Source organism: Klebsiella sp. G-Nf4 (genome assembly GCF_002810615.1).
Lineage (GTDB): Bacteria > Pseudomonadota > Gammaproteobacteria > Enterobacterales > Enterobacteriaceae > Klebsiella > Klebsiella variicola.
Genome location: NZ_PION01000015.1, coordinates 1 through 102,172, shown reverse-complemented (window position 1 = coordinate 102,172; position 102,172 = coordinate 1). Strand labels below are relative to the sequence as shown.

At 56.3% G+C, this 102,172-nt stretch carries 96 protein-coding genes and 1 riboswitch; of the genes, 45 read left to right on the top strand and 51 right to left on the bottom strand.

Features of this window, described 5'->3' with window-relative positions:
- Positions 1-194: 194 nt before the first annotated feature.
- Together murI and btuB are read right to left on the bottom strand one after the other, a co-directional pair.
- The gene (gene murI, locus CWM57_RS24550) at positions 195-1,046 is read right to left on the bottom strand and encodes a glutamate racemase (RefSeq protein WP_023291541.1); all 852 of its coding nucleotides are present in this window, start codon (positions 1,044-1,046) and stop codon (positions 195-197) included.
- Positions 991-2,829 carry a TonB-dependent vitamin B12 receptor BtuB gene (btuB, locus tag CWM57_RS24545; RefSeq protein ID WP_012969208.1) on the bottom strand — a complete coding sequence of 613 codons (1,839 nt, stop codon included), beginning with the start codon at positions 2,827-2,829 and terminating at the stop codon, positions 991-993. Before btuB ends, murI begins: the two co-directional genes overlap by 56 nt.
- Before the next feature lie 64 nt (positions 2,830-2,893).
- Positions 2,894-3,081: riboswitch (cobalamin riboswitch) on the bottom strand.
- A gap of 114 nt (positions 3,082-3,195) precedes the next feature.
- On the opposite strand from btuB, the gene trmA reads away from it, so the two are divergent.
- Positions 3,196-4,296 (top strand): tRNA (uridine(54)-C5)-methyltransferase TrmA, encoded by a 1,101-nt coding sequence (trmA, locus tag CWM57_RS24540; RefSeq protein ID WP_016162059.1) that lies wholly within the window; start codon positions 3,196-3,198, stop codon positions 4,294-4,296.
- A 50-nt stretch (positions 4,297-4,346) separates the two neighbouring features.
- Here trmA and CWM57_RS24535 read toward each other — a convergent pair whose 3' ends face one another.
- Positions 4,347-4,706, bottom strand: a complete 360-nt coding sequence (locus CWM57_RS24535) for a YijD family membrane protein (protein WP_002883021.1) — start codon at positions 4,704-4,706, stop codon at positions 4,347-4,349.
- A 15-nt stretch (positions 4,707-4,721) separates the two neighbouring features.
- Positions 4,722-5,357 carry an HTH-type transcriptional repressor FabR gene (fabR, locus tag CWM57_RS24530; protein ID WP_100676510.1) on the bottom strand — a complete coding sequence of 212 codons (636 nt, stop codon included), beginning with the start codon at positions 5,355-5,357 and terminating at the stop codon, positions 4,722-4,724.
- 196 nt (positions 5,358-5,553) lie between these two features.
- Here fabR and sthA point away from each other — a divergent pair, with 196 nt between their 5' ends.
- Positions 5,554-6,954 carry a Si-specific NAD(P)(+) transhydrogenase gene (gene sthA / locus CWM57_RS24525; protein WP_032731557.1) on the top strand — a complete coding sequence of 467 codons (1,401 nt, stop codon included), beginning with the start codon at positions 5,554-5,556 and terminating at the stop codon, positions 6,952-6,954.
- On the opposite strand, the gene oxyR is transcribed toward sthA, so the two are convergent.
- From oxyR to argC, 4 genes are all read right to left on the bottom strand, one after another.
- On the bottom strand, positions 6,937-7,854 hold the full coding sequence (gene oxyR / locus CWM57_RS24520; RefSeq protein WP_008807853.1) for a DNA-binding transcriptional regulator OxyR: 918 nt from the start codon (positions 7,852-7,854) through the stop codon (positions 6,937-6,939). The genes sthA and oxyR overlap by 18 nt on opposite strands.
- A 259-nt stretch (positions 7,855-8,113) precedes the next feature.
- Positions 8,114-9,487, bottom strand: coding sequence for an argininosuccinate lyase (gene argH / locus CWM57_RS24510; protein ID WP_023340882.1), 1,374 nt, complete (start codon positions 9,485-9,487; stop codon positions 8,114-8,116).
- 98 nt (positions 9,488-9,585) lie between these two features.
- A complete protein-coding gene (argB, locus tag CWM57_RS24500) occupies positions 9,586-10,362 on the bottom strand; it encodes an acetylglutamate kinase (RefSeq protein ID WP_087805116.1) in 777 nt (258 codons plus the stop codon).
- 6 nt (positions 10,363-10,368) lie between these two features.
- Positions 10,369-11,373, bottom strand: coding sequence for an N-acetyl-gamma-glutamyl-phosphate reductase (gene argC / locus CWM57_RS24495; RefSeq protein ID WP_022064625.1), 1,005 nt, complete (start codon positions 11,371-11,373; stop codon positions 10,369-10,371).
- 113 nt (positions 11,374-11,486) lie between these two features.
- Here argC and argE point away from each other — a divergent pair, with 113 nt between their 5' ends.
- Together argE and ppc are read left to right on the top strand one after the other, a co-directional pair.
- On the top strand, positions 11,487-12,638 hold the full coding sequence (gene argE / locus CWM57_RS24490; protein WP_012543260.1) for an acetylornithine deacetylase: 1,152 nt from the start codon (positions 11,487-11,489) through the stop codon (positions 12,636-12,638).
- Between the two features lie 258 nt (positions 12,639-12,896).
- The gene (gene ppc, locus CWM57_RS24485) at positions 12,897-15,548 is read left to right on the top strand and encodes a phosphoenolpyruvate carboxylase (protein WP_074387440.1); all 2,652 of its coding nucleotides are present in this window, start codon (positions 12,897-12,899) and stop codon (positions 15,546-15,548) included.
- 48 nt (positions 15,549-15,596) lie between these two features.
- On the opposite strand, the gene zinT is transcribed toward ppc, so the two are convergent.
- A complete protein-coding gene (gene zinT / locus CWM57_RS24480; RefSeq protein ID WP_100676509.1) occupies positions 15,597-16,247 on the bottom strand; it encodes a metal-binding protein ZinT in 651 nt (216 codons plus the stop codon).
- Positions 16,248-16,271: 24 nt separating this feature from the next.
- On the opposite strand from zinT, the gene CWM57_RS24475 reads away from it, so the two are divergent.
- The 3 genes from CWM57_RS24475 to gldA all read left to right on the top strand — a co-directional run bounded on the left by CWM57_RS24475 (position 16,272) and on the right by gldA (position 19,283).
- Positions 16,272-17,258, top strand: coding sequence for an AraC family transcriptional regulator (locus tag CWM57_RS24475; RefSeq protein WP_165784256.1), 987 nt, complete (start codon positions 16,272-16,274; stop codon positions 17,256-17,258).
- 204 nt (positions 17,259-17,462) lie between these two features.
- The gene (fsa, locus tag CWM57_RS24470) at positions 17,463-18,125 is read left to right on the top strand and encodes a fructose-6-phosphate aldolase (RefSeq protein ID WP_100676507.1); all 663 of its coding nucleotides are present in this window, start codon (positions 17,463-17,465) and stop codon (positions 18,123-18,125) included.
- A gap of 54 nt (positions 18,126-18,179) precedes the next feature.
- Positions 18,180-19,283, top strand: a complete 1,104-nt coding sequence (gldA, locus tag CWM57_RS24465; protein WP_016162055.1) for a bifunctional L-1,2-propanediol dehydrogenase/glycerol dehydrogenase — start codon at positions 18,180-18,182, stop codon at positions 19,281-19,283.
- 90 nt (positions 19,284-19,373) lie between these two features.
- Here the strand turns inward: gldA and metF are convergent, their stop codons facing one another.
- Positions 19,374-20,261 (bottom strand): methylenetetrahydrofolate reductase, encoded by an 888-nt coding sequence (gene metF / locus CWM57_RS24460; RefSeq protein ID WP_002882952.1) that lies wholly within the window; start codon positions 20,259-20,261, stop codon positions 19,374-19,376.
- A gap of 356 nt (positions 20,262-20,617) precedes the next feature.
- Here metF and CWM57_RS24455 point away from each other — a divergent pair, with 356 nt between their 5' ends.
- On the top strand, positions 20,618-22,117 hold the full coding sequence (locus CWM57_RS24455; RefSeq protein ID WP_032736927.1) for a PTS transporter subunit EIIC: 1,500 nt from the start codon (positions 20,618-20,620) through the stop codon (positions 22,115-22,117).
- A gap of 91 nt (positions 22,118-22,208) precedes the next feature.
- Entirely contained in the window at positions 22,209-23,225 is a 1,017-nt protein-coding gene (locus CWM57_RS24450) for a substrate-binding domain-containing protein (protein WP_100676506.1), read from the top strand.
- 2 nt (positions 23,226-23,227) lie between these two features.
- Here the strand turns inward: CWM57_RS24450 and CWM57_RS24445 are convergent, their stop codons facing one another.
- A complete protein-coding gene (locus tag CWM57_RS24445; RefSeq protein WP_074387443.1) occupies positions 23,228-24,136 on the bottom strand; it encodes a LysR family transcriptional regulator in 909 nt (302 codons plus the stop codon).
- Positions 24,137-24,227: 91 nt separating this feature from the next.
- Here CWM57_RS24445 and CWM57_RS24440 point away from each other — a divergent pair, with 91 nt between their 5' ends.
- The gene (locus tag CWM57_RS24440; RefSeq protein ID WP_016162053.1) at positions 24,228-24,599 is read left to right on the top strand and encodes a carboxymuconolactone decarboxylase family protein; all 372 of its coding nucleotides are present in this window, start codon (positions 24,228-24,230) and stop codon (positions 24,597-24,599) included.
- A gap of 38 nt (positions 24,600-24,637) precedes the next feature.
- On the opposite strand, the gene CWM57_RS24435 is transcribed toward CWM57_RS24440, so the two are convergent.
- Positions 24,638-27,070, bottom strand: a complete 2,433-nt coding sequence (locus CWM57_RS24435) for a bifunctional aspartate kinase/homoserine dehydrogenase II (protein WP_049008645.1) — start codon at positions 27,068-27,070, stop codon at positions 24,638-24,640.
- A gap of 2 nt (positions 27,071-27,072) precedes the next feature.
- The gene (gene metB, locus CWM57_RS24430; protein WP_061156231.1) at positions 27,073-28,233 is read right to left on the bottom strand and encodes a cystathionine gamma-synthase; all 1,161 of its coding nucleotides are present in this window, start codon (positions 28,231-28,233) and stop codon (positions 27,073-27,075) included.
- Positions 28,234-28,500: 267 nt separating this feature from the next.
- Here metB and metJ point away from each other — a divergent pair, with 267 nt between their 5' ends.
- Positions 28,501-28,818, top strand: a complete 318-nt coding sequence (metJ, locus tag CWM57_RS24425) for a met regulon transcriptional regulator MetJ (RefSeq protein ID WP_004107547.1) — start codon at positions 28,501-28,503, stop codon at positions 28,816-28,818.
- A gap of 102 nt (positions 28,819-28,920) precedes the next feature.
- Here the strand turns inward: metJ and rpmE are convergent, their stop codons facing one another.
- On the bottom strand, positions 28,921-29,133 hold the full coding sequence (gene rpmE, locus CWM57_RS24420) for a 50S ribosomal protein L31 (protein WP_008807868.1): 213 nt from the start codon (positions 29,131-29,133) through the stop codon (positions 28,921-28,923).
- Between the two features lie 252 nt (positions 29,134-29,385).
- Here rpmE and priA point away from each other — a divergent pair, with 252 nt between their 5' ends.
- From priA to rraA, 7 genes are all read left to right on the top strand, one after another.
- Positions 29,386-31,581 (top strand): primosomal protein N', encoded by a 2,196-nt coding sequence (priA, locus tag CWM57_RS24415; protein ID WP_061156232.1) that lies wholly within the window; start codon positions 29,386-29,388, stop codon positions 31,579-31,581.
- A gap of 150 nt (positions 31,582-31,731) precedes the next feature.
- Complete coding sequence (gene cytR / locus CWM57_RS24410; protein ID WP_061156233.1) at positions 31,732-32,760, top strand: DNA-binding transcriptional regulator CytR; 1,029 nt, start codon at positions 31,732-31,734, stop codon at positions 32,758-32,760.
- Positions 32,761-32,853: 93 nt separating this feature from the next.
- Entirely contained in the window at positions 32,854-33,822 is a 969-nt protein-coding gene (gene ftsN, locus CWM57_RS24405) for a cell division protein FtsN (RefSeq protein WP_071839142.1), read from the top strand.
- 91 nt (positions 33,823-33,913) lie between these two features.
- Entirely contained in the window at positions 33,914-34,444 is a 531-nt protein-coding gene (gene hslV / locus CWM57_RS24400; protein WP_002882918.1) for an ATP-dependent protease subunit HslV, read from the top strand.
- A gap of 9 nt (positions 34,445-34,453) precedes the next feature.
- Positions 34,454-35,788, top strand: a complete 1,335-nt coding sequence (hslU, locus tag CWM57_RS24395) for an HslU--HslV peptidase ATPase subunit (RefSeq protein ID WP_061156235.1) — start codon at positions 34,454-34,456, stop codon at positions 35,786-35,788.
- 69 nt (positions 35,789-35,857) lie between these two features.
- The gene (gene menA, locus CWM57_RS24390) at positions 35,858-36,778 is read left to right on the top strand and encodes a 1,4-dihydroxy-2-naphthoate polyprenyltransferase (RefSeq protein WP_061156236.1); all 921 of its coding nucleotides are present in this window, start codon (positions 35,858-35,860) and stop codon (positions 36,776-36,778) included.
- Between the two features lie 92 nt (positions 36,779-36,870).
- A complete protein-coding gene (rraA, locus tag CWM57_RS24385; protein WP_002882913.1) occupies positions 36,871-37,356 on the top strand; it encodes a ribonuclease E activity regulator RraA in 486 nt (161 codons plus the stop codon).
- A gap of 61 nt (positions 37,357-37,417) precedes the next feature.
- On the opposite strand, the gene pfkA is transcribed toward rraA, so the two are convergent.
- The 3 genes from pfkA to cpxP all read right to left on the bottom strand — a co-directional run bounded on the left by pfkA (position 37,418) and on the right by cpxP (position 40,141).
- Entirely contained in the window at positions 37,418-38,380 is a 963-nt protein-coding gene (pfkA, locus tag CWM57_RS24380) for a 6-phosphofructokinase (RefSeq protein ID WP_061156237.1), read from the bottom strand.
- A gap of 196 nt (positions 38,381-38,576) precedes the next feature.
- A complete protein-coding gene (fieF, locus tag CWM57_RS24375; protein ID WP_008807873.1) occupies positions 38,577-39,479 on the bottom strand; it encodes a CDF family cation-efflux transporter FieF in 903 nt (300 codons plus the stop codon).
- A gap of 158 nt (positions 39,480-39,637) precedes the next feature.
- On the bottom strand, positions 39,638-40,141 hold the full coding sequence (cpxP, locus tag CWM57_RS24370) for a cell-envelope stress modulator CpxP (RefSeq protein WP_004178004.1): 504 nt from the start codon (positions 40,139-40,141) through the stop codon (positions 39,638-39,640).
- 149 nt (positions 40,142-40,290) lie between these two features.
- On the opposite strand from cpxP, the gene cpxR reads away from it, so the two are divergent.
- Together cpxR and cpxA are read left to right on the top strand one after the other, a co-directional pair.
- Positions 40,291-40,989: an envelope stress response regulator transcription factor CpxR gene (cpxR, locus tag CWM57_RS24365; RefSeq protein WP_002882901.1), complete on the top strand. Its 699-nt coding sequence runs from the start codon at positions 40,291-40,293 to the stop codon at positions 40,987-40,989.
- Positions 40,986-42,359 (top strand): envelope stress sensor histidine kinase CpxA, encoded by a 1,374-nt coding sequence (gene cpxA, locus CWM57_RS24360; protein WP_061156238.1) that lies wholly within the window; start codon positions 40,986-40,988, stop codon positions 42,357-42,359. Before cpxR ends, cpxA begins: the two co-directional genes overlap by 4 nt.
- 61 nt (positions 42,360-42,420) lie before the next feature.
- On the opposite strand, the gene yiiM is transcribed toward cpxA, so the two are convergent.
- Entirely contained in the window at positions 42,421-43,095 is a 675-nt protein-coding gene (gene yiiM, locus CWM57_RS24355; RefSeq protein WP_074387444.1) for a 6-hydroxyaminopurine reductase, read from the bottom strand.
- Positions 43,096-43,167: 72 nt separating this feature from the next.
- Positions 43,168-43,788, bottom strand: a complete 621-nt coding sequence (gene sodA / locus CWM57_RS24350; RefSeq protein ID WP_004203668.1) for a superoxide dismutase [Mn] — start codon at positions 43,786-43,788, stop codon at positions 43,168-43,170.
- 288 nt (positions 43,789-44,076) lie between these two features.
- Between sodA and rhaT the strand changes: the two genes are divergently transcribed.
- Positions 44,077-45,111 (top strand): L-rhamnose/proton symporter RhaT, encoded by a 1,035-nt coding sequence (gene rhaT / locus CWM57_RS24345; RefSeq protein WP_061156240.1) that lies wholly within the window; start codon positions 44,077-44,079, stop codon positions 45,109-45,111.
- A 32-nt stretch (positions 45,112-45,143) separates the two neighbouring features.
- Here the strand turns inward: rhaT and rhaR are convergent, their stop codons facing one another.
- Both rhaR and rhaS (CWM57_RS24335) read right to left on the bottom strand, forming a co-directional pair.
- Positions 45,144-45,989, bottom strand: coding sequence for an HTH-type transcriptional activator RhaR (gene rhaR / locus CWM57_RS24340; RefSeq protein WP_002882891.1), 846 nt, complete (start codon positions 45,987-45,989; stop codon positions 45,144-45,146).
- A gap of 73 nt (positions 45,990-46,062) precedes the next feature.
- A complete protein-coding gene (gene rhaS, locus CWM57_RS24335; RefSeq protein WP_074387445.1) occupies positions 46,063-46,899 on the bottom strand; it encodes an HTH-type transcriptional activator RhaS in 837 nt (278 codons plus the stop codon).
- 310 nt (positions 46,900-47,209) lie between these two features.
- Between rhaS (CWM57_RS24335) and rhaB the strand changes: the two genes are divergently transcribed.
- From rhaB to rhaM, 9 genes are all read left to right on the top strand, one after another.
- Positions 47,210-48,676 carry a rhamnulokinase gene (rhaB, locus tag CWM57_RS24325; protein WP_100676504.1) on the top strand — a complete coding sequence of 489 codons (1,467 nt, stop codon included), beginning with the start codon at positions 47,210-47,212 and terminating at the stop codon, positions 48,674-48,676.
- On the top strand, positions 48,673-49,932 hold the full coding sequence (gene rhaA / locus CWM57_RS24320) for an L-rhamnose isomerase (protein ID WP_032741520.1): 1,260 nt from the start codon (positions 48,673-48,675) through the stop codon (positions 49,930-49,932). Before rhaB ends, rhaA begins: the two co-directional genes overlap by 4 nt.
- 149 nt (positions 49,933-50,081) lie before the next feature.
- Complete coding sequence (gene rhaD / locus CWM57_RS24315; RefSeq protein ID WP_100676503.1) at positions 50,082-50,912, top strand: rhamnulose-1-phosphate aldolase; 831 nt, start codon at positions 50,082-50,084, stop codon at positions 50,910-50,912.
- 81 nt (positions 50,913-50,993) lie between these two features.
- A complete protein-coding gene (gene rhaS, locus CWM57_RS24310; protein WP_008807884.1) occupies positions 50,994-51,980 on the top strand; it encodes a rhamnose ABC transporter substrate-binding protein in 987 nt (328 codons plus the stop codon).
- A gap of 144 nt (positions 51,981-52,124) precedes the next feature.
- Complete coding sequence (locus CWM57_RS24305) at positions 52,125-53,636, top strand: sugar ABC transporter ATP-binding protein (protein WP_100676502.1); 1,512 nt, start codon at positions 52,125-52,127, stop codon at positions 53,634-53,636.
- Complete coding sequence (locus CWM57_RS24300) at positions 53,633-54,640, top strand: ABC transporter permease (RefSeq protein WP_165784255.1); 1,008 nt, start codon at positions 53,633-53,635, stop codon at positions 54,638-54,640. Before CWM57_RS24305 ends, CWM57_RS24300 begins: the two co-directional genes overlap by 4 nt.
- Positions 54,637-55,641, top strand: coding sequence for an ABC transporter permease (locus tag CWM57_RS24295; RefSeq protein ID WP_074387448.1), 1,005 nt, complete (start codon positions 54,637-54,639; stop codon positions 55,639-55,641). Before CWM57_RS24300 ends, CWM57_RS24295 begins: the two co-directional genes overlap by 4 nt.
- A gap of 89 nt (positions 55,642-55,730) precedes the next feature.
- Positions 55,731-56,879, top strand: coding sequence for a lactaldehyde reductase (fucO, locus tag CWM57_RS24290; RefSeq protein WP_100676501.1), 1,149 nt, complete (start codon positions 55,731-55,733; stop codon positions 56,877-56,879).
- Entirely contained in the window at positions 56,876-57,190 is a 315-nt protein-coding gene (gene rhaM, locus CWM57_RS24285) for an L-rhamnose mutarotase (RefSeq protein WP_002882870.1), read from the top strand. Before fucO ends, rhaM begins: the two co-directional genes overlap by 4 nt.
- 123 nt (positions 57,191-57,313) lie before the next feature.
- On the opposite strand, the gene CWM57_RS24280 is transcribed toward rhaM, so the two are convergent.
- From CWM57_RS24280 to CWM57_RS24260, 5 genes are all read right to left on the bottom strand, one after another.
- Positions 57,314-57,907 (bottom strand): maltose acetyltransferase domain-containing protein, encoded by a 594-nt coding sequence (locus tag CWM57_RS24280; RefSeq protein ID WP_023296853.1) that lies wholly within the window; start codon positions 57,905-57,907, stop codon positions 57,314-57,316.
- Positions 57,908-57,958: 51 nt separating this feature from the next.
- Positions 57,959-59,224 (bottom strand): MFS transporter, encoded by a 1,266-nt coding sequence (locus tag CWM57_RS24275; RefSeq protein ID WP_074387451.1) that lies wholly within the window; start codon positions 59,222-59,224, stop codon positions 57,959-57,961.
- Positions 59,225-59,265: 41 nt separating this feature from the next.
- Positions 59,266-61,389 carry an alpha-galactosidase gene (locus CWM57_RS24270; protein WP_100676500.1) on the bottom strand — a complete coding sequence of 708 codons (2,124 nt, stop codon included), beginning with the start codon at positions 61,387-61,389 and terminating at the stop codon, positions 59,266-59,268.
- A gap of 114 nt (positions 61,390-61,503) precedes the next feature.
- Entirely contained in the window at positions 61,504-62,499 is a 996-nt protein-coding gene (locus tag CWM57_RS24265) for a substrate-binding domain-containing protein (protein ID WP_100676499.1), read from the bottom strand.
- A 91-nt stretch (positions 62,500-62,590) separates the two neighbouring features.
- Positions 62,591-63,139, bottom strand: a complete 549-nt coding sequence (locus CWM57_RS24260; protein WP_002882865.1) for a helix-turn-helix domain-containing protein — start codon at positions 63,137-63,139, stop codon at positions 62,591-62,593.
- A gap of 100 nt (positions 63,140-63,239) precedes the next feature.
- On the opposite strand from CWM57_RS24260, the gene CWM57_RS24255 reads away from it, so the two are divergent.
- On the top strand, positions 63,240-63,899 hold the full coding sequence (locus CWM57_RS24255; RefSeq protein WP_074387454.1) for an AzlC family ABC transporter permease: 660 nt from the start codon (positions 63,240-63,242) through the stop codon (positions 63,897-63,899).
- Positions 63,899-64,222: an AzlD domain-containing protein gene (locus CWM57_RS24250; RefSeq protein ID WP_061156253.1), complete on the top strand. Its 324-nt coding sequence runs from the start codon at positions 63,899-63,901 to the stop codon at positions 64,220-64,222. Before CWM57_RS24255 ends, CWM57_RS24250 begins: the two co-directional genes overlap by 1 nt.
- Here the strand turns inward: CWM57_RS24250 and CWM57_RS24245 are convergent.
- The 9 genes from CWM57_RS24245 to fdhD all read right to left on the bottom strand — a co-directional run bounded on the left by CWM57_RS24245 (position 64,219) and on the right by fdhD (position 70,647).
- The gene (locus CWM57_RS24245) at positions 64,219-64,812 is read right to left on the bottom strand and encodes an AAA family ATPase (RefSeq protein WP_074387455.1); all 594 of its coding nucleotides are present in this window, start codon (positions 64,810-64,812) and stop codon (positions 64,219-64,221) included. The genes CWM57_RS24250 and CWM57_RS24245 overlap by 4 nt on opposite strands.
- Positions 64,809-65,246, bottom strand: a complete 438-nt coding sequence (locus CWM57_RS24240) for a PTS sugar transporter subunit IIA (RefSeq protein ID WP_100676498.1) — start codon at positions 65,244-65,246, stop codon at positions 64,809-64,811. Before CWM57_RS24240 ends, CWM57_RS24245 begins: the two co-directional genes overlap by 4 nt.
- Before the next feature lie 9 nt (positions 65,247-65,255).
- Positions 65,256-65,525, bottom strand: a complete 270-nt coding sequence (locus CWM57_RS24235; RefSeq protein WP_002882858.1) for a hypothetical protein — start codon at positions 65,523-65,525, stop codon at positions 65,256-65,258.
- A gap of 58 nt (positions 65,526-65,583) precedes the next feature.
- Complete coding sequence (locus CWM57_RS24230; protein ID WP_100632117.1) at positions 65,584-66,426, bottom strand: class II fructose-bisphosphate aldolase; 843 nt, start codon at positions 66,424-66,426, stop codon at positions 65,584-65,586.
- Positions 66,413-67,780: a PTS sugar transporter subunit IIC gene (locus tag CWM57_RS24225; RefSeq protein WP_004203642.1), complete on the bottom strand. Its 1,368-nt coding sequence runs from the start codon at positions 67,778-67,780 to the stop codon at positions 66,413-66,415. Before CWM57_RS24225 ends, CWM57_RS24230 begins: the two co-directional genes overlap by 14 nt.
- A complete protein-coding gene (locus CWM57_RS24220) occupies positions 67,773-68,087 on the bottom strand; it encodes a PTS sugar transporter subunit IIB (RefSeq protein WP_061156257.1) in 315 nt (104 codons plus the stop codon). Before CWM57_RS24220 ends, CWM57_RS24225 begins: the two co-directional genes overlap by 8 nt.
- 11 nt (positions 68,088-68,098) lie before the next feature.
- Complete coding sequence (locus tag CWM57_RS24215; protein WP_061156258.1) at positions 68,099-69,079, bottom strand: 6-phosphofructokinase; 981 nt, start codon at positions 69,077-69,079, stop codon at positions 68,099-68,101.
- Between the two features lie 390 nt (positions 69,080-69,469).
- Entirely contained in the window at positions 69,470-69,682 is a 213-nt protein-coding gene (locus CWM57_RS24210) for a YdgH/BhsA/McbA-like domain containing protein (RefSeq protein WP_009653655.1), read from the bottom strand.
- A gap of 128 nt (positions 69,683-69,810) precedes the next feature.
- On the bottom strand, positions 69,811-70,647 hold the full coding sequence (gene fdhD, locus CWM57_RS24205; RefSeq protein ID WP_008807900.1) for a formate dehydrogenase accessory sulfurtransferase FdhD: 837 nt from the start codon (positions 70,645-70,647) through the stop codon (positions 69,811-69,813).
- 156 nt (positions 70,648-70,803) lie between these two features.
- On the opposite strand from fdhD, the gene fdnG reads away from it, so the two are divergent.
- From fdnG to fdhE, 4 genes are read left to right on the top strand one after another with little or no spacing between them, the layout of a single operon-like run.
- Entirely contained in the window at positions 70,804-73,854 is a 3,051-nt protein-coding gene (gene fdnG / locus CWM57_RS24195; protein ID WP_100632115.1) for a formate dehydrogenase-N subunit alpha, read from the top strand.
- Between the two features lie 12 nt (positions 73,855-73,866).
- Positions 73,867-74,769 carry a formate dehydrogenase subunit beta gene (gene fdxH, locus CWM57_RS24190; protein WP_002882822.1) on the top strand — a complete coding sequence of 301 codons (903 nt, stop codon included), beginning with the start codon at positions 73,867-73,869 and terminating at the stop codon, positions 74,767-74,769.
- The gene (gene fdoI / locus CWM57_RS24185) at positions 74,766-75,401 is read left to right on the top strand and encodes a formate dehydrogenase cytochrome b556 subunit (protein ID WP_061156261.1); all 636 of its coding nucleotides are present in this window, start codon (positions 74,766-74,768) and stop codon (positions 75,399-75,401) included. Before fdxH ends, fdoI begins: the two co-directional genes overlap by 4 nt.
- A complete protein-coding gene (fdhE, locus tag CWM57_RS24180; protein ID WP_004150358.1) occupies positions 75,398-76,327 on the top strand; it encodes a formate dehydrogenase accessory protein FdhE in 930 nt (309 codons plus the stop codon). Before fdoI ends, fdhE begins: the two co-directional genes overlap by 4 nt.
- Before the next feature lie 173 nt (positions 76,328-76,500).
- Here fdhE and CWM57_RS24175 read toward each other — a convergent pair whose 3' ends face one another.
- Positions 76,501-76,884: a type II toxin-antitoxin system VapC family toxin gene (locus tag CWM57_RS24175; protein WP_002882817.1), complete on the bottom strand. Its 384-nt coding sequence runs from the start codon at positions 76,882-76,884 to the stop codon at positions 76,501-76,503.
- Positions 76,884-77,126: a CopG family transcriptional regulator gene (locus CWM57_RS24170; protein WP_004150355.1), complete on the bottom strand. Its 243-nt coding sequence runs from the start codon at positions 77,124-77,126 to the stop codon at positions 76,884-76,886. Before CWM57_RS24170 ends, CWM57_RS24175 begins: the two co-directional genes overlap by 1 nt.
- A 204-nt stretch (positions 77,127-77,330) precedes the next feature.
- Here CWM57_RS24170 and CWM57_RS24165 point away from each other — a divergent pair, with 204 nt between their 5' ends.
- On the top strand, positions 77,331-78,248 hold the full coding sequence (locus CWM57_RS24165) for an alpha/beta hydrolase (protein WP_074387461.1): 918 nt from the start codon (positions 77,331-77,333) through the stop codon (positions 78,246-78,248).
- Positions 78,249-78,262: 14 nt separating this feature from the next.
- Here the strand turns inward: CWM57_RS24165 and fabY are convergent, their stop codons facing one another.
- From fabY to typA, 8 genes are all read right to left on the bottom strand, one after another.
- Positions 78,263-79,204 carry a fatty acid biosynthesis protein FabY gene (gene fabY, locus CWM57_RS24160; protein WP_165784254.1) on the bottom strand — a complete coding sequence of 314 codons (942 nt, stop codon included), beginning with the start codon at positions 79,202-79,204 and terminating at the stop codon, positions 78,263-78,265.
- A 44-nt stretch (positions 79,205-79,248) separates the two neighbouring features.
- Complete coding sequence (dtd, locus tag CWM57_RS24155; protein ID WP_012543288.1) at positions 79,249-79,686, bottom strand: D-aminoacyl-tRNA deacylase; 438 nt, start codon at positions 79,684-79,686, stop codon at positions 79,249-79,251.
- Positions 79,683-80,543 carry a virulence factor BrkB family protein gene (locus tag CWM57_RS24150; protein ID WP_074387464.1) on the bottom strand — a complete coding sequence of 287 codons (861 nt, stop codon included), beginning with the start codon at positions 80,541-80,543 and terminating at the stop codon, positions 79,683-79,685. The genes dtd and CWM57_RS24150 overlap by 4 nt, the downstream gene beginning before the upstream one ends.
- Positions 80,537-81,136 (bottom strand): glucose-1-phosphatase, encoded by a 600-nt coding sequence (yihX, locus tag CWM57_RS24145; protein ID WP_100632113.1) that lies wholly within the window; start codon positions 81,134-81,136, stop codon positions 80,537-80,539. The genes CWM57_RS24150 and yihX overlap by 7 nt, the downstream gene beginning before the upstream one ends.
- Before the next feature lie 150 nt (positions 81,137-81,286).
- A complete protein-coding gene (locus CWM57_RS24140) occupies positions 81,287-82,549 on the bottom strand; it encodes an MFS transporter (RefSeq protein ID WP_061156266.1) in 1,263 nt (420 codons plus the stop codon).
- A 100-nt stretch (positions 82,550-82,649) separates the two neighbouring features.
- Positions 82,650-83,630, bottom strand: a complete 981-nt coding sequence (locus CWM57_RS24135) for a sugar phosphate isomerase/epimerase family protein (RefSeq protein WP_100676497.1) — start codon at positions 83,628-83,630, stop codon at positions 82,650-82,652.
- 7 nt (positions 83,631-83,637) lie between these two features.
- Entirely contained in the window at positions 83,638-84,348 is a 711-nt protein-coding gene (locus CWM57_RS24130; RefSeq protein ID WP_100632111.1) for a GntR family transcriptional regulator, read from the bottom strand.
- Between the two features lie 198 nt (positions 84,349-84,546).
- Positions 84,547-86,370, bottom strand: coding sequence for a ribosome-dependent GTPase TypA (typA, locus tag CWM57_RS24125; RefSeq protein WP_061156269.1), 1,824 nt, complete (start codon positions 86,368-86,370; stop codon positions 84,547-84,549).
- Between the two features lie 378 nt (positions 86,371-86,748).
- On the opposite strand from typA, the gene glnA reads away from it, so the two are divergent.
- From glnA to CWM57_RS27940, 4 genes are all read left to right on the top strand, one after another.
- Entirely contained in the window at positions 86,749-88,158 is a 1,410-nt protein-coding gene (glnA, locus tag CWM57_RS24115; RefSeq protein ID WP_061156270.1) for a glutamate--ammonia ligase, read from the top strand.
- 188 nt (positions 88,159-88,346) lie between these two features.
- Positions 88,347-89,396: a nitrogen regulation protein NR(II) gene (glnL, locus tag CWM57_RS24105; protein ID WP_008807910.1), complete on the top strand. Its 1,050-nt coding sequence runs from the start codon at positions 88,347-88,349 to the stop codon at positions 89,394-89,396.
- Positions 89,397-89,404: 8 nt separating this feature from the next.
- Entirely contained in the window at positions 89,405-90,814 is a 1,410-nt protein-coding gene (glnG, locus tag CWM57_RS24100) for a nitrogen regulation protein NR(I) (RefSeq protein ID WP_008807911.1), read from the top strand.
- Positions 90,815-90,924: 110 nt separating this feature from the next.
- Positions 90,925-91,035: a YshB family small membrane protein gene (locus CWM57_RS27940; RefSeq protein WP_004152951.1), complete on the top strand. Its 111-nt coding sequence runs from the start codon at positions 90,925-90,927 to the stop codon at positions 91,033-91,035.
- 35 nt (positions 91,036-91,070) lie between these two features.
- Here the strand turns inward: CWM57_RS27940 and hemN are convergent, their stop codons facing one another.
- Together hemN and yihI are read right to left on the bottom strand one after the other, a co-directional pair.
- The gene (gene hemN, locus CWM57_RS24095) at positions 91,071-92,444 is read right to left on the bottom strand and encodes an oxygen-independent coproporphyrinogen III oxidase (protein WP_100676496.1); all 1,374 of its coding nucleotides are present in this window, start codon (positions 92,442-92,444) and stop codon (positions 91,071-91,073) included.
- Between the two features lie 188 nt (positions 92,445-92,632).
- Positions 92,633-93,139 (bottom strand): Der GTPase-activating protein YihI, encoded by a 507-nt coding sequence (gene yihI / locus CWM57_RS24085; RefSeq protein ID WP_061156272.1) that lies wholly within the window; start codon positions 93,137-93,139, stop codon positions 92,633-92,635.
- 584 nt (positions 93,140-93,723) lie between these two features.
- On the opposite strand from yihI, the gene yihA reads away from it, so the two are divergent.
- On the top strand, positions 93,724-94,356 hold the full coding sequence (gene yihA, locus CWM57_RS24080; RefSeq protein WP_074387468.1) for a ribosome biogenesis GTP-binding protein YihA/YsxC: 633 nt from the start codon (positions 93,724-93,726) through the stop codon (positions 94,354-94,356).
- A gap of 347 nt (positions 94,357-94,703) precedes the next feature.
- On the opposite strand, the gene polA is transcribed toward yihA, so the two are convergent.
- Positions 94,704-97,496 carry a DNA polymerase I gene (polA, locus tag CWM57_RS24075; protein ID WP_100632110.1) on the bottom strand — a complete coding sequence of 931 codons (2,793 nt, stop codon included), beginning with the start codon at positions 97,494-97,496 and terminating at the stop codon, positions 94,704-94,706.
- Positions 97,497-97,892: 396 nt separating this feature from the next.
- Between polA and CWM57_RS24070 the strand changes: the two genes are divergently transcribed.
- Positions 97,893-98,792: an acyltransferase gene (locus CWM57_RS24070; RefSeq protein ID WP_100632109.1), complete on the top strand. Its 900-nt coding sequence runs from the start codon at positions 97,893-97,895 to the stop codon at positions 98,790-98,792.
- A gap of 49 nt (positions 98,793-98,841) precedes the next feature.
- On the opposite strand, the gene dsbA is transcribed toward CWM57_RS24070, so the two are convergent.
- The 3 genes from dsbA to CWM57_RS24055 form a co-directional block, all read right to left on the bottom strand.
- Positions 98,842-99,465 (bottom strand): thiol:disulfide interchange protein DsbA, encoded by a 624-nt coding sequence (gene dsbA, locus CWM57_RS24065; protein ID WP_008807917.1) that lies wholly within the window; start codon positions 99,463-99,465, stop codon positions 98,842-98,844.
- A 27-nt stretch (positions 99,466-99,492) separates the two neighbouring features.
- Positions 99,493-100,479 (bottom strand): serine/threonine protein kinase, encoded by a 987-nt coding sequence (locus CWM57_RS24060; protein ID WP_074387471.1) that lies wholly within the window; start codon positions 100,477-100,479, stop codon positions 99,493-99,495.
- Positions 100,480-100,554: 75 nt separating this feature from the next.
- Positions 100,555-100,824, bottom strand: a complete 270-nt coding sequence (locus CWM57_RS24055) for a YihD family protein (RefSeq protein ID WP_061156277.1) — start codon at positions 100,822-100,824, stop codon at positions 100,555-100,557.
- Between the two features lie 71 nt (positions 100,825-100,895).
- Here CWM57_RS24055 and mobA point away from each other — a divergent pair, with 71 nt between their 5' ends.
- Together mobA and mobB are read left to right on the top strand one after the other, a co-directional pair.
- Positions 100,896-101,477: a molybdenum cofactor guanylyltransferase MobA gene (gene mobA / locus CWM57_RS24050; protein ID WP_074387472.1), complete on the top strand. Its 582-nt coding sequence runs from the start codon at positions 100,896-100,898 to the stop codon at positions 101,475-101,477.
- Positions 101,474-101,980, top strand: a complete 507-nt coding sequence (gene mobB / locus CWM57_RS24045) for a molybdopterin-guanine dinucleotide biosynthesis protein MobB (RefSeq protein ID WP_074387473.1) — start codon at positions 101,474-101,476, stop codon at positions 101,978-101,980. Before mobA ends, mobB begins: the two co-directional genes overlap by 4 nt.
- Positions 101,981-102,172: the final 192 nt, after the last annotated feature.

Sequence of the window (102,172 nt, the reverse complement as noted above, 5' to 3'; positions counted from 1 at the left end):
GCAGAGTCAAGCGCTTATTTTGCTTTTCTCTGTCGGTTTTCAGCATTGAACTTCATCGCCGAAACCCTGCTGACCCGGCGGCTTGCTTGCCGTTGTTCCGTGTCAGTGGAGGCGCATTATAGGGAGTTCTGAGACGTTGACAAGCCCTGTTTTCAAAAAATTATTCAACCGTCTCTTTTTTGTGCAAAACGCCCTTAAAGCGGTAATTTTTCCAGCGTCGAGAAGCCATAGCGATGCAGAACGGGTAAAAGTTGTTCTGTTTCTGCCGTCAGCGCCATGCAGAATGCCTTATTCTCGTCACTGGACTTCGCATCCGGTGCTTCATGCTCCAACAGCCAGGCGGTGCGGCGGGCAATCGCCGCGCCAGAATCGATCAGTCGCGTGCCCTCCGGCAGAACGCGCTGCAGCTCCTCCTGTAAAAGAGGAAAGTGGGTACAGCCCAGCACCACCGTATCCGGCGGCTCCTGCATCCGCAGCCACGGGCGCAGGATACGGCGCAGCTCTTCTAACGGCACAGGCTCGCCGTGCAGTTTCGCTTCCGCCAGTTCCACCAGCTCCGCCGACCCCAGCATTTCAATCCGACATTCATTGGCAAAGCGGTCGATCAGCTCACGGGTGTAAGGACGCTTAACGGTACCGCGGGTCGCCAGCAGGCCAACAATGCCGTTCGCCGTTAAGCGGGCGGCGGGCTTAATCGCCGGCACCACGCCAACGACGGGGAAGGCGAACTTTTCACGCAGGGCGGGTAGCGAGACGGTACTGGCGGTGTTGCAGGCGATCACCGCCAGCGCCAGTGGATAGCGTTGCTGAACGGCAGTCACGATTTCCACAACGCGCTCAACGATAAACTCCTCGCTCTTCTCACCGTACGGGAAAGCGACGTTATCAAAAGCATAGATGTAATGCAGATTCGGCAGCAGCTGCCGAATCTCATTATAAACCGACAACCCACCGACGCCGGAATCAAACACCAGCACGGTGGGACGTGGATCAGAAGGTGTAGCTGCCAGACAAGGTGTATTCCCGTCCTGCAGATTGGTAGCCATAAACTGTCTCGTAATCTTTATCGAACAGGTTGGCTATTTTACCACGAACTGTCAGGTGTGAGGTGACGGGATACGATAAACCGACATCCCAGAGACTCAACCCACCCATATTGACGGTACGCGAGTTGTCGTAGTCATAATCGTAACGCTTGCCGATGTAGTGATACGTCACATCCCACCCCAGATCGTAGACCTGACCGTTCAGCTCGTATTTCACCTGCTGCTTCGCCCGGCGATAGAGGATCTTGTTGGTTTCGTCATCGCGAGGGTCAACATACTGCAGCGTCAGATGATGCTCCACCGGCCCGGTGGTGACATTCCCCGTCCACTCCAGCCCCTTGATCGTCGCAGACTTGACGTTGTAATAGGCGTTGTTGTCGTAATCGATGAGGTTCTGAATCTCATAGCGATACGCGGAGAGGCGCCAGTCGAGCGGCCCCGTTAACCCTTCGAGGCCCGCTTCCCATTGCTTCGACTCCTCGGGTTTCAGGTTCGGGTTAGAGGCGATGCCAAAGCGTTCTGCACCGTACTGCTGCCCGAGGGAGGGGGCGAGGAATCCTGTGCCGTACGAAAGCGTTGTCCGATAACCGTCGATAAACTCCCAGCCTGCCGCCGTCTGCCAGGTTCCGTGCCAGCCAAACTGCTCGTCATGATCCTCACGGCCGGAAGCTTCCAGCGTCACGCTATCAATCTGCTGCTGGCCCGTCAGATAGAGACCGGTGGTATCACGCTTATATACGTCGGTACTGGTCGTTCCGCTGGATTTCAGCTTCTCTTGTTTCCAGTCAACGCCGCCGCTCACCGCACCATGACCCACCACAACATTATTTCCCCACTGGATATAGCGCTGTTCCATATCATCCAGGGTAGTGCCCGCGGCATAGCGGCCAGCGTCGCTGCTGTAGTTGTAATCTTTGATACGCTGATAGTTAGCAATCAGCTGAGAGGAGTAAATCCCGGAGTGGTAGTGCAGACCGGTATCCCAGGACTGGGTATAAGACTGGTCTTCATCGTTTCCGCCTGCATAGCCCCAGTTGCCCTGGTCATAATCAGCGTTGGCGGAATAACCATAGCCGCGGAAAAAACCTGAGAAGTTGTCATCGAACTGATGTTGTACCCCGCCCCACAGCATTTTATTGCGGTAGCCGTCGCGATCGCTGTCGCCACTATAAGAGGAGTTTGGCTGAACGTTAAACCCTTTGGTGGTCTGATAGGCGCCGGCAGCGGTAACCAGCGTATCGCCAAACCGCTTGTTAAAGGCGCCATCGTAGGACTGATAGCCGTTCGTCCCTGCGCCGGCGTTAATTTGCGAACGCTCAGCGTCGGTCATGGTGATAATGTTCACCACCCCACCGATCGCTCCGGAGCCGTAGACTGCGGAGCGCGGCCCACGGATGTATTCCACCCGCTGGACCAGTGAGATAGGGATCTGACTGATATCCACGCCATTGGAGATCCCCGGACGCGCCATCGGCACACCGTCGATCAGCACCAGCACGTGGCGAGCCTCCGTCCCCCGAACATACAGCGAAGCGCTCTGCCCCATGCCGCCGTTGCGGGCAATATCGACCCCGGGAAGACGACGCATGACATCGTTTAAATCTTTGGATTGCCAGCGGTCGATGTCATCGCGCGTCACTATATCAGTCGGCGCCAGCACGGTATTGACCGGCTGTTGAAAACGGTTTGCTGTCACCACCAACGTATCTGAATTGCTATCCTGCGCCCAGCCGGAAAATGCCGTGACGGATAAGGCCGTCATCAGCGAAGCTTTTTTAATCATTGTAAAAGCATCCGAAACAGAAAAAGGATGCCGCAGGTTTTATCAGTTGCTCGCGACGATAAAACCCAGTGCGACGTATTCCGGCAGGTCTTCGGGCTTGGAGGCTGTTTCAAGAAATAATGACTTCCCACGGCTAACCGCAGTGTCTGCACCGAGTGCGCTCATTTCTCACCTTCCTTACCGCTGCGCGTCAGCCCCAGATTTCCACTGGGTTCCCTTTTAACTCACAGGACCGGTAGGCGAATGCTACAATTAGAATCATATAGATGTCCAGACTGCTAATTATATTTCCCGCCACATTCGAGGCTGGACATCCCCGGCGCTTTCCCTACAATCCCCGCGTACTTATTTTATTCAGGATACATCATGACCCCCGAACACCTTCCTACCGAACAATACGAAGCGCAGCTGGCAGAAAAAGTCGTCCGTTTGCAAACCATGATGGCGCCTTTTGCCGCGCCGGTTCCGGAAGTGTTTCGTTCGCCGGTCAGCCACTACCGGATGCGTGCCGAGTTCCGTCTGTGGCACGATGGCGACGATCTGTACCATATTATTTTCGATCAGCAGACCCGGTCGCGGATTCGCGTTGACAGCTTTCCGGCAGCCAGCGCGCTTATCAATCAGCTGATGACCGCCATGCTGGAGGGCGTACGCAACAATCCCGTGCTGCGCCATAAATTGTTCCAGATTGACTATCTGACCACCCTCAGCAACCAGGCGGTCGTCTCGCTGCTGTATCATAAAAAGCTGGATGATGCCTGGCGTGAGCAAGCGGAGGCGCTGCGTGACGCCCTGCGAGCCCAGGGACTCAATGTGCATCTAATTGGACGGGCGACCAAAACCAAAATCGAGCTCGATCAGGACTATATAGATGAACGCCTGCCGGTTGGCGGTCGAGAAATGATCTACCGTCAGGTGGAAAACAGTTTTACCCAGCCGAACGCGGCCATGAACATTCAGATGCTGGAGTGGGCGCTGGATGTCACCAAAGAGGCGACCGGTGACCTGCTGGAATTGTACTGCGGCAACGGTAACTTCTCGCTGGCGCTGGCACGTAATTTTGATCGCGTGCTGGCCACCGAAATCGCCAAACCGTCGGTGGCTGCGGCGCAGTACAACATCGCCGCTAACCATATCGACAACGTGCAGATTATCCGCATGGCGGCGGAAGAGTTTACTCAGGCGATGAATGGCGTGCGGGAGTTCAACCGTCTGCAGGGTATCGATCTGCAGAGCTATCAGTGCGAGACCATTTTCGTCGATCCGCCGCGCAGTGGACTGGACAGCGAAACGGAAAAAATGGTGCAGGCCTATCCGCGCATTCTGTACATTTCGTGCAACCCGGAAACGCTGTGCCGCAATCTGGAGACGTTAAGCCAGACGCACAACGTCACCCGACTGGCGCTGTTCGATCAGTTCCCGTACACCCATCATATGGAATGCGGCGTTCTGCTGACCCGGAAATAGGCCCAAAAAAACCGGCAACGTCATATTGCCGGTTTTTTACCGTTGGCGGCTTACTCGGCTGCCGTATCTTTGCGGTTACGCATCTTGTAACCGATCCAGAAGACCATCGCGACGGACAGAACGGCCGGGAAGAAGTTAGAGCCGATATCCGGGTACTCCGCACGCACGACGGTGCTGTACAACAGCACCCCGAGAATAAAAAAGGCGGCGGCCAGGCCCGGAAGCCCAACGGGCATACTGCGATTCTGATAGCGCTGATGCAGACAGTAGACCGTCAGCAGCAGAGATAAAATCGGGAAGACGGAAAACGGAACTATCGAACTGAACAGCGCCGCAAAGGCGCCATTAATGGATAACCCGGCAATCAGCGCCAGCAGCAGCGTACCTTTATCTTGAACTGAGTGTTTCATTGCTCGTCCTTCACGTTATTCGGAATGATGTGACATTTTTTCTTGTTCACGGCGATACCAGTAATACGCGCCTTTCGAGATCATTCTGAGCTGCAGCACCAACCGTTCTTCCAGCTGCCGGCGCTGTTCAGGGCCGACATCCAGCGCTTCCGCGCCAGCACTAAAGACGATGGTGACCATAGCTTCAGCCTGCGCTTCGGTGAAGGCGCGCGGCATATGGTTTTCGAGTTCTAAATAGTCGGCGAGTTCCGCGATAAAGTGCTGGATCTCGCGCGCGACGGCGGCGCGAAACGCCGAAGAGGTTCCCGAGCGCTCTCGCAACAGCAAGCGGAAGGCGTTCGGATTGTTACCGATAAACTCCATAAAGGTGGAGACCGAGGTACGGATCACGCTGCCGCCTTTAGCAATTCTCTGGCGCGCCTGGCGCATCAGCTGGCGCAGCATTAGTCCGCTCTCATCGACCATCGTCAGGCCTAACTCATCGACATCGCGAAAATGACGATAAAAGGACGTCGGCGCGATCCCAGCTTCCCGCGCCACTTCGCGCAAGCTCAGGCTGGCGAAACTCCGCTCCGCGCTAAGTTGGCTGAATGCTGCTTCCACCAGCGAACGGCGGGTTTTTTCTTTTTGTTGTGCTCTTACGCCCATCACGATGTATGAATCCTTCCAATAGCCCTGCTGGCACTATACCAGAGATTAAAACTAATCGGTTTGCACTGGATTGTGAATGATTGTTTACGAGCCGTTTCTGCTTTTATGCCGCAAAAAAGCACAACGATAATTGGGTTAAAGCGCAGCGAATGTTATCATCGTGTTTATTTTATGTATAAAACAGGTGAGTAATGCCATGTCACACTCTTGGGATTATGATGCAATAGTGATTGGTTCCGGTCCTGGCGGCGAAGGCGCCGCCATGGGGCTGGTGAAACAGGGAGTACGCGTTGCCGTCATTGAGCGCTACCATAATGTCGGCGGCGGTTGCACCCACTGGGGCACCATCCCGTCGAAAGCCCTCCGCCATGCCGTCAGCCGTATTATCGAGTTTAACCAAAACCCCCTCTACAGCGACCACTCCCGCCTTCTTCGCTCTTCTTTCGCCGACATCCTCAACCATGCCGACAGCGTCATCAACCAGCAGACTCATATGCGCCAGGGATTCTATGAGCGCAACCACTGTGAAATTCTGCAGGGCAACGCGCACTTCGTTGATGAACATACTCTGGCGCTGGAATGCCATGACGGCACGGTCGAGACGGTGACCGCGGAGAAATTCGTTATCGCCTGCGGGTCACGTCCCTATCATCCGGCCGATGTCGATTTCCACCACCCGCGCATCTATGACAGCGATTCGATTCTCAGCCTGCAGCATGAGCCGCGCCACGTGATCATTTACGGCGCCGGGGTGATCGGTTGCGAATATGCCTCGATCTTCCGCGGCATGGAGGTGAAGGTCGATCTGATCAACACCCGCGATCGTCTGCTGGCCTTCCTCGATCAGGAGATGTCAGACTCGCTCTCTTATCACTTCTGGAACAGCGGCGTGGTCATTCGCCACAACGAGGAGTATGAGAAAATTGAGGGGGTGGATGACGGTGTGATCATGCACCTGAAGTCCGGCAAAAAGCTGAAGGCCGATTGCCTGCTGTACGCCAACGGGCGCACCGGCAATACCGACACCCTGGCGCTGGAAAACATCGGTCTGCAGACTGACAGCCGCGGCCAGCTGAAGGTCAACAGCATGTACCAGACCGCCCTCCCGCACGTCTATGCGGTTGGCGATGTCATCGGCTATCCAAGCCTGGCTTCTGCCGCCTACGATCAAGGGCGCATTGCCGCCCAGGCGCTGGTGAAAGGCGAAGCCTCAGCGCATCTGATTGAAGATATCCCAACCGGGATCTACACCATTCCGGAAATCAGCTCCGTCGGGAAAACCGAGCAGCAGCTGACGGCAATGAAAGTGCCGTATGAGGTGGGTCGCGCCCAGTTTAAACACCTGGCGCGGGCGCAAATCGTTGGCATGAGCGTGGGAACCCTGAAGATCCTGTTCCATCGAGAGACCAAGGAGATCCTCGGCATTCACTGCTTTGGCGAACGCGCAGCCGAAATCATTCATATCGGCCAGGCGATCATGGAGCAGAAAGGTGGTGGTAACACCATTGAGTACTTCGTCAACACCACCTTTAACTACCCGACCATGGCGGAAGCGTATCGGGTCGCCGCGCTGAACGGCTTAAACCGCCTGTTTTAACGCCTTGTCGAAATGGCCATCCATCGTACCGCGGATGGCCTCCGCCAGATGTTCATAGCGGCTGCGCAGCGGGGAGCCGGGACGGTAAACCAGGCCGATGGTTCGTCTTGGCTCTGGCTTAATGCACGGCAGATAGACCACGCCATCGCGTTTTCTTTCCTGCGGTACCGCCAGCGCAGGCAGCAAGGTAATGCCGCTGCCTGCCGCCACCATATTGCGTAGCGTTTCCAGACTGGTCGCCCGGAAGTGGGTATCTTCATCCGCTCCCGCTTCAAAGCAAAAGCCCATCGCCTGATCGCGCAAGCAGTGGCCATCCTCCAGCATCAGCAGCTTTTCACCAGCCAGATCCGACATCGGCACGCGGTCGCGGTTCGCCCACGGGTGATCCTCATAGATAGCCAGCATCATCGGCTCATCAAACAGCGGCACCTCGATAAAGGCCTCGCTCTCTTTGACCAGCGCCAGAATGGCGCAGTCGAGCTTACCGCTGTCGAGCTGAGCCAGTAGCTGATGGGTCTGCGCTTCGTGCAGGTACATTTCCAGTTTCGGAAAGGTTTGGTGCAGCATCGGAATGATTTGCGGCAGCAGGTACGGGCCAATTGTCGGGATCAAGCCGATGTGCAACGGCCCGGACATGGTTTCCCCTTGTTGGCTTGCCATCTCCTTGAGCACTTTTACTTCGCGTAACACGGTACGCGCCTGATCCACCAGCAACAGCCCCGCCTGGGTAAACAGAACCTTACGGCTGGTGCGCTCCAGCAGCATGACGCCAAGTTCATCCTCGAGCTTGCGGATCTGTCCGCTGAGCGTCGGTTGGCTCACGTGGCATGAGTCAGCCGCCCGCCGGAAGTGGCGGTGTTCGGCGAGCGCTACCAGGTATTCAAGATCGCGAATATTCATTATTCATCCTCCATCGCCACGATAGTCCATGGCGATAGATAGCATAGCAACGAACGATTATCCCTATCAAGCTTTCTGTTCAATAATACGCCCATAGAGACGGTAAACCTGTGAAAATCATTGGCCCGTCACACTGTTTCTCTACCCGAACAACTAAAGCCAACGTGAACTTTTGCGGACCTTGTGTCCGCTTTTTTTTTGCATAAAAAACCCGGCGTCGTCAGGCTCGGCCGGGTTCAGAAAGGCGGATGCCAGAGAATTAGCTCAGGCGCGCTTTCGCGTCGCTGATAGCCTGCGCCACCTGCTGCGGCGAGACGCCGCCTTTCGCTGCGCGTTTATCGAGGCAGGACTGCAGAGACAGAATCGGATAAACATCGTCTGCGATGACCGGACTGAATTTCTGCAGATCGGCCAGGGGCAGCGCTTCCAGCGGTTTCCCTTGCGCAATGGCTTCGACTACCGCCTCACCAACAATATGGTGCGCTTCACGGAACGGAACGCCTTTCGCCACCAGATAATCTGCCAGCTCTGTCGCGTTGGCATAGCCCTGCTGCGCCGCTTCCGCACAGCGCGGACGTTTCACCTGGATGCCATCCAGCACCAGGGTCGCCATATGCAGGCAGTCGAGCCAGGTATCCAGGGCATCGAAAAGCCCCTCTTTATCTTCCTGCATGTCTTTGTTGTAGGCCAGTGGCAGCCCTTTCAGCGTCATCATCATGCCGGTCAACGCACCCTGCACGCGGCCGCATTTACCACGAATCAATTCCAGCGCGTCCGGGTTTTTCTTCTGCGGCATCAGGGAGGAGCCGGAGGTCACGCGATCAGAAAGCTCGACGAAGTTCGCCTCGCCGGAGTTAAAGAAAATCAGATCTTCAGCAAAGCGCGACAGATGCACCATGCCAATAGATGCATCAGAAAGCAGCTCCAGAACATGGTCGCGATCGGAAACGCTGTCGAGGCTGTTGCGGGTGGCAGAGGCAAAGCCCAGCCAGCCGGCCAGCTGCTCGCGGTCGATTTCATACGCCGTCCCCGCCAGCGCACCGCAGCCCAACGGGCTGACGTCAAGGCGCTTCAGCGCGTCCTGCAGGCGGCTTTCGTCACGCGCCAGCATTTCAACGTAGGCCAGACACCAGTGTGCGAACGTCACTGGCTGCGCGCGCTGCAGGTGAGTGTACCCCGGCATCACCGCGTCCTGGTTATGCTGGGCGGTCTCCACCAGCGCGCTCTGCAGCTGGCGATTCGCCGACAGCAGTTCGACAACGGTATCTTTGCACCACAGTTTAAGATCGGTGGCGACCTGGTCGTTACGGCTGCGCCCGGTGTGCAGTTTCTTGCCCAGCTGGCCCACTTTATCGATCAGCTTGCCTTCCACCCAGCTGTGAATATCTTCGGCATCGCTGGCGAGGATTTGCTGCGGATTGGCGCGCACCTCTTCCAGTAGCACGTTCAGCGCTTCTTCCAGCTGCTGCTGTTCCGCGGCACTCAGAACGCCGACCGTTACCAGCGCTTTCGACCAGGCGACAGAGCCAACGATATCCTGCTCCGCCAGACGATAGTCGAAGCGCAACGAGTCGTTGAACTGTTTGAACCGTTGATCTGCTGCCTGTGTAAAACGCCCGCCCCAAAGTGCCATAACATGCTTCCTTTATTCGTTAGTTCTGCCGGCGGCATTGTGCCGCCCGGCCTACAGTCTGTAAGCCCGGCAGACGACGCGCCGCCGGGCATGAAATCTTAAGCCAGAATACGTGTGCCGATCGGCGTGCCGTTAAATAACGCTGGCAGCTGCTCGGCGTGACGCCAGGAGGCGATATCCACCGGACGGCCCAGGGCACGTGCGGCGTCAAGGGCCGCATTCACTTTAACAATCATGCCGTCAGTGATAATGCCCTGCTCGATCAGTTGCTCCGCTTTCTCGGCGGTCATCTCGGCAATGCGCTGTCCTTTACCGTCGAGGATACCGCTGACATCAGACAGCAGGATCAGATCCGCCCCCAGGGTGGCCGCCAGCGCTGTCGCCGCCTGGTCAGCATTGACGTTCATCAGCTGGCCTTCATCGGTCACCCCGATAGAGCTCACCACCGGCAGGTAACCGCCCGCCAACAGGGTGTTGATCAGCGCCGGGGAGCCCGGCTGCGCCAGCCCGACATGGCCCAGCTCGGCATCCAGCTGCGTGACCTTCACGCTATCGCCATCGCCGAGGAACAGGCCGACAGAGGCCAGACCGTGCTTTTTCGCCCATGCCAGCAGCGTCTTGTTGGCCGTTCCCGCCAGCGCGCCGGTAATAATGTCAATCTGATCGGCTGGCGTAACCCGCAGGCCATTTTTCTTCTGCACCGGCAGATTGAGCTGTTTCATCAGCTCATCCACCACGCAGCCGCCGCCGTGGACAATAATCAGCGGACGCTGGTGCGCTTCACGGTAATTAACCAGCGCGGTAAACAGGCGCTCCAGCGCTTCTTCGCTATCGAGTAATACGCCGCCGAGTTTGATAATTAATGGGTTCATCATCACACCTTAAATAAGAGACTGCGTCTCAGCGAAGCCGAAACGAATATTCGCGCACTGCACTGCCTGCGCTGCGGCGCCTTTCAGCAGGTTATCTTCTGCTGCGACGACGATGAGATGGTCGTCCTGCACGGCAAAACCGATATCACAGAATGGCAGACCCTCGACGCTTTTCAATGCGGGTACGCCTTTATCATATAAACGTACCAGCGGTTTATCGGCGTAAGCCTGCTGGTAAACCGCTGCGATCTGCGCGTGGCCGACGCCCGGCTTCAGGCGGCAGGTAATGGTTTCAAGGATGCCGCGCTTAAAATTACCCAGGTGCGGGGTAAAAATCACCTTTGCCCCGAGGTGGCTGGCAATCTCCGGCTGATGGCGATGGTTAAAGATGCCGTATGGCTGCAGGCTCACTTCACAGAAGCTATTGCCGATCGCGGCTTTACGACCCGCGCCGCTCACCCCGCTGGTGGCGTTGATCACCGGCCACTGGTTCAGATCCAGCAGATTGGCCTCAATCAGCGGCTTCAGCGACAGCTGCGCCGCCGTCGGATAGCAGCCAGGCACCGCGATTAACTGCGCTTCTTTAAGCGCATCCGCGCTCCACTCCGCCAGACCATACACCGCCTGTTTGAGCAGGTCGGGATGTTGATGAGTGAAACCGTAATATTTTTCGTAGAACGCCCCATCGTTAACGCGGAAGGCACCGGAAAGATCGAACACCACGCAGCCAGCGGCAAGGAACTGCGGCGCCAGGTCGTGACTCACTTCGTGCGCGGTGGCGAGAAACACCACGTCCACGCCAGCGCTGAATTCGCTGATATCGGACATCGGCTGCAGCGGCATATCGACAATGCCTTTGAGCTGCGGATGCAGGTCGGAAATTAATTTTCCCGCATCATTGCTTTGCGCGGAGACCGTCAAAGCGGTTATGTTCATATGCGGATGACGATTGATATAGGTCACCAGCTCTGCGCCGGCATAACCACTGGCACCCACAATCAGCGTATTTAACATTGGAAGCGCATCTCCTTACATTCGATGGGTTTTCTTACGCTCAACGATATTGTATTTTTATTCACAATAAATGCATGAATATTGATACTATCACGACCCAAGGTGTGTCAACAATGAAAAACAATTTACCGCCCTTTATCGAGATTTACCGCGCGTTGATCGCCACACCGTCCATCAGCGCGACCGAAGAGGCTCTCGATCAAAGCAATGAGTCTTTAATCAATTTGCTGGCAGGCTGGTTCCGCGATCTCGGCTTCAATGTTGAGGTACAGCCGGTGCCGGATACGCGCCATAAATTCAACCTGCTGGCCAGCACCGGACACGGCGCCGGCGGCCTGCTGCTCGCCGGGCATACCGATACCGTGCCATTCGATGATGGCCGCTGGACGCGGGATCCGTTCACCCTCACCGAACACGATAACAAGCTCTACGGCCTCGGCACAGCTGACATGAAAGGCTTCTTCGCCTTTATTCTCGACGCACTGCGCGATGTCGACGTCACCACGCTGAAAAAACCGCTGTATATTCTGGCCACCGCCGACGAAGAGACCAGCATGGCCGGCGCGCGCTATTTTGCCGAAACCACCCAGCTGCGCCCGGACTGCGCCATTATCGGCGAGCCCACCTCCCTGCAGCCGATCCGCGCCCACAAAGGACATATGTCCAACGCGATCCGAATTCAGGGCCAGTCCGGCCACTCCAGCGATCCGGCGCGCGGAGTCAACGCGATTGAGCTGATGCACGACGCCATCGGCCGCATTATGCAGCTGCGTGATCTGCTAAAAGAGCGCTACCACTTCGAGGCGTTCACGGTCCCTTACCCAACCCTCAACCTGGGCGCTATCCATGGCGGCGATGCCTCAAACCGTATCTGCGCCTGCTGCGAACTGCATATGGATATCCGCCCGCTGCCGGGGATGACCCTCAACGATCTTAATGGTCTGTTGGGCGAGGCGCTGGCGCCCGTCAGTGAGCGCTGGCCGGGCCGCCTGACGGTCTCAGAGCTGCACCCGCCGATCCCCGGCTACGAATGCCCGCCGGACCATAAGCTGGTGCAGGTGGTTGAGAAACTGCTCGGCGCGCAGACTGACGTGGTGAACTATTGCACCGAAGCGCCGTTTATCCAGACGCTGTGCCCGACGCTGGTTCTTGGCCCAGGCTCCATCAACCAGGCCCATCAGCCTGACGAGTATCTGGAGACGCGCTTTATCAAGCCGACCCGGGAGCTGATTAGCCAGGTGGTTCATCACTTCTGCTGGCACTAAAATCGCCCTCTTTTTCCGCCCCGTTCTCCCGGGGCGGAACGGTGACGATCGTCACATTTCCATAAGCGATGCTTATCCAGCGACCCCTGAATTAAATTTCGCAAATTACGGCGATTTACTCGTTTGCTGAAGCGATTTCGCAGTAATTGACGTGGGGGTATTTACGTGGCTTTATAAAAGACGGGTTGCTTATCCGTTGCTCACGTTCCAGCGCAGCGGATATAACAAAATAAAATGAGATGGGGTGTCTGGGGTAACATGAACGAACAATATTCCGCATTGCGTAGTAATGTCAGTATGCTCGGCAAGGTGCTGGGCGATACCATCAAGGATGCATTGGGAGAAAATATTCTTGATCGTGTCGAAACTATCCGTAAGTTGTCCAAATCTTCACGCGCCGGCAACGAAGCTAACCGCCAGGAGCTGCTGACCACGCTGCAGAATTTGTCTAACGACGAACTGCTGCCGGTTGCCCGTGCCTTCAGCCAGTTTCTGAATCTGGCGAACACCGCTGAGCAGTACCACAGCATTTCGCCGAATGGCGAAGCGGCCAGCAATCCGGAAGTCATTGCGCGTACCCTGAGAAAGCTCAAAGACCAACCCAATCTCAACGAAGACACCATCAAAAAAGCGGTGGAATCTCTGTCTCTGGAGCTGGTATTAACCGCCCACCCGACCGAGATCACCCGCCGGACGCTGATCCATAAAATGGTGGAAGTGAACAGCTGCCTCAAGCAACTGGACAATAAAGACATCGCCGACTACGAACACCATCAGCTGATGCGCCGTCTGCGCCAGCTGATCGCCCAGTCCTGGCATACTGACGAGATCCGTAAATACCGCCCGTCTCCGGTCGACGAAGCCAAATGGGGCTTCGCGGTGGTGGAAAACAGCCTGTGGGAAGGGGTGCCTAACTATCTGCGCGAGCTGAACGAACAGCTGGAAGCCAACCTTGGCTATCAGTTGCCGGTGGACTTCGTCCCGGTGCGCTTCACCTCGTGGATGGGCGGCGACCGCGACGGCAACCCAAACGTGACCGCCGACATCACCCGCCACGTGCTGCTGCTCAGCCGCTGGAAAGCGACCGACCTGTTCCTCAAAGACGTGCAGGTGCTGATCTCCGAGCTGTCGATGGTGGAGTGTACCGACGAGCTGCGCGCCCTGGCTGGCGCCGAGGGCGCTCAGGAACCGTACCGTTATCTGATGAAGAAACTGCGCACTCAGCTGATGGAGACCCAGACCTGGCTGGAAGCGCGCCTGAAAGGTCAGAAGCTGCCGAAACCGGCGGGACTGATCACTCAGAACGAGCAGCTGTGGGAGCCGCTGTACGCCTGCTATAAGTCGCTGCAGGCCTGCGGCATGGGCATTATCGCCAACGGCGAGCTGCTCGATACCCTGCGCCGCGTGAAGTCTTTCGGCGTACCGCTGGTGCGTATTGATATCCGTCAGGAAAGCACTCGCCATACCGAAGCGCTGGGGGAAATGACCCGTTACCTCGGGATCGGCGATTACGAAAGCTGGTCAGAAGCTGACAAACAGGCTTTCCTGATCCGCGAACTGAATTCCAAACGTCCGCTGCTGCCACGCCAGTGGGAGCCAAGCGAAGAGACCCGTGAAGTCCTCGACACCTGCAAAGTGATCGCCGAGGCGCCGCGCGGATCGATCGCCGCCTACGTGATCTCGATGGCGAAAACGCCGTCCGACGTGCTGGCGGTTCATCTGCTGCTGAAAGAGGCCGGGATTGGTTTTGCTCTGCCGGTGGCCCCGCTGTTCGAAACGCTGGACGACCTGAACAACGCCAACGATGTCATGACTCAGCTGCTGAATATCGACTGGTACCGCGGCTTTATCCAGGGCAAGCAGATGGTCATGATTGGCTATTCTGACTCCGCCAAAGATGCTGGCGTGATGGCCGCCTCCTGGGCGCAGTACCAGGCGCAGGACGCGCTGATCAAAACCTGTGAGAAAGCCGGTATCGAACTGACGCTGTTCCACGGACGCGGCGGTTCCATCGGCCGCGGCGGTGCGCCAGCCCACGCTGCGCTCCTCTCACAGCCGCCGGGAAGCCTGAAAGGCGGTCTGCGCGTGACCGAGCAGGGCGAGATGATCCGCTTTAAGTACGGCCTGCCGGAAGTGACCATCAGCAGTCTGTCGCTGTATACCAGCGCCATTCTGGAAGCCAACCTGCTGCCGCCGCCGGAACCGAAAGCCGAATGGCGCGAGATCATGGCTGAGCTTTCCGACGTCTCCTGCAAGATGTACCGCGGCTACGTGCGTGAAAACAAAGATTTCGTCCCTTATTTCCGCTCCGCGACCCCGGAGCAGGAGCTGGGCAAACTGCCGCTGGGTTCGCGCCCGGCAAAACGTCGCCCAACCGGCGGCGTCGAGTCACTGCGCGCTATTCCGTGGATCTTCGCCTGGACGCAGAACCGTCTGATGCTACCAGCCTGGCTGGGTGCTGGCGCCGCGCTGCAGAAGGTGGTCGAAGGTGGAAAACAGAGTGAACTGGAAGCAATGTGTCGCGACTGGCCGTTCTTCTCTACCCGCCTCGGCATGCTGGAGATGGTTTACTCGAAGGCTGACCTGTGGCTGGCAGAGTACTACGATCAGCGCCTGGTGAAGCCGGAGCTGTGGGCGCTGGGTACCGAGCTGCGTAAGCTGCTGGCTGCCGACATCAACGTCGTGTTGGCCATCGCCAACGACTCCCATCTGATGGCCGACCTGCCGTGGATCGCCGAGTCTATCCAGCTGCGTAATATCTATACCGACCCGCTGAACGTCCTGCAGGCGGAACTGCTGCACCGTTCACGCCAGGCCGAAGAAGCAGGCAAGGACCCGGACCCGCGCGTTGAACAAGCGCTGATGGTCACCATCGCCGGCGTTGCCGCCGGTATGCGTAACACCGGCTAATCGAAGTCTCTCTCCCCCGGCCGCCCGGTCGGGGGATTTTCACCTGTTCTAGTGGTGCAGCATCTCATCAACGATCTGTTCTTTATGCAGCGCATATGGATAATAGGTCGGCCAGTTATCCATCTCTTTCAGCAACGCCTCCTGTGATTCATTGCCCATGAAAATATGGAAATGCTGCGATTTACGCGGGCCAATGATATGGTCGCTGAACTGCACAAATTTCGGCGCGTTGGCATCGCCCTGCTGGCACTCAAACAGGTAACGTACGCCCTTCTTGCCGGAGGCGTAATGCAGAATTTTGTAGCCTGAATAGCGGTATTTGCAGCTGTTGACAACATCGCCAACGTGGAACTCAATCACATCATTTTCAATGCCAATCTGCTCCACATCGGTGGTGTAGCCCTTCTTATAATAGGCGCGATACTCCTCGACGCTCTTGCCGCCGGGCTTTTTCGCCTTCTGCTCCAACACCGGGTCAAGGTCGCCGTTGAGCAGATACGGGTTTACCGACTGCCAGACGCCCTCCCAATCGCTCAGCGCGCGATCCTGCACATCTGTATCGGCAAAAATGCCTTCGCTGGCCTGACGCTCGACGTCGGTTAACGCCGGGCCATGGTTATGATTGCCGTGGGCAAACACCTGGGCGCTGACTAGCACCATGCCGAATCCAAAGGCCAGCAGGGGGATCTTTCTGGTCATTACTCTCTCCTGAGTTTGATATCAATGGCGACAAATTGTTACGATATAACATATCTTATCTGGGAAGCAAGCGTGACTGGCAAGCGCTTTTACCGCTGGAAAAATGTCCGGTATGATGAAAGAGGTGATGCGCTGAACGGAAGAACGATGGACAACGATATCAATCAACTTATTGATTCATTCCTAAAAAAGCAGAATGGTATCGGCCGGGTCTATTTTGCTGGCGAGATGCGCTCGCCTGCTGAGCCGGTAGTGCAGGTTGATTTTCCCCGTCTGAACATCATCATCGATGGGCAGTTGCCCGACCGGGTACTCGGCGAAAACGCCAGCCCTCTTGAGGCGAACGACGCGCTTTATATCCCTGGCGATAGCTGGAACTGCCCGCAGTGGCAGGCGCCCTGCCTGCTGTTAAGTATCCTGTTCGATAAGCAGCGGCTGGAGTGCTCGCTGCAGCACTGGAATGGCAAGGCGATAACCGTTGTCGAAAAGCGGCAGGCGCTGCGCCGCGGACCGCGCGTCGGTTCATTTCTGCTGCAGGCGCTCAATGAGCTCCGGATGCAGCCGCAGGAGCAGCAAACCGCCCGCAGCATTGTCGTCAGCCTGCTCAGCCACTGCCATGACCTTCTCGGCAGCCAGGCGCAAACCTCCTCGCGCAGCCAGGCGCTGTTTGAGGCGATCCGCCAGTACATGGACGCCCATTATGCAGAGCCGCTGAGCCGGGAATCGGTGGCCCAGGCGTTCTATCTCTCCCCCAACTATCTTTCTCACCTGTTCCAGAAATGCGGGCCAATGGGCTTCAATGAATATCTGAACCATATTCGTCTTGAACAGGCCCGTATGCTGCTGAAGGGCCACGATATGAAAGTGAAAGATATCGCCCACGCCTGCGGCTTCGCCGACAGCAATTATTTCTGCCGCCTGTTTCGCAAAACCACCGAGCGCTCGCCGTCTGAATACCGCCGTCAGTATCATAGCCAGTTAACGGAAATATCTTCTCCGGCCAAAAACTAGATTTTTGTGTGTTAAACCTGACTTTTGTGCGTGCTTTTATTGCTGCACAACCCCACCATCGCCGATAATGTGATCTAAATCATCCTTAATCGTGATGCGTACATTTATCCAGTTTTTGGCAAATTTGTCATCTGGCGGCCCTTCGAACGAAAGCCGTATGCTTACCTCAACGACAATATCGAATTAAGCATTGAGGAAAACACGATGGAACTCTATCTGGATACCGCCAACGTCGCCGAAGTGGAACGCCTGGCCCGCATCTACCCGCTGGCCGGGGTAACCACCAACCCGAGCATTATCGCCGCCGGTAAAACCCCGGTATGGGACGTGCTCCCACGCCTGCAGAAAGCCATCGGTCCGGAGGGCACCCTCTTCGCGCAGACTATGAGCCGCGATGCGCAGGGCATGGTGGAAGAAGCTAAACGCCTGAGCAACGCCGTGCCGGGCATCGTGGTTAAAATCCCGGTGACCGCCGAAGGCCTCGCCGCTATCAAAATGCTGAAGAAGGAAGGCATCCCGACCCTTGGCACCGCCGTCTACAGCGCTTCGCAAGGCCTGCTGGCCGCACTGGCCGGCACAAAGTACGTCGCGCCTTACGTTAACCGCGTTGACGCCCAGGGCGGGGACGGCATCCGCATGGTACAGGAGCTGCAATCTCTGCTGGAAATGCATGCGCCCGAGAGCAAAGTGCTGGCGGCGAGCTTCAAAACGCCCCGTCAGGCGCTGGATTGCCTGCTGGCCGGCTGCGAAGCCATCACTCTTCCATTAGATGTAGCGCAACAAATGCTCGGCACCCCTGCGGTAGAGTCAGCCATAGAGAAGTTTGAACAGGACTGGAATAACGCCTTTGGCACGCTAAACCTGTAACCGGACCTGCGAGCCGCCTGCGGGCGGCAGCACGGTCATCGAGGAGGAATCGAAATGGATCGCATTATTCAATCACCAGGCAAATACATTCAGGGCGCAGGCGCCATCAAGCGCCTCGGCGACTATCTGAAGCCGCTGGCCGAACGCTGGCTGGTAGTCGGCGATAAGTTCGTACTGGGGTTTGCGGAAGAGATGCTGCGTAAAAGCCTGGCCGATGCTGGCCTGGCGGCCGAAATCGCGCCGTTTGGCGGTGAGTGTTCGCATAATGAAATCAATCGCCTGCGCGATATCGCCGGCAGCGCGAAATGCACCGCCGTGCTGGGGATCGGCGGTGGTAAAACGCTGGATACCGCAAAAGCATTGGCTCACTTTATGAATGTGCCAGTGGCGATCGCCCCCACCATCGCCTCCACCGATGCGCCGTGCAGCGCGCTCTCGGTGATTTACACCGACGAAGGGGAGTTCGACAGCTACCTGATGCTGCCGCACAACCCCAACATGGTCATTGTCGATACGCAGATTGTTGCCGGCGCACCGGCCCGCCTGCTGGCCGCCGGGATTGGCGATGCGCTGGCCACCTGGTTCGAAGCCCGCGCCTGCTCCCGTAGCGGCGCCACCACCATGGCGGGCGGGAAATGCACTCAGGCGGCGCTGGCGCTGGCCGAGCTGTGCTACAACACCTTACTCGAAGAGGGTGAAAAAGCGATGTTGGCCGCCGAACAGCACGTGGTCACCCCGGCGCTGGAGCGAGTGGTGGAAGCCAACACCTACCTGAGCGGCGTGGGTTTCGAAAGCGGCGGTCTGGCGGCGGCGCACGCGATTCATAACGGCATGACGGCCATCCCTGACGCCCACCACTATTATCACGGGGAAAAAGTGGCGTTCGGTACCCTGACGCAGCTGGTGCTGGAAAATGCGCCGGTGGACGAAATAGAGACCGTCGCCGCGCTGTGCCACAGCGTTGGGCTGCCGATCACCCTGGCGCAGCTGGATATCAAAGGTGACATCCCGACCAAAATGCGCCTGGTGGCGGAAGCCGCCTGCGCTGAAGGCGAAACCATTCACAATATGCCGGGCGGCGTCGATTCCGACCAGGTCTACGCCGCGCTGTTGGTGGCCGACCAATACGGCCAGCGCTTCCTGCAGGAATGGGAATAAACCAGAGCAAAACACCCGGCATCAGCCGGGTGTTTTTTTATGTTTATCTGCCGGACGCGTCGCCCACAGGCTGCGCGAAACGGCAAGCACTCAGGCCGGACGCACGCCCAGCGTATGGCAGATGGCGTAGCTCATCTCGGCGCGGTTCAGGGTGTAGAAGTGGAAGTCTTTTACCCCTTCCCGGCTTAAAATCTTCACCATGTCCATGGCGATATTCGCCCCCACCAGCTGACGGGTTTCGGCGTCGTTATCCAGCCCTTCGAACATTTTCGACATCCACACCGGGATACGGACGTTGGTCATATCCGCAAACTTTTTCGCCTGTTTAAAGTTGGAGACCGGCAGGATACCCGGAATGATTTCCACGTCGATGCCCGCCGAAACGCAGCGATCGCGAAAACGCAGGTAGCTTTCCACATCGAAGAAGAACTGGGTGATCGCGCGGTTGGCGCCCGCCTCGACTTTACGCTTCAGGTTCAGCAAATCCGCCTGTGCGCTTTTCGCTTCCGGATGCACTTCCGGATACGCGGCGACAGAGATATCGAAATCGCCCACCTCTTTCAGCAGCGTCACCAGATCGGCGGCATACATATCCGGTTTACCGCTGCCCGGCGGCAGGTCGCCGCGCAGGGCGACGATATGGCGAATACCGTTGTTCCAGTAATCCTGAGCGATAGTACGCAGCTCATCACGAGAGGCATCGATACAGGTCAGGTGCGGCGCTGCTTCCAGACCGGTTCGCTCTTTAATGCCTTTGATGATGCTGTGGGTGCGATCGCGCTCGCCAGAGTTCGCGCCATAGGTTACCGAAACAAATTTCGGTTTCAGACTGCTCAGGCGATCGATGGATTTCCACAGGGTTTGCTCCATTTCACTGGTGCGCGGCGGAAAGAATTCAAAAGACACATTAATCTGGCCCTGGACTTCCGCCAGGCTCTGATTCAGGGCTTCCCGCTGATTGGCGTGAAAAAAGCTCATACCTTACCTCATCAATCGCATGTAATGGCTGTTATATTGCGAACTTCTATACGTTTAGACGTCCAGATGTAAAAATGACGGAAAAGCGCGCGGGCGTCAATAGAAAAATCTGCGTAAAGAGTGAGGAATAGGCCTCCAAAATGAAAAAAATTCATCTTTCGACCAGAACTGATGCCGTGCAGGAAGAATTCGACCCGATGAAATTTGAAGCAGTTCAAAAAACCAACATCTCCCCATGATTGCCAGAGCGATTGTCATTGCAGCCGTTTATAGCTTGGTTCACATTAAGTAGAACGTTCTACTAGAACGTTCTACTTACGCAATAATGCTTATAAAATCTATTCGGGGATATCACCATGAGTCTGTGGTCAGGGTTCATAAAATCATTATCAAAACTGTCGATGATCGGCCGCGCCTTGATGCTGCCGATTTCGCTTCTCCCGGCCGCCGGCTTACTGTTGGCCTTCGGGGATAAATTCCATATGCCGCTGATGATGAACGCCGGCGGCATCATTTTTGATAACCTGCCAATGCTGTTCGCGATTGGTTCAGCCGTGGGGCTGGCATCAGAATCGGGCATCGCTGCGCTGTCGGCAGCCGTTTCCGTCTTTATCACCAACATCACCATCAGCACTGTGCTCGGCATTACCCCGGAGATGGCCTCTCAGGGCGGAAAATACGCCATGGTCGTCGGCATCCCGACGCTGCAGATGGGGGTTTTCGGCGGGCTTATCTGCGGTATTCTCGCGTCGTGGTGCTATAACCGCTTCCATGCGATGCAGTTGCCTGAATTCCTCGGTTTCTTCTCCGGTAAGCGCTTCGTGGCCATCGCCACGGCGTTTCTCTCGTTTATTCTTGGCCTGCTGTTGCCTTATGTCTGGCAACATATCCAGGCCGGTATCGACTCACTGTCGATGGTGGTGAATGGCGACAACCAGGCCGCATCGACCTTTATTTTCGGCCTCGTTGAACGGGCGCTGATCCCGCTGGGGCTGCACCACATCTGGTATCCGTCCTTCTGGTACTCTTTCGGCGATTACACCACCCAGGCAGGCCAGGTGATCCACGGCGACCAGACCATCTGGTTTAAGATGCTGGAAGAAGGGGTGAAATCCTTTAGCTCCGACAGCTACCAAAACGCCGGTAAATTTATGCAGGGGGAATTCCCGCTGATGCTGTTCGCGCTGCCGGCCGCCTGTCTGGCGATGTATCACGAAGCGCATACTAAGAATAAAAAAATCGCGGCCGGTATCCTGTTCTCCGCCGCGCTGACCTGTTTCCTGACCGGCATTACCGAGCCCGTAGAATTTACCTTTATCTTCGTGGCGCCGATCCTGTACGTCTTCAACGCCATCATGGCGGGGCTCTCGTACATGACGATGTATCTCCTGCATGCGCATATCGCTAAATCTTTCTCCGCAGGGCTTATCGACTATATCTCCTTCGGTATTCTGCCGTCGCTCAACGGCTATCAAACCCACTTCCTCAATGCGGTGATTGTTGGCGTGCCGATGGGGCTGATTTATTATTTCACCTTCCGCTTCGTTATCCGCCGTTTCGATGTGAAAACGCCGGGCCGCACCGATATCACGGTCACTGCCGATGATAAAACCGATGCGGAGCTGGCGACCGAGATCGTCAATCTTCTCGGCGGTTCACAAAATATCGATTCCGTCGGAGCCTGCATCACCCGCCTGCGCCTGGAAGTGGCTGAGCGCGATGCGGTTGATAAAGATGGCCTCAACGGCATCGGCGCGCGCGGGGTGGTCTTCGTCGGCGATAACGGCATCCAGATTATTTTTGGCGCCAGAGCGCAATTTATCGCACAAACCATGTCGGGGATGATTGGCAAATAACAAGAAGGTGTTATGGTGTGGAAATAGGCTTGCCGTGGGTAAGCCTATGTCTGCGATCTGACGGTTATACACGCGTTGTCATGGAGCGATTTTGAAGAAAGTCAGCATTATAGATGTGGCGAAACTGGCCGGCGTCTCCGTTTCGACGGTCTCGCTGGTATTACGTCAGAAAGGGAAGATCTCCGACGCGACCATCGAAAAAGTCAACGCGGCCATCCAGGAACTTGGCTATGTGCATAACGTTGCCGCCGCTAATCTCCGCGCCAACACCACCAACCTGATCGGCCTGATCCTGCGCGACTTCAACGACAGTTTTTCCATCAAGGTGATGGCGAATATCGTCCAGGAGCTCGAAAAGCAGGGCTATATGGTCATTCTCGGCCAGCCGCGCGACGATCATGACTATCTGGCCCGCTGCCTGCTGTCGTTTAAACAGCAGGGCGTCGCCGGCGTGATATATCTTGATGCCGACACCACCAGCAATGCGTTGCCCGAGGCCTTACAGGCATGTCCGCTGCCGCTGGTCGCGGTCTCGCAAACGCTGCTCACCGGCCACCATGATCAGGTGGTCCGCGATAACCGCCAGGCCGCCAGCATCGCCACCCGTTATCTGATTGAGCGCGGCCATCGCTACATCGCCTACATCGGCGGACAGGATAACGACCTGATCCGTCAGCAGCGGCTGCTTGGCTTATTCAACACACTAGAGAAGAACGGCATGACGGTGAGGGAAGAATTTGCCCCCGCCTGCAGCGACAACACCCAGGCCGCCAGTATCGCCACCCGCCAGTTGCTGGAAAAAAATAATGCCATTACCGCCCTGCTGTGCCACTCGCCTGATGCAATGATTGGCTGCCTCAGCGGTATTCATCAGGTTGGACGCACGGTGGGAAAAGATGTCTTTCTCACTCAGCAGGTGGCGCTGGTGGGGTTCGAAGACATGATGCACGTGAATTTAACCTCGCCATCCTTCACTTACGTCTCTTCCGCCAGCGAAGAGACAGGACGTCAGGTTGCCTCGCTCATTATCCGCAAAATCAAAGAGCCTGCCCTGCCGACCCAGCGCATTACCCTTTCCGGACAGCTGGTGGCTCGAGAGTCAGCCTGAGGCTAGCGAGTCGCCAGATGGTCATCCAGCAGAGGAAGCCATTGCTGCACGGATTCTGCCTGGTGAGGCGCATAAACCACGCCAAGGCTTAACGGCATGCTGTCGCCTTCAGCGACAGGACAGAACACCACCCCCTGACGCTGGATCGCGGAAAAGGACGCCGGCAGCAGGATCATGCCTTCGCCACGCGCAATTCGCGCCAGCAGTACATCATGTTCGGCAGGCTCCTCCACGTAAGCGGGGGAATAGCCAGCCCGGTCGAAAATACGTCGCGTGTAGTCAAAGAAATCGGGATTACGCTCGCGTTTAAACCAGAACAGCGGTCGGTGATTGAGCGCGCGTAGCGCTAACGCTGGGCTGGCGGCTTCCGGCCAGGAGGCAGGCAATGCCGCGATGAGCGGCTCATGATACGGCAAAGGATGCAGGTGCAGCCCTTCGGTATTCAGCGGCAGCGCGACCAGCGCCGCATCGAGTTTTCCTTTGCGCACCTGCTGAGCCAGCGCCGGCGAGGCGTGGCGAGTGATATGCAACGTGCGGGTATGTTTACTCAGCGCAGATTCAACGGCGGCGAAAATGCCCTGTTCAAAGGCGGTGGTCAATCCCAGACGCAAGGGCTGCGGCGACTGAGCGGAGAGCTCACTCAATGCCGCCAGCGTGCGCGCCTGGAGCGCCAGCATCGGCCGAATAATCTCCAGCACTTCTCTTCCCGCGTCGGTAAGGATCAGGCCTTTGCTGTGGCGCTGAAACAGCGTCACCCCCAGTTGAGCTTCCAGTTGACGCATATGACGGCTCAGCGGCGGCTGCGAGATAAATAACCGCTGCGCCGCCCGGCTGATGTTATTTTCTTCCGCCACCACGGCAAAGGCGCGCAGCAGGCGAATATCCAGGGAATGTAATCGCGAAGTTGTCATACTGAAAAGGTATCACGAAAAGGGTATTACTCAAGTCCGGCAAACTTCCCTACCCTTCCTCTTAACGCATCATCACAGAGAGGAAAAAACGATGTCCAGCGAACGTTATATCACCGGTCAGGAAATGCTGCAGCGGGTGGATGGCAGCGGCGGGGAAGCCGTCGTCGACAGCCTGCAGGATATCGCCCCCGATTTCGCCCGCTATCTGATTGAGTTCCCCTTCGGCGATATTTACGCCAGGCCGGGGCTCGATTTACGCAGCCGGGAAATCGCTACTATTGCCGCGCTCACCGCGCTGGGTAACGCCGCGCCACAGCTGAAAGTACACATTGCCGCAGGATTAAATGTCGGCCTGACACAAGAGGAGATAACGGAAGTGATCATGCAGATGGCGGTCTACGCCGGATTCCCGGCGGCGCTCAACGGCCTGTTTGCCGCCAAAGCGGTTTTTGCGGCGCACTAACAAAAAAGACCAGGCAGCGCCTGGTCTTTTTCTCGGAACTACAGCAGCTGCGCCAGACGGTTAATATCCGACTGGATCGCTCCGGCGGTCACATCGCGCCCGGCGCCGGGTCCGCGGATCACCAGCGGGTTATCGCGATACCAGCGGCTTTCGATGGCGAACACGTTATCGCACGGCAGCAGCGCCGCCAGCGGGTGCTCTTCGCGTACCGCTTCCACGCCGACGCGTGCTTTGCCGTTAGCATCAAAGCGCGCCACGTAGCGGAGCACCAGCCCCATCTCGCGGGCCGCTTCCAGACGCTGCAGCATTTGCTCGTTCAGCTCTTCGCCATTTTCAAAGAAGTGATCGACCGACCCCTCTTCGCAGTGTGCAGGGACCAGTGATTCCACACGGACCTGATCCGGTTCGATGTCATAACCCGCTTCCCGCGCGAGGATCACCAGCTTACGCATCACATCCTTACCGGACAGATCGACGCGCGGATCCGGCTCGGTCAGCCCCTGCTGCCAGGCCTGATCCACCAGGTCGGTGAACGGCACGGTGCCATCAAACTGCAGGAACAGCCAGGAGAGCGTTCCCGAGAAGATACCGCTCAGACCGAGGATGGTATCGCCGCTGTCGATCAGATCGCGCACCGTATGGTTCACCGGCAAACCCGCGCCAACGGTAGCGTTATACAGCCAGTGGCGACCCGTCTTCTCAAACGCGTCGTGGATCTGGCGATATTTATCACTGCTGCTGGCGCCCGCCAGCTTGTTGGCGCTGATCACGTGGAAGCCATGGCTGGCGAAATCAAGGTACTGGTCGGCCAACTGTTCGCTGGCGGTGACGTCCAGCACCACTAAATCATCGTACGGATGCGCGCGCATCCACAGGAACAGCGACTCTTCATCCTGCTCCACCGCTTCATCGTTGAAGAAGGCCAGCGCCCGGCTGGCATCCAGCCCGTCGTAGTTCAGCAGGCTGCGTTTACTGTCGACTACGCCGGCGAGAACAAACTCGAAGCCAGTACGCGCCGACAAGGTGGTTTGTTCGCGGGCAAACAGCTCCAGCCAGCGGGAGCCAATGTTCCCTTTGCCGAACAGCATCAGGCCAATACGCTTCTCTGCACGAAACAAGGTCTGATGCAGACCCTGGATCAGGCTTTCCGTTGGCCCGGCGCGCAACACGGCCACCAGGCTGATCCCCTCTTCGGACTGCCAGGTGAACTCCACCGGTTGCCCTTTCAGTTGCTGCCAGAAACGATGGCAGTGCAGTGGGTTACGGGTGACTCCCGCGCCCACCATCGCCACCAGCGCCAGCTTCTGACGCAGACGCAGCTCGCCCGGCAGACCCGCTTCATCGAGCAGCTTCAGCGCGCTGTCGGCTACCTCGGAGGTATAACAGAACTGCAGCAGCTTGCGGTCGGCATGGATGCCAACGGCTAATGGACGCAGCTGGGCGCGTTTGAGCAAGGCGTCCAGCTCTTTATGCGCCAGTTTGAAATCGTGGCTGGCCGGCACCTGGAACTCCACCAGGCAGACGTCGTCATGACTGGTGACAATCCGCGCGCCGGTACCGGAGGCCAGCACGCGCTCAATGCGCGTAGAGCCCTGTTCCGGCGTATAGCTACAGCGTAACTGCAGATCGATATCGCTGGCGGACACCGGCTGCAGCGTGCGGGCATGGAGCACTGGAGCGGCCAGACGCGCCAGCTCGCTGGCTTCATCCAGACGCAGCAGCGGCAGCAGACAGGCATCTTTGACCTTACGCGGATCCGCGCTGTACACCCCGGCGACATCACTCCAGATGGTGACGCGAGAGGCGCCCGCCAGCGCACCGATCTGCGTGGCGGAGTAGTCAGACCCGTTACGGCCCAGCAGGACGGTTTCTCCGGCCTGGTTGCGGGAGATAAAGCCGGTCACCACCAGACGTTTATTCGGATGTTGCGCCATCAGCTGTTGCAGCAGTGGATAAGATAATCCTTCATCCACCTGCGGCTGCGCGGCGCGTTCCGCACGCAGGAAAGCGCGCGCGTCCAGCCAGGCCGCTTCCATACCCAGCTGGTTAAGGACCGCCGCCATCAGGCGCGCGGACCAGACTTCACCATGGCCGACCACTTCCGCATAAACCGCTTCGGTAACCCCGCCATCAAGCAATCCTGCCAGACGCTCAAGGTCATGGATGAAGGCGGCAATTAACGTATCCGCCGCCGCAGGCTCCACCAGACCTCCAATCAGCTCGGTCTGATAACGGCGAAGCGACTGCTGAACCTGATGCGCAGCAAGGCGATCGCTCTGGCTAAGTTTAAGCCAGCTGATCAGCTGGTTGGTGGTGCTGCCAGCGGCGGAGACGACCATCATGTCGCCCGCCTGCGAATATTCCTTCATGATCCCCGCGACGCGCAGGTAACATTTCGCATCCGCTAAACTACTCCCACCAAATTTGTGCAGCTGACGACCCTTCGCCCCTGCCTGCGCAATCACACTCATTTTTATTCCTCGTTTGCTGCCCGGAAGCCATTTTCCAGGTCGGCAATTAAATCTTCACCATCTTCAATACCGGTTGAAATACGCAGAAGCGTTTCTGAAATTCCGGCGGCGGCACGCGCTTCAGGCGCCATGCCGGCATGCGTCATGGTTGCCGCATGGGAAATCAGGCTTTCAACGCCCCCCAGCGATTCCGCCAGTGTAAACAGCGACAGCCCGCTCAGGAAACGGCGCAGCGTCTGCTCGTCACCGTCCAGCTCGAAGCTTAACATTGCGCCAAAACCTTTTTGCTGACGCGCCGCAATTTCATGCCCCTGGTTTTCCGGCAGCGACGGATGATACAGCTTTTTCACCAGTGGCTGGGTTTTCAGATACTCAACGATCGCCTGGGCATTGCGCTGCGCCACTTCCATACGCGGAGACAGCGTCCGCAGACCGCGCAGCAACAAATAGCTGTCGAAGGCACCGCCGGTGACGCCAATATTATTCGCCCACCATGCCAGTTCGGTGACAGTCGCCGGATCTTTGGCAATCACCACCCCGGCAACCACATCGGAGTGGCCATTCAGGTATTTAGTACAGGAATGCAACACCAGATCGGCACCCAGCGCCAGCGGGTTTTGCAGCGCCGGGCTCAGGAAGGTGTTGTCCACCACGCTCACCGCGCCTGCCTCACGCGCCAGACCACAGATTTTCGCAATATCCACCACCCGCAGCAATGGATTACTTGGGCTTTCGACCAGCACCAGCTTCGGTTTTTCCGCCAACGCCGCCCGCAGCGCCTGCTCATCATTTTGATCGACGAACTGGACGCGATAACAGCCGCGCTTCGCCAGGCTGTCGAACAGACGGTAGCTGCCGCCGTAGCAGTCGTGCGGCGCCACCAGCAGATCGCCCGGCTTAAGGAACACCGTCGTCACCAGCAGGATCGCCGACATACCGGTATTGGTCAGCACCGCGCCGGCGCCACCTTCCAGCTCCGCTAAGGCGCGCTGCACCACATCACGCGTCGGGTTGCCGCGGCGGGAGTAGTCGTGGGCGCGAGGTTCATTAAAGCCGGTGAAGTTATAAGTACTGGAAAGGTGAATCGGCGGGACAACGCAACCGTACTGCTCGTCGTCATTTAAACCGCTACGCACTGCGATGGTGGCCTGTTTACGCGTCATGTTGGGAAGTTCCTGGGCTGAATCGGTGAAAAGTCAGGCTCCAGAGTAAACATTGTCACAATAGACGTCAATACATCTGGACATCTAAACTTCTTTGCGTATAGATTGAGCAAAGTGCAAATAGCCGTTAAAATTATATGCATTAGCGCACGTCGGTAGCGGCTTATCTCATGTTAGAAAGCGCGCTCATACGGTAAACTACGCGCAATTATAGCCCGGGCGGAATATTCTGGCCCTTCACTAATAAACAGAGGATTAAGGTATCTCATGGCTGAATGGAGCGGCGAATATATCAGCCCATACGCTGAGCACGGTAAGAAGAGTGAGCAAGTAAAGAAAATTACGGTTTCCATTCCTCTGAAGGTGTTAAAAATCCTCACCGATGAACGCACGCGTCGTCAGGTGAACAACCTGCGTCACGCGACCAACAGCGAGCTGCTGTGCGAAGCGTTCCTGCATGCCTTTACCGGACAACCGTTGCCTAACGATGAAGACCTGCGTAAAGAGCGCAGCGATGAGATCCCGGAAGCGGCGAAAGAGATTATGCGTGAACTGGGGATCGACCCGGATACGTGGGAATACTGAGTTGATAAAAAGGGCGGAAGCAATCTTCCGCCCTTTTTTGTGTCCCGCGCAGGCTGGCGAGAGGCACAAAAAAGCCGCCCTGAGGCGGCTTCTTCTGGCAACTTACTTGCTGCCCGGGATGCTGAAGCGCTTGTTGAAGCGGTCAACACGGCCACCGGTAGCAACATCACGCTGTTTGCCGGTGAAGAACGGGTGGCATTTACCGCACACGTCGAGGTTCAGGTCGTGACCAACGGTGGAACGGATTTTCATGACATTACCGCAAGAACAGGTAGCAGTAATTTCTTCGTATTTTGGGTGAATACCTTTTTTCATGGGAGAACCTCAGTTAAGGCCGCGTCGCTCTTCCAGCCCTAACGCCAGACACCACGCGATATTAATAATTTCCCGTCGTCTTCCACGCTGCTGACAGCGCGAAGCGTACGGTAATGGTCAATCTCCAATGCGGTATAAAGTGCATTGAAGGCGGCGAATCATACAGAATTTGACCAGCATATGCAAACTGATCCGCGCCGCCTTATCGTAATGTGTATACTATCCCGCCAGATTTCAAGTCAGGAAGATGACATGCCCGTCGCCCACGTTGCCCTACCCGTTCCGCTACCGCGCACCTTTGACTATCTGCTGCCTGATGGCATGGCGGTCAAAGCGGGCTGTCGGGTGCGGGTGCCGTTCGGCAAACAGGAGCGGATCGGCATTGTCGCGGCGGTGAGCGAGCGCAGCGAGCTGCCGCTGGATGAACTCAAACCGGTCGCCGAAGCGCTGGACGACGAGCCGGTCTTCTCCGGCACCGTCTGGCGACTGCTGATGTGGGCGGCTGAGTATTACCATCATCCGATTGGCGATGTGCTGTTCCATGCGCTGCCCATTCTGCTGCGCCAGGGCAAACCCGCCAGCGCGACGCCGCTGTGGTACTGGTTCGCCACCGAGCAGGGGCAGGCTGTCGACCTCAACGCTCTGAAACGCTCCCCAAAGCAGCAGCAGGCGCTGGCGGCGCTGCGCCAGGGAAAGATCTGGCGTCATCAGGTTAGCGAACTGGAATTTAATGAAGCGGCGCTGCAGGCGCTGCGTGGCAAAGGGCTGGCGGAGCTGGCCTGTGAAGCGCCCGTCCTCACCGACTGGCGCAGCACGTATTCGGTTGCCGGCGAGCGCCTGCGTCTGAATACCGAACAGGCCACCGCCGTCGGGGCGATCCACAGCGCTGCCGATCGCTTCTCCGCCTGGCTACTGGCAGGCATCACGGGCTCAGGGAAAACGGAAGTCTACTTGAGCGTGCTGGAGAATGTACTGGCGCAGGGGCGCCAGGCGCTGGTGATGGTGCCGGAGATCGGCCTGACGCCGCAAACTATCGCCCGTTTTCGCCAGCGCTTTAATGCGCCGGTGGAAGTGCTGCACTCCGGACTCAATGACAGCGAACGTCTCTCGGCCTGGCTGAAGGCGAAAAACGGCGAAGCGGCCATTGTGATAGGCACTCGCTCCTCGCTGTTTACCCCGTTTAAAGATCTCGGCGTCATCGTCATCGACGAAGAGCATGACAGCTCCTACAAACAGCAGGAGGGCTGGCGCTACCACGCCCGCGACCTGGCGGTATGGCGCGCTCACAGCGAACAGATCCCGATTATTCTCGGCTCGGCGACGCCGGCGCTGGAGACCCTGCACAACGTCCGCCAGGGCAAATATCGGCAGTTAACCTTAAGCAAACGCGCGGGCAACGCGCGTCCAGCCCAGCAGCACGTGCTCGACCTGAAAGGACAGGTGCTGCAGGCGGGTCTGTCACCCGCGCTGATCAACCGCATGCGCCAGCATCTGCAGGCGGATAACCAGGTGATCCTGTTTCTTAACCGCCGCGGCTTTGCGCCAGCGCTGCTGTGCCACGACTGCGGCTGGATCGCGGAGTGCCCGCGCTGCGACAGCTACTATACGTTGCACCAGGCGCAGCACCATCTGCGCTGCCACCATTGCGACAGTCAGCGCCCTATCCCGCGCCAGTGCCCTTCCTGCGGTTCCACACATCTGGTGCCGGTGGGTATCGGCACCGAGCAACTGGAGCAGTCCCTGACACCGCTGTTCCCTGGCGTGCCTATCTCGCGTATCGACCGCGATACCACCAGCCGTAAAGGGGCGCTTGAGGAACATCTCGCCGCGGTCCATCGCGGCGGCGCGCGTATTTTGATCGGCACCCAAATGCTGGCCAAAGGCCATCACTTCCCGGACGTGACCCTCGTCTCCCTGCTGGACGTCGACGGGGCACTGTTTTCCGCTGATTTCCGTTCCGCAGAGCGTTTCGCTCAGCTCTATACCCAGGTCTCCGGACGAGCGGGCAGGGCAGGAAAACAGGGCGAAGTGATCCTGCAAACCCACCATCCGGAGCACCCTCTGCTGCAGACCCTGCTGTATAAAGGCTACGACGCTTTTGCCGAGCAGGCGCTGGCAGAGCGGCAGACGATGCAGCTACCGCCGTGGACCAGCCACGTGTTGATTCGTGCTGAAGACCATAACAACCAGCAGGCGCCGCTGTTTTTACAGCAATTGCGCAATCTACTGCAGGCCAGCCCGCTGGCCGACGATAAACTGTGGGTGCTCGGTCCGGTTCCGGCGCTGGCGCCGAAGCGCGGCGGCCGCTGGCGCTGGCAAATATTACTGCAGCATCCTTCGCGGGTGCGCCTGCAGCACATCGTCAGCGGTACGCTGGCGTTAATCAATACGCTACCGGAGGCGAGAAAAGTGAAATGGGTGCTGGATGTCGATCCTATTGAAGGGTAAGGCTTCTCTTGCGAGCCGGATCGAAAAATTCAACAAGCATCACGTTTTTCATGAAAATTCTGTAACTCACTGCCGCGACTATCTGATAAAAATGATGCAGCAGTTAGCGCGCAAGGGAAATGTCAGCGCCATTCAGCGAGGAGAAACCAGGTGAAGCCCAAAAAACAAGTGGTTGCCGCCACCATGAAAGACGTCGCTCTCAAAGCAAACGTTTCCACGGCAACCGTGTCCCGAGCGTTGATGAACCCTGATAAGGTGTCGCAAGCCACCCGCAGCCGGGTCGAACAGGCGGCGCTGGAAGTCGGCTATTTACCGCAGTCGCTCGGGCGAAATATGAAGCGCAACGAATCGCGGACGATCCTCGTGATCGTGCCGGATATCTGCGATCCCTTTTTTAGTGAAGTCATCCGCGGAATTGAAGTCACTGCCGCCGAGCACGGTTATCTGGTGTTAATCGGCGATTGCGCTCACCAGAACCAGAAAGAAAAAACCTTTATCGACCTTATCATCACCAAGCAGATCGACGGCATGGTGCTGCTCAGCTCGCGCCTGCCGTTCGACGCCAGCGTGGAAGAGCAGCGCAATTTGCCGCCGATGGTTATGTCGAACGAATTTGCGCCGGAGCTGGAACTGCCCACCGTCCATATCGATAACCTGACGGCGGCCTTTAACGCGGTGAACTATCTTCATGAGCTGGGACACCAGCGTATCGGCTGTATCGCCGGCCCGGAAGATATGCCGCTGTGCCATTATCGCCTGCAGGGTTATGTGCAGGCGCTGCGCCGCAGCGGTATCACCGTCGATCCGCACTATATCGCTCGCGGCAACTTTACCTTCGAAGCCGGCGCCAATGCGCTGGAGCAGTTGCTGTCACAGCCGATACCGCCCACCGCGGTCTTCTGCCATAGTGATGTGATGGCGCTGGGCGCCTTGTCTCTGGCGAAACGCCGCGGCCTGAAGGTGCCGGACGACCTGTCGATTGTCGGCTTCGATAACATCGCGTTGTCTGAATTTTGCGATCCGCCGTTGACCACCGTTTCACAGCCGCGTTTTGATATCGGCCGTGAAGGAATGCTGCTATTACTTGAGCAAATGCAGGGTCATAACGTGAACAGCGGCTCGCGTCTGCTCGACTGCGAACTGATTGTTCGCGGCAGTACGCAAAAAATCAGACGATAACCATCAGGCTTTCGGGCCTGCACTTCTGGTCAAAGGCCCGCCGCTTAAGTAACATGGCGGGCTGACGAACGAATATAAGACAGCGAAACGATAGTGGCACAACGAGATTATGTACGCCGCAGCCAACCGGCTTCTTCGCGGCGCAAAAAGAGCACGACCCGAAGCTCAAGGAATAAGCAAAGCAGCCTTCCGGCGATTTCACCGGCTATGGTGGCGATCGCGGCGGCTGTGCTGGTGGCCTTTATCGGTGGACTTTATTTCATTACGCACCATAAGAAAGAAGAAGCGGAAGCGATGCAAAATCGCCAGGCCGCCGGTAACGGCTTGCCGCCAAAACCGGAAGAGCGCTGGCGCTATATCAAAGAGCTGGAAAGTCGCCAGCCTGGCGTTCGCGCGCCGACCGAACCGACTGCCGGTGGCGAGGTGATGAAACCGGAACAGCTGACCGACGAGCAGCGCCAGCTGCTCGCCCAGATGCAGGCCGATATGCGTCAGCAGCCAACCCAGCTGACCGAAGTGCCGTGGAACGAACAAACCCCGGCGCAGCGCCAGCAGACGCTGCAGCGTCAGCGTTTAGCACAGCAACAGCAGCAGGCACAGCAGCAGCAGTGGGCGCAAACTCAGCCGCAGACCGTGCAGCAGCAGCCGCGCGTCCAGCAGCCGAAGCCAGTGCAGCAGCAACAGCCAAAGCAGACCGCGTCGAACCAGCAGCCGTACCAGGATCTATTGCAGACGCCGGCGCATACCAATACCACGCAGCCACGTACGCAGGCCGCCGCGCCGGTGACCCGCGTGGAGGAAGCGCCGAAAGCCGCTGCCGCCGAGAAGAAAGACGATCGTAGCTGGATGATCCAGTGCGGCTCCTTTAAAGGCGCCGAGCAGGCCGAAACCGTCCGCGCTCAGCTGGCTTTCGAAGGATTCGCTTCGCACATCACCACTAATAACGGCTGGAACCGCGTAGTCATTGGTCCGCTGAAAGGCAAAGAAAGCGCCAACGAGATGATCACCCGCCTGAAGATGGCCGGACACGCGAACTGCATTCGTCTCGCCGCCAGGGGTTGAAACCCTCAAAATCCCCCCCATCTATAATTGCATTCGGCCCCGCGGACAGCGCGGGGCCCCTGTTCCGCTTTTGCAACCAAGGGGTCTGCTCGTGACTACAATTGTAAGTGTTCGCCGTAACGGCCATGTTGTTATTGCCGGTGATGGCCAGGCCACGCTGGGCAACACCGTGATGAAGGGCAACGTGAAGAAAGTGCGTCGTCTGTACAACGACAAAGTGATTGCCGGTTTCGCTGGCGGCACTGCTGACGCCTTCACGCTGTTCGAACTGTTTGAACGTAAACTGGAAATGCACCAGGGCCATCTGGTGAAGGCCGCCGTTGAGCTGGCCAAAGACTGGCGAACCGATCGGATGTTGCGCAAGCTGGAAGCGCTGCTGGCCGTCGCGGACGAAAACGCGTCGCTTATCATCACCGGTAACGGCGACGTGGTACAGCCAGAAAACGATTTGATTGCTATCGGCTCCGGCGGTCCTTACGCCCAGGCCGCGGCCCGCGCGCTGCTGGAAAACACCGATATGGGCGCGCGCGACATCGCCGAGAAAGCGTTGGATATTGCAGGTGATATCTGCATCTATACCAACCATTTCCACACCATCGAAGAATTACCTTCTAAAGCGTAAGGATCTCCCATGTCTGAAATGACCCCACGCGAAATTGTCAGCGAACTGGACAAACACATTATCGGCCAGGACGCCGCCAAGCGTTCTGTTGCTATTGCCCTGCGTAACCGCTGGCGCCGGATGCAGCTTAATGAAGAGCTGCGTCATGAAGTCACGCCGAAAAACATTCTGATGATCGGCCCAACCGGCGTCGGTAAAACCGAGATTGCCCGTCGTCTGGCGAAACTGGCCAACGCGCCGTTTATTAAAGTTGAAGCGACCAAGTTCACCGAAGTGGGCTATGTTGGTAAAGAAGTGGACTCGATCATCCGCGATCTGACCGATGCGGCGATCAAAATGGTTCGCATGCAGTCCATCGATAAGAACCGTTACCGCGCGGAAGAGCTGGCGGAAGAGCGCGTACTTGACGTGCTGATCCCACCGGCGAAAAACAACTGGGGCCAGGCTGAACAGCCGCAGGAACCCTCTGCTGCGCGCCAGGCGTTCCGCAAGAAACTGCGTGAAGGCCAGCTGGACGATAAAGAGATTGAAATCGATCTCGCTGCGGCGCCGATGGGCGTTGAAATCATGTCCCCTCCGGGCATGGAAGAGATGACCAGCCAACTGCAGTCCATGTTCCAGAACCTCGGTGGCCAGAAGCAGAAACCGCGTAAGCTGAAAATCAAAGACGCGATGAAGCTGCTGATTGAAGAAGAAGCGGCCAAGCTGGTCAACCCGGAAGAGCTGAAGCAGGAAGCCATCGACGCTGTAGAACAGCACGGTATCGTCTTTATCGACGAAATCGACAAAATCTGTAAGCGCGGCGGCAACTCCTCCGGCCCGGACGTGTCTCGTGAAGGCGTACAGCGCGACCTGCTGCCGCTGGTTGAAGGCTGCACCGTCTCCACCAAGCACGGGATGGTTAAGACCGACCACATCCTGTTTATCGCCTCCGGCGCGTTCCAGGTGGCCAGTCCGTCCGATCTGATCCCTGAGCTGCAGGGGCGTCTGCCGATCCGCGTTGAGCTGAAGGCGCTGACCACCCATGACTTCGAGCGCATCCTGACCGAGCCGAACGCCTCCATCACCGTGCAGTACAAAGCGCTGATGGCGACCGAAGGGGTGAGCATCGATTTCACTGAAGACGGTATCAAGCGTATCGCCCAGGCCGCATGGCAGGTAAACGAAACCACCGAGAATATCGGTGCGCGTCGCCTGCACACCGTGCTGGAGCGTCTGGTGGAAGATATTTCCTATGATGCCAGCGAGATGAACGGCCAGACCGTCATTATCGATGCCGAATATGTGAGTAAACACCTGGATGTTCTGGTGGCAGATGAAGATCTGAGCCGTTTTATCCTATAATCCGGTGCAATGCATTTTCATCACTGTTGATGGGGGCTATAGCCCCCATTTTTATTGGCTAAAATAACTATGACTGATATCAGCCGTTCTCAGGCGTGGCTGGAAAGCCTGCGTCCTAAAACGTTACCACTGGCGTTTGCCGCGATTATTGTTGGCACCACCCTTGCCTGGCAGCAGGGCCATTTTGATCCCTGGGTTGCTCTGCTGGCGCTGATCACCGCCGGCTTGCTGCAAATTCTTTCTAATCTGGCCAATGACTACGGCGACGCGGTCAAGGGGAGTGATAAACCGGATCGCATCGGGCCGCTGCGCGGCATGCAGAAAGGGGTGATTACCCCCCAGCAGATGAAGCGCGCCCTCATCGTCACCGTCGCGCTGATCTGTCTGTTTGGTCTGGCGCTGTTGTGCGCTGCATGGCAGAGCGTCGGCGATTTTATCGGCTTCCTTGTGCTGGGTGGCCTGTCCATCGTGGCCGCCATCACCTACACGGTGGGCACCCGCCCGTATGGTTATATTGGCCTGGGTGATATCTCGGTACTCATTTTCTTCGGCTGGTTGAGCGTCCTCGGCAGCTGGTATCTGCAAGCGCACAATGTGGAAGCCGCCATTTTTCTGCCGGCGACGGCCTGCGGTCTGCTGGCGACCGCCGTGCTGAACATCAATAATCTGCGCGATATCGACAGCGACCGGCAGAACGGGAAGAACACCCTCGCCGTGCGCCTGGGGCCGGTCAATGCCCGTCGCTATCATGCTTGCCTGCTGTTCGGCTCCCTGCTGTGCCTGGCGCTGTTTAATCTGCTGGCGCTGCATTCTGTGTGGGGCTGGCTGTTTATTCTCGCCACGCCGCTGCTGGTCAAACAGGCGCGCTACGTCCTGCGCGAACCTGATCCGGTAGCGATGCGGCCGATGCTCGAAAAGACGGTTAAAGGGGCCTTACTGACCAACCTGCTGTTTGTCATCGGAATTATTGCCAGTAAGCTGATGGCTTAACTGACAAATATCAATTAACAATTGATGATTTTGCCAACAATGGGATTCGCGGGATATACTAAAAACTCTCGCAGCAACTGAACGTTAAGCCTATGAAATACGATACTTCCGAGCTTTGTGACATCTACCAGGAAGATGTCAACGTCGTGGAACCGCTGTTCTCTAACTTTGGAGGACGGTCGTCGTTTGGTGGACAAATCATTACGGTAAAATGTTTCGAGGATAACGGGTTGCTCTATGATCTGCTCGAGCAGAATGGCCGTGGTCATATTCTCCTGATCGACGGCGGCGGCTCAGTACGACGCGCGTTAATTGACGCCGACCTGGCGCGTCTCGCCGTACAGAATGAATGGGAAGGGTTAGTGGTCTATGGCGCGGTGCGCCAGGTGGACGACCTTGAGGAACTGGACATCGGCATCCAGGCGCTGGCGGCAATTCCGGTCGGCGCAGCTGGCGAAGGCATCGGCGAAAGCGACGTGCGCGTCAATTTCGGCGGGGTGACCTTCTTCTCCGGCGACCATCTGTATGCCGATAACACCGGGATGATCCTGTCGGAAGACCCGCTGGATATCGAATAAACCCTCTGCCATAAAAAAGGCCTTCTCCATGAGAAGGCCTTTTGTTTATCCGACGCGCAACTTAGTACAGTTTCTTCGCGCAATCCAGCCAGTCGTTCTTGAACGGACGCTTCATGTTCTCGATGGCATCGATAATGTCGTGGTGCACCAGCTTCTCATTCTGAATGCCGACGCAACGACCACCTTGTCCCTGCAGCAGCAGTTCAATCGCATAAGCGCCCATACGGGAAGCCAGGATACGGTCGTAAGGAACCGGGGAACCGCCACGCTGAATGTGGCCAAGAACGGTAGCGCGAGTTTCACGGCCGGTTTCTTTCTCGATGTAGCTTGCCAGCTCGTCAACGTCGCACATGTGCTCGGTAATCGCCACGATAGCGTGTTTTTTCCCTTTCGCGATACCGGCTTTGATTTCAGCGACCAGATCGTCACGGGTGTATTCCACTTCCGGCACCATGATGAACTCACAGCCGCCAGCAATGGCCGCCGCCAGGGTCAGGTCGCCGCAGTAACGGCCCATCACTTCCACCACGGAGATACGCTGGTGTGAAGAAGAGGTGTCGCGCAGACGGTCAATCGCTTCCACCACGGTGCTCAGGGCGGTAAAAAAGCCGATGGTGTAGTCAGTGCCTTTGATATCGTTGTCGATGGTGCCAGGCAGGCCGATGCACGGGAAGCCCATCTCGGTCAGGCGCATTGCGCCCATATAGGACCCGTCACCACCGATAACCACCAGCGCGTCCAGGCCGCGCTTCTTCATGTTTTCGATAGCCACAGCGCGAATGTGTTCTTCACGGAATTCCGGGAAGCGAGCGGAGCCCAGGAAGGTGCCGCCGCGGTTGATCATGTCGGAAACGCTGTAACGGTCGAGCTGAACCATACGGTCTTCATACAATCCGAGGTAACCGTCATAGATTCCAAAAACTTCCAGACCTTCCGTTAATGCCGCGCGCACAACGCCACGAATTGCTGCGTTCATGCCCGGCGCATCACCGCCACTTGTCAACACACCGATTTTCTTAATCATGACTACCTCTGAACTTAGGAAGCAAAAAATAATTCTGTTGCCTGAAGCGCTCCCTCACCAGGAGTGCACGACGCTAATGACAATAGTATATCAAACGCCTCAAGCTGAATTGATTCAGGTCAGACCAAACGGCGGTAATTTATACAAAAAATGCCGATCTGCCCCACATTTTTACATCGAGTTTACAGACTATAACCTAACGCTCAAAAAAGCCCTGCTGCGCCGCTGGCACCACAGAACTGGGATCCTGATGGATAATGACATCGGAACCCGGGAAACGGCGCAGAATCGCCTGCTCCACCTGGTCTGCAATCACGTGGGCTTGCACCAGCGGGAGGTTATCTTCCATTTCCAAATGAATCTGAATAAAGCGGGTCGGCCCTGACTGCCGCGTTCGTAGATCGTGCGCCCCGCGGATGCCGGGCCATGCGGTCACGATGGTGATAATGTCCTGACGCTCCTCGTCAGGCAAGGCGCGGTCGAGTAGTGACTGAACCGCCTCATAGCCCATCCGCAGCGCGCTATATAAAATATAGATGCCAATTCCTAATGCAAACAACGCATCGGCGCGATGCCAGCCATACCAGGAAAGGCCCAGCGCCACCAGAATGGCGCCGTTCATCATAACATCAGACTGATAATGAAGCATATCTGCCCGCACCGCCTGGCTCTGGGTTTTTCGCACCACCCAGCGCTGGAAGGTCACCAGCGCCAGCGTGCTGAACAAGGCGATCAACGTGACGACGACCCCAACGCCGGCGGCCTGCAGCGGCTCCGGACGCACCAGGTGCTGAATGCCGGTGAGAAACAGAAACAGCGCCGAGCCGGAGATAAACATGCTTTGCGCCAGCGCCGCCAGCGATTCCGCTTTGCCGTGGCCAAAGGTATGCTCTTCATCAGCAGGTTGCAGCGAATAGCGAACCACCAGCAGGTTGGTCAGCGAGGCGGCAATATCCACCAGTGAATCCACCAGCGCAGCCAGAATACTGACTGAACCGGTATACCACCACGCAAAAATTTTGATCAAAAGTAACGCGGAAGCCATGGCCGTCGCGGCGATAGCGGCGCGGCTGACCAACCGGCCATAAGATTGATTCATATAGGCTCCTTCTCCTGCAATGCGCTTAGTATAACCTGAACTTGTGACGCTCACGGGATACGCGAAGAAGTTGATTTGCCGAAAAAAGGGCAAAAAAAACCCCCACATCATGTGGGGGAAGACAGGGATGGTGTCTATGGCAAGGAAAACAGGGTTTGTTACTGGGGTTGCAGGGTGTTGCTACTACTCGAAAGCATCATTGCTGAGCCTTTCTGCATCCTTGCAACCTCACGCAACTGATCCATACGTTGCTGGTGCTTAGCATTTAAAACCGCTTGCTGCTCTGGCGTAAGCAGGTGGTACATCTGGTTGCGGACCTTAGCCATTTCGACCTGGCGAGCAACCTGTTCCTGCGCCATTTTTTCTGCCTGAGCGCGCACAGCGTTTTCATCAAAATTTTCTGCGGTGACAAGGCGATGCATTGTCTCCATTTCGCTAACATTAACGGGGAGCCTATCATGGCGTGCCCGTTGCATAAGATCCCGTAACTGCTGACGTTGCTGCTCGGTTAAACTTATGCCGTCAAACATATGGCTCTGGCTACCGCGCTGTCCCCCTTCGTCTCCGGGGAGCCAGTTAACGCTGGTAACGACTTCAGCGGCCTGGCTATATGCACTTAGCGCCAGCGTTGAGGCCATGACGGCAGCGATAACATTGCGCATCACATACTCCCAAAACGTTTGTGTCGCGATTCAACGAGAGACAGTCTACGATTCAGGCTGCAAACATGCGTCAGGGGGTGTAAAACAACGTAAAGTCATGGATTAGCGGGCCTTGATGACGTAATTTCTGCCTCGGAGGTATTTAAAAGATGAATAAAATCCTGTTAGTTGATGATGACCGGGAGCTCACCTCCCTGTTAAAAGAGCTGCTCGATATGGAAGGTTTTAACGTGCTGGTGGCCCATGATGGGGAACAGGCGCTGGCCCTTCTGGACGACAGCGTTGATTTATTGCTGCTCGACGTGATGATGCCGAAGAAAAACGGTATCGATACGCTGAAAGAGCTGCGTCAGACACACCAGACCCCGGTTATCATGCTAACAGCGCGCGGGAGCGAGCTGGATCGCGTTCTCGGCCTTGAGCTGGGCGCGGATGACTATTTGCCTAAGCCGTTCAACGATCGTGAACTGGTGGCCCGTATACGCGCGATTCTGCGCCGTTCCCACTGGAGCGAGCAGCAGCAGACGACCGAAGCCGGATCGCCAACGCTGGAAGTGGATGCCTTAAGCCTGAATCCGGGCCGCCAGGAAGCCAATTTCGATGGTCAGACACTGGAGCTCACCGGTACCGAGTTCACCCTGCTCTATCTGTTAGCGCAGCATCTCGGCCAGGTAGTGTCGCGTGAACATTTAAGCCAGGAAGTGTTAGGCAAGCGCCTGACGCCGTTCGACCGCGCCATCGATATGCATATTTCCAACCTGCGGCGTAAGCTGCCGGAGCGAAAAGATGGTCATCCATGGTTTAAAACGCTGCGTGGTCGCGGGTATCTGATGGTTTCCGCTTCATGATAGGAAGTTTGACTGCACGCATCTTCGCCATCTTCTGGCTCACGCTGGCGCTGGTGTTGATGCTGGTGCTGATGTTGCCCAAACTGGACTCCCGGCAGATGACCGAGCTGCTGGAAAGCGAGCAGCGTCAGGGCATTATGATCGAACAGCACGTCGAGGCCGAGCTGGCGACCGACCCGCCAAACGACCTGATGTGGTGGCGTCGTCTGTTTCGCGCCATCGATAAATGGGCGCCTCCGGGACAACGCCTGCTGCTGGTGACCAGCGAAGGCCGCGTGATCGGCGCAGAACGCAACGAGATGCAGATCATTCGTAACTTTATCGGCCAGGCCGATAATGCCGATCATCCGCAGAAAAAACGCTATGGCCGCCTGGAAATGGTGGGGCCGTTTTCCGTCAGGGACGGGGAGGATAACTATCAGCTCTATCTCATTCGTCCCGCCAGCACCTCACAATCTGACTTTATCAACCTGCTGTTTGACCGCCCCCTGCTGCTACTGATCGTCACGATGCTGGTCAGCGCTCCGCTGCTGCTGTGGCTGGCGTGGAGCCTGGCGAAACCGGCGCGTAAGCTGAAAAACGCCGCCGACGAAGTCGCCCAGGGCAACCTGCGTCAGCATCCGGAACTGGAAGCCGGGCCGCAGGAGTTCTTAGCCGCTGGCGCCAGCTTTAACCAGATGGTCACCGCGCTGGAGCGGATGATGACCAGCCAACAGCGGTTGCTGTCTGATATCTCGCACGAGCTGCGCACGCCGCTCACGCGCCTGCAGCTGGGTACCGCCCTGCTGCGTCGTCGCAGTGGTGAGAGCAAGGAGCTGGAGCGTATCGAAACCGAGGCGCACCGGCTGGACAGCATGATCAACGACCTGCTGGTGATGTCGCGCAACCAGGCAAAAAATGCCCTGGTCAGCGAGACGGTGAAAGCCAATCAGCTGTGGGGCGAAGTGCTGGACAACGCGGCGTTTGAAGCCGAGCAGATGGGTAAATCTTTCACCGTTGAGTATCCGCCGGGCCCGTGGCCGCTGTACGGTAACCCCAATGCGCTGGAAAGCGCGCTGGAGAATATCGTCCGCAACGCTCTGCGCTACTCGCACACGAAGATTTCCGTCAGCTTCTCGGTGGATAAAGACGGGATTACGGTTAACGTCGACGACGACGGCCCGGGAGTCAGCCCGGAAGATCGCGAACAGATTTTCCGGCCATTCTACCGGACCGATGAGGCGCGCGACCGCGAGTCCGGCGGCACCGGCCTGGGTCTGGCGATTGTCGAAACCGCTATTCAGCAGCACCGCGGCTGGGTGAAGGCCGACGACAGCCCGCTGGGTGGTTTGCGCTTAACCCTTTGGTTACCGCTGTATAAGCGCACCTGATGCTATCCCGGCTTGCGCTGCGCTAAGCCGGGAGCATCCCGGAAATACTCAATAGGGGGAATTATTTCCCCCATAATCTCCGCGAATTATCCTCGATCTTGCCGCTTAAACGCCGCTTCTGCATCGTTCGGCTCCAGCTCACCGACAGGCCCGCAGCCGACAATAAGCGGTGGTACTGATCATCATCAAACGGCATCTGCCAGGCAATCGCCCCGGCCTCATGAACACTAACATCGCTCAGCCGGGAAACCAGCTCGAGCGGCGCATCGCTGGAGACTTGCCCCCCGGCAATCACCCGATACAACCAGCCGGTCTTCCCGCTGTTTTGCACCAGCTGCGCCATATCGCCGATCGCAAAATGAAAATTGAGCTTGAAGCACGGCGATCGCGGCTGGGTGACCTGGATCAGCGCCTCGCCCCAGCGAAAGATATCGCCGATATAAACATTTTGCTCGGTGAGCCCGGTGGTGGAGAGGTTTTCGCCGAACGCCGGCGCGCAGAAGCGCTCGGCCTGCTGGGGGAATTCACGGATCCAGTCGGCATAGTGTTCGCGCGGATAGTGGCACAGCGCGCGGTCCGGCCCGCCGTGAATTTTCTTCTCCGCCTGCTCGTCCCCATCGAGGCCGAGATCGCCGAGCTGCAATTCGCCATCAACCTGGATTTTGCCGATCGCGCTGGGGCGACTGCCCGCGTAGTCCCTGATTTTGCCGACAAAGACATTCACCGGATAATGCATGGCTGCTCTCCTTGCTACAGATATAAAAAAAGCGAGTCATCAGACTCGCTTCTCTCTTAGCGCAATGCAACCTTATTTTTTAGCGGCAAAACGCGCTGCAGCTTCGTCCCAGTTCACTACGTCCCAGAAGGCTTTGATGTAGTCCGGGCGACGGTTCTGGAATTTCAGGTAGTAAGCGTGTTCCCACACATCCAGACCCAGGATCGGGAAGCCGGAAGCGCCGGAAATGGCTTCGCCCATCAGCGGGGAATCCTGGTTGGCGGTGGAGACAACGGCCAGTTTGTCACCTTTCAGTACCAGCCACGCCCAGCCGGAGCCGAAACGGGTCGCAGCGGCTTTTTCGAATTCCGCTTTGAAATTGTCTACAGAGCCGAAATCGCGCTCGATAGCCGCTTTCAGGTCGCCCTGCAGGGTGGTGCCGGTTTTCAGGCCTTTCCAGAACAGGCTGTGGTTAGCGTGGCCGCCCGCGTTGTTACGCAGTACGGTTTTTTTGTCAGCCGGCAGTTGATCCAGCTTGGTGATCAGCTCTTCAGCGGACAGGTTAGCGAACTCCGGCAGGCTTTCCAGCGCGGCGTTAGCATTGTTCACGTAGGTCTGATGGTGTTTAGTGTGATGGATCTCCATCGTCTGCTTGTCGAAGTGCGGTTCCAGAGCATCGTAAGCGTACGGCAGGGATGGCAGGGTATAGCTCATAATCATCTCCATTATTGTCGAGCGGCTCAAGTGTTAACGCCGCGTAAGCAGTTTGTCCATTATAGTTAATTAAATGGTATTGAAAATGCTTATCAATGCCGTATTTTTCATATGGATATAACCAGAAGAAATACCCGCCATTTTGTGATGTAGAACAACTAATTAAGCCCATGGTTGCCAGGGTTCGCCATCCTGTGGCAACGGCTTGAAGGCGGCCAAAGCGGCTAATTTTTACACTCATCACATCGGAAGCCGCCGTCTCCGATAAAAAAGATGAGGATAAAATCAATGAACCACGCGATTACGATGGGTATTTTTTGGCATTTGATAGGGGCCGCCAGTGCCGCCTGTTTCTATGCCCCGTTCAAAAAAGTAAAACACTGGTCGTGGGAAACCATGTGGTCGGTTGGGGGGATCGTCTCCTGGCTGATCCTGCCCTGGGCCATCAGCGCCACGCTGTTACCCGATTTCTGGGCCTACTACCGCTCTTTTAGCGCCTCCACGCTGCTGCCGGTCTTCCTGTTCGGCGCCATGTGGGGTATCGGTAATATCAACTATGGCCTGACCATGCGCTATCTCGGCATGTCGATGGGAATAGGCATCGCCATTGGCATCACGCTGATTGTCGGCACGCTGATGACGCCGATTATTAATGGTCAGTTTTCGGTGCTGATGCACACCCAGGGCGGTCAAATGACGCTGCTTGGCGTGCTGGTGGCGGTGGTTGGCGTCGGCATCGTCACCCGCGCGGGCCAGCTGAAAGAGCGCAAAATGGGCATCAAAGCCGAAGAGTTCAATCTGAAGAAAGGGCTTCTGCTGGCGGTGATGTGCGGCATCTTCTCCGCAGGGATGTCGTTCGCGATGAACGCCGCCAAACCGATGCATGACGCTGCCGCGGCGCTCGGCGTCGACCCGCTGTACGCAGCGCTGCCAAGCTACGTAGTCATTATGGGCGGCGGGGCGCTGGTCAATCTCGGCTTCTGCTTTATTCGTCTGGCGAAAGTGAAGAGTCTGTCCGTCAAAGCCGATTTTTCGCTGGCTAAACCGCTCATCATCAGCAACCTGTTGCTCTCCGCCCTCGGCGGCCTGATGTGGTATCTCCAGTTCTTCTTCTATGCCTGGGGCCATGCCAGCATTCCGGCGCAGTATGACTATATGAGCTGGATGCTGCACATGAGTTTCTACGTGCTGTGTGGCGGTCTGGTGGGTCTGGTGCTGAAGGAGTGGAACAACGCCGGCCGTCGTCCGGTGAGCGTCCTGAGCCTCGGCTGCGTGGTGATCATCATCGCCGCCAATATCGTCGGTCTGGGGATGGCCAGTTAACCACCGGCTCATCAGCCAGACAACGACGGTTTTCAGGCGGCGGCGCGACTGCGCTGCCGCCATTGCCCCGGTGACATACCGATTTCCCGGCTAAAAACCACCGAAAAGTAGTTACTGTCCTCAAAGCCGCACTGCATGGCGATATCGCCGATTAAGCGCTCGGTATGCTGCAGCAGGTACTGCGCATGGCAGATCCGCAGCTGGCGTAAATAGTGATTGATGGTCATCCCGGTTTGCTGGCGAAACTGCTGGCGTAGCGCCCGCTCGCTGCCGCCCTCCTGCTCGCAGAAACGCTCCAGAACAAAGGGGCGGCTGAGGCTGGCCGCCAGCGCGGCCAGCAGTTTGTCCAGCAGCGCTTCGCGCTGCGTCGCCGCGGGATCATCCGTCGCGTAGCGATGGCGCTGCAACGTCAGCGCCAGCTGGGCAAACAGCAGTTCGGCCATCGCATTTCCCTGCGCGTCGCGCCGGGCGCACTCATGCTCAAGCTGGCTAATCACCTGGCGCGCCTGCGCCATACCTGTGCTGCCCATGCGCCAGTGGGGCTTCCACGGCGTGCCAAAGAGGCCAGGGATCGCTCCCGCCCAGTCAAAATTAAGTTGCAGCCGCTCCGGGCAATAGATGATGTTCTGCAGGACTAAATCATTGACCGAAGCATAGGAGTGTTTATCTTCGGCGCGAATATAGAACAGATCGCCGCGGGTAATGCGCCAGGGGCGATCGTTAAGGACGTGCAGTCCGTTGCCGCGCCACACCAGCACCAGCTCGCAGAACTCGTGGGTATGCTCGGCAAAAACGTTTTGCGGGTAGCGGTCGGCCACCGCCACTGCCTGCGTGGCGGAAGGGAAAAACTCCTCTTTACGTAGAATCAGACCGGCCACGGCTCACACTCCAAACGCGGATAACGGCGCATTATTCGCGTTTTTAGCCCGCAATACGTTGACTCTTCTCGCGTTACTGAAGAATGGCGTCGCGGCCCTGGCGGATATCGCGCGGCGACCAGTCAAATTCGCGGCGAAAAAGCGTCGAAAAGTGGTTACTGTCGCCGAAGCCGCAGCGAAAAGCGATATCAGTCACGCTTTCATCGCTGTGGCGCAGCAGGTGCCGGGCCTTCATCAGGCGCACCCGATTAAGATAGCGCTGCGGCGTCAGGCCAGTCTGCTGCTTCAGCTGGCGGTGCAGGGTACGCAGCGACAGCGAAAACTGCGCCGCCACCTCCTCCCAGCAGATCTCCTGGGCAAAATGATCTTCCAGCCAGGCCAGCAGCTGATTCAGCCGCGCATCATTGTTGGTGGCCTCTTCCGCAAGACTGCTTTTACGTAACAGCACCAGCAGCTGCATAAACAGGATCTCACGGCTGGCGACGGCATGGGTATCCGTTTCGCTCCCCATGGCCTCCATCTGCGCCACGATATGCCGAACCTGCTGCAGGACCGTCTGGTTCACCCGCCAGTGCGACGGGTAGTTCCCCTCCTGCTCCTGGGGCAGCAGCTGGTTGACCCCGGCGAGAAAACGAAACGCATCCGGCGCGCGATAGAGCACATTGGTCAGACACAGATTGTCCGTATGCTCGTAAAGATGCCGGTCATGATCGCGGATAAAGCAGACTGAGCCGCCACCGATGGTATAGGGCTGGCCATTGAAGACGTGAATACCCGTGCCCTGCTCCACGACGACAATTTCATGGAAATCATGGTGATGTTCCGGAAAGGCCGACTGAGGGAGGCGGGGTTCAATAGCCACCGTCGAGATCCCGGCCTTAAAGAAATCCGTACTGTGCAATATGGTCATGATGCCACCCTCGTAATGAGAAAAATTATCAGTCACCGGCTGATAGTAATGAAGGGTTGGCTATCCGGCCTTCAATTTTTGACCGCGAAATTCGTAAATCCTGCCGCTTTTTCAAGAATCAGCCGGAAAGATACGGAACTGCGGACGCCATCACATCCCCCTCGCCACCCCCTAAAACCGCAAATTGTGATTTCCCTCACGGTCACCTTTGCTTTCTTGCCAGCGGCCAGTTTTAGCTGTCCGTAGCGAGAAGGTGTCAGTAAGCGGCCTTTTTTAGACTGCGGACAATGATTTTAAGAAGGGTCTTTCCATGAGTATTCGTCATTGTGTCGCCGTCGATTTAGGCGCCTCCAGCGGGCGGGTGATGCTCGCCAGCTATCAGTCCGGGCCGCGCGCCCTGACGCTGCGCGAAATGCACCGCTTCACCAACAGCCTGCAGAAGGTGGATGGCTTCGACTGCTGGGATGTGGATAGCCTGGAGGGCGAGATCCGTCGCGGGCTGGAGAAAGTGTGTGAGCAGGACATCCTGATCGACAGTATCGGCATCGATACCTGGGGGGTGGATTATGTCCTGCTGGATAAGCAGGGCCAGCGCGTCGGACTGCCGATCTCCTATCGTGACGACCGCACCCAGGGCCTGCTACGTCACGCTGAAGAACAGCTGGGCCGGGCGGAGATCTATCGCCGCAGCGGCATTCAATTTCTGCCGTTTAACACCCTTTACCAGCTGCGCGCCCTGGTGGAGCAGCAGCCGGAGCTGGTCAGTCAGGCCGCGCATGCCCTGCTGATCCCCGACTATTTCAGCTTCCGCCTGACCGGCAATCTGAACTGGGAATATACCAACGCCACGACCACCCAGCTGGTTAACATCAATAGCGATAGTTGGGATGAGACGCTGCTGAACTGGACCGGCGCGCCGTTGGCGTGGTTCGGAAAGCCGACCCACCCCGGCAATGTGATTGGTCACTGGATCTGCCCGCAGGGCAACCGTATTCCGGTGGTCGCGGTCGCCAGCCACGACACCGCCAGCGCGGTGATCGCCTCCCCGCTGGCCGACCGCCATGCCGCCTATCTCTCCTCCGGCACCTGGTCGCTGATGGGGTTTGAAAGCCTGACCCCATACACCTGCGACGCGGCGCTGCAGGCCAATATCACCAACGAAGGCGGAGCCGAAGGCCGCTATCGGGTGCTGAAAAATATCATGGGCCTGTGGCTGCTGCAGCGGGTGCTGAAAGAACAAAACGTCAGCGACCTGCAGGGGCTGATCGCCCGCACCGCCGCGCTACCGGCGTGCCGCTTCATGATTGACTGCAACGATGATCGCTTTATCAATCCGGCCAGTATGAGCGCCGAGATCCAGGCAGCCTGTCGCGATGCCGGGCAGCCGGTTCCTGAAAGCGATGCCGAGCTGGCGCGCTGCATTTTCGACAGCCTGGCGCTGCTCTACGCCCGGGTGCTTAACGAGCTGGCGGCGCTGCGCGGCCAGCCCTTCAGCCAGTTGCATATCGTCGGCGGCGGCTGCCAGAACGCGCTGCTCAACCAGCTGTGCGCTGACGCCTGCGGGATCGCCGTCGTGGCCGGCCCGATAGAAGCCTCCACCCTCGGCAATATCGGCATCCAGTTAATGACCCTCGACGAGCTGGCCAATGTCGATGAGTTTCGTCAAGTGGTGCGCGACAACGCGGCGCTCACCGCTTTTACCCCCAATCCTGATAGTGAAATTGCCCGTTTCGTGGCGCAGTTTCAGCCACAACAGACCAAGGAGCTTTGCGCATGACCACTCAACTTGAACAAGCCTGGGAAATTGCTAAGCAGCGCTACGCCGCCGTCGGCGTGGATGTCGAGGAGGCCCTGCGCCAGCTGGACCGTCTGCCCGTCTCCATGCACTGCTGGCAGGGTGACGACGTCGCCGGTTTCGAAAACCCGGCGGGAAGCCTGACCGGCGGCATCCAGGCGACCGGCAACTACCCGGGCAAAGCGCGCAATGCGGAAGAGCTACGCGCCGACCTTGAGCAGGCGCTGAGCCTGATCCCGGGACCAAAGCGTCTCAACCTGCATGCTATTTACCTGGAATCCGACGCGCCGGTAGCGCGCAATGAGATTAAGCCGGAGCACTTTAAAAACTGGGTTACGTGGGCGAAAGCCAACAAACTGGGTCTGGATTTCAACCCCTCCTGCTTCTCGCATCCGCTGAGCGCCGACGGCTTTACCCTGTCGCATGCCAACGATGAGATCCGCCAGTTCTGGATCGACCACTGCAAAGCCAGCCGTCGCGTATCCGCTTATTTTGGCGAACAGCTGGGTACCCCCTCGGTAATGAATATCTGGGTGCCGGACGGCATGAAAGATATTACCGTTGACCGCTTCGCACCGCGCCAGCGGTTGCTGAATGCCCTTGATGAGGTGATCAGCGAGAAATTCGATCCGGCGCATCACATCGACGCCGTGGAGAGCAAGCTGTTCGGCATCGGCGCCGAAAGCTACACCGTCGGCTCCAACGAGTTCTATATGGGCTACGCCACCAGTCGCCAGACCGCGCTGTGCCTGGATGCCGGCCACTTCCACCCGACGGAAGTGATCTCCGACAAAATCTCTGCCGCCATGCTCTACATCCCGCGCCTGCTGCTGCACGTCAGCCGCCCGGTGCGCTGGGACAGCGACCACGTGGTGCTGCTGGATGATGAGACCCAGGCCATCGCCAGCGAAATCATTCGCCATAACCTGTTTGACCGCGTGCACATCGGGCTCGACTTCTTCGATGCCTCCATCAACCGCATCGCGGCCTGGGTGATTGGTACCCGCAATATGAAAAAAGCGCTGCTGCGTGCCCTGCTGGAACCGACCGCTCAGCTTCGTCAGCTGGAGAACGACGGCGATTACACCGCCCGCCTGGCGCTGCTCGAAGAGCAAAAATCGCTGCCATGGCAGGCCATCTGGGAGATGTACTGTCAGCGTCATGACACGCCGGCGGGCAGTCAGTGGCTGGACAACGTGCGGGCTTATGAGAATGCGGTTCTGAGCCAGCGCGGGTAATGCACGGGCTTCCCCGTGTCGCGGCTGACGCCTTACCCGGGCTACGAACCGGTAGCCCGGATAAGCCGCTTACGGCGCAATCCGGGGGCACGCACATATTTAGGGTGAGGGGGTCAACCCCGCACCGAATCAACAGGAAAGACAAGACTATGCAGACCATTATCGACGCCTGGTTCGTCCAGGGCATGATCAAAGCCACCTCCGACGCCTGGCTGAAAGGCTGGGACGAACGCAACGGCGGCAACCTGACGCTGCGTCTGGATGAAGCGGATATCGAACCTTACGCGGCGGATTTCCACGCCAAACCGCGTTATATCGCCCTCAGCCAGCCGATGCCAACCCTGGCCAACCAGCCATTTATCGTCACCGGCTCCGGCAAATTCTTCCGTAACGTCCAGCTCGCCCCGGCCGCTAACCTCGGCGTGGTAAAGGTCGACAGCGATGGCGCGGGATACCATATCCTGTGGGGCCTCACCGAGGATGCCGTACCGACCTCCGAGCTGCCGGCACACTTCCTGTCGCACAGCGAGCGCATCAAACTGACCGGCGGCAAAGACCGGGTGATCATGCACTGCCATGCCACCAACCTGATCGCCCTGACCTATGTTCTGGAGAACCACAGCGATCTGTTCACCCGCAAGCTGTGGGAAGGTAGCACCGAATGTCTGGTGGTCTTCCCGGACGGCGTCGGCATTCTGCCGTGGATGGTGCCGGGCACCGATGAAATCGGCCAGGCGACCGCCGAAACCATGCAAAAGCACTCGCTGGTGCTGTGGCCGTTCCACGGCGTCTTCGGCAGCGGCCCCACGCTGGATGAGACCTTCGGCCTGATCGACACCGCCGAGAAGTCCGCCGAAGTGCTGGTGAAAGTCTTGTCCATGGGCGGGATGAAGCAGACCATCACCCGCGAAGAGCTTATCGCCCTTGGCAAACGCTTCAATGTGCAGCCGCTGCAGTCCGCTTTAGATCTTTATCCATAACAACATCGCGCCCCGCTCACCGAGACGGGGCGAAACATCACCTGCAAACCCTACAAAACTAACTCATGTGGAGTAAAAGCAATGAAAACAAAGACAAGCTTGATCCTCACCGTTGCCGCCCTGGCGTTGTCCGGTTCCGCCTTAGCAGAAGTTAAAATCGCCCTTGTGGCGAAATCGCTGGGAAATGGCTTCTTCGAAGCCGCCAACGTTGGCGCCCAACAGGCAGCCAAAGAGTTAGGTGATGTCAAAGTGATCTACACCGGCCCGACCACTACCACCGCCGAAGCGCAGATCGACGTGCTGAACGGGTTGATCGCCCAGGGGGTGGATGCGATCGCCATTTCTGCCAACGATCCGGACGCGGTGGTGCCGGTGCTGAAAAAAGCGATGCAGCGCGGCATCAAGGTGGTCTCGTGGGACTCCGGCGTGGCGCCGGCAGGCCGCCAGATCCATCTTAACCCCTCGAATAACGCCTTAATTGGCGAAACCAACGTCAAGCTCGCCGCCGATGCGCTGAAGGCGCTGAACGTTGAGAAAGGCGAAGTGGCCGTGTTAAGCGCCACCCCAACCTCCACTAACCAGAACATCTGGATTGAGGAGATGAAAAAGGTGCTGCCGCAGTATCCGTCCGTGCAGCTGGTCACTGTCGCCTACGGTGACGATCTGTCGGATAAAAGCTACCGCGAAGCGGTGGGCCTGCTGAAATCATATCCGGACCTGAAAGTCATTGTTTCGCCGTCATCGGTGGGCATTGTTGCCGCCGCACAGGCGGTGAAGGATCAGGGCAAAATCGGCAAAGTCTATGTCACCGGGCTGGGGCTGCCGTCGGAAATGGCCGGCGCCATCAAGTCCGGCGCCAGCAAAAGCTTCGCCATCTGGAACCCGATTGACCTGGGCTACGCCGCCACCTATCTGGCCGACGATTTAGTCAAAGGCACGGCGACCAAAACCGAAGCCAGTATGGGCAAGCTGGGCAAAGTGAAGCTGGATGCTGAGGGGAATGGCGCGATGGCAGAGCCGTTTGTCTACGATGCGAGCAACATCGATAAGTTCTCGAAAATTTTCTAACCCTTATTCCCTCACCCCGGCCCTCTCCCGGAGGGAGAGGGGGAAAGGCTGGTCCTCTGCACGAGGCCGCCAGCGGACACCGGACCGTTCCCTCGCCCCTCTGGGGAGAGGGTTAGGGTGAGGGGAATTTTACGGAGAACTATCATGTCAGCATCAACGCCACTGCTGTCGCTGAAGGGGATCACCAAGATTTTTCCCGGTGTGCGCGCCCTTGAGAACGTGCAGCTTGATCTCTGGCCCGGCAAAGTGACCGCCTTAATCGGCGAAAACGGCGCGGGGAAATCCACACTGGTCAAAGTGATGACCGGTATTTATCAGCCCGAAGAGGGCGAGATCCTCTATAAAGCGATCCCTATTCATCTGCCAACGCCGGAGTCGGCGCATAAGGTAGGGATCACCGCCATTCACCAGGAAACCGTGCTGTTTGACGAACTCTCGGTCAGTGAAAATATTTTCGTCGGCCAGTATCTGTATAAGGGACTGTTAAAAACACTCGACTGGCCAGCGATGCACCGCAGAGCCAGCGAGATCCTCGCCCGGCTGGAAGTCCAGATCGACCCGCGGGCCACGCTGAAAACCCTCAGCATCGCCCAGCGGCACATGGTGGCGATTGCCCGGGCGCTGGCTTTCGACGCCCAGGTGGTGATCCTCGATGAGCCGACCGCCGCCCTCTCCCAGCATGAAATCCTGGAGTTTTATCACATCGTCGAGCGTCTGAAGCAGGACGGCAAAGCGATCCTGTTTATCTCGCATAAGTTCGATGAAATTTTCGAGCTGGCCGATTATTACACCATCCTGCGTGATGGGGTGTACGTCAGCTCCGGGGCGATAAGCGACATCACCGAAGAGCGGATGGTGTCGATGATGGTGGGCCGGGCGATCACCCAAACCTACCCGAAAGTCGACTGCACGCCCGGAGCAACGGTGCTGGAGGTGACTGATCTCTGTCATCCTACCGAGTTTGCTCATATCAGCTTCCGCCTGCGCAAGGGAGAGATTCTCGGCTTTTACGGCCTGGTGGGCGCCGGACGCACCGAGCTGATGCAGGCGCTCTCCGGTGTCTCGCGTCCCTCCTCCGGCGAGATCCGCCTGAACGGCAGCCCCATGCGCTTTCGCCAGCCCGCCGACGCCATCCGCGCAGGCATCGTCTGCGTGCCGGAAGAGCGGCAGAAACAGGGGGCGATCATCGCCCTGCCCATCGCCCAGAACATCAGTCTGCCGCAGCTCAGCAAGCTCAATCCTAACGGCGTCCTGAACGACGCCCGGGAATGGCGGCTGGCGGACGAGTATGCCTCGCGCCTGCAGGTTAAAGCCTTCAGCTGGCGGCAGCCGGTGGAGACCCTCTCCGGCGGCAACCAGCAGAAAGTGGTGATCGGCAAATGGCTGGCGACCCAGCCCGAGGTGATCATCCTCGATGAGCCGACCAAAGGCATCGATATCGGCTCAAAAGCCGCCGTGCATCAGTTTATGTCCGAGCTGGTCAGCCAGGGACTGGCGGTGATTATGGTGTCGTCAGAGCTGCCGGAAGTGATGGGCATGGCCGACCGGATTATCGTGATGCACGAAGGGCTGATGGTCGCCGAATACCAGGCCGGTGAAGCGACAGCGGAAACTATCGTTAGCGCCGCCAGCGGCATCGGCCAGGAGGCGGCATGATGGGACACGCATGGCTTAAACATCGCGAAGCGCTGCTGGCGGTGGTCATCATTTTGATGATCGGCGCCATCGGCAGCCGGGCGCCGTCGTTCATTTCACCGGGCAATCTGGTGGAGATGTTTAACGATACCGCCATCCTTATCATCCTCGCCCTCGGCCAGATGATGGTGTTGCTCACCAAAGGCATCGATCTGTCGATGGCCGCCAACCTGGCGCTGACCGGGATGATCGTCGCCCTGCTTAACGCCCACTATCCGGGTATTCCGGTGGTCGCGCTGCTGGCGCTGGCAACTCTGCTGGGCCTGCTGATGGGGATGATTAACGGCCTGCTGGTCTGGCGCCTCGGCATTCCCGCCATCGTGGTGACCCTGGGCACCATGAGCATTTATCGCGGCATTATCTTCCTGCTGACTGACGGCGGCTGGGTTAACTCACATCAGATGAGCGCTGATTTTCTCAGTCTGCCGCGCAGCACGCTCCTGGGGCTGCCGCTGCTGAGCTGGTGCGCCATCGCCGCGCTGCTGCTGGTGGGTTATTTCCTGCGCTACAGCCGCACTGGCCGGGCCTTGTACACCGCAGGCGGCAACGCGACGGCGGCGTACTACACCGGCATTAACGCCGGAAAAATGCAGTTCGTCAGCTTCTGCCTCTCCGGCGCGCTGGCCGGCTTCTGCGGCTATCTCTGGATCTCGCGCTTCGCTGTCGCCTATGTCGACGTGGCGAACGGCTTTGAGCTACAGGTGGTAGCGGCCTGCGTGATCGGCGGTATCAGCACCATGGGCGGAAGCGGACGGGTGCTGGGCTGCCTGTGCGGCGCGCTGTTCCTCGGGGTCATCAATAACGCCCTGCCGGTGATCGGCATCTCGCCCTTCTGGCAAATGGCGATTTCCGGGGCGGTGATCGTCATGGCGGTGCTGCTCAACGAGCGCGGCAATCGCAGTCACGGGCGGTTAATCCTGCGCAACGCGGCGTTAGCCCGGCAGAAACAGGCGGTGAAATCATGAGCAAGATGATGGTATCTGAAGAGATGAAAAACACTCCGGTCGCGCCGTCGCCGCTGCGCCGCCTGCTGTGCTGGGAAGGGTTTTTACTGGCGGTCACCCTGGCGGTATTTATCGGCAACGCGATGGCTTCCCCGTACTTCCTCAATATCTGGAACCTGTCGGACGCAACCTTTACCTTTACCGAGAAGGCGATCGTCGTCCTGCCGATGGCGATGCTGATTATCGCCCGGGAAATCGATCTGTCGGTGGCCTCGACGATGGCGCTCAGCTCAACGGTGATGGGCTTCTGCGCGGCGGCGGGGATGGATACGCCGCTGCTGGTGATCATCGGCCTGGGCGTAGGGCTGCTGTGCGGCCTGTTCAACGGCTTGCTGGTGACTCGCTTTAACCTGTCGTCCATTGTGATCACCATCGGCACTATGAGCCTGTATCGCGGCATCACCTATATCCTGCTGGGCGATCAGGCGCTCAACCACTACCCGGAGAGCTTTGCCTGGTTCGGCCAGGGGTACGTATGGGGGGCGCTCTCTTTTGAGTTTGCGCTGTTTATCCTCCTCGCCGCCGCCTTCACCTTCCTGCTGCATAAAACCAACTTTGGCCGCCGGACCTACGCCATCGGCAATAACCCGACTGGCGCCTGGTTCTCCGGGATCAATGTTAAGCGTCATAACCTGGTGCTGTTCGCGCTGGTCGGGCTGATGGCCGGGCTGGCGGCGGTCCTGCTGACCTCACGGCTCGGTAGTACCCGCCCTACCCTGGCGATGGGCTGGGAGCTGGCGGTTGTCACCATGGCGGTGCTCGGCGGCGTCAATATTCTCGGCGGCTCCGGCAGCATGCCCGGGGTGATCATTGCCGCCTTTCTGATGGGGCTGGTGACCTTCGGCCTGAGCCTGCTAAACGTCCCCGGTATCGTGATGTCGGTAATTATCGGCGCCATGCTGATCGTGGTGATCTCCCTGCCGATTATTACCCGGCGGATGATGCAGCGAAGACGATGTTAATTTCCCCCTCACCCTGGCCCTCTCCCCAAGGGAGAAGAGCGGGGTGAGGGGAAACGGATTTCCCAAAATCAACATTAAGGAGAATTATCATGAGTTTTATGTTGGCATTACCAAAAATCAGCCTCCACGGGGCAGGCGCTATCGGTGATATGGTCAAGCTGGTAGCCGGTAAACAGTGGGGCAAAGCGCTGATCGTCACCGACGGCCAGCTGGTGAAGCTGGGCCTGCTGGACAGCCTGTTTTCCGCGCTGGATGAACAGCAGATGGCTTACCAGCTGTTTGACGACGTGTTTCCCAACCCCACCGAAGCGCTGGTGCAGCAAGGCTACGCGGCGTACCAGGCGGCACACTGCGATTACCTGATCGCCTTCGGCGGCGGCAGCCCGATTGATACCGCCAAGGCGATAAAAATCCTCACCGCCAACCCTGGCCCCTCCACAGCCTACTCCGGCGTCGGCAAAGTGAAAAACGCTGGCGTGCCGCTGGTGGCCATCAACACCACCGCCGGCACGGCGGCGGAGATGACCAGCAACGCAGTGATTATCGATAGCGAGCGGCAGGTAAAAGAGGTGATTATCGACCCCAACCTGATCCCGGATATCGCCGTCGATGACGCCAGCGTGATGCTCGACATCCCGCCAGCCGTTACCGCCGCCACCGGCATGGACGCCCTGACCCACGCCATCGAGGCCTTTGTCTCCGTTGGCGCCCATCCGCTGACCGACGCCAACGCCCTCGAGGCCATTCGCCTGATCAACCTGTGGCTGCCAAAAGCGGTAGAGGATGGACACGATCTGCAGGCCCGCGAGCAGATGGCCTTTGGCCAGTATCTGGCGGGCATGGCGTTCAACAGCGCCGGCCTCGGGCTGGTACACGCCCTGGCCCATCAGCCTGGCGCTACCCACAACCTGCCACACGGAGTGTGCAACGCCATCCTGCTGCCGATTATCGAAAACTTTAACCGTCCGAACGCGGTGGCGCGCTTCGCCCGCGTGGCGCAGGCGATGGGCGTCGATACCCGCGGCATGAGCAATGAAGCTGCCAGCATGGAGGCCATCAATGCCATCCGCACGCTGAGCAAACGCGTAGGGATCCCCCAGGGTTTCAGCCAGCTTGGCGTCAGCAAAGCCGATATCGAAGGCTGGCTGGATAAAGCGCTGGCCGATCCGTGCGCGCCGTGTAACCCGCGCCCCGCCAGCCGCGATGAGGTTCGCGAGCTCTATCTGGAGGCATTATGATCCGTAAAGCCTTCGTCATGCAGGTGAACCCCGACGCGCACGAGGAGTACCAGCGCCGCCATAACCCCATCTGGCCGGAGCTGGAGGCAGTGCTGAAGGACCACGGCGCGCACCATTACGCCATTTATCTCGATAAAGAACGCCATCTACTGTTCGCGACGGTGGAGATTGAGTCGGAAGCCCGCTGGGAGGCGGTCGCCAGCACGGAAGTGTGCCAGCGCTGGTGGAAATACATGCGCGAGGTGATGCCCAGCAACCCGGATAACAGCCCGCTGAGCGCGGAGCTCAAAGAAGTGTTTTATCTGGCGTGAAACACCGCGATGCCGGGTAGTACCTTCCCCGGCCTCCACCCCATCCGGGCTGGAGGCCGGTTCAACGGCGGCGATGCAAAACAGATAACACGATCCCTCATGCCACCCTGTCTCTATCGCCCATCATCCGGGGAAAAGAGCGTATTTGTCTTTATCCGCATCGGTAATTTCTCTTAATACCCGGCAAGGTACGCCTGCGGCAACCACATTCGCCGGTATGGAACGATTCACCACACTGCCCGCGCCAATGACCGAATTCTCACCAATCGTTACCCCTGGATTAATAATCACCCCCGTGCCTAACCAGACCCCATCTTCAATCACCACCGGTAAAGAAAATTGTTGATGCGTATGGCGCAGCGCGGGGTGGATGGGATGCCCGGCGGTGGAGATGGTGACATTTGGTGCAAACATGACGTTATTGCCGATGATAATGTCCGCATCGTCGACCAACGTGAGGTTAAAATTGGCGTAAAAATTGTCACCAATCGTCGTATGGATCCCATAGGCAATATTGATCGGCGGTTCTATCCAGCATTGTTCGCCGACTTTAGCGAACATGCGCTGAATAATATCGTTGCGCAATTCCTGATTAAACGGATGCGAATGATTATATTCATAGGCCCGCGCTTTACCCATCAGTCGCTGCTCCGGCAAGCCATATCCTGCATCCAGGTAAAGCTCGCCGCTGTTCATACGTTTTTTCATATCCATCATGACATCTTCCTTCTCTGTCAGGCATCTCCCTGTGCCACGGAATGTTGATAATTAAACAGTCATCGCATTATCCCGAAGCGGCTCGGTTTTCGCCTTACCCGCTAACGTAAACGCGGAGATTAAGGTGACCGTCAGGGCAATACCGCCGAGGATCATATAGGTCTCCTGGAAGCCGATCCGATCATACATATTGCCGGCGAAGGCAGAGAGGAAGATCGCCGCCACCTGCTTGGCGAACTGGAATCCCACCAGATAAATCGTCGCCGACAGCCGGATATCAAACACGCCGGTAATGTATTTAAAGGCGCCCACCAGCAGGAACGGCACCTCCAGCGCATGGAGCATTTTCAACGCCACCACTTCCGCGGCGGTGGTGGCGAAGGAAGAGCCAATCATCCTTGCCGCCATCACCATCCCGGCGATCAGCAGGGTATTCTTCGCCCCGATACGGTTAATAATCCACGGCGAGCTGAACATAATGATGGCGTTACATATTTCTCCCGCGGTGGTGGCGAAACCAAAGGCGCGGGTGCCCGCTTCCGGGGTCGCGAAGAACGATTTAAAGAAGGTGGCGAACTGCTGATCGAAGACGTCATACACACAGGCCACGCCGATGACATACAGAATAAACATCCACATCTTACGCTGGCGGAACATGCGCACCGCCGTTTTTAAATCGATCGCCGGGCGATTGGCGCCGAGCGAATCCATCACCTGCGCGGACTGACTGGCCTGCGGTTTGGCGATGGCCACCAACACCACCAACAGCAGCGCGGCGGCCGACCCCATCCAGAACACCCATTCGGGATTAATGCTGAACAGCATTCCGGCGGTGGTCGCGCACAGCGCCCATCCCAGACAGCCAAAGGTGCGCGCCTTGCCGTATTCAAACCCGCTGTTGCGGCTTACCCGTTCGATATAGGCCTCCATCGCGCCGGCGCCTGCGGAGAATACAAAGCCGATATAGGCGCCGCCGCTCAGCGCCCCGAGCCAGATGTTGGTCTTCAGCAGCGGAGCGAAAACATAGAGGAAGAAGGGAGCAATCAGCACCAGCAGAACGGTCACGATCCACATCAGGTGTTTTTTCAGCCCCAGCTTGTCAGAGATCACCCCGAGGACCGGCTGGAAACAGATGGCGAACAGCGACAGGCTGGAGAAAACGAGGCCGGTTTCGGTTTTATTCAGGCCGATGACGTCCGACAGCCAGATCGGCAGAAACGGAAAGCAGGTGGCCATGATGAAGAAGTAGAGAAAGAAGAACAGCCCGAAAATCCAGAAGTTGGGGTTGTTTTTGTGGGTACAGACGGTCGGGTTCATTATATTTTCCTCAAGAAGGGCCGCGACGCGGCCCGATACCATCACACGCGTTGCAGGCCAATCAGAATGGCGCTTTCCGGGTCGAGGATGGGCAGCGCCAGCCCCGCCTGCTGTAGCCACTCACCGCTCACCGTCTGCGGAGTCGTCATCCATGCCGGCAGCTTCCGCATGGTGTGGCCACCCTCGCCGGTGATCTGAATGTTCGGATGATCGAGGAGCGTCACCTGATAGCGGGCGTTCGCCTCCAGCCCCGCCAGGCGCAGCGGCGCCATCAGGGTGTAGTCCGGCATCGCCAGCTGGCTGACGAGGAAAATCGCCTGCGCTTTATCCGGGCTGATGACGCCATGGGCAAGGGTGGTAGCGTCCGGCATATCCATCCGCCACTGCACGCCGTGATGGATCACGTCGCGCCACTGTTTATGTAAGGCCGCATATTTCCGGTATCCGGCGCGCTCTTCTTCATCAGCGCTCACCGGATCCAGCTCAAGTCCCATATGACCAAACAGCGCCGTCAGGCCGCGGAAGGCGATACTGTGCTGGCGGAAGGTGGCATGACAGTGGCGATTGCCAATATGCGCGCCCATCACCTCCGGCGGGAAGAAGTAGCTCATGCCGCGCTGGATAGTGTTGCGCTCAAGGGCGTCATTGTTGTCAGATGCCCAGAAGCGATGGCTGCGCTTGAGGACTTCATAATCGATCCGTCCGCCCCCGGAGGAGCAGGATTCAAATTCAATGTGCGGGAAACGGGCCACCAGCGTATCCAGCAGGCGGTAGAACTGGCGCGTTTGCGCGTCCGCGGCGGCGCGTCCCTGATGCCCAGGCTGCACCAGCTCGCGGTTCATATCCCACTTCACGTAGTCCACCGCATGCTCGCCCAGCAGCCAGCTCATTCGCTCCAGCAGATAATCAAACGCTTCCGGAATGTTGAGGTTCAGGACAAACTGATGGCGGCCGGTCAGCGGGGTATAGCCCGGCAGCGCCAGCACCCAGTCCGGGTGCGCCCGGTACAGATCGGAATCCGGGTTAATCATTTCCGGCTCCACCCAGATACCGAATTCCATCCCCAGCGATTTCACATGATCGATAACCGGCGTCAGGCCGTGGGGGTATTTTTTCTCATCGAGATACCAGTCCCCAAGCGCCGCCCAGTCGTCATGGCGACCTTTAAACCAGCCGTCATCGATAATAAAGCGCTCGACGCCCAGGGCCGCCGCTTCATCCGCCATACGCATGATGTAGTCCGGGTCGTGGTCGAAATAGATCCCTTCCCAGGTGTTGAGATGCACCGGGCGCGGCTTGTTGCCCGGGAAGCGAATAATCCGTTCGCGCAGATAACGATGGAACTGCTGGCTCATACCGTTCAGCCCGTTCGCCGAGTAGCTGGCATACAGGTACGGCGTCCACAAGGTTTCCCCTTCCGCCAGCGCCATTTCACCCGGCAGATAGAGCGCCTCGGCCTGCAGATAGCGGCGGCCATCGGTTTTCACCTCTGCCCGCAGGCGATGGTTACCGCTCCAGGCCAGATGTACGCCCCAGACTTCACCCTGCATCTCGCTAAAGGCGCGGCTGCCGGTGATCAGGGCCGGGAAATGTTCGTGAGAGGTGCGCCCGCGGCGGTTCTCCAGCACAAAGCTGTCGTGCTCCAGCGTCAGGCGGTGAGGCTGAAACTCGCGGATCCAGCGGCCATGGAAAGCCATCACCTCGCGAGCGCGTTCGGCGACCGGCAATGTGACCGCCAGGCGATCCACCTGCCATGGGCTGGCGCGCAGATTGGTCACGCCATGGCGCACGCTCAGCACGCCGCTGGCATCCAGCGCGATCTCGCTGTGCAGACGCAGGCCGGCCTGCGGATCTTCGCTGACCAGGGTCAGCGTCTGGCCCTCGTGCCGCACTTCGCTGGTGGTGAACAGCGGAGAGGCATCCAGCCCCAGACGATGGCCTTCAATGCCCGGCGCGCCAAACAGGCCATGGCCCAGCTCCGCCATTAAGGTCACTGGCGAATCGACATCCAGTCTGCCGTTGGCGACCGGGCGCGTCAGGCTGTCGGCATCCTGCGGCGAAAAGTGGCTTAAATGCGGCCCCCAGTAGACAATTTCGGCGAAAGGGCGAGTTTTAATGACAACATCGGCACCGGCGCTTTGCAGGTGTATCAGCGAATCAGACATCAGACATCTCCATAACAAGGAATGTCTTACTGTTGATCCGAAACGTTTCGGATGCCAACCAAAACGTTTCGGATCCGTGATCGGCTTCAGAATTACGGATGAAAAAGGGTCAGGTCAGGCAGTTTCACCCGGGAAAAATTCCGGCTGCCATAGTACCTGCAGCGTGGCGAGATCTTCCCCGGCGATTAAGCGGCGCACCATATCGGCAATCTGCCGCCCCACGCCCTGGCGCGTGGACTGGATCACCGCGGCGACATCGGTCTCTATGATGCTGTCCTGCGGCAGTCCGTCATACACCACCAGGGCGATGCGGTTGTCGCCGGTTAAACGGCCCAGATGGGCGAGCGCCATGGCGGCGCCATCGCCATGGGTGTTGCAGTCTGTGATAATCGCGGTAGGCGGCTCCGGCAGACGCAGCAGCTCCAGCGTGGCCTGATAGCCGCCGCGGCGCGTCGCCGGCACGCTACGCAGCCATCCATCGGATAACCCAGCCTCGCGCAGGGCATCAAGGTAGCCGTTACGCCGTTGCGAAATAAACGCCTGATTGTTGTTCTCACCCAGCAGAGCGATACGCTGGTGGCCCTGTTGAATCAGATGGCGGGTGGCGCGGCAGGTGCCGGCATAGTTATCGAAATCAAACCAGGCGTAGGGCTGTGCCAGGCGGCTACGACCGAGCGCCAGAAACGGAAAGCCAGAGGCCTGCAGCTGCGCCAACCGCGGATCGTCATCCAGGGTATGGGCCACGATTAAAGCGTCAACGCGACGGCCCTGCACCATGCGCATATAGCCATGTTTATCCGCCTGTTCATCATCGGCGATCAGCAACAAATCAATGTCATGGCGCGCCAGCTCATGGCTGATCTCCCCGACCATCTCGAGAAAAACGTTATTGTTGAGCGGCGCGGGGCGGACAGGAAAGACAAGACCAACGGCATCAATGGTGCCCATTTTCAGACGGCGGGCGAAAGTGTTGGGACGATAGCCCCGGCGCTGCGCTTCAGCCTCAACCCGGGCGCGGGTCTCCTGTGACACATCATCATAGCCGTTCAACGCGCGGCTGACGGTCGTGACCGAGATCCCAAGTTCTTTAGCAATGACTTTCAGCGACATAGGTATGCTTGTCTTCGTGGAAGAATGCGGCTAGTGTCCCGCAATACGGGCATGGCGTCCAGCAAGAGCGCGACGGCTAGCCGACGCGATGTCAGTTTTGCTCAGCGATCAGCAGGGCCTGCGTATCCGGCTCCAGCGCCTGAAAAACATGCTCCTGATCCGCCGGGTAGCAGATATAGTCACCCTCGCCCAGTTCTTCCGGCGCCGACGTCAGCCCTACCCGCGCCCGCCCCTGGGTAACGATAATATGTTCCACCGAGCCTGGCGGATGCGGATGCGAAATACGATCGGCGCCGGGCTGGGTTAACAGTAAATAGATGTCCCGACGCGCGCCGGGTGGACAAGCGGCCAGCAAAATGGCCTGATAGTTCGCCTGCTCCGCCACCACTTTTGTCCCCTCTCCGCGGCGGATCACCTGCGTTTTGTTCACCTGCGGCTCAAGCAGGCGGGCAAACGGGATATCCAGCGCCACACAGAGCGACCACAGCGTTTCCAGACTCGGATTGCCGTTGCCTGACTCCAGTTGCGATAGCGTGGATTTTGCAATACCCGCCCGACGCGCGACTTCCGCCAGCGAGAGACCGGTCCGCGCCCGCTCCCGCACCAGGCTTTTGGCAATAACGCTGATTGGCTGTGTCATACCCGCCCCTTTGTTTTTTATATCGAACGATTCGTTCGCCTTGAAAAGCGATCATTATGTGTTCATTATAATGGAAATTCGTTCGATATGGCTAAGTGATATGAAACAAACTCTCTCCAGTCTCAGCGGAGACACGATAAAAGCGATCGCTTTGGTCTGCCTTGCCGTCGGGGTGGTGGGCATGTCCTATGGGTCACTGGCGGTGGCTTACGGCTTCCCCTTATGGGTGCCGCTCTTGCTCTCGGTGTCCGTGCTGGCGGGCGCCTCTGAGTTTATGTTTATCGGCATTGTCGCCAGCGGCGGTAGCCCACTGGCCGCCGCCGCCGCCGGCCTGTTAGTCAACGCGCGCCATATCCCGTTCGGGGTGACCGTACGCGAACTGGTTGGTCGGCGCGCCTTAAGCTTTATCGGGTGCCACATTATGAACGACGAGAGCGTGGTCTTTGGCTTGTCACAGCCCACCCCCGCGCAGCGCAAAGCGGCCTACTGGCTGTGCGGCGCCGGCGTCGCGCTAATCTGGCCCCTCGGCACGCTAACCGGCGCGGCCGTCGGAAAACTGCTGCCGGCGCCGGAAACCATCGGGCTTGACGCGGTCTTCCCGGCGATCCTGCTGGCGCTGGTGATCCCGGCCTTTAAAAACCGCACTACGCTGATCCGCGCCGCCAGCGGCGCCGCACTGGCGCTTGCCGCCGTACCGTTTGTGCCCACCGGGCTGCCGGTGTTGCTTTCGCTGTTTGGTTTACTGTCGAGGAAAAAATAATGGGCAATATGACGCTGTTTATCGCCGGTATCGCCATCCTGTCGCTGGGAACCTATCTGATGCGTCTCGGCGGCGCGAAGCTCGGCAATCGGCTGGCGTTTTCCGAGCGCTCGCAGGCGCTGCTTTCCGATGCGGCGACGGTGCTGCTTTTTTCCGTCGCCCTGGCCACCACCTTCTATGAAGGCGCGCATTTCGCCGGCATGGCGCGCGTTCTGGGCGTTGCTTTCGCCGTGTTCCTCGCCTGGCGCAAGGTCCCGCTGATCGGCGTGATTATCGCCGCCGCCGTGGTGACGGCGCTGCTGCGTCTGGCGGGTATGTCCTAGGACGGGTAAGCGTAATCCGCCAAACCGGCGTGCTTTCCAGCGATCGCGCCTTCAAGCCAGTGAATAACCGGTTTTATCTCCAGCGGGTACCGCTGGTCTATCGTCAGTACGGGCCCTAACGCCATGGGCTGCGCACGCCCGGCCAGCTGGGCCAGCTCCGGCAGATACTCTTCTCCGGGGTGGCCCGGCGGCCGCATCGCCAGCCGCGAGGCATAGCGCTCGACGGCCATCTCCGGGGAGATATGGTTCCAGATCTCAAGCACCTGCTCCACGCCCGCCAGCTGTAACAGTTGCTGCAAAGTTTCACGGGGCTGAAAACCGAACCAGGCGTCGATCAACCAGACCATACTGGCAGGCGACGCGCCGACAATCGACCAGATCACCTCATACGCCGCACAGCCCAGCTCGCGATTCAGTGGCCGGTCGACGGGGGCCAGGCGCGCCATAAACGGCTCTTTGATGCCGTCGATCGTCAACACCGGCAGGCTAAAGGTCTCCGCCAGCAAACGGGTGATGGTGCTCTTCCCCGACGCCGGAATGCCGTTGATTAAAATGGCCGTTTTGCAGCCGGGGGTCAGATGTCTGTTCATAGTAATGCGACGACCTCCTCCCGGTTGCGGGCCGTCCGCAGTTTGGCCATGGTGTCATTGTTATCCAGCAGCGCGACGATGGAACGGATGCCCTCCTCGATATGCGCATTGCTGTCCCGGGCGCCAAACATAATGACAATATCCGCCTTTTCACTGTCCGCAAACGGGATGGGCTTTTCCAGCACCACCAGGCTAAAGCAGTTTCGCCTGACGCCGCACTCGGGGCGGGCATGGGGGATGGCAATCCCTTCATCAAAAACGTAATAAGCGCCATGATTCAAGGTATTGTCGATCACCGCCTGGCTATATTCCGCCGAAATAAACCCTTTCGCCTCCAGCGGGCGGGCAGCCAACTTTATTACCCGCTGCCAGTCGGACTCCACTACGCCAACCTGAATAGCATCGGCCTCAATAAGCAGTTCTTTTATGGTCATTCTCTGTTCCTAAATATTGCGGCGAATAATATTGCGTAAATTATCAATCTGCAGAAACAGCGCATCGATATCCTGCCGGTGGCTCTTACTTTTGGCATATACCGATAGTGCCCGGTTGTAAGTCAACATCAATGTTTTTTGCACGTCGCTATTATCGGGCTGGCGCTGTAATTCGCCTTCCAGTCTGGCGATCTCTTCCGCCAGCTGACGGGACTGTTGATCATAATCCTGCAGCGGGTTCTGCTCTTTTTTCCACAGCGTTTTCAATGATTCAAACATAGCAAGCTCCCTCCCTGGCGGAAGACAGGGCAACAAAAGATATGTGTCGGTAAAAACGCTATTTAAATAGCGCCATTTTTTCCATTAATACGGCAGTCACTGCCTGGTTGGCAGGAATTAAAAATTTCCGTACGCTGTCATTTACTTTTCCTTTCTCGAACGTTGATTTACAGCGGTCGACCCACTGCACGTTCATTTCCGTTCCGACGTTCACTTTATTAATTCCTTCAGTGACGGCCAGCCGCATATCGTCGTCACTAACGCCTGTGCCGCCATGCAGCACCAGCGGCACGCCCGTCGCTTCGCTTATCGCCTTCAGCCGCGCATGCTGTATCTGCGCTTTACCGGTGTACAGGCCATGCACAGTGCCCACGGAGACGGCCAACATATCGACCTGCGTCTCCTCCACAAAACGTTTCGCGTCGTCGACGGTAGTAAAACAGATATCTTCGGCAGCCACCGCTTTTCCATCCTCTGACCCGCCGATCGCCCCCAGCTCGCCTTCTACCGTAATATTGCGCGGGCGGGCCATCTCCACCACAATTCGCGTATTGCCGATATTTTCCTCGAGGCTTAAGTGAGAGCCGTCGTACATCACCGACGAAAAACCCGCATTCATTGCCGTCTCGATGGCTTTAATATCGGAGCAGTGATCGAGATGCAGGCAGGTCGGGATATTTTCACTGTCTGCTAATGAACACACGGCATCGACCAGTAACCGATACCCCAGATACTCTGCGGTACCGGTTGAAATTTGGATCATTAACGGACTGTGGCTGTTTTGCGCGGCTTTGAAAAAAGCCGGTAACATCTCTATACAGTGCAAGTTAAACGAACCAATCGCTTTAAAATTTCTTTCCTGAGCGATGTTTAAAATCTCATTAAAATTATACAGACTCATGAACATTTTCCCCTTTCGGCTTAGCGGATTTACCGTTTACAAACCATGCCAGTGCGGCGACAAACACAATAAACAAGGCGACAAAGAGCCAGTTATTCTGGAAGGCGTGGCCTAATACCAGACCGGAACTGATGACGTCAGAATCGCTGAAGGTGACGCCCGTAAAGCCGTAGCTCTCCAGCATGGGCACCAGAATGGCCGGCAGAAAAGTGATAAACAGACCGTGGATAACCCCGCCGATCATCGCCCCGCGACGTCCGCCCAGCGCATTGCCAAATACCCCTGCCGTGCCGCCGGCGAAAAAGTTGGTTAACAGCCCGGGGAGGATCATCGCCAGGCCGAACATCGGGAAAACCAGCATGCCGATAATCGAGCCGACAGTCGTCGCCAGAAATCCGACAATCACCGCATTCGGCGCATAGGGAAACAGCACCGGGCAATCGAGAGCAGGCTTCGCATCCGGGACAATACGCATCGCGATACCGCGAAAAGCCGGCACCAGCTCATTGAGTAATAAACGCACGCCGCTATAGAGGACAAAGACCCCGGCGACAAACTGAATGGACTGCATGAAGGCATACATCAGATAATTAATGCCGCCGGAGAACTGCGCGATGTACTGCGGCCCCGCCGCGATAGCCGGGATGAGATACATCGGCACCATCACCACCGCCATGGCCAGATAGGTATCCTGCAGAAACTTAAAGTTATCAGGCAGCTCGAGATCTTCCGTGGAACGAGAACCTTTACCGACGACCTTAGCGACCGCAGCCTGCACCAGATAACCGATGGTACAGAAGTGCCCCAGGGCCACGTCGTCAGACCCGGTAATGCGCCTGACCACCGGCTGCGCCAGGGCCGGCATCAAGACCGCCATCACCCCGCCGAAGATGCCCCCGGTTAAAATCAGCGGTACGCCGGTGAGCCCGGACTTATAGCCAATGACAGCCCCAATTGTCGCCATCCACAGCAGCGCCTGGCCGGTCAGGAAAATATATTTTAGCGGCGTCAGACGGGCGATAATAATATTGACGGCAAAGATCACCAGCAGCGTCAGCGCCACCTCCGAACCTAATTCACGGTTCGCTAACCCGGCGATGGCGGCCACATCGGTAATGTAGCCTTTCATGCCAAACCCCTGGGTGAAGATATCATTCAGGAAGGTCAGCGTAGCGACAATGATGTTTATCCCGGCCATCATAATTAAGAAACCGAGTAGCGTTTTAAATGTTCCTTCCGCGGTTTTGCCTGGCGATTTCTTTTGCAGGATCAGGCCAAGCATGGCAATAAAAGCAATAAGGATGGATGCCTGACCGAGTAAATCCTTAACGATAAACGCAACGAAGCTATTCATAATCAGCCACCTTCAGATGACGTTCTTTTAAGAATGCGACGATCTTGGTTTCAATCTCCTCTTTATCAGTAAGCTTATTCAACACCACGACACGTTTAATATCTTCTTCACTGGCATCGGCGGTTAAGATGTCGGCAAAAGTTTTTTGCGTCAGAATCATATCCGATTTAAAAGCTCCGGCTTCGGACACGGTGGTGTGTTCAATATGAGCGGGAATTTCCAGCTTCTTTAAAACTGCCTTCGCCGTCATTTCAATGGCAAAGCTTGAACCGAGGCCGCAGCCACATACGCATAAAATTTTCAGCATGGAGGGTCTCCTCAAATAATATTGAGTTGCTTGGCAAGTTTATAATGATGTCCTTCAGTATCGACCAGACGTTTTTTCATACTGACTAAATCAATCGGAATAGGTTTGTTACTGGAATTAATTATTATGGCTTTATTTTTCATACCTGACTGAATACAGCGAACCACTTCACTGGCCATAATGGTACCCTGATAAATCTCTTCACAGGTTGGATCACCGCTGCGTAAGCCATAGCCGACGATCGTTTTACGGATACGGACACCTATTTGTGGTTCCAGCTGTTTAATCATGGTATCAATCGCCCCCTGAAAGCCGGGAGAGTACTCTTTGGTATAGCCTTCTGAGCAGAGGATCACGACGCTATTTTGCGTGCTCAGCTTCCGGGTAATCCGTTCCGCGAGTATGGCCAGCGGCATCTGTGCCTCCGGGATCAGGGCAATATCAGCATTACATTTAATGGCGGACTGTAACGTTAGTTCTCCACAATAGCCTCCTAATATCTCAACCATAAAAACCCGACCCGGCAGCGCTCTTCCGGTATTTCTTAAACGGGAGACTTCTTTAATAATTTGCTCACAGGCCGTGGAAAAACCAATCGTATAATCACTGCCATACACATCATTATCGATCGTCATCCCGACACCAAAGCAATTAATCTCAAATTCACTAAGGGTATTCAGAAACTGCAGGCTGCCATCCCCCCCGGCCATAATGAGCACATCAATACGCAGCGATTTAAGTTTTTTAGCAATGCTTTCATATTCACTGCGCTGCAGTTTGCGACTGGTTCGCCCCGAGGTAATGATCGGCACCGCGGTAATGGAGAAATCAACCAGATCGCGCCACGCCATATCCTGATGACTTTTCTCCAGTAGCCCTGGAATACCGCCATTAAACAGCGTGATATCGGCATTAGCCTGCCTGGCTATCTGGAATATAAAATTATTCATTCCCGAAACATCCCCGCCGCTAATAACGATGCCAATTTTCATGACGCTTCCTCGCTCATTTGCCTGACAACATTTTTCCCTGAGTACAAGCCTTCTATTTGCAATGAAGATCACATAATGCGCATTAAATTACGTCATTGAATAGTTGACAGTAGCGTCGACATGCTTATTTTTGTGATAAACATCTCATTTAAAGAAGGTGATCTCCATCGCTTTCTTTTTTTAATATCTTTATATTTCATAGCGTTAAAATATAGAGATATTCAGGCGCGCAGACCGTTCCTTAGCCGTAAATATGGGGATTTAAGAAAAGAGCGGAAACGTGATTACTACCACATTTTTTTCGTAGCAGAGGGAAATATCGGTAATATCGCAGATGCGGGAAGCGAAAAAAAAGCGCCCTAAGGCGCTCTTTCGACAGTAACTTTATGCTTATTTGTTCAGTTCTGCAGTCATATGCACGCGGTTGCCGGTAAAGGCTTCGGTAATTTTGTAAGACGAAGCGCCAGCAGCCTGCGCCTGAGCAGCGATTTTCGCTTCCGCACCATCCATCGTTGCGGCGGTTGCGGTCACAGTTTCAGCAGCGAAGGAACCAAAAGAAGCGGCCAGTGCGATTACTGCGACAAAATTTTTGATGCTTTTCATGATATAAACCCTTTCATTTAGTTGTTTAGATAAGGCGCCGTGCCTTGATGTGTTAAATAGTAGTCCGCACATCGCTAAACAAAAAGCGGAAGGATTTGCTGTCATTATTCAAATTTATTGATCGATATTTAGCCCGCAATTAAACGCTGCGGATGGGTGTAAACTGTCGCCCTGCCCGGCTTGCAAAAGCCCACCAGCGTCAGATTGCAGCGCTCGGCCACTTCCACCGCTAAGGTGGTGGCCGCCGAGACCGCGAACAGGATCTCGACGCCGCACATCGCGGCCTTCTGCACCATTTCATAGCTGGCGCGGCTGGAGACCAGCGCGGCGCCATGCTGCCAGTCCTCGCCAATTTCCGCGCGCTGGCCCAGCAGTTTATCCAGGGCGACATGCCGGCCAACGTCTTCAAAACCGCCCGCCAGCTCGCCAGTCGTCCTGACCCAGGCAGCCGCATGGGTACAGCCGGTGAGCCGGCCGACCGGTTGAAAGTCGTTAAGATGCGCCAGGGAGTGGTCGAGGTTGGCTAGATCGAACGTCTGAGTGAACGGTAGCGGCTGAACTGGCTTACCAATATCATTGAGCTGCTCGACGCCGCATACCCCGCAGCCGGTGCGCCCGGCCAGCGCGCGACGCCGGGCTTTGAGCCCCATAAAACGTCGGCTGGAGAGCTCAATCTGTACCTCAAGGCCATTGCACACCGACACCACGTCCATGCCGAAAATCTCCCGCCGATGCTCGATAATCCCTTCGGATAAGGAAAAGCCGACGGCGAATTGCTCCAGGTCTTTCGGCGTGGCCATCATCACCACATGGGAGATACCGTTGTAGACCAGCGCGACGGGAATTTCTTCGGCTAACTCGTCTGGCTGAGGGTGTTGCAGATCCTCGCGTTTCCAGAGGGAGACCTGGCGATATCCTGTGACATTCGTCACATTTTTGATTTGTTCGAGAGGCTTCTTGTTCACTTTGCTTTAACCGTATTGGAACAGGCATACACACAATGTGGTATTCTGTTTTTATCCCTTCAGGAATGAGGGAAATTAGCCCTAATTCTGAACCTTTGCGGCCTTCACCGCAAAGCAAATAACTACATGTGACAATGTCGAAACAAGGAGCGAACCATGCAGGTCAGCAGAAGGCAGTTCTTTAAGATCTGCGCTGGCGGTATGGCGGGAACCACGGCAGCAGCGCTGGGCTTTGCCCCGGCGACTGCGCTCGCGGAGACACGGCAGTACAAGTTGCTGCGCACGCGCGAAACCCGTAATACCTGTACATACTGTTCCGTTGGCTGTGGGCTGTTGATGTATAGCCTCGGCGACGGCGCAAAAAACGCCAAAGCATCCATTTTCCATATCGAAGGCGATCCGGATCATCCGGTTAACCGTGGTGCGCTCTGCCCGAAAGGGGCCGGTCTGGTGGACTTTATCCATTCTGAAAGCCGCCTGAAATTCCCGGAATATCGCGCGCCAGGTTCCGATAAATGGCAGCAAATCAGCTGGGACGAAGCGTTTGATCGCATCGCCAAGCTGATGAAAGAGGACCGCGACGCCAACTTTATCGCGCAAAACGACGCCGGCACCACCGTCAACCGCTGGTTGACCACCGGGATGCTGTGCGCCTCCGCCTCCAGTAACGAAACCGGTTATTTAACGCAAAAATTCACCCGCGCCCTCGGGATGCTGGCGGTGGATAACCAGGCGCGTGTCTGACACGGACCAACGGTAGCAAGTCTTGCTCCAACATTTGGTCGCGGTGCGATGACCAACCACTGGGTGGATATTAAGAACGCCAACCTGATCGTGGTGATGGGCGGTAACGCCGCAGAAGCGCATCCGGTGGGGTTCCGCTGGGCGATGGAAGCCAAAATTCATAACGGCGCCAAGCTCATCGTTATCGATCCGCGCTTTACGCGTACGGCGTCGGTGGCAGATTTCTATACCCCGATTCGTTCCGGTACCGACATTACTTTCCTGTCGGGCGTGATCCTGTACCTGCTGAATAACGAAAAATTCAACCGCGAATACACCGAAGCCTACACCAACGCCAGCCTGATCGTGCGTGAGGACTATAGCTTCGACGACGGTCTGTTCAGCGGCTATAACGCAGAAAAACGCCAGTACGACAAAACCAGCTGGAACTATGAGCTGGATGAGAACGGCTTCGCCAAACGCGATACCACGCTGCAACATCCGCGCTGCGTCTGGAACCTGCTGAAGCAGCACGTTTCTCGTTATACCCCGGATGTAGTCGAAAACATCTGTGGTACGCCGAAGGCCGACTTCCTCAAAGTCTGTGAATACATTGCCGAAACCAGCGCGCCGGATAAGACCGCGTCGTTCCTGTACGCTCTCGGCTGGACTCAGCACTCCATCGGCGCGCAGAACATCCGTACCATGGCGATGATTCAGCTGCTGCTCGGCAACATGGGGATGGCAGGCGGTGGCGTCAACGCCCTCCGCGGTCACTCCAATATCCAGGGTCTGACCGACCTCGGCCTGCTCTCCACCAGCCTGCCGGGCTACATGTCGCTGCCGAATGAAAAACAGGCCGACCTGCAGACCTACCTGACGGCTAACACGCCGAAGCCGCTGCTGAAAGATCAGGTTAACTACTGGGGCAACTATCCGAAGTTCTTCGTCTCCATGATGAAAGCCTTCTTCGGCGACAAAGCCACTGCAGAAAACAGCTGGGGCTTTGACTGGCTGCCGAAATGGGATAAGAGCTACGACGTTCTGCAGTATTTCGAGATGATGAATCAGGGCAAAGTGAATGGCTATATTTGCCAGGGCTTTAACCCGGTCGCCTCGTTCCCGAACAAAAACAAGGTGGTGGCTTCTCTGTCGAAGCTGAAATTCCTTGTGACCATCGACCCGTTGAACACCGAAACGTCCACCTTCTGGCAAAACCACGGTGAGTCGAACGATGTTGACCCGTCGAAAATCCAGACCGAAGTGTTCCGTCTGCCATCCACCTGCTTCGCCGAAGAAAACGGGTCGATCGTCAACTCCGGCCGCTGGCTGCAGTGGCACTGGAAAGGCGCGGATGCCCCAGGGATCGCGGCTACCGATGGTGAAATACTCGCCGGTATCTTCACCCGCCTGCGTAAGATGTATGCCGAAGAGGGCGGACCAGCGCCGGAGCCGGTGCTCAACATGACGTGGAACTACTCCACGCCGCATGAGCCGGCGTCGGAAGAAGTGGCGATGGAAAGCAACGGTAAAGCGCTGGCGGATATCACCGACCCGGCGACCGGCGCGGTGATCGTTAAGAAAGGGCAGCAGTTGAGCTCCTTTGCACAGCTGCGCGATGATGGCACCACCTCCAGCGGCTGCTGGATCTTCGCCGGTAGCTGGACGCCGGACGGCAACCAGATGGCGCGCCGCGATAACGCCGACCCGTCAGGCCTCGGCAACACGCTGGGCTGGGCCTGGGCATGGCCACTTAACCGCCGCATCCTGTATAACCGCGCCTCCGCGGACCCGCAGGGTAAACCGTGGGATGCGAAGCGTCAGTTGCTGAAGTGGGACGGCGCGAAATGGGGCGGCGTGGATATTCCGGACTACAGCGCCGCCGCCCCTGGCAGTGACGTCGGTCCGTTTATCATGCAGCCTGAAGGGATGGGCCGTCTGTTCGCTATTGATAAAATGGCGGAAGGACCGTTCCCGGAACACTACGAACCGTTTGAAACGCCGCTGGGGACTAACCCGCTGCATCCAAACGTGGTCTCTAACCCGGCCGCTCGCGTCTTCAAAGGTGATCTCGAGCAGATGGGTAAGGCCGATAAGTTCCCTTACGTCGGCACCACTTACCGCCTGACCGAGCACTTCCACTACTGGACCAAACACGCGCTGCTTAACGCCATCGCGCAGCCGGAGCAGTTTGTGGAGATTGGTGAAAAACTGGCGAATAAGCTTGGCATCGGCCACGGCGATACCGTCAAGGTCTCCTCCAACCGCGGCTATATCAAAGCCAAGGCGGTGGTGACTAAACGTATTCGCACGCTGAAAGTTGACGGTAAGGACATCGATACCATCGGCATTCCTATTCACTGGGGCTATGAGGGCGTGGCGAAAAAAGGCTTTATTGCCAATACCCTGACGCCGTTCGTCGGTGATGCGAATACGCAGACACCGGAGTTCAAAGCTTTCCTCGTGAACGTGGAAAAGGTGTAACGGAGACGACTTATGGCTTATCAATCGCAAGATATTATTCGTCGTTCCGCGACTAACGGTTTCACCCCCGCGCCTCAGGCGCGGGACCACCAGCAGGAGGTGGCGAAGCTTATCGACGTCACCACCTGTATCGGCTGCAAAGCCTGTCAGGTGGCCTGCTCCGAATGGAACGATATTCGTGATGAAGTCGGTCACAACGTCGGGGTGTATGACAACCCGGCGGATCTGACCGCCAAGTCATGGACGGTCATGCGCTTCTCGGAAGTGGAGCAAAACGACAAGCTGGAATGGCTCATCCGTAAGGATGGCTGTATGCACTGCGCGGACCCGGGCTGCCTGAAGGCCTGCCCGTCAGAAGGCGCGATCATTCAGTACGCCAACGGTATCGTCGACTTCCAGTCCGAGCAGTGTATCGGCTGCGGCTACTGTATTGCCGGCTGTCCGTTCGATGTACCTCGTCTGAACCCGGAAGACAACCGCGTCTACAAATGTACCCTGTGCGTAGACCGCGTGACCGTCGGCCAGGAGCCGGCCTGCGTGAAAACCTGCCCGACCGGCGCAATCCACTTTGGCTCCAAAGAGGATATGAAAACGCTGGCCGGCGAACGCGTGGCTGAACTGAAAACCCGCGGTTATGACAATGCGGGCCTGTACGATCCGGCCGGCGTCGGCGGCACCCACGTCATGTACGTGCTGCACCATGCCGACAAGCCGAATCTGTACCATGGCCTGCCGGAAAACCCGGAGATCAGCCAAACCGTGAAGTTCTGGAAAGGCATCTGGAAACCGCTGGCGGCCGTCGGCTTCGCCGCGACCTTCGCAGCCAGTATCTTCCACTACGTCGGCGTCGGTCCGAACCGCGCGGAAGAGGAAGAGGACAATCTGCATGAAGAGAAAGACGAGGTGCGCAAATGAAAAGACGTGACACCATCGTGCGCTACACGGCGCCGGAACGCATCAACCACTGGGTCACCGCCTTCTGCTTCATCCTGGCGGCGGTAAGCGGGTTAGGCTTTTTCTTCCCGTCCTTTAACTGGCTGATGCATATTCTCGGTACGCCGCAGCTGGCGCGTATTCTCCACCCGTTCGTCGGGGTGGTGATGTTCGCGTCGTTTATCATCATGTTTTTCCGTTACTGGCACCACAACCTAATCAATCGGGATGATATCTTTTGGGCGAAGAATATTCGTAAGATCGTCGTCAACGAGGAGGTAGGCGATACCGGGCGCTATAACTTCGGCCAGAAATGCGTGTTCTGGGCGGCGATTATTTTGCTGGTACTGCTGCTGGTGAGCGGTGTGATCATCTGGCGTCCGTATTTTGCGCCGGCTTTCTCAATCCCGGTGATCCGATTTGCGCTGATGCTGCATTCATTTGCCGCAGTGGCGTTAATTGTGGTTATCATGGTGCATATCTACGCCGCCCTCTGGGTGAAAGGCACCATTACCGCGATGGTGGAAGGCTGGGTTACCAAAACGTGGGCGAAGAAGCATCACCCGCGCTGGTACCGAGAGGTCCGCCAGAAACAGGAAAAGTCATCTGAATGAGTATTCGCATAATCCCGCAAGATGAGCTGGGTTCGAGCGAGAAACGCACGGCGGAAGCAATTCCGCCGCTACTGTTCCCCAGACTGAAGAATCTTTATAACCGCCGCGCGGAGCGCCTGCGCGAGCTGGCCGCTAACAACCCGCTGGGTGATTACCTGCGCTTTGCCGCACTGATCGCCCATGCCCAGGAAGTGGTGCTGTATGACCATCCGCTGCAGATGGATCTGACGGCCCGTATTAAAGCAGCCAGCGAACAGGGTAAACCGCCGCTGGATATCCACGTTCTGCCGCGCGACAAGCACTGGCACAAGCTGCTGCACTCGCTGATTGCCGAGCTGAAGCCGGAAATGAGCGGCCCGGCGCTGGCGGTCATTGAGAATCTGGAAAAAGCCTCTGAGCAGGAGCTGGAGCAAATGGCCAGCGCGCTGTTTGTTTCCGACTTCGCCTCCGTCAGCAGTGATAAAGCGCCGTTCATCTGGGCCGCGCTGTCGCTCTACTGGGCGCAGATGGCCAGCCTGATCCCGGGTAAAGCGCGCGCCGAATACGGTGAACAGCGTCAGTTCTGCCCGGTATGTGGCTCGATGCCGGTCTCCAGCATCGTGCAAATCGGCACCACTCAGGGACTGCGCTATCTGCACTGCAACCTGTGCGAAACCGAGTGGCACGTGGTGCGCGTCAAGTGCAGCAACTGTGAACAGAGCCGCGACCTGCACTACTGGTCGCTGGACAACGAGCAGGCAGCGGTGAAAGCCGAAAGCTGTGGCGACTGTGGAACCTACCTGAAGATTATGTATCAGGAGAAGGATCCGAAAGTCGAAGCCGTCGCCGACGATTTGGCGTCCCTGGTGCTCGACGCCCGCATGGAACAGGAAGGCTTCGCCAGAAGCTCAATTAACCCGTTCATGTTCCCCGGCGAAGGGGAGTAAGTTCTGCAGTGTGATTTCGGGCGGCTCTTGTCGCCCGTTTTCCTTCTTGCGATACGAGCGTAGTCAGGGATGACTCACCCGCGTCACTGACTGTCATCAGAGGCCAGCCTTTGGCTGGACACACTCGTTTCAGACGAGTTTGTCGCTCACTTGCCGTCCTCCTGCCACTCGAATTATTCAGGGTGGATTTCGTACGGCGTGACTACGCCAGGAATACCGGCAAAATCCTTCGTATTCCGCGTAATCAGTTCCAGACGATGGAGTTGCGCCGTCGCCAGAATGATGGCATCCGGCAGCTTAAGCTTATACTCCTGCCGCAGCGCAACGCTTCGCTCTGCAATATCCTGTGAGATGTTAATGATATTAAAGGTGCTTAGCGCCATTCGCGTGCGCTGCTCCTGGTGATATTTTTTAGCGCCAACCATCACCTCCATCCAGGTAATCAGACTGATCGCATTCTGCGGTGGCCAGGCCTCCAGCGCCTGTTTGGCTTCGCGACGCCCGCTAAATAAATCAATAAGAATATTGGTATCAAAAAGCGCAGATCCGGAGGTCATTACCACTCCTTGCGTAGCTGACGTTGATATTCCATGCCGTCTTCTTCGCAGTCTTGCCACAGACCCAGCGCACTGGAGATGGTATCTTTAGCTCGATCTTGTTTCTCCAGATATTGTTCAACCGCTTCACGTAACAGTTCCGCTCGCGGAATGTTACGCTGCACTTTGAGGTCATCAAGACGTTGAATGACATCGTCTGATAAATCGAGAAGAATTCTGCCCATATCCCTTTCAGCCATCATGCTCATATATACCTCAAGTATATCACCAGTGATGAAGTTATGAGCAATCTACAGCTTTTGAAATCGGAAACAAAAAGGATTTTGCCAGGTAAACGCTTTTTTGCGAGCCGCTTTCCATAATGCACAGGCGACCTCAACAGGCCTGTCTTTTCGCCATAATCCAGGCTATAACACTGGATATTAAAACAGTACAAGGAACTTCATATGGCGCTGGAAAAAGGGATTGCTTCGCGGGTTGAGGCATTTATTGCGGCAGGTCGTCCGTCATCACGCGATCAGCATATTGATGATCGGAGGGCCGGCTATATCGCCAGTGCGGTACTCGCCGGGGAGACGGAAGCACGAGTGCGGGTGGAGGATATCGCTCTGGAGGGTATGCACTTCCGCGTCGTTTCACCGCCCACTACCGACGGCCTGCTACCCACACTTATCTACTACCACGGCGGCTGTTTTGTCAGCGGCGGCTTTACCACCCACGATAACCAACTCCGTCAGTTAGCCATGTTCAGCGGTTGCCGGGTGATCGCTGTGCAGTACCGCCTGGCGCCGGAGCATACCTTTCCGGCGGCGCACGATGATGCAGAACGAGGTGCTACGATTATTCACCAGCACGCAAAGCAGCTTGGCGTTGATGCCTCGCGCATCACGCTGGCCGGCGACAGCGCCGGAGGTCATCTCGCCCTGGTCACGGCTCTGCGCCTGAAAGCGAAAGCGGCGTGGCATCCTGCACAACTGATTCTGATTTATCCAATGCTCGACCCCACCGCCAGCATGGCGAGCTACCTCAGCAATGGCGATGACTATGTGATTACCCGGGACACGCTACTGAGCGGCTACGAAATGTACCTCGCCTCGACGCCGGCAAACCATCCGGATGCCAGTCCACTCTGGCGAGAAGATTTTAACGGGCTGCCACCGGTGCATATTCTGACAGCTGAGTTCGATCCTTTACGCGATGAGGGCGAAGTGCTGTACCGAAGGCTGACGGAGCAAGGGGTGGAGAGTTCCTGTCAGCGTTATCTGGGGGTGATCCACGGCTTCTTTCAGCTGGGGGGCGTCAGCCACGCCGCGCGTGATGCTATGCGGGATATCGCCTGGCGTGTGGCATCGCCAGGACGATAACGGCCAGAGGGCGCTTACTCTTCCTCGTTGCCGCCCTCTTCATACGAGCCAAAGGGCTTCGCCGGCAGCACGATGTAGATCCCCTCGAAAACCGCGCCCTGCTTTTCGTCGCCAAAAAGCTCTACCTGCATTTGCACGCGGGCCTTACGCCCACGCGCCAGACGGTCGAGATCGCCGCTCAGCGAACCCAGGTCGGCGATGGCGCTGGGGCGGCCGCTAATGGGCTGACTGTAACGAATATGCGCATCCGCCAGAATGATGGTGCCTCCCAGATGCCGCTCGCGCAACATCAGCCAGATAAGCCCCCATCCGGTCAGGGTCGCTAACGAAAACAGGCTACCGGCAAACAGCGTATGGTGCGGATTCTGGTTCCCCGCTTCGGGCATGGTGGTAATAAATTTCTGCCCGGTGTACTGCTGAATACGCACGCCCATTTTTTCACTCAGCGGGATATGCTGATACCACGCCTGCTGAAGCTGTGCGCACCAGTCGCCGCGGTGCAAAATATCGTCCAGCGACGCGATCGGTTTAATCATCAGAAAATGACGGATCGGCGTGGTGGTTGGGGTAGTGATCTCCCCCTGATTCACAAAGCCCAGCTTGGCGAAAAACTCCACCGCATCTTCGCGGGCGCTACAGGTGACCCGCTTAACCCCTTCCTGACGCGCTACCGACTCCAGGGTCATCGCCATCAGCGTCCCCAGCCCTTTATCCTGCACGGAGGGATGAACGGCCATAAAGCGAATGGAGGCTTCATTTTCCGCATTGATATATAGCCGGCCGATGGCTACCAGATTGCCTTCTTCATCCACCACCATCTGGTGATGCGCCATCGCATCCCAGGCGTCACGTTCCGATCCTTTTGGCTGATGCAGCGGCTTACGCAGCATCTCCCAGCGGAACTGATAGTAGCTCTCTAACTCTTCTGCTGTTTGCGGTACACGAAGGTGATACATAGTCGTACTCTCTTTTGTTACCCGCAGCCTGCCCGGAAGCTGGGTCATACCTGCAACCAAAAGGTCACGGGACCATCATTGACCAAAGAAACCTGCATATCCGCAGCGAATCTTCCGGTCTGGGTGTTCATTTCCTGCTGGCGACAGCGGGCGACGAAATACTCATACAGCGCCTCAGCGCGGTCAGGGGCAGCGCCTTTCGAGAAACTCGGTCGCATCCCCCGCTCGGTATCGGCCGCCAGCGTAAATTGCGAAACCACCAGCACGCTGCCGCCCGCCTGCTGAACATTCAGGTTCATTTTCCCCTCCGCATCGCTGAAGATGCGGTAGCCCAACACGCGTTCGCAGAGGCGATTCGCTTTTTGTTCATCATCGTCTTTTTCGACCCCCAGCAGCACCAGAAGTCCCGGACCAATTTCGCCCGTCACTTCATCCTCCACGGTAACGCTTGCACGGGATACGCGTTGAATTAATGCAATCATGGTTGTTCTGTTTCTTCTGTTTTAAGTTTGCGGTATTCATCGAGAGTGACAGTAATTTCAGCGCCAAGCAAGACGATACACCAAGTCCAGTACACCCAGACGAACAAAATCGGTACCACCGAAATCACGCCATAAATTAACTGATAGGACGGAAAGGTGGTGATATAGAGGGCAAAGGCTTTCTTACCAGCCTCGAACAGCAGCGCCGCCACCAGCGCTCCGATCACTGCATCGCGGTTACGCACCTGGGTGGTCGGCACAATACTGTAGAGTAGCCAGAATGCCGCCCAGGAAAGGATCAGCGGGAAAAGGCGGAGCAGATTATCAATCACGCCGTCCAGATCGCTCGCCCAGCGCAGCGACAGCAGATACGAACTGATCGCCAGGCTGGCACCCGCCAGCAGCGGGCCAAGAGTCAGGATCATCCAGTAAACGGCAAAGGAGTAAACTTTGGGGCGACTGCGCGTACTGCGCCAGATGGTGTTTAGCGCGCTGTCGATCGAGTACATCAGCAGCAGCGAAGTGACGATCAGGCCAAACGCGCCTACCGCGGTCATGCGGCTGGAATTGGCCACGAACTGCTCGATATACCCCTGAATCACATCGCCCGTCGCCGGAATGAAATTGGCGAAGATAAAATGGCGAATCTGCACACTGACTTCGGAAAACATGGGAAAGGCCGCAAACAGCGCGAACACGACGGCTATCAGCGGCACCAGGGAAAGTAATGACACATAGGCGAGGTTTCCCGCCAGGGTGGTCATATGATCTTCATCAATGCGCCGCCACAGCAGCTTAAGCCACGCCAGCAGCGGCCGGGTATGGTGGTGTAATTTTTGATGAACGGTTTTTAGCATAGCTGATTCGCGAAATAATCAGGGATGGTCTTCTTCCCGGTCACCAGAATACTGGTGATCCCCAACCGATTAGCCCCTGCTATATTATCGACGTTATCATCAAAAAAGACCGTATCTGCGGCAGAAAATCCCTCTTCTTCCAGTACTCGCTGGTAAATTTGCGCTTCAGGCTTACGCATTCCCATCTCTTGTGACAGATAGATGCGATCGGCGGCAGCGCGCACTTCCGGGTATTCATCAGGCCAGAACGTGGTGTGAAGACGGTTGGTATTGGAGAGCACCACCACCCGATGCCCCTGGGCACGAAGTTTATGCATGATGGTAATCACCTCCGGGCGTAGCGCGACGAATACCGCCTGCCAGCCGTGAGCAAATTGCTCATAACTGAGGGACATATTCATTTCATGGCACATGGCGGCGGCAAAGTCTTCATCACTGATCTCGCCACGCTCATGCTGGTGGAAAGCCTCTCCCATGGTGAAATGCTGCTTTAGCGTCGCCAGCGGGATGCGGGTTAAATCACTCCAGGTTCCCAATACCCGGTTGAAGTCAATGTCGACAATCACATTACCTAAATCAAAGATATAGAGCATTTTTGTCTCCTTCCGCGCCGTGGAAAATTAACTTTAGCGGGAAAGATGAGGTTTGACTATGTATAAACCTGAAACAACCGCGTGGGCCGCCAGCCACTGACGAACAAAGCCGCATAACGCGGCTTTGAATAAACAGAATGAGACGGGAGGTTATTCCGTCGCAGCGCGCAGCATTTTCCTGCCACCGCTAATTCGTTTCACTAACATGACCGAGACGAACGCGCCACAGAGCGCAAAGCCCGCCATGATACCAAAGACTATCTTGTAGCCTGCCAGACCTGGGTTGAGGTCAAGAATGTAGCCATACAGGCTGTAGCAGAACATGGCCGGCGCATAACCGATAAAGCTCCCCAGCGCCATGGCTGCGCCGGTCCGGTTTTCAGCGATTTTTGCTTCACCGATCGGGGCAAAGAATACCGCTCGCTGCGTAAACACAATTGCACCAAATCCCAGAGTGCAAATCATACCCAGATAGACCGGCATACTTTCATGGGGCAGCAATATTAACGCCACTAAGGCCAGGGTACTCACACAGAAGGTATAAAAGAGATATTTGCTTGGCGACTTAAGAATTTTATCGGCTATCAGGCCACCAATCGGTCCGCCAACCATTTTTAAACAATACTGATTAATGATGCCGTAGGCGCCCACCAGCGCTACTGGCAACAGGTAGATATTTTTCAGGAAGGGGATAAAGAAAGTGAGTCCACAGTAAACGGCGTAAACGAAGAAGACGTTAAACGCGATGAGCCAAATGGTTTTATCTTTTAATACCGAAGAGATGCTACTTTTCTCTGTGGCGCTCTCGGTGATAGCTTTCTCAGGCGCATCCTCATCCTTTTCTTTCAACATAAAAAACAGCATGATCCCGACAACAATCACGATGAGAGCATAGAACCAGATCCCGGCTTTAAAACCCAGCAAACCGCTACCAAACCAGGTAAAAATAGCTAAAGCAGAGAAGGCAATAATCGTGTCGACAACCCCCCGCCCGGTTTCAAAGAAGCCAAATAACCGCCCCTGTTGTTCGCTGTTGCCCAGCCGACTTACCGACTTTAATAGCACCGGCCAGTTCATCATATCGCAGGTAACGCCAAATAAGGCCCAAACGAAGAGAATTCCCCAATATCCAGGCATCGTCGTCAGATAGATCCCTAATAAACCTGTTGCAATCAGTGACAACGACATGGTGTAACGGCGAGGAAGCTTATCGGCAAAGTAAATTGACAGGAAAAAACCAATCGTGGTCACCACTGAGTTCACCGACATGGCATTACCTATCTGGCCATTAGTCAGATGAAAATAGTCCTGCATTGGAATATAAAAGGCATCTTTCAGTGAGGGCAGTTTATAAATGGTGCCGCCGCACAAGGTTAATAAACTGAATATAGCCCATTTCTTTTTTGTGAGCATAGGATCCCCTAATGATTTAACATCATTTGGTTTAAGGAAGATAACAGACCATCATCATTTATTAAAAATGATGACCCGGTATAACGAATTATCGATAAATTTAGTGTGCCAGCACGGTAAGCGCTTCGTCTTTTATTATTTGCAATGTATCTTCGACATATTTCAGCTGCGCAATCGCATCCTGCTTTTCTTTCAGCAGCCGCTCTTCAAGCTGGTCAGCATCAGGTAGCGGAGTTTCGCTCATTTGCCGCCACGGGATCCACGGGTTGTCACCTTCCGTTGCAAAACGGAACGGGGGTGCATAGTAATCCACCTCCTCTTCCAGGCCGTACGCCATGACCTGCGGCTGGTCATCGCCGAGACAAATTAATTTCGTCAGCAGCGCCTTAAATGGCATATCGCCCTGGCCTGAGTTACAGGCCCGATGCCCAAGTCCACCGTTCTCAGCAATAATACAGGCGTCTTTAATATGAACCTGCGTAATGTAAGGTGACATCAACGCTAACGCCTCAAGAGGTCGTTCATTGGCGTTGATCATATTGGCGAAGTCAAAAAGAAGCGATAGCGTTGGCATTTCGCTGCGTTTAATTAAATTCACCAGTTCAACGCTTTTCAGATCTTCATGTTGCTCAAGGGTAAACGTCAGGCCAGTATGGCTATATGCTTGTTTAATGTATTGAATGTCGGTGGAAATTTTTTCAATAACGTCGTACAAATGTCCTTCATAACGAGGATAAAAGCGAACGGATGATGCGCCTGTTTTTAAGGCGATAGTGACGGCCTGATCGATTGTTTGTTTATCGGAGGCGCTGGTCTCGATATGAATATCCAGTTGCAACGATTTTGCTTTATCTCCAAACTCGGCTAACTGGATATCATTCATATTGCTCAGCGAGTAGCGCTCGCCATCAAGAACATGTATTTTTACCCCTTTTAAATGCAGGCTATCTGCGATGGCCAGCAAATCATTAGGTAAAATACGTTCAAGCCGCATATTCAAATGATAGGCATAGGCATGAAGGTAGAGTGGTATGTTATCAATACGGGAAAGGATCTTCCCGGCGTTATCTTTAGTGACCATAAAATACCTACAAGTTAATAAAGAGATCCACAGCCTCAAATCGCCAGTATTCGAGATCTATCTGCACAATATTACCTGCACTATCGGCACGGTGTTTTTCTATCAGAATAGCCGGCAGACCTGCAGAGCCGCCGATGAATTTGCTCACATCGCCCGACATTCTGACGGGTCTAAAAGCCAGTTTTTTAATCACCACTGGCTTATGATATTCACGCTCCCAGACGGAGGAAAAAGACTGGTTCTTCAACCGGTCAATAAAATCTGGCGCGACGTTAGGGTTGATAAAGGTCTCGTGGTAGAAAACTTTATGCCCTTCCAGCGCTCCCCAGCCGGTTACCAGATATAAATCATCAGACGGAATAACATCCATCAGGGGTTTAGCAACGTCGGGATAGTCTCGGGTTCGCTGTTTTTCATTAAAGCCCCATGAGGGTTCTCTGCCCTGCTCAATGGCGGCTCGCTGAAAGCTCGCTGAGAGCTCAGGGCTATAGTTAAAACGCGGCTGGGCGACAAACCATCCTTTACGGTCTTTACGAAAAATCCTCGATTCCGCTTCCAGGCTGAGCAGCGCCTGACGCAGCGTCATGCGTTTGATGCCCAGCAGCTCACCAAGCTCTCTTTCAGAAGGCAGTTTTCCCCCCGCAGCCGTCAGCCCTTGCTTAAGCCACAGATCCAGTTTCTCTTTCGCATTTTCAACAGTGGAGAGATTTTCAGTCATTGTTTAATCCATTTGGTTTAAACCAGATAGCTCATCTTACTCTTCCGCAAAAAAAGAAAGCAATTCCTCACACAAACTTTAGGTATAAATGTGACCGATCTCTCTCGGCAACCCGGAAATAGCGCGACGACAGGCAGAGACCACCCATAAAAAAACCCCGCCGAAGAGGCGGGGTTTAGCGAACAACAAGAAGAAAAATTACTCTTCTTTTGCACCGCGCATTGCGCGTTTACGGTCGTTCTCAGTCAGGTGACGTTTACGGATACGGATAGACGTAGGGGTCACTTCTACCAGTTCGTCGTCATCGATGAACTCCAGAGCCTGCTCCAGGGTCATCTTAATCGGCGGAACCAGAACCGTTGCTTCGTCAGTACCGGACGCACGCATGTTGGTCAGTTTTTTACCGGTCAGGCAGTTTACCGTCAGGTCGTTAGAACGACTGTGAATACCGATGATCTGGCCTTCGTAAACTTCAGCGCCGTGGCCGAGGAACAGCTTACCGCGATCCTGCAGACCGAACAGAGCGAACGCAACCGCTTTACCCTGACCGTTAGAGATCAGTACGCCGTTGTTACGCTGGCCCACTTCGCCCGGACGAACGTCGTCGTAGTGGCTGAAGGTGGAGTACAGCAGACCGGTACCAGAAGTCATGGTCATGAACTCTGAACGGAAGCCGATCAGACCACGGCTTGGGATCACGTAGTCGAGACGTACGCGGCCTTTACCGTCTGGATTCATGTTTTTCAGATCGCCTTTACGCTCGCCCAGCGCCTGCATGACAGAACCCTGGTGCTGCTCTTCGACGTCCAGCGTCACGTTTTCGAACGGCTCTTGTTTACGGCCGTCGATTTCGCGGAAGATAACTTTCGGACGGGAAACCGCCATCTCGAAACCTTCACGACGCATGTTTTCAATCAGAACGGACAGGTGCAGTTCGCCACGACCAGAAACGCGGAATGCATCAGCGTCCTGAGTCTCTTCGACGCGCAGCGCCACGTTGTGCACCAGCTCTTTGTTCAGACGGTCCAGAATCTGGCGAGAGGTAACGAACTTACCTTCTTTACCACAGAACGGAGAGGTGTTGACGTTGAAGAACATGGTTACGGTCGGTTCATCAACGGACAGTGCCGGCAGCGCTTCAACATTCTGCGGATCGCAGATGGTGTCGGAGATGTTCAGCTCGCCCAGACCGGTGATCGCGATGATGTCGCCAGCTTCGGCTACGTCGCTCTCGATACGCTCCAGACCCAGGTGAGTCAGAACTTTACCGACTTTACCGTTACGGGTTTTGCCTTCGCTATCGATGATAGTGACCTGCTGGTTCGGCTTCACTTTACCGCGTTTGATGCGGCCGATACCGATGACGCCAACATAGTTGTTGTAGTCCAGCTGGGAAATCTGCATCTGCAGCGGACCGTCAAGGTCAACGTCCGGCGCCGGCACGCGATCAACAATCGCCTGATACAGCGGGGTCATGTCGTCAGCCATGTCTTCGTGGTCCAGACCCGCGATACCGTTCAGCGCGGACGCGTAAACGATCGGGAAGTCCAGCTGTTCGTCAGTCGCATCAAGGTTAACGAACAGGTCGAACACCTGATCGACAACCCAGTCCGGACGGGCACCCGGACGGTCAACTTTGTTGATGACCACGATCGGCTTCAGGCCGTGGGCAAAAGCTTTTTTGGTCACGAAGCGCGTTTGCGGCATCGGGCCATCAAAGGCATCGACCACCAGCAGCACAGAGTCAACCATGGACATAACACGCTCAACCTCACCTCCGAAGTCGGCGTGCCCTGGGGTATCAACGATGTTGATACGGTAATCATTCCATTTGATTGCGGTGTTTTTAGCGAGGATGGTAATCCCACGCTCTTTCTCCAAATCGTTGGAGTCCATCACACGTTCTTGTGCTTCAGTACGTGCGTCGAACGTACCGGATTGCTGTAGCAGCTTGTCAACCAGGGTAGTTTTACCATGGTCAACGTGCGCGATGATGGCGATATTACGCAGATTTTCGATCACAACTTTGCCTCAGGCATTAGAAATAGCGCGTTATTGTACACGTATTAAGCGAAGGACTGAACAGGATCACAAACATCCTCCGCAAACAAGTATTGCAGAGTTTCTTTGTGACCGCTTTCACGGAGCGATAAAAGGGCACCGTAACAAAAATTGCACCAAAATGGTGCTCAATGTTCACACTGAGGCACTATTTTGGTGCATTATCTCCATCATGGTGCAGTCCTTTTGCACTATGGTGCGCATGATACAGCGTTTTATAGGGCATTTAAAAGTTGGCACAGATTTCGCTTTATATTTTTTAAGGCAACAACGCCACTTTTAAGCAGTATGAAGTTTTCGTTACCACGACGACAATGACCAATCCGGGAGAGTTTAAGTATGTCCGCTGAACACGTTTTGACGATGCTGAACGAGCACGAAGTGAAGTTTGTCGATCTGCGCTTCACCGATACCAAAGGTAAAGAACAGCACGTCACGATTCCGTCTCATCAGGTAAATGCCGAATTCTTCGAAGAAGGCAAAATGTTTGATGGCTCCTCGATTGGTGGCTGGAAAGGTATCAACGAATCTGACATGGTCCTGATGCCAGACGCCTCCACCGCGGTCATTGACCCGTTCTTCGAAGAACCGACGCTGATCATCCGCTGCGATATCCTCGAACCAGGCACCCTGCAGGGCTATGACCGCGACCCGCGCTCCATCGCGAAACGCGCTGAAGAGTACCTGCGCGCCACCGGCATCGCTGATACCGTCCTGTTCGGGCCAGAACCAGAATTCTTCCTGTTCGACGACGTCCGCTTCGGCGCCTCTATCTCTGGCTCCCATGTCGCGATCGATGACATCGAAGGTGCGTGGAACTCCTCCACCAAATACGAAGGCGGTAACAAAGGTCACCGTCCAGGCGTGAAAGGGGGTTACTTCCCGGTTCCGCCAGTAGACTCTTCACAGGATATCCGCTCCACCATGTGTATGATCATGGAAGAGATGGGTCTGGTTGTTGAAGCTCACCACCACGAAGTGGCAACCGCAGGTCAGAACGAAGTGGCAACTCGCTTCAACACCATGACCAAAAAAGCGGATGAAATTCAGATTTACAAATACGTTGTTCACAACGTCGCTCACCGCTTCGGTAAAACCGCGACCTTCATGCCGAAACCAATGTTCGGCGACAACGGCTCCGGCATGCACTGCCATATGTCTCTGGCGAAAAACGGGACTAACCTGTTCTCCGGCGACAAATACGCAGGTCTGTCTGAGCAGGCGCTGTTCTACATCGGCGGCGTAATCAAACACGCTAAAGCGATTAACGCCCTGGCGAACCCGACCACCAACTCCTACAAGCGTCTGGTCCCGGGTTACGAAGCGCCGGTTATGCTGGCTTACTCTGCGCGTAACCGCTCTGCCTCCATCCGTATCCCGGTGGTGACCTCTCCGAAAGCGCGTCGTATCGAAGTGCGCTTCCCGGACCCGGCTGCCAACCCGTACCTGTGCTTTGCAGCGCTGCTGATGGCTGGCCTTGATGGTATCAAGAACAAAATCCATCCGGGCGAAGCAATGGACAAAAACCTGTACGACCTGCCGCCGGAAGAAGCGAAAGAGATCCCGCAGGTTGCTGGTTCTCTGGAAGAAGCCCTGCAGGCCCTGGATGCTGACCGCGAGTTCCTGACGGCTGGCGGCGTGTTCACCAATGACGCTATCGATGCTTACATCGCCCTGCGTCTGGAAGAGAACGACCGCGTACGCATGACTCCGCATCCGGTTGAGTTCGAACTGTACTACAGCGTCTAATTTTGCTGTAAATCCAGGGTATGTCGTGTTGTGGCGCGGGATGCCCGGGATATTTTGTTGCCGTGGAAACTTTCAGCCCATCTCAGGATGGGCTTTTTTCTCCACCAACACGCTGATCTCGCGAGCTTTTTACCGATAAAAAGCTATACTGCACTAAATTGGTGCACTCATTTTCAGGAGACTGTCGAATGGCAACAGGCACACTGCCCGATGCTGGGCAGATCCTTAACTCTCTAATCAACAGTATCTTACTGGTCGATGATGACCTGGCGGTGCACTTTGCCAACCCTGCGGCGCAGCAGCTGCTGGCGCAGAGTTCACGCAAGCTGTTTGGCACCCCGTTACCTGAGCTGTTGAGCTATTTCTCATTGAATATTGGGCTGATGCAGGAGAGTCTGCAGGCGGGCCAGGGTTTTACCGATAACGAAGTCACGCTGGTTATCGATGGCCGCTCACACATCCTGTCTCTGACCGCCCAGCGGCTACCGGAAGGCTTTATTTTGCTGGAAATGGCGCCGATGGATAACCAGCGCCGCCTGAGCCAGGAGCAACTGCAGCACGCACAGCAGGTCGCCGCCCGCGATCTGGTCCGCGGCCTGGCACATGAGATAAAAAACCCGTTAGGTGGCCTGCGCGGCGCGGCACAGCTGCTCAGCAAAGCCCTGCCCGACCCGGCGCTCACGGAATATACCAAAGTGATCATCGAGCAGGCTGACCGGCTGAGAAATCTGGTCGATCGCCTGCTTGGGCCACAGCATCCGGGCATGCACGTTACTGAAAGTATCCATAAAGTCGCCGAGCGGGTAGTGAAACTGGTCTCCATGGAGTTACCGGACAACGTGAAGTTAATCCGTGATTACGACCCCAGCCTACCAGAGCTGCCCCACGACCCGGATCAAATTGAACAGGTGTTGCTGAACATCGTCCGTAATGCGCTGCAGGCGCTGGGGCCGGAAGGGGGTGAAATTGTTCTCCGCACCCGCACCGCTTTCCAGCTGACGCTGCACGGGGTGCGTTATCGCCTCGCCGCACGTATTGACGTTGAAGATAATGGCCCGGGTATTCCGCCCCATCTCCAGGATACGCTGTTTTATCCGATGGTCAGCGGTCGCGAAGGCGGTACCGGCCTGGGCTTATCTATTGCCCGCAGCCTTATCGATCAGCACTCCGGCAAAATTGAATTCACCAGCTGGCCGGGTCATACCGAATTTTCGGTATACCTGCCTATTCGGAAGTAGAGGTGTTTATGCAACGAGGGATAGCCTGGATCGTTGATGACGATAGCTCCATCCGCTGGGTGCTTGAACGCGCGCTCACCGGAGCCGGCTTGAGCTGCACAACGTTCGAAAGCGGCAATGAGGTGCTAGATGCCCTCACCACCAAAACCCCGGATGTACTGCTGTCAGATATCCGTATGCCGGGAATGGATGGTCTGGCGCTGCTCAAACAGATTAAGCAACGTCATCCAATGCTTCCGGTCATCATAATGACCGCGCATTCCGATCTGGACGCTGCGGTCAGCGCTTATCAGCAAGGCGCGTTTGATTATCTGCCCAAACCTTTTGATATTGATGAAGCCGTCGCCCTGGTCGACCGGGCGATAAGCCACTACCAGGAGCAGCAGCAGCCGCGAAATGCGCCGATAAGCAGCCCAACCGCCGATATCATCGGCGAAGCGCCGGCTATGCAGGATGTCTTTCGCATTATTGGCCGCTTGTCGCGCTCATCCATCAGCGTGCTGATCAATGGCGAATCCGGGACCGGTAAAGAGCTCGTCGCTCACGCCCTGCATCGTCATAGTCCACGTTCAAAAGCGCCGTTTATCGCGCTCAATATGGCAGCAATCCCCAAGGACCTGATTGAGTCCGAGCTGTTCGGCCATGAAAAAGGGGCCTTTACCGGCGCCAATACCGTCCGCCAGGGACGCTTCGAACAGGCTGACGGCGGCACGCTATTCCTGGATGAAATTGGCGATATGCCGCTTGATGTGCAGACTCGTCTGCTGCGCGTGCTGGCGGATGGCCAGTTTTATCGCGTGGGCGGCTACGCGCCGGTGAAGGTTGATGTGCGGATCATCGCCGCCACCCACCAGAACCTGGAACAGCGCGTGCAGGAGGGGAAATTCCGTGAAGATTTATTCCACCGCCTGAACGTGATCCGGGTGCATTTACCGCCGCTGCGCGAGCGCCGGGAAGATATTCCACGTCTGGCTCGCCATTTTCTGCAGATAGCCGCCCGGGAGCTCGGCGTTGAAGCCAAACAGCTGCATCCGGAAACGGAGACAGCGCTGACTCGCCTGGCGTGGCCTGGCAACGTCCGTCAGCTGGAAAATACCTGTCGCTGGCTCACCGTGATGGCCGCCGGCCAGGAAGTGCTGACACAGGATCTGCCGAGCGAACTGTTTGAGACCACGGTTCCGGACAGCCCAACGCAGATGCAGCCCGATAGCTGGGCGACACTGCTGGGTCAGTGGGCCGATCGGGCGCTGCGCTCCGGTCATCAAAATCTGCTCTCAGAAGCGCAACCCGAAATGGAACGCACGCTGCTGACAACCGCTCTGCGCCACACGCAAGGTCACAAGCAGGAAGCCGCACGCCTGCTGGGATGGGGTCGTAATACCCTGACGCGTAAGCTAAAAGAGCTGGGAATGGAGTAGTGATTAACGGCATGATGAAAATTAGCCGTTCAGCGCAAAGTGCTGCTATTTTGTACTTTACTGTTCCGATGAGTTGAGTATGATCGTGCCCGGCATTACGGGAGAGCATCATGTTTGAATCACTGGTGAGTATGATATCGAGCGGCGCCGCTGCGAGTCACACGCCACAGACGGCAGTCGCAGCCGTTCTGTGCGCTGCCCTGGTCGGTCTGTTCAGCTAATTGTTCCCCCTCTCCCGTCGGAGAGGGGGAAAACATTAAATGACCCGTGAGAATTGCTGCATCCGAGCCTTTTGCCGTAGATACGCGTCAAAGCACATACAGATGTTGCGGATCAGCAGTCGGCCTTTCGCCGTCACCTGAATGGCCTTATCATCCACAGCCACCAGCCCGTCATGCGCCAACGGCGCCAGTAGCTTCAGGTCTTCCGCAAAATAAGACTGAAAATCCACATCCCACTGCGCCTCTACTGCCTCAATATCCAGACGGAAATTACAGATCAACGCCTTAATCACGTCACGACGTAAACAGTCATCACGGGTTAACTCGATCCCGCGCCACAGGGCGTCCCCTTGCTCTGCCACCTGCTGGTAGTATTGCTTCAGCTCTTTTTGGTTCTGAGCGTAGCTGTCGCCAATCATGCTGATCGCCGAAACGCCCATTCCCAGCAGATCGGTATCCCCCTGGGTGGTGTAGCCCTGGAAATTGCGGTGCAGTATGCCGTGACGTTGCGCGACCGCTAATTCATCGTCTGGGCGAGCAAAGTGGTCCATGCCGATAAACTGATAGCCTGCCGCCGTCAGTGAACCGATGGTCTCCTGCAGGATCTCCAGCTTCTGTTCAGCGGAGGGCAGATCGGCATCTTTAATTTTCCGCTGTGCGGCAAAGAGCGTGGGCAGATGCGCATAGTTAAACACGCTCAGGCGGTCAGGATTGAGCTCAGCGACCTTTTGCAGGGTAAAGGCAAAGCTCTCCGGCGTTTGCTTCGGCAGGCCGTAGATGAGGTCGATATTGGTCGAGGTAAAACCAATCTCCCGCGCATGGTTGAGCAAATCAAAGATGAACGCTTCGTCCTGCTCACGGTTAACCAGACGCTGAACCTCTTTATTGAAGTCCTGCACGCCCATACTCAGGCGGTTGAAACCCTCGGTGCGTAAATGATCGAGGACATCCAGCTCGATCTCACGTGGATCGACCTCAATGGAGATTTCGGCTTCCGCGCTGAAATGGAAGTGGCTGCGCAACAGATTCATCAGGCGACTGATTTGCGCCTTATTGAGATAGGTTGGTGTGCCGCCACCCCAGTGCAGTTGTTTAACCTGGCGACTGGCAAACAGCGGCGCGCGGCGGATGATCTCCTGTTCAAGGACATCGAGATATTGATCGGCCTTATGCTGCTGGCGGGTGACTATCTTATTGCAGCCGCAGAAATAACACAGCTTATGGCAAAAAGGGATATGCACGTACAGCGACAGGGGCCGCTGTGGATAACGGGCCACAGCGGCTTCGAATTCCGCCGCGCCGAATTGCGGTGAAAACTCCAGCGCGGTGGGATACGAGGTATAGCGCGGCCCGGAATAGTTATATTTCTGGATCAGGGCCAGATCCCAGTCGATTATCTGCTCAGACATGCTCACTCCTTCCGATGGTGCCGCCGACGGGTACGCCGTCCCGGCCTCACCGCACCGCGGGTCATGAGCCGGTTGCGCAGCCATTTCTGACGCCGCGACAACCGTCGTAGTTTAACGAATAACCACAGCAGATAACATATAACCAGAAGGGTTATAAGCAGTACCGGGAATCCGATGGGATGCAAATGTTAGTTTCCACCCTTCAGCAGACGCATCATATCTTCCTGACGCTCTTCCTCTTCTTCATCTTCGTCATCGTAAGAGAGGCCGAGCTGCTGCATCAGCTCATCAATGCGATCCAGTTTGGCGTCCACCCAGCTCTGCTCTTCAGCATTCAGGGTGCCGCCCTCTTCCAGACGTTCCAGCAGCGCATCCAGGCGCTCATCATTCTCCAGCAACTCCAGCTCAGCCTGTGGTGAAAGCATAGGTTTCTCGCTCTTTGGTTTATGCTGCTTGGGGGCTGGGGTGCTGCTTTCGCTCACGCCCAGCGGGATCGGTTTTTTACTACCGACGCGTGGGTCTTGCGTCTGGCTCTGTTTTTTGCCCGCTGAAGCCGCATCGCCGCCGTTCGCGCGACTTCCCGCCGCGTGGCCACGATGTTTCTTCTGCCGTTTGCGATCGCGAGCTTCCTGATTTATTTCTTCACGCGACTTGCGGCCGGATTTGCCACGGGTGGCGGATGTCGGTTTTTTCATGGTGTGTAATCTTCAGACAGTATTATTCAGTATAGAATTGAGGCGGAATCTAGCAGAAAGCAAGCAAAGAAAAAAGGCGACAGATTACTCTGTCGCCTTTTTCCTCACTGACCACCCTTAACGGGCTTCTTCTTTCCCTGTTCGCTAACGACTTACCCTGTCTTTCCCTTAGCGTCCAACGGTCCCTGTTTCTTCCTTTTCCCTTTGAAACGTCTCCAAGACGCGCGTCATCCTGACTATCCTGTGGTCTTCGCCTCCTGGCGCTTCCTGACCCCTCGTCCTGAGTCTTAATCCTTTCAGCATCCCCGCCGTTGTGTATTACTTTACCCTGTTGACAAAAATCGACAACCAGCCAGGCCGTTAAAAAAACATTTTCAGATTTCTCTATTTTTATAACCCTTTTATTTTCAATGCATTACATCTTTATCGTCTTATTATTCTCAGGTATGTCCTATACGAAGAATAGTCAATGTCTCACAAACCATATGGTTTTTACTTACAGGAACGGCGTGCGGTAAAAACAGCCTTTTTCTGCTGTTCAGGTATAATCCCTGCCATAGCCTGTTTTAACGGAGACGACCGTCTTGACCAACTGGAATTATCAACTGACGCACTTTGTCACTAGCGCGCCAGATATCCGCCATCTTCCTGCCGATACCGGTATTGAAGTGGCGTTCGCCGGCCGCTCCAACGCGGGAAAATCAAGCGCGCTGAATACGCTGACCAACCAGAAGAGCCTGGCGCGGACCTCCAAGACTCCTGGACGTACGCAGCTGATTAACCTGTTCGAAGTCGCCGATGGCAAACGCCTGGTTGACCTGCCCGGCTATGGTTATGCGCAAGTACCCGAAGAGATGAAGATCAAGTGGCAGCGTGCGCTGGGAGAGTACCTGGAAAAACGTCTGTGCCTGAAAGGCCTGGTGGTGCTGATGGATATTCGCCACCCCCTTAAAGATCTCGATCAACAAATGATCGAATGGGCGGTAGAAAGTGATATTCAGGTTCTGGTCCTGCTGACCAAAGCCGATAAGCTCGCCAGCGGCGCGCGTAAAGCGCAAGTGAATATGGTGCGAGAAGCGGTACTGGCCTTCAATGGCGATGTCCAGGTTGAACCTTTCTCTTCGCTGAAAAAATCTGGCGTGGATAAGCTGCGACAGAAGCTGGATAGCTGGTTTAACGAAATCCCGCCGCAAGAAGCCGTCGAAGACGCCGAGTAACCCCCGCTTTTTCCGGATAACGGCGCGTAGCGCCCTATCCGGACGTTCATATTACGCGGTTTTAACTGTATCAAACTTTTCTTTCGCGCAATAAAAAACGCCCCGGTCATAAATGACCGGGGCGGCTAAAATATTCAGCCAAATCCGATTACGTGAAGTAAAAGGTCTGAAAGATAGAACATCTTACCTCTGTACCCTACGCGATTAACTCTACTCTTCTTTCGCTCACGGATAAAGCATTTTTTGTAGTTTTTTTTCACTATTTACATAGCAAATTCAAATGATCCTCACAAAACGCTATAAGTTATGTTGCTTACTTACAGAAAATCGCTTTGCGCTTTGTATACTTAGTGCGCTTGATCCCAGTTTTCACCACTACCGACTTCCACCAGCAGCGGTACCGCCAGCGTAGTGCTGTTCTCCATCAGTTCATGGATCTTTTTCGACACGGCATCGAGCTCATCTTTATGCACTTCAAAGACCAGTTCATCGTGAACCTGCATGATCATCCGCACGCGAGGTTGCTCCTTCCGCAGCCATTCATCAACAGCAATCATCGCCCGCTTGATAATGTCCGCCGCCGTCCCCTGCATCGGGGCGTTGATCGCCGCACGTTCCGCGCCGGCGCGACGGGCACCATTGCTGGATTTAATATCCGGCAGATAGAGTCGACGGCCATCCAGCGTTTCAACGTACCCTTGCTCTTTCGCCTGAGCGCGGGTGCGCTCCATATACTCCAGGACGCCCGGATAACGCTCGAAATAAAGATCCATATACTTCTGTGCTTCTTTACGCGGGATGTTCAGCTGGCGGGCCAGGCCGAAGGCGCTCATGCCATAGATGAGACCGAAGTTGATGGCTTTCGCACTGCGGCGTTGTTCGCTGCTGACGCTGTCCAGTGGTAAGCCAAACACTTCAGCCGCCGTCGCCCGGTGAATATCCTTCCCTTCTGCGAAAGCGGTCAGCAGGCCTTTATCCCGCGACAGGTGCGCCATAATACGCAGTTCGATTTGCGAGTAGTCCGCTGAGACAATGACGTAATCTTCCGGCGCGATAAACGCCTGGCGAATACGCCGTCCTTCTTCGTTACGCACTGGGATATTTTGCAGGTTTGGATCGGTAGACGATAAACGACCGGTAGCAGTGACCGCCTGATGATAGGAGGTATGCACGCGCCCCGTTTTGGGGTTAATCATCAGCGGCAGTTTATCGGTATAGGTCGATTTCAGTTTCGCCAGCCCGCGATATTCCAGAATCACTTTCGGCAACGGATAATCCAGCGCCAGCTCTTCCAGGACCTCTTCAGACGTGGACGGCGCGCCGCCCGGCGTCTTCTTCAGCGGCTTGATACCCTGTTTCTCAAACAGGATCGTTTGCAGCTGTTTAGTGGAGGAGAGATTAAACGCTTCCCCGGCAATCTCATGCGCGCGCTGCTCCAGCTCAACCAGACGCTGGGCGATCTCCTGTGAGTGCGCATGCAGCACGGCAGGGTCGATTTTCACGCCATTGCGCTCAACCCGAGACAGCACCGGCACCAGCGGCATTTCGATATGCTTAAAGATATTCAGCGGACCTTCATGCTGCTGCAGCTTCGGCCACATCTTCAGATGCAGCTGGAGCGTGACGTCGGCATCTTCCGCCGCGTAGCGGCCAGCCTCCTCCAGTGCAATCTGGTTAAAGGTGAGCTGGTTCTTACCTTTACCGGCGATCTCTTCAAAGGTAATGGTTTTATGCTTCAGCCAGCGGTCGGAAAGACTGTCCATATCGTGACGGCCCGCCACGCTGTCGAGAATGTAGGATTCCAGCATGGTATCGAACGCAATCCCGCGTAGCTCAATGTCGTAGTTGGCCAAAATACCGCGATCGTATTTGAGATTTTGCCCGACCTTGAGCAGCTTCTCATCCTCCAGCAGCGGTTTAAGCAACGCCAGTACGCGCTCGCGGGGGATCTGATCCGGTGCATCAAGATAATCATGCGCCACGGGAACATAGGCGGCCACGCCCGGCTCAACCGCAAATGAAAGACCGACCATATTGGCGGAGATGTTATCCAGGCTGTCGGTTTCCGTATCAAAGGCAAAGAGCGGCGCCTGCTTCAGCTTATCGATCCAGGTGACCAGCGTGGCCTCATCAAGGATAGTGACATAGTGCTCTGCTGAAAGGGCGGAGGCCGGTTCATCCTCTGCTTCTGCTTGTGCCGCTGCCGCAGGCTCTGCAGGTTTCGCGGCCGGTTTGCCGCCCTTGGCCTGCAGCCATTTCCCGGCCTCAACGTCGGTTGTCCAGCGCTTAAATTCGTACTGCCTGAACAGCGCCAGCAGGTCGTCAGCCGCCGGCGGTTGCACCTCCAGCTCTTCGCACGTGAGCTCCAGCTCGACGTCGGTTTTAATGGTCGCCAGCTGATAAGAGAGATAAGCCACGTCCTTGTTCTGCTCCAGCTTCGCCGCCATCGTTTTCGCGCCGCGGAAGCTCAGTTCAGCAATTTTCTCCGGTTCCGCATACAGCGTATCAAGGCCGCCAAGGCCTTGCAGCAGCGCCTGGGCGGTCTTCTCACCCACGCCCGGCACGCCGGGAATGTTATCCGAGGAATCGCCCATCAGTGCCAGGAAATCGATAATCAGCTCCGGCGGGACGCCATACTTGGTGACGACCTCATCCGGTCCGAGGATAGTGTTAGTCATGGTATTGATCAGGGTGATCCCCGGCGTCACCAGCTGAGCCATGTCTTTATCACCGGTGCTGATCAGCACCGGACGGCCCGCCCTTTCTGCTTCCCGTGCCAGGGTGCCTATCACATCGTCGGCTTCGACGCCCGGAACCGCCATCAGCGGCAGCCCCATCGCTTTCACCATCTTATGCAAAGGCTCGATCTGCGCACGCAGATCGTCCGGCATCGGCGGGCGGTGGGACTTGTAGTGTTCGAACAATTCATCACGGAAGGTTTTCCCTTTCGCATCAAAGACCACGACGGCATGAGACGGCTGATACTGCAGGATCAAACTGCGCAGCATATTCAGTACGCCGTACATGGCCCCGGTCGGCTCCCCTGCGCTGTTAGTCAGCGGCGGAAACGCATGATACGCCCGATAAAGATAGGATGAGCCGTCAACGAGGATGAGAGGGTTTTCTGGGATCTGAACCATAATTTCCGTGCCTGTTTATCAGATTATGGATAAAGGATGCCACAGACGGGCATGAAATCCTGAATTTTTCCCACATTTCGTGGAAAAGATTCGACGATCGTCGCGATCGCCGGACAACTTTGTTTGTGGATAACTTTGTGCATAGTTTTACAACATCAGCTTATCCGCCCCTGAAAAAAAACGAATAAATACTATTACTCTTTATATATCAGCCAATTAAAAACATATCGGTGAACATGGCATCAATTTGATGACCCAATGTTCCATGTGGATAGAAGATCCTTGTTTTTTTCTGTTCTCGTAAGATCCGTTATTTACCGCGTTTTCTGGTAAAATCAGCCCCTTGCGCAGCTTAAAGGCGCTCTTTGTCAGCCTAACTTTCTGAATAAACTAACTATGTCGAGATTACTCGCTGCGATAACACTTCCGCTGAGTATCGCCTTAACCATCTTAGTCACCATTATCTGCTCTGTACCGATCATCGTCGCCGGGCTGATTAAACTGCTGGTTCCCATTCCAGCGGTATGGCGATCTATATCTGTTTTTTGCAATTTTATGATGTATTGCTGGTGCGAAGGGCTGGCGCTGCTGTTGTATCTCAATCCCTGGCTTAAATGGGACGTCGAGGGTCTGGAAGGCTTAAATAAAAAGAACTGGTATCTGCTGATCAGTAACCACCATAGCTGGGCAGACATCGTGGTGTTGTGCGTGCTGTTCCGCAAGCATATTCCGATGAATAAGTACTTCCTTAAACAGCAGCTGGCATGGGTACCCTTCATCGGCCTCGCCTGCTGGGCGCTGGATATGCCCTTTATGCGCCGCTATTCGCGCAGTTACCTTATTAGACATCCAGAACGACGCGGTAAAGATGTCGAAACCACCCGCCGTTCGTGTGAAAAATTCCGTGCGCATCCGACGACTATCGTCAATTTCGTGGAAGGCTCGCGTTTTACCGAAGCCAAAAAACGCGAGACGCGCTCGCCTTACGATAACCTGCTACCGCCTAAAGCGGCAGGCATCGCCATGGCGCTCAACGTACTCGGTTCGCAGTTCGATAAACTACTGAATGTCACGCTGTGCTACCCGGAGAACAATACAAGGCCATTTTACGACATGCTGAGCGGCCGCCTGACGCGCATTGTAGTACGAATCAATCTGGTCCCTATTGGTGAAGAGCTGCACGGCGATTACGTTAACGATAAGAACTTTAAGCGCGGCTTCCAGCGCTGGCTGAATGGGCTATGGGAAGAGAAAGACCGTCAGTTGACTGACATCATGCAGGGCAAAGAAAGGTAGTCACTGCCAGAACAGCTAAAGTAACGCCGGTCAGTGACCGGCGTTTTTTTTATTTCTTCTCTACCAGTTGCTTCACGGTATCCGCATACTGAGCGACGAAGACATCCATATTGCTGGTGTCCATCCCCTGCGGGTTCAGCTGGTATTTACCATTAACATACATAGCCGGTACCCCCTGCAGCTGCAGATCGGCTGCAGCTTTCTCTTGCTGAGCGACCAGAGATTTCACCACGAAGCTATTCCATGCGGCATCGTAGTCTTCCCCTTTCACGCCAGCATCGACGAACACCTTACGAATGTCAGCCACGCTCTGCACGGTCTGGGTTTTCTGCACGGCTTCGAACATCGGCGCAGTAATTTTATCTTCAACGCCCAGCGCGATGGCCACCGCCCATGCCTGCGTCAGATCCTTGCCCAGAGGGCCCAGGAACTCAACGTGGTATTTGGTCATTTTGGTGCCTTCCGGCAGTTTCTGACGCACATTGTCAGAAACATGCAGCACTTCTTCAAACTGGTAGCAGTGCGGGCAGTAGAATGAAAAGAACTCGAGCACCTGCGGCTCGCCAGCAATCGGCTTATCAAGGGTGATGTACTGCTTGCCATCGGTGATCTGGGCAGCGGATGCACTAAAAGCCAGAATCATACCAGCCAGCGCCAGCCAAACTTTTTTCATGATTTACTCTCTCCTGGATATATCACATTAATACATTGGCGTTAACTGAAGCGGGGGTTCCTGTAGAACCTTCACCTGCTCAAGAAAAGTCGACGTCTGCCCCCGCCAGTAATCCTCCCCGGTTAACCAGGGGAAATTGACCGGGAAAGCGGGATCGTCCCAGCGTCTGAGCAACCACGCCAGATAATAAACCAGCCGCATAGCGCGTAAAGGTTCAATTAGCGCGATTTCATCGCTGTTAAAGGGGCTGAATTCCTCATAGGCCTCGACGATGGTCTCTAGCTGCATACGCTGTTCAGACTTATCGCCGTTAAGCAGCATCCACAGATCCTGAATCGCCGGGCCGGTTCGCGCATCGTCTAAGTCGACAAACAGTGGCCCGTCGCGCCAGAGGATATTACCCGCATGGCAGTCACCGTGCAGGCGTAACGTGTTCCCGCGGCCGTGCCATTGCTCCATGACGGCAGCAATGAGTTTATCGGTCGCCTTCAGGAAATCGGCCTTCAGGCCAGAGGGGATAAGCGTCGCCTGTTCAAACACCTGGCGCGGTTCCAGCAGGTACTCCTGCACGCCAATTTCCGGGCGGGCAGTAAAGCGCTGTTTGCGGCCAGTCTGGTGCAGGCGCCCCAGATAGCGGCCAACCCATTCCATTTGATCAAGGTTATCCGCTTCGAACTGACGACCACCAAGGCTTGGGAAAACGGCAAAGTAGAATCCCTGATGCTGATGAAGCGTACTGTCGTTAAATAAGAGCGGCGCAGCAACGGGCACTTCATCTTCTACAAGCTGAAGCGCAAACAGGTGTTCTTCAAGGATCTGTTCTGCGGACCAGCGCTCAGGACGATAGAACTTTACCACATAGCGATGGCGCTCTTCGTCCTGGAACTGATAAACGCGGTTCTCATAGCTGTTTAGCGGAGTGAGACCGGAGTCCACCCGCATACCCAGATCGAATAACCCATCGATAATGGTATCCGGGCGAAGCGTCTGAAAAGTAAAAGCCTTACCGTGCATCCTGACATCCGATAATCGTACGAATAGTTCAGGATATCATCTCATTGCACTTTACGCGGCAGCGCTTACAACCTTTTACTCTTTTATTACCCCGCGGGCGCGCAGCAGTGCGGTTTTAAAGTCCTCTTCATAATCCTTCTGAATACCAGGGATGATGGCATCTTTAGAAGAGTCACGCATCTTCAGGTGATAGATCAGAATATCGTCGGAAAGATCGCTCAGTTCGCCATCATAGCCGGCCTCTTTCGCCAGTTTCTGCAAAAATTGCATCAGATTCAGTTCAGGCTCTTTCTGCCAGGCAGGCTGGAGGAGTTCAATTACTTCATTCAGACGTTTACATTTCATGGTCATGCTCCTTACTCTTGATAGGGACAAGTTAACAGGGTCAATCCCACAATGAAAGAGGCGATATTCATATGCAAAGCGAGGCGATAACCGGCGTCGTGCTGGCTGGCGGCAGAGCCACGCGAATGGGCGGCATTGATAAAGGATTACAGCTGCTCAATGGACGTCCTCTCTGGCGTCACGTCGCAGAGGCATTAGCCCCGCAGGTTGATGCGTTAGTCATTAGCGCCAACCGTCATCTTGAACAGTGGCGTGCCAGCGGATATCCGGTCTTTAGAGATATACAGGAGGATTATCAGGGACCACTGGCCGGAATGCTTGCTGTGATGCAGCAGGTTACAAGTCCATGGTTTGTTTTTTGCCCCTGCGACACGCCGTTCATTCCGTCCTTTTTGGTGGAGCGCTTTGTACAGCAGAAAGATGCTGCGCCGGTCGTTTGGGCCCATGACGGCGAACGGGATCATCCCGCCGTTGCGCTCGTGCATCGACAAATCATCCCGGACCTCGAGGCCTACCTTACCAGTGGAGAACGCCGGGTAATGGTCTTTATGCGTCAGGTCGGCGGACATCCGGTCAGCTTCAGCGAGGTGAAATCAGCGTTCATCAATGTAAATACGCTTGATGATTTGCAGCAGATGCAGGAGCCATCATGATCCCATTACTGGCGATCGCCGCATGGAGCGGTACCGGAAAAACAACATTATTAAAGCGTCTTATCCCTGAGCTGTGCGTCAGAGGTCTGCGTCCCGGGCTGATAAAACATACCCATCATGATATGGACGTCGATAAACCCGGCAAAGATAGCTATGAATTACGTAAGGCGGGCGCTGCGCAGACCATTGTCGCCAGTGAACAGCGCTGGGCGTTGATGACGGAGACGCCAGAGACGCCGGAATTAGACCTCACGTGGCTTGTCAGTCGAATGGATGCCAGCAAACTGGACCTGGTTTTAGTGGAGGGGTTCAAACATGAACCCGTGCCGAAGATCCTACTTTTTCGGCAAAACAGCGGCCACTGTGTAGACGAGCTGGTGATTGATGAGCATACCATCGCCGTGGCCAGCGATGTGCCGATCGCGACATCACTTCCGCAGTTGGATTTAAATGATGTTCCACAGATCGCGACATTTATTGCAAGTTGGTTAGAGAGGCATTAGCAGTTTATCGGTAGGGATTGCTTCTTAACACAGACTTTAATGAATGGCATCGGCAGACAGGGGCCTCCCCGGAGGCGGTGCTGCGCACCTTGTCCGGGCTACCTGTCAGCCCCGGTTTGTAGCCCCGGTAAGCGCAGCGCCACCGGGGAGATATACTCACACAGCAAAAAAACCCCGCACCTTTCGGCCCGG

Excerpts from the sequence above, each read along its gene's own strand:
- argB (WP_087805116.1), bottom strand. The coding sequence starts at position 10,362 with ATGATGAACCCATTAATTATCAAACTCGGCGGCGTATTACTCGATAGC.
- mobA (WP_074387472.1), top strand. The coding sequence starts at position 100,896 with ATGCAAAGCGAGGCGATAACCGGCGTCGTGCTGGCTGGCGGCAGAGCC.
- CWM57_RS24070 (WP_100632109.1), top strand. The coding sequence starts at position 97,893 with ATGTCGAGATTACTCGCTGCGATAACACTTCCGCTGAGTATCGCCTTA.
- argH (WP_023340882.1), bottom strand. The coding sequence starts at position 9,487 with ATGGCACTTTGGGGCGGGCGTTTTACACAGGCAGCAGATCAACGGTTC.
- CWM57_RS24265 (WP_100676499.1), bottom strand. The coding sequence starts at position 62,499 with ATGTCGCTGAAAGTCATTGCTAAAGAACTTGGGATCTCGGTCACGACC.
- argC (WP_022064625.1), bottom strand. The coding sequence starts at position 11,373 with ATGTTAAATACGCTGATTGTGGGTGCCAGTGGTTATGCCGGCGCAGAG.
- fdoI (WP_061156261.1), top strand. The coding sequence starts at position 74,766 with ATGAAAAGACGTGACACCATCGTGCGCTACACGGCGCCGGAACGCATC.
- dtd (WP_012543288.1), bottom strand. The coding sequence starts at position 79,686 with ATGATTGCATTAATTCAACGCGTATCCCGTGCAAGCGTTACCGTGGAG.
- hslU (WP_061156235.1), top strand. The coding sequence starts at position 34,454 with ATGTCTGAAATGACCCCACGCGAAATTGTCAGCGAACTGGACAAACAC.
- metJ (WP_004107547.1), top strand. The coding sequence starts at position 28,501 with ATGGCTGAATGGAGCGGCGAATATATCAGCCCATACGCTGAGCACGGT.
- CWM57_RS24275 (WP_074387451.1), bottom strand. The coding sequence starts at position 59,224 with ATGAACCCGACCGTCTGTACCCACAAAAACAACCCCAACTTCTGGATT.
- btuB (WP_012969208.1), bottom strand. The coding sequence starts at position 2,829 with ATGATTAAAAAAGCTTCGCTGATGACGGCCTTATCCGTCACGGCATTT.
- CWM57_RS27940 (WP_004152951.1), top strand. The coding sequence starts at position 90,925 with ATGTTTGAATCACTGGTGAGTATGATATCGAGCGGCGCCGCTGCGAGT.
- rhaM (WP_002882870.1), top strand. The coding sequence starts at position 56,876 with ATGATCCGTAAAGCCTTCGTCATGCAGGTGAACCCCGACGCGCACGAG.
- fsa (WP_100676507.1), top strand. The coding sequence starts at position 17,463 with ATGGAACTCTATCTGGATACCGCCAACGTCGCCGAAGTGGAACGCCTG.
- zinT (WP_100676509.1), bottom strand. The coding sequence starts at position 16,247 with ATGACCAGAAAGATCCCCCTGCTGGCCTTTGGATTCGGCATGGTGCTA.
- dsbA (WP_008807917.1), bottom strand. The coding sequence starts at position 99,465 with ATGAAAAAAGTTTGGCTGGCGCTGGCTGGTATGATTCTGGCTTTTAGT.
- CWM57_RS24150 (WP_074387464.1), bottom strand. The coding sequence starts at position 80,543 with ATGCTAAAAACCGTTCATCAAAAATTACACCACCATACCCGGCCGCTG.
- fucO (WP_100676501.1), top strand. The coding sequence starts at position 55,731 with ATGAGTTTTATGTTGGCATTACCAAAAATCAGCCTCCACGGGGCAGGC.
- trmA (WP_016162059.1), top strand. The coding sequence starts at position 3,196 with ATGACCCCCGAACACCTTCCTACCGAACAATACGAAGCGCAGCTGGCA.
- CWM57_RS24305 (WP_100676502.1), top strand. The coding sequence starts at position 52,125 with ATGTCAGCATCAACGCCACTGCTGTCGCTGAAGGGGATCACCAAGATT.
- gldA (WP_016162055.1), top strand. The coding sequence starts at position 18,180 with ATGGATCGCATTATTCAATCACCAGGCAAATACATTCAGGGCGCAGGC.
- sodA (WP_004203668.1), bottom strand. The coding sequence starts at position 43,788 with ATGAGCTATACCCTGCCATCCCTGCCGTACGCTTACGATGCTCTGGAA.
- glnA (WP_061156270.1), top strand. The coding sequence starts at position 86,749 with ATGTCCGCTGAACACGTTTTGACGATGCTGAACGAGCACGAAGTGAAG.
- CWM57_RS24455 (WP_032736927.1), top strand. The coding sequence starts at position 20,618 with ATGAGTCTGTGGTCAGGGTTCATAAAATCATTATCAAAACTGTCGATG.
- menA (WP_061156236.1), top strand. The coding sequence starts at position 35,858 with ATGACTGATATCAGCCGTTCTCAGGCGTGGCTGGAAAGCCTGCGTCCT.
- glnG (WP_008807911.1), top strand. The coding sequence starts at position 89,405 with ATGCAACGAGGGATAGCCTGGATCGTTGATGACGATAGCTCCATCCGC.
- CWM57_RS24280 (WP_023296853.1), bottom strand. The coding sequence starts at position 57,907 with ATGATGGATATGAAAAAACGTATGAACAGCGGCGAGCTTTACCTGGAT.
- CWM57_RS24255 (WP_074387454.1), top strand. The coding sequence starts at position 63,240 with ATGAAACAAACTCTCTCCAGTCTCAGCGGAGACACGATAAAAGCGATC.
- CWM57_RS24175 (WP_002882817.1), bottom strand. The coding sequence starts at position 76,884 with ATGACCTCCGGATCTGCGCTTTTTGATACCAATATTCTTATTGATTTA.
- fdxH (WP_002882822.1), top strand. The coding sequence starts at position 73,867 with ATGGCTTATCAATCGCAAGATATTATTCGTCGTTCCGCGACTAACGGT.
- fdhE (WP_004150358.1), top strand. The coding sequence starts at position 75,398 with ATGAGTATTCGCATAATCCCGCAAGATGAGCTGGGTTCGAGCGAGAAA.
- pfkA (WP_061156237.1), bottom strand. The coding sequence starts at position 38,380 with ATGATTAAGAAAATCGGTGTGTTGACAAGTGGCGGTGATGCGCCGGGC.
- CWM57_RS24215 (WP_061156258.1), bottom strand. The coding sequence starts at position 69,079 with ATGAAAATTGGCATCGTTATTAGCGGCGGGGATGTTTCGGGAATGAAT.
- rpmE (WP_008807868.1), bottom strand. The coding sequence starts at position 29,133 with ATGAAAAAAGGTATTCACCCAAAATACGAAGAAATTACTGCTACCTGT.
- yihI (WP_061156272.1), bottom strand. The coding sequence starts at position 93,139 with ATGAAAAAACCGACATCCGCCACCCGTGGCAAATCCGGCCGCAAGTCG.
- cpxR (WP_002882901.1), top strand. The coding sequence starts at position 40,291 with ATGAATAAAATCCTGTTAGTTGATGATGACCGGGAGCTCACCTCCCTG.
- metF (WP_002882952.1), bottom strand. The coding sequence starts at position 20,261 with ATGAGCTTTTTTCACGCCAATCAGCGGGAAGCCCTGAATCAGAGCCTG.
- CWM57_RS24440 (WP_016162053.1), top strand. The coding sequence starts at position 24,228 with ATGTCCAGCGAACGTTATATCACCGGTCAGGAAATGCTGCAGCGGGTG.
- rhaA (WP_032741520.1), top strand. The coding sequence starts at position 48,673 with ATGACCACTCAACTTGAACAAGCCTGGGAAATTGCTAAGCAGCGCTAC.
- fabY (WP_165784254.1), bottom strand. The coding sequence starts at position 79,204 with ATGTATCACCTTCGTGTACCGCAAACAGCAGAAGAGTTAGAGAGCTAC.
- CWM57_RS24535 (WP_002883021.1), bottom strand. The coding sequence starts at position 4,706 with ATGAAACACTCAGTTCAAGATAAAGGTACGCTGCTGCTGGCGCTGATT.
- CWM57_RS24220 (WP_061156257.1), bottom strand. The coding sequence starts at position 68,087 with ATGCTGAAAATTTTATGCGTATGTGGCTGCGGCCTCGGTTCAAGCTTT.
- mobB (WP_074387473.1), top strand. The coding sequence starts at position 101,474 with ATGATCCCATTACTGGCGATCGCCGCATGGAGCGGTACCGGAAAAACA.
- CWM57_RS24295 (WP_074387448.1), top strand. The coding sequence starts at position 54,637 with ATGAGCAAGATGATGGTATCTGAAGAGATGAAAAACACTCCGGTCGCG.
- CWM57_RS24140 (WP_061156266.1), bottom strand. The coding sequence starts at position 82,549 with ATGCTCACAAAAAAGAAATGGGCTATATTCAGTTTATTAACCTTGTGC.
- hemN (WP_100676496.1), bottom strand. The coding sequence starts at position 92,444 with ATGTCTGAGCAGATAATCGACTGGGATCTGGCCCTGATCCAGAAATAT.
- CWM57_RS24250 (WP_061156253.1), top strand. The coding sequence starts at position 63,899 with ATGGGCAATATGACGCTGTTTATCGCCGGTATCGCCATCCTGTCGCTG.
- CWM57_RS24445 (WP_074387443.1), bottom strand. The coding sequence starts at position 24,136 with ATGACAACTTCGCGATTACATTCCCTGGATATTCGCCTGCTGCGCGCC.
- CWM57_RS24060 (WP_074387471.1), bottom strand. The coding sequence starts at position 100,479 with ATGCACGGTAAGGCTTTTACTTTTCAGACGCTTCGCCCGGATACCATT.
- argE (WP_012543260.1), top strand. The coding sequence starts at position 11,487 with ATGAAAAACAATTTACCGCCCTTTATCGAGATTTACCGCGCGTTGATC.
- ppc (WP_074387440.1), top strand. The coding sequence starts at position 12,897 with ATGAACGAACAATATTCCGCATTGCGTAGTAATGTCAGTATGCTCGGC.
- rhaS (WP_008807884.1), top strand. The coding sequence starts at position 50,994 with ATGAAAACAAAGACAAGCTTGATCCTCACCGTTGCCGCCCTGGCGTTG.
- oxyR (WP_008807853.1), bottom strand. The coding sequence starts at position 7,854 with ATGAATATTCGCGATCTTGAATACCTGGTAGCGCTCGCCGAACACCGC.
- rhaS (WP_074387445.1), bottom strand. The coding sequence starts at position 46,899 with ATGACCATATTGCACAGTACGGATTTCTTTAAGGCCGGGATCTCGACG.
- glnL (WP_008807910.1), top strand. The coding sequence starts at position 88,347 with ATGGCAACAGGCACACTGCCCGATGCTGGGCAGATCCTTAACTCTCTA.
- polA (WP_100632110.1), bottom strand. The coding sequence starts at position 97,496 with ATGGTTCAGATCCCAGAAAACCCTCTCATCCTCGTTGACGGCTCATCC.
- CWM57_RS24210 (WP_009653655.1), bottom strand. The coding sequence starts at position 69,682 with ATGAAAAGCATCAAAAATTTTGTCGCAGTAATCGCACTGGCCGCTTCT.
- yiiM (WP_074387444.1), bottom strand. The coding sequence starts at position 43,095 with ATGCATTATCCGGTGAATGTCTTTGTCGGCAAAATCAGGGACTACGCG.
- rhaT (WP_061156240.1), top strand. The coding sequence starts at position 44,077 with ATGAACCACGCGATTACGATGGGTATTTTTTGGCATTTGATAGGGGCC.
- CWM57_RS24235 (WP_002882858.1), bottom strand. The coding sequence starts at position 65,525 with ATGTTTGAATCATTGAAAACGCTGTGGAAAAAAGAGCAGAACCCGCTG.
- CWM57_RS24230 (WP_100632117.1), bottom strand. The coding sequence starts at position 66,426 with ATGAGTCTGTATAATTTTAATGAGATTTTAAACATCGCTCAGGAAAGA.
- CWM57_RS24475 (WP_165784256.1), top strand. The coding sequence starts at position 16,272 with ATGGCGACAAATTGTTACGATATAACATATCTTATCTGGGAAGCAAGC.
- yihX (WP_100632113.1), bottom strand. The coding sequence starts at position 81,136 with ATGCTCTATATCTTTGATTTAGGTAATGTGATTGTCGACATTGACTTC.
- sthA (WP_032731557.1), top strand. The coding sequence starts at position 5,554 with ATGTCACACTCTTGGGATTATGATGCAATAGTGATTGGTTCCGGTCCT.
- CWM57_RS24270 (WP_100676500.1), bottom strand. The coding sequence starts at position 61,389 with ATGTCTGATTCGCTGATACACCTGCAAAGCGCCGGTGCCGATGTTGTC.
- CWM57_RS24435 (WP_049008645.1), bottom strand. The coding sequence starts at position 27,070 with ATGAGTGTGATTGCGCAGGCAGGGGCGAAGGGTCGTCAGCTGCACAAA.
- metB (WP_061156231.1), bottom strand. The coding sequence starts at position 28,233 with ATGACGCGTAAACAGGCCACCATCGCAGTGCGTAGCGGTTTAAATGAC.
- CWM57_RS24245 (WP_074387455.1), bottom strand. The coding sequence starts at position 64,812 with ATGAACAGACATCTGACCCCCGGCTGCAAAACGGCCATTTTAATCAAC.
- rraA (WP_002882913.1), top strand. The coding sequence starts at position 36,871 with ATGAAATACGATACTTCCGAGCTTTGTGACATCTACCAGGAAGATGTC.
- CWM57_RS24165 (WP_074387461.1), top strand. The coding sequence starts at position 77,331 with ATGGCGCTGGAAAAAGGGATTGCTTCGCGGGTTGAGGCATTTATTGCG.
- CWM57_RS24130 (WP_100632111.1), bottom strand. The coding sequence starts at position 84,348 with ATGACTGAAAATCTCTCCACTGTTGAAAATGCGAAAGAGAAACTGGAT.
- CWM57_RS24170 (WP_004150355.1), bottom strand. The coding sequence starts at position 77,126 with ATGATGGCTGAAAGGGATATGGGCAGAATTCTTCTCGATTTATCAGAC.
- CWM57_RS24260 (WP_002882865.1), bottom strand. The coding sequence starts at position 63,139 with ATGACACAGCCAATCAGCGTTATTGCCAAAAGCCTGGTGCGGGAGCGG.
- CWM57_RS24135 (WP_100676497.1), bottom strand. The coding sequence starts at position 83,630 with ATGGTCACTAAAGATAACGCCGGGAAGATCCTTTCCCGTATTGATAAC.
- rhaB (WP_100676504.1), top strand. The coding sequence starts at position 47,210 with ATGAGTATTCGTCATTGTGTCGCCGTCGATTTAGGCGCCTCCAGCGGG.
- cpxA (WP_061156238.1), top strand. The coding sequence starts at position 40,986 with ATGATAGGAAGTTTGACTGCACGCATCTTCGCCATCTTCTGGCTCACG.
- CWM57_RS24225 (WP_004203642.1), bottom strand. The coding sequence starts at position 67,780 with ATGAATAGCTTCGTTGCGTTTATCGTTAAGGATTTACTCGGTCAGGCA.
- rhaD (WP_100676503.1), top strand. The coding sequence starts at position 50,082 with ATGCAGACCATTATCGACGCCTGGTTCGTCCAGGGCATGATCAAAGCC.
- murI (WP_023291541.1), bottom strand. The coding sequence starts at position 1,046 with ATGGCTACCAATCTGCAGGACGGGAATACACCTTGTCTGGCAGCTACA.
- CWM57_RS24240 (WP_100676498.1), bottom strand. The coding sequence starts at position 65,246 with ATGACCATAAAAGAACTGCTTATTGAGGCCGATGCTATTCAGGTTGGC.
- fieF (WP_008807873.1), bottom strand. The coding sequence starts at position 39,479 with ATGAATCAATCTTATGGCCGGTTGGTCAGCCGCGCCGCTATCGCCGCG.
- CWM57_RS24300 (WP_165784255.1), top strand. The coding sequence starts at position 53,633 with ATGATGGGACACGCATGGCTTAAACATCGCGAAGCGCTGCTGGCGGTG.
- cpxP (WP_004178004.1), bottom strand. The coding sequence starts at position 40,141 with ATGCGCAATGTTATCGCTGCCGTCATGGCCTCAACGCTGGCGCTAAGT.
- priA (WP_061156232.1), top strand. The coding sequence starts at position 29,386 with ATGCCCGTCGCCCACGTTGCCCTACCCGTTCCGCTACCGCGCACCTTT.
- CWM57_RS24055 (WP_061156277.1), bottom strand. The coding sequence starts at position 100,824 with ATGAAATGTAAACGTCTGAATGAAGTAATTGAACTCCTCCAGCCTGCC.